Here is a 115,343-nt window from a genome sequence, read left to right on the forward strand (position 1 = left end):
CCCTTTCGATGTGAAAGAGGCTCGCCTTTGAGTTTATAGACCTTGCTTTCTATTCTTCGCCTGCTTCACCCAGCGGCTAGCCCAGCAGATGCTTGCGGGCATCCAGGATGACGCCGGCGGTCTCCTCGATCGCGCGGTCGGTCACGTCGACGACGATGCAGCCGAGCCGCCGGAACAGCGCCTGCGCGTACTCCAGCTCCTCCGCCACCCGCTCCAGGCGGGCGTAGCTGACGCCGGCCGGCAGCCCCATGCTCTTGAGCCGCTCCAGGCGGATCGAGATGAGCTTCTCCGGCTGCATCGTCAGGCCGACGAAGCGGGAGCCCGGCATGCGGAACAGCTCCTCCGGCGGCTTGACCTCCGGCACGAGCGGGTAGTTCGCGACCTTGTAGCCCTTGTGCGCGAGGTAGACGCCGAGCGGCGTCTTGGACGTGCGGGAGACGCCGAGCAGGATCAGGTCCGCGTCCTTCCAGCCGACCACATGCTGGCCGTCGTCCGACTTGACCGTGAACTCGACGGCCTCCACGCGGGTGAAATACTCCTGGTCCATCCGGTGCGGCCGTCCCGCCTCCTGCTTGGGCGCGGAATTGAACGTCCGGATGAAGCCCTCCATGACCGGCCCCATCACGTCGACGGCGCAGACGCCGAGCCGCGCGGACTCCTGGCGGATCATCTCCCGCAGCTCCGGCAGCACCAGCGTATACACGACGAAGCTGCCGATCGAGGCGGCATGCTCCATCAGCTCGCGCACCTCTTCCTCGGACTTGACGTTCGCCCAGCGCTCCACCTGGGCCGACTCCGCCTCGAACTGGCGCAGCGTCGCGCGCACGACCGTCTCGGCCGTCTCTCCCGCCGAATCGGAGCAGACGACGATGCGTTTCCTGTCTTCGTTCAACCCTTCGCTCAACCTTTCCCCCGCCTCCTCGCTAGCTTTCCGCCGACGCCTCGTAAAACAGCCGGGTGACGGTCGTCTTGGTGATGCGCCCGACGACCTCCAGCCCCGCGTCCGGCCCGTCCCCGAGCGGCCGCACGACCGGCAGGCCGTCGATCTCGCGGGCGATCATGACCGCCATCGCCTCGCGCACCGTCTGCTCCGGCGTCACCGTCGCCAGATTGGACAGCCGCGTCATGACGAGGCCGAGCGGCATCGCGGCCGCTTGCGGGTTGCCGAGCGCGACCTTGAGCAGATCCTTGCGAGAGACGATGCCCGCCAGCCGGCCGGCCTCGTCGACGACGGTGAGGCTCCCGACATTCTCCAGAAAAAGCGTCACGACCGCATCGCTCACCGTCGCCGTCTCGCGCTGCACGACCGGCACGCTCATCACCTCGCCCAAAGGCAGCAGAGCGGCGGCGACCGTCGAGTCGGCGGTCCGCTCCGACTCCGACTCGTCGCGGCTGCCGAGGAAGTAGCCGACCTTGGGCTTGGCGTCGAGATAGCCGAGCATGACGAGCAGCCCGAGGTCCGAGCGGATCGCCGGACGGGTCACTCCGAGCCGCTCCGCGATCTGCTCGCCCGTGATCGGCGCGCGGCGGCGGACCGTCTCTACGATTTTCTTTTGCCTCGTCGATAGTTTGATCGCCGTTCCCTCCGCTCGCTTCATGTCCTACCACCTATTGTAACCGATGGCAGGACGATTTCACACCGGCAACGCGTCCGCCAGGGCGGACGGAGCCGCGTCCCGGCGCGGCCGGGCGAGAGCGGCCTGGGCGGCCGCGATGCGCGCCATCGGGATGCGGTACGGCGAGCAGCTGACGTAGTCGAGGCCGATCTCGTGGCAGAAGAAGATCGAGTCGCGCTCGCCGCCGTGCTCGCCGCAGATGCCGGCCTTCAGGCCCGGTCGAGCCGCCCGCCCCGCCTCCGTGGCGATGCGGATGAGCTGGCCGACGCCTTCCTCGTCGAGCACCTGGAACGGATTGAACGGCAGCAGCTTGCGCTCGACGTAGCGCGCGAGGAACTTGCCCTCGGCGTCGTCGCGGCTGCAGCCGTAGGTCATCTGCGTCAGGTCGTTCGTGCCGAAGGAAAAGAAGTCCGCATGCTCCGCGATCCGCCGGGCCGTCAGCGCCGCGCGCGGCACCTCGATCATCGTGCCGACGCGGATCGGCCGCTCGCGCCGCAGCGCCTCCGGCAGCAGCCGCTCCGCCACGGCCTCGACCTCGGCCCGCAGCAGGCCGAGCTCCGCCGCCTCGCCGACGAGCGGGATCATGATCTCCGCCCGCACGTCGACGCCGCGCTCCGCGCAGGCCGCGGCCGCCAGGCACAGCGCCTCCGCCTGCATCCGGTAAATCTCCGGATGCATGATGCCGAGCCGGCAGCCGCGCTGGCCGAGCATCGGGTTGGCCTCGCGCAGCGCATCCGAGCGGCGCAGCAGCGCCTCCAGCTCGGCGCGCTCCGCGCCGGCCGCAGCCTCGAGCTTGCGCTGCAGCTCCTCGCGGCCCGGCAGGAACTCATGCAGCGGAGGGTCGAGCAGCCGGATCGTCACCGGCAGGCCGTCCATCGCCTCCAGCAGCCCTTCGAAGTCGGCCTGCTGCATCGGGCGCAGCTCCGCCAGCGCCGCTTCCCGCGCCTCGTCGGTCTCGGCGGCGATCATGCGCTGCATGACGACCAGCCGCTCCGGCGCGAAAAACATATGCTCCGTCCGGCACAGCCCGATGCCCTGCGCGCCAAGCCGGCGCGCGGCGCGCGCATCCTCCGGCGTGTCGGCGTTGGCATGCACCTCCAGCAGGCGCAGCTCGTCGGCCCAGCGCAGCACCTGCAGCAGCTCCTCCGTCACCGCCGGCTCGCGCAGCGGCATGCGGCCCGCGATGACGCGGCCCGTGCCGCCGTCGATCGTCAGCCAGTCGCCTTCGGCGATCGCCTCGGCTCCGCTGCCGCGCACGGCGAGCCGCTTCGCCTCGGCGTCGACCTCCAGCGCCTCGCAGCCGCAGACGGCCGGCTTGCCCATGCCGCGCGCCACGACGGCCGCATGGCTCGTCATCCCGCCGCGGCTCGTCAGGATGCCTTCGGCGGCGAGCACGCCGTGGATGTCATCCGGCGTCGTCTCGGGACGCACGAGAATGACCGGCTGGCCGTCCCGGCTCCAGCGCTCTGCCGTATCGGCGTCGAACACCGCCCGGCCGATCGCCGCTCCCGGCGAAGCCGGCAAGCCCTTGGCCAGCGTCTCCGCCGCAGCCGATTCGTCGATGCCGCGATGGAGCAGCTGCTCCAGATGCGCCAGCTCCACCCGGCGCACCGCCTCCTCGCGGGCGATCCTTCCTTCGCGGACGAGGTCGACGGCGATGCGGAGCGCGGCTTGGGCGCCTCTTTTGCCCGTCCGGGTCTGCAGCAGGAACAGCCGCCCTCGCTCGATCGTGAACTCGATGTCCTGCATGTCGCCGTACCGTTCCTCCAGCGTGCGGCCCCAGCGGTCCAGCTCGGCATGCGCGTGCGGCAGCGCTTCGGCGAGCGAAGCGATCGGCTGCGGCGTGCGGACGCCGGCGACGACGTCCTCGCCCTGCGCGTTCAGCAGGAACTCGCCGTACAGGCCGGGCTCCCCCGTCGACGGATCGCGGGTGAAGACGACGCCGGTGCCGCAGTCCGCGCCTTTGTTGCCGAACACCATCCGCTGCACCGTCACGGCCGTTCCGCTCGCGCCGTCGATGCGGTTCACGCTGCGGTAGACGCGGGCGCGCGGATTGTCCCACGAGCGGAACACCGCCTCGACGGCGAGCCTCAGCTGTTCCAGCACATCCTGCGGAAACGGACGCCCGGCGTGCCGGAGCACGAGCTGCTGGTAGGCCAGGGCGAGCTCGCGCCAATCGTCCGCCGAGAGCTGCTGGTCCGTTTCTGCTCCGGCCGCTTCCTTGCGCGCCTCCAGCAGCCGCTCGAAGCGCCAGCCCTCGACGCCGAGCACGACTTGGCCGAACATGGCGATGAGGCGGCGGTAGCAGTCGTAGGCGAAGCGCTCGTCGCCGGTGATCGCGGCGAGCCCCTCCGCCGTCTCGTCGTTGAGCCCGAGGTTGAGGATCGTGTCCATCATGCCCGGCATCGACACGACCGCTCCGGAGCGAACGGAAACGAGCAGCGGGTCGGCACGGTCGCCCAGCCGCTGGCCGCCGCGCTCCTCCAGCACTGCGAGCGCCTCCCGGATCTCCGCCCACAGCGGCTCCTCCAGCATGCCGCCCGAAAGGGCGTAGTCCCGGCACGCTTCCGTCGTGACCGTGAAGCCCGGCGGCACCGGCACGCCGGCGGCGGTCATGGCCGCGAGTCCCGCTCCCTTGCCGCCGAGCAGCTCCTTCATGTCCGCGCGGCCTTCCTCGAACGCATAGACGCGTTTGGCGGTCATGGGCGCTCCCCCTCTCCTGCGGCGCCGCTCGCCGGCGGCGCGAAGCCGAGTCCGGCCGATCGGGCCGCGGCCTCCCGGCACGCCGGCGAGTCGCACAAGCTATGGAAGATTTTGACCCGGTTCGTCGGCAGCGTATCGATGATTTCGTTGCAGCTCGGGCATAGGACGAGGCCGTAGTGCAGGCTGCCTGCGGCAGCGGATTGTCCGGTCTTCATAAGAGTCCATCTCCTTTGAGGTGTTGTCGTGAGCGGGCGGACGGCGTTGATGGCGGATCGGACGGCTGAGGCGGCGAGGGGCAGGCGAGCGCTCGCGGCCGAGGCGAACGGATTCGCCTTGATTCCAGCCGCATTGCTGCAGGCTTGGCTATTCCGCTGCCCTCTTGGGAAAAGGCTGCTGCTAGACTCGGACGGCCTCCGCGCCGGTCCGGCCTGATGCTGCCGGGGATCGCTCCGCCATCCGTGCCGCCAGGTCGATGACCCGGCAGGCGTAGCCCCATTCGTTGTCGTACCAGGCGCTCAGCTGCACGGATGAGCCGCGAGCCAGCACGCTAGGCCCGTCGACGACCGCCGACTTGTCGCAGCCGATGTAGTCGGCGGAGACGAGCGGCAGCTCGGCATAGCCGACATAAGGCGCCAGCGGCCCGGCAGCCGCCTGCCGCAGCGCCTCGCGCAGCTCATCCGCGGAAGCGGCCTCGGCCAGCTCGAGCTGCAGCTGCAGCAGCGACACGTCGGCGACGGGCACGCGCACCGCCGAGCCGCGCATGACGGGAGCCAGCTCCGGCAGCACCTCGCGCAGCGCTTTGGACATGCCCGTAGCGGCAGGAACGATGGAGGAGCCGCAGGCGCGGGCCCGGCGCCAGTCGCGATGCGGATTGTCCAGATGGTTCTGGTCGCTGGTGAAGGCATGGATCGATGTCGCCCATCCCCCTTTCACGCCGAAAGCTTCATGCACCGCCTTCAGCACGGGAGCGAGGCAGTTGGTCGTGCAGGAGGCGGCGGAGACGAAGCGATGCGCCGACGAATTGTACCAGTCATCGTTGACGCCCATGACGGCGGTCAGGTCGGCTTCGCCCGGAGAGGTGAGCAGGACGCGTCCCGCTCCGGCCGCGATATGCTTCTCCATGCCGGCCCGATCGGTGAATGATCCGGTCGCGTCGATGACGAGATCGATGCCGAGCCGCTTCCACGGCAGCCGGGACGGGTCCCGTTCGGATACGAGCTCGATTCGGCGGGATGGCGGGACGGTGTCCCGTTCGGATAGGAGCTCGATTTGGCGGGATGGCGGGGTCGGAGTCCGTTCGGAATCATGCTCGATCCGTGACGGAGCCGGCCGAGACGGAGCCGATTCAAAAGCATGGTCGACTCGGTTCGGTCCGTGCCGATCGGCGGCTTCCAGCCGCAGCAGCGTCTCGCCGTCCGTCCTCACCCGTCCCGGCCAGCGGCCGTGCACGGTGTCGTATTCCAGCAGATGGACGAGCATGTCGGGAGTGCAGGTCGTGTTGATGGCGACGAGCTCCAGGTTCGAGCCCTCCGGCAGGTCCAGCAGCCGGCGGATGCAGAGGCGGCCGATTCTTCCCGTGCCGCTGATGGCGATTCGCATTGAGGCAGCTCCTTTATTGTGAGTTATATTTTTATATATGACGCCTTATAGGGCATGGAAAAGCCGTCATTCCGCTGATCTTCCGCTCGAAGCCAAGCGCTATTGATTCGGCGGACTGCGAGGGAACGTTATCCGTCCGACTGGAAGCGCGGGACGGTCGGGACGGTGGGAAGGTCCGCGGCCGCAACGGATGCTGCTTCGTCAGGCGGCTTGCCCGGCCTGACCGCGGTTGTTCGCATGGCGCTTATCCGAACGCCTGGCCGCCCGCCATCACGGCTTTCAGCGACAGGTCGTGGCGCGTCTGGATGAAGCGCACCGTGCGCGTCGCGGCCCGCATGACGACCGAGTGCGTCGAGGCGAGCCGTCCCGGCAGATCGCGCACCCCGTCCAGGAAATCGCCTTGCGTCACGCCGGTCGCGGCGAAAATGACGTCGCCCGTGCCGACGAGGTCGTCCGTGCGCAGCACGCGGGACGGATCGGCGATGCCCATCGCGGCGCATCGCCGCAGCTGCTCTTGGCCGCCCGGCAGCAGCCGGCCCTGGAATTCTCCGCCGAGGCACTTGATGGCCGCTGCGGCCAGCACGCCCTCCGGAGCTCCGCCGGAGCCCATGTACAGATCGACGCCCGTCTCGGGAAAGCACGGCGCCATCGCGCCGGCCACGTCGCCGTCGGTCAGCAGCCGCGCCCGGACCCCGAGCGACCGCAGCTCGGCCAGCAGCGGCGCGTGCCGTTCCCGCTCGAGCAGGGCCACCGTCAGCTCGGAGAGCGGCTTGCCGAGCTCAAGCGCCGCCTTGCGCAGGGTGGCCGCCGGCGGGTCCTGCAGGCGCAGCCTCCCTGCGAGCGCGGGTCCGACGGCGAGCTTCTGCATGTACATGTCGGGGGCATGCAGCAGCTGGCCGCGCGGCGCGAGCGCGAGCACCGACAGCGCGTTGTTCAGGCCGCGCGCGGCGAGCTCCGTGCCCTCGAGCGGGTCGACGGCCACATCCGCTTCCGGACCGCTGCCGGTGCCGAGCTCCTCGCCGATGTAGAGCATCGGCGCCTCGTCCATCTCCCCTTCCCCGATGACGACGCGCCCCCGGATGGCGATGGAGCCGAACATCCTCCGCATCGCTTCCGTCGCCGCGCCGTCCGCCCTTATCTTGTCGCCTCGTCCGATCCACGGGGCGCTGGCCAGGGCAGCCATCTCGGTCACCCGCACGACTTCGAGCGCCAATTCGCGTTCCATGCCCTCATCCTTTCGCCTGCTTGCCGAGAGTGAAGCTTGCTCCGCCAGGAGGGAGCTTCCGGATATAATGTAACACATATTATATATGAGTCACAATAGGCGGAAGGAAAGTTTATGAGGCGTATGGTTAGAGAGGCATATGATTAGAGAGGCATATGATTAGAGAGGCATATGATTAGAGAGGCGTATGGTTAGAGAGGCAAACCATTAGGGGCATGATCGGCCCGGGCTGCCCCGGTCAGCTGCGCGCGGGTATTCCGCGTGCAGGGAGCCGGTTGGCTCCGGCGAGGCTGGCTGCGTTAGAATTCGTATAACCAACGGTTGGCGATGACATCGCTCGCACCGTTCGGTTTCTTCGCGTGCAGCGAGCTGTTGGCTCTAGGGAAGCCCGCTACGTGTGCGGTTTCTTCGCGTGCAGCGAGCTATTGGCTCTCATGTCGCTCTCTTGCGTAAACAGTCACAAGCTAAGATAGATAGACGGGGATTTATTGACGGAGTCGAAACCTCCTTCATTCGATGCAACGATCGGCCGGGGGCGCTCTCAACGGGTCGAGACCTCCTTCATTCGCTGCAACCAGTGGCCGGGGACGCTCTAAACGGGTCGAAACCTCCTTCATTCGCTGTGATGATCGGCCGGGGGCGCTCTCAACGGGTCGAGACCTCCTTCATTCGATGCGACCATCGACCGGGGACGCTCTCAACGGGTCGAGACCTCCTTCATTCGCTGCAACGATCGGCCGGGGACGCTCTCAACGGGTCGAGACCTCCTTCATTCGCTGCAACCGGCGGCTGGAGACGCTCTCAACGGGTCGAAACCTCCTTCGTTCGATGCGACGATCGACCGGGGAGGCTATCAACGGGTCGAAACCTCCTTCGTTCGATGCGACGATCGGCTGGAGACGCTCTCAACGGGTCGAGACCTCCTTCATTCGCTGCAACGATCGGCCGGGGACGCTCTCAAGGGGGCGAGACCACCTTCGTTCGCTGTGACGATCGGCTGGAGACGCTCTCAACGAGTCGAAACCCCCTTCATTCGATGCGACGATCGGCCGGGGGCGTTTGCAACAAATCAGCTCGTTTACGCTAGCTCTCTCGCGGGCCCGGGCTATCAATTCGGCACCGGCGCATAGAAAAAGACCGAGCAGCCGGAAGACATGCTTCCGGCTGCTCGGTCTTTTGTAGCGACATGTCCGGGAAAGAAAGAGGATGGTCTGTCGGCTCCGCCCGCAACAACCATGCAGCCGGCGCATGAGGCATGCCCGACGTCGGATCGGAGCCTAACTGCTCTCTTGAAAATTACGCGTGCTGTCGCCGGCTCGAACCTCGTGGCCGCCTGCTTGCCGTCGCCGGCTCGAACCTCGTGGCCGCCTGCGTGCTGTCGCCGGCTCGAACCTCGCGGCCGCCTGCTGCCGTTGCCGGCTCGAACTTCGCGGCCGCCTGCGTGCCGTTGCCGGCTCGAACCTCGCGGCCGCCTGCTTGCTACCGCCTAGTCGCCCCCGCCCTTCAGGGCTTCATCCTCCATCGACTGCGGCTGCCTGGCCGCTGCGCGCTTCTCCACGCCGGGGGGTGCCGCAGCCCCAAGCCGCTTACCAGGCGTAGGCGTTCGGAGCTTGTCCTCCCGGACCCGGGAAAATGTCATCGATGCGCTTCAAAACGCTCTCGTCGAGCTTGATCTCGACGGCGCGCAGCGAGCGCTCGAACTGCTCCAGCGTGCGCACGCCGATGATCGGGGCGGTGACGGCCGGCTGGTGGAGCAGCCAGGCCAGCGACACGAGGTCCTCGGTCTCTCCGAGCTCGTCGCACAGGCGGCCGTAAGCCTCGAGCTGCTCGCGATGCTTCTCCCAGCGCTTGTCGCCGCTGCGCTGGCCCGCATCGCCGCGGCGGATGTTGCCGGACAGCAGGCCGCCGTCGAGCGGGCTCCACGGAATGACGCCGATGCCATGCGCCTGAGCGGACGGCAGCACCTCCAGCTCGGGCAGCCGGGTCAGCAGGTTGTACTTATGCTGCTCGGAGACGAGGCCGAGCACGCCGCGCGCCTTGGCCTCGCCTTGGGCGACCGCCAGATCCCAGCCCGCGAAGTTGCTGGAGCCGACGTACCCGATCTTGCCCTGCGCCTGCATGTCGCCGAAGGCCGGCCACAGCTCCTCCCAGCTGACGCTGCGATCCACGTGATGCATCTGGTACAGCTCGATGTGGTCGGTCTGCAGCCGGCGCAGCGAGCCTTCCAGATGGCGGCGGAGCTTGTACGACGACAGGCCCGCCTCGCGGTTGGGCCCGTCATGCGCATCATGCATGTCGCCGTAAGCCTTGGTGGCGAGCACGACGCGCTCGCGGCGGCCGCCTCCCTGCGCGAACCAGCGGCCCATGATCTCTTCCGTGCGGCCGGAATTTTCTCCCCAGCCGTAGATGTTCGCCGTATCGAAGAAGTTGATGCCGGCATCCAGCGCGGCATCCATGATGGCGAACGCTTCCTTTTCCTCCGTACCGACGCCGAAATTCATCGTGCCCAGGCAGAGACGGCTGACCCGCAGCCCCGAACGGCCAAGCTTGGTGTACTCCATCTGTTCGTCGCTCTCCTTCCCATTCGCAAGAAATGATGACTCTTCCAGTATACCGGAGCGGAGCCTGCGGAAACAAAATCGCTGAATGGCGATGATGCTGCGATAACACGGCCCGTCTAGGCTGAAGAGGCGCGCAGCGACGCCTGCCGTCCGTCCCGCCGTCTTTGATGCACCTTTGCCTGCCGGCAGCCGTCCTATTGCCGTACGACTCCGCCCATCTGGAAAGGAGGCCTGAACGAAATGGCGATGCGCTTCCGGCTCCTGCGAGCCCCCGCTTCGTCCGCCGCTTCCACCGCGCTTGCCGCGTCTGCGGAATCGGCCGCATCTCCGGCTCATGCTCCGCATCCATACCCCGCTCCCGCTTCGGCCACTTCTGCGGAATCCGCCGCGTCTCCGGCTCACGCTCCGCATCCATACCCGGCTCACGCTCCCACTGCCGCCGCCCTGCCCCCGCTCGCGGCCTCTGCCGTCCCGACAGCCGCTTCGCCTCCCGCTCGGCCTTTCGCCGAGCATCGCGCGGACGCGGGTCCTCCCCATCCGCCCCCCGCTCCCGCGTCTCTTCTTCTCCGGGAGCCGATGGCGCTGCTGCTGTACGCCTCCTACGGCGACGGCCACCTGCAGGCCGCCAAAACGATCCGCGACCAGCTCGCCGCGCAAGGCTGCCGCCGAATACAGATGGTGGACCTGATGGGCGAAGCCCATCCGCTCCTGGATGCTCTCTCCCGCCGCTTTTACCGCAGCAGCTACCGCTTCTTTCCCCGTCTGTACGGATGGCTGTACGAAGCGACGCGACTCGCCGCATCCCGGTCGCCGCTCGCCCGGTGCCTCCACTCCCCAGGCCGTAGGCGCCTGGTCCAGCTGCTGCGCGAGGAGCGTCCCGACATCCTGCTGCATACGTTCCCGCTCTTTCCCGGCCCGCCCGCCGGATCGCCGGATCGCCCCGCGCTGACAGCCGCGATCGTCACCGACTATGACCTGCATCGCCGCTGGGTCCATCCCGGCATCGACCGCTACTACGCCCCGACGGAGGAAATGCGCGCCGAGCTTCTCGCCGCCGGCGTACCCGAGGAGCGCGTCTGCGTCGCCGGCATCCCGGTGAGGCCCGGGTTCGATGCCCGGCTGCGCGGCCTCGACCGCAGCGAGCTGTCTCGCCGCGGCTTCGATCCCGAGCTGCCGCTCGTGCTGCTCATAGGCGGCGGAGCTGGCGTCCTCGGCGGCCTGCTGCCCGCCTGCGCCCGGCTGCTCGAGGCGCGGCCGCGGCTTCAGCTCGCGCTGATCTGCGGCCGCAACGCAGCGTTCGCCCGCAAGGCCCGCCGCCGCTTCGCCGGCCATCCCGGGGCCGGCCGCCTGCATGTGCTCGGCTATGTCGAAGAGCTGCCGGAGCTGATGCGGCACGCGGCCTGCCTCGTGACGAAGCCGGGCGGCCTGACGATCGCCGAAGGGCTGGCCGCCGGCGTGCCGCTCGTCCTTTTTCGTCCCGTGCCGGGCCAGGAGCGCCGCAATGCGGCCTATGCGGAGCGGATGGGCGCAGCCGCCGTCGCCCGCACGCCGGACGCCCTCGCCGAAGCGGTGCTGAAACTGTTGGCCGATCCGGTACGTCTAAAGGAAAGCGCGCGCCGGGCGGAAGCGCTCGGCCGTCCGGACGGGGCCGAGCGGATCGCCGGCGATTTGCTGCGGCAGCTGGAGGGGTATACTGGGAAGGAATGGCCGATTCGGCCAAGCTGTCGTTCAAGGAGGAACCCCGGATGAAGGCAATTCCATCGCTGCTGCGCTCCGGTGCCAGGAGCCGATCCCAGCTCCCGCTGCTCGCCGTCGTCCTGCTGCTCGTCGAATTCGCGCGCGGGGCGGCGCTGGTCAGCTTCCTGCCCCTGTACGGCACGAATACGCTCGGCCTGACGCTCGGCACGGTCGGCGCGGCGATTACGGCCCATTACTTGACCGACACGGCGCTCAAGCTCGGCATCGGGTACGGACTGGACCGCCTGTCGATCCGGACCGTCGTCTTCGTCGGCATGCTCGTCTCTCTGGCCGGCATCCTGCTGCTGCCGCTGGCGCACGCGCCGTCGCTGTTCATCGCGGCGTCCGCGCTGTACGGCGTCGGCATCTCTCCGATCTGGATCGTCTGCCTCACCCGGGTCAGGGAGGAGAAGCGAGCCTCGCAAATGGGCACGCTCTACGCGATCTGGCTCGGCGGCCTCGGCGCCGGTCCGATCGTCTGCAACATCGTGCTCGACTACAGCGACCGCGCCGCCTATCTGCTGCTGCTCGGCTCGGTGGCCGCCGCGACCGCGCTCTCGCTGCTGCTGGGCGGGCGGGCCACGACCGATTCCGCGCAGCATGTGCCGCTGCGCCGGCAGCTGCCTGTGCTGAGGGAGCGGCTGCGGGCGATGCGGCTGCTGCTGCCCGGCATGGTGCTGCAGACCGCCGTCGCCGGCATGCTCGTCACCGTCCTGCCGACGTTCGCGACGGACCGCCTGGCGCTGAGCGGCGCCCAGTACTCCCTGCTGCTCACGGCCGGAGGCGTGCTGACGATCGGCATGCTGATGCCGATGGGCCGGCTGTCCGACCGGCTGAGCCGCCATCGGCGCTGGTTTCTCGTCGCCGGCTTCTTCGCCGTCGCGGCCTCGCTGTACGCGCTCTCCTTCACGCGCAGCTTCGTGCTCTGCGTCGGCCTGGCCGCCTTGCTCGGCCTGTCCTACGCCGCCGTGCTGCCCGCCTGGAACGCGCTGCTCGCCGCTTATGTTCCGCCTAGCCAGAAGGGGCTCGGCTGGGGTATGCTGAGCACAGTGGAGGGCGTCGGCGGCATGATCGGCCCCGTCGCCGGCGGCCTGGCGGCCACCTGGCGCGGCGAGCCGTTCGTCGTCTGGCTCAGCGCCCTGCTGTTTGGACTCATCGGGCTGTGCTACGGCTTCCTGCCGCTTTCGGAAGCTGCCGATGGCCGCTCTAAATTATCGGAATAGGTTGTGAGCTTTTCCATGAACCACATCCAAAAGTGGCTCGGCCAACTCAAAAGCATGAATTTGCAGCAGCTGGAGCACACCTTGCAGCAGCTTTCCCATTACGGGCCGCTGCCCGGCATGCTGCTGCCTTTCGCGGAGGCGTTCCTGCCTTTCCTGCCGCTGTTCGTCTTCATCGCGGCCAACGCCAACATCTACGGCCTCGGCCTCGGCTTCCTCTATTCGTGGATCGGCGTCAGCGCCGGCTCCATCTGCGTCTTTTTCTTGGCCCGCACGTTCGGGTCCGGGCTTGGCATGTGGCTGGAGCGGCGCTTTCCCCGCGCCGGCAAGTTTTTCGACTGGCTGGAGCGCCGCGGGTTCACGCCGGTGTTCCTGCTCAGCTGCTTCCCTTTTTCCCCGTCGGTCCTGGTAAACATCGCCTCCGGCCTGAGCTCGCTGCCGCTGCGCACGTTCCTGCTTGCCGTGCTGCTCGGCAAAGCCGTCATGATTATGGTCATCTCGCTGCTCAGCTTCAACATCGGCGAGCTCGCTCCCTGGCGCATCGCGCTGGCGGCCGTCGTCGTCGTGGCGCTGTGGCTGGGCGGCAAGAAGCTCGAGACGCGCTACCTCGCCAAGTAGCGGTCCGGCGCTGCCGAATGTTGCCTGCTCCGCCCGCTCATAGGACAACCTCCCGCGCGGCACACTGTTAAGGCAGTCCAATGCCGAGAGGAGAATGGCCATGTCAGGCGAACAGCCATCCGCCAAGCAGTTGTCCGCTCGCAAGGCGCAGTCGGAAGCCGACCGCACCGGGCGCGGCAAAGCCCAGGCGAGCGAGCGTCAGTCCGATGCCGACGCGGCGGCAGTCAAGAAGCACGGCATCTAGCCGGCCCGGAACAGGAGGAGAGCTTGATGAGCAGGAACGAGGACAATCCCGTCCATAACGAGATGGAACCGGTCTCGGGCGAGCATGTCGAGGTCGACGGCGTCTACACGAACCAGTGGGGACGCGAGGAGAAGCTGCAGCGCGGAGACGTTTTTCCGGCCGATCCGATGTGGGGCTCGACAGAATGGAAGCTGACCGAGCTTGAATTCAGCAACCATCACGCCGGCCATACCGATCCGCGCGAGATTCCGCATGACAGCGCCAACGATCCGGAGAACCATCTCCAGCATCCGCGCCGCCACAAGCATAAAGAGCATCGCGGCGACGAGTAGGCTCGAAGCCCGCTCAGAGCCGACTTCGGCCAACTGCAAAAAGCGCCTTCCGTGCTGCACGGAAGGCGCTTTTTGCGGTTGGCCGGACCCGTGAAGATCATGCCCTTTCTCGGCTGTGCGAAAGGCTCTTGGTCCGCTCGCGGCGGCGGTTGCGCGCCTTGGACAGGGCTGGGCCAGCCGCGGCTGAGCAGGGCTTAGTCCTTGCCGCGCAGCGGGAAGATTTGCCAGCGGCTGGAGGCGCTCCCGGGCTCGCGGGTCTGCACCTGCTCGATCAGCTTCTCGAGGCGCCGCAGATGGTAGCCGTACTCGAAAAGCGCCGAGGCGACGAAGACGAGCCGGCGATGCTCCTCGGGATTGTCCCGCAGGTAGTCCGTCAGCTGGCGGGCCAGGCTCGATCCGGTGATCGCTTCCGACTGGCTGAACGAGCCGGGCTTGACCTTGTTGTCGAGCTTGAGCAGCAGGAACTCGTGGTACTTGGTCAGCTCCTCGATCTGCGAGTCCATCCGTCCCGCCCAGGCTTCGGCGCCGGGCGCGGAGAAATAATGCTCCTCGACGACCTCGAGCAGGTCGGCGCCCTTGTTCACGACACGGATGAGCTGCCTCGCGAGCAGCAGCTGCCGGGCCCGCTCCGCCCGGCTCGAAGCGCGGAGGCTGCGTTCGTCCTCGAGCACCTTGAAGCGCTCCTCCAGGCGGCCGATCGTGCCCTGGAGCTTGTCCTTCTCCGCGTTGTACACCTGCTCCCTCATCTCGTCGGAGATGGACGTGCGCAGCAGCAGCGACAGCTGGGCATGGCTCTGGTGCACGAGGTCATGGAACTGACGGCGCGGACTCGGAGGGAAGATGAGCACGTTGACGGCGAATGCCGCTCCCATGCCTGTCAGCACCTGCAGGAAACGCTCCACGGCGAACATCCAGCCGGTGGAGTTGGCCTCCATCACGGCGACGACGGTGACGAGCGTCAGGCCGACGGTCGACTCCATCTTGAGCTTGATGCTGATGAGGATGACCGCGATGCAGACGATGCCGACGGTGATCGGCGAGTTGCCGATGAGCTGCACCGCGCCGAGCGCGATCGCCGCGCCGAGCAGGTTCGTCTGGAACTGGTCGCTGATCTGCTGCCACGAGCGGAAGATCGACGGCTGCAGGGTGAAGATGGCCGATACGGCCGATAGAATCGGATTGACGAAGCCGAACAGGCCGCTCAAATAAATGGCCAGCGCCACGGCCATGCCCGTCTTGAGGACGCGGGCGCCTATCGTCATGGTGCGGGTCCTCCTTTGGGTTCGCGCAAGGGTGAGGGACGATCCGCCTCAGCCGGCCGAGGCGCCCGATTCGGGCTCCCGGAACGCGCTGCGCACGCTGTGGCTGCGGCAAGGCAGCCGGATCTCGAACGTCGTCCCGATGCCGAGCTCGCTGGAGACGCGGATCCGTCCTTTATGATTGTCCACAATTTTATAGGATACCATAAGACCGAGTCCAGTGCCCTTGTCTTTGGTCGTGTAGAACGGCTGTCCCATCTTGGAAAGCTGCTCTTCGTCGATGCCCGGCCCCCCGTCCGTGACGGAGATGACGGCCTCGTCGTCCTCCGCTCGCAGCCGGATCTCGATCTCTCCCCCGTCCTGCATGACCTCGATCGCGTTCTTCAGCACGTTAATAAACACTTGCTTGATCTGCGAATCGACGCCGTAGATCCAGAGCGGCTCCTGGCCGTAGTCCGCCTTGATCTCGATGCCGTACAGCGCCGCCTGCGATTCCAGCAGCAGCGCCGTATCGAGCATCATGACGCGGACGTCGGCGAAGTCCATCTCGTACACCTGGGGCTTGGAGAGCATGAGCAGCTCGCTGACGATCATCTCGATCCGGCTCAGCTCCGACTTCATGATGTCGAAATAATGGGAAGAAGTAGAGCGTCCGCTCGCCATCAGCTGCAGGAAGCCTTTGAGCGAGGTGAGCGGGTTGCGGATCTCGTGGGCGATGCCGGCCGCGAGCTGGCCCGCGACATACAGCTTCTCGGAGTTGATGAGCAGCTCCTCGTTCTTCTTGCGCTCCGAGATGTCGCGGATGATGACGACAACGATCGGCTTGCCGGCGAAGGTCGACTCCGACAGGATCACCTCCGTGTTGATGAGGCGTCCCTTCGCCGTCACCCAGTCAAGCTCGATCGGAGGACTTTCTCCCCGCTTCTTCTCCTTGCCGTGCCGGCGCAGCACCGGCCGCAGATAGGCGCTCATGCGCTCGTGATGGCCGGAATACAGGAACTGGTAGATGGAGCGGCCGACCATTTCGGATTCGTTCTCGATCTCAAACATGCGCTGGCCGGAGCGATTGATGAATTCCCAGTCGTACCCGCTGATGACGGCGATCGCATCGATCGAATTCTCGACGATGAGCCGGTAGCGCTCGTTGATGAGGCCGTAGCGGCGGTCGGCCACCCAGGCGATGATGCTGAAGGCGAAAATGACGATGACGGCCAGCGCCAGCAGCAGGCCCATGAGCAGGACGTAGTCGCCCAGCCGATAGTCCGGCGGCGACATCCTTTTGGAGACGATCGTGCCCGCTAGGGCCAGCACGTGCAGGGACAGGGCTCCCGATGCCAGAAGCAGGCTGCATAGCGGACGGAACTTTCCTCCGTATTTGGCATGAAGATGGAAGGCGGCGACGGTGGCGCCGAGAAAGCTCAGCGCGCCGGCAGCGATGTAGATGGGATCGAACCGGAAATGTCCGGCGTGATGGGCCAGCAAGCACATGAGATGCAGCAGCAGCAAGCTCGCGGCCAGGATGGACGCCGCGGTCAGCTGGCGCAGGATCGAAGGCGGATGGCCGCTCCGCAGCAGGAAGGACAAGGCGAACAGCGCCGCTCCGCCGGTCATGAACAGCGGCAGGATCGTCATCGCGCCGACGCTGATGACATAGTCGTACGCAAGCATGCCGACGAAGTGCATGGACCAGGCGCCGAGCGAGAACACGGCCGCAGCGCCGGCTAGCCAGAACAGGCGGCCGGGCCTGGCGCGCTGGATGCCGCCTGCCATGCTCAGCATCGTGTAGGAGGAGAACGACATGATGATGAAAGCCAGCAGCAGATACAGCAGGTGGTCGATCGTCAGGAATGGTTTCATGGAAACGGGCTCTCCCCTACTCATCTCTCTTTCTGCCGGAGCTCTTTTTCGCAGCCGAGGACGAGCGTCGCCTCCCCGGCAAAGAGAGTTGAGAGCCGTTCCGGCCGCGGCCTTCCACCCAATTCGACGGCAGAAAAGAAAATCCTTTTCACGCTCCGCAGGACGGGAGCAGGCAAGGGCGGAGCGCCGGGTGCAGCGGAAGCCCTTGGAAAGAGGAGCCCGGCTCGCTTACAATGGGGCCATGGAAGGGAGCGGATCGACCATGGAAGAGCGATTCGATATCTATGACGAGAGCTGGGAGCACGCCGGCACAGCGCTGAGGCGGGACGTCCACCGGCTCGGCCTGAGGCATCGCAGCTTCCACTGCTGGCTCTACCGCGTCGGCGAGGGCGTGCCGAAGGTGCTGTTCCAGAAGCGCCAGCAGGGCAAGGATACGTATCCCGGCTACCTGGACATCTCGGCGGCGGGCCATCTGGCGGCGGGCGAGACCGTCCGGGATGCCGTGCGCGAGCTGGAGGAGGAGCTCGGCATCGCGGCGGCTTTCGAGGAGCTGACGCTTCTCGGCATGAACGAGGAAAGGTCTGTCGGAACGGCTCGCGGCGAGGCGTTCATCGACCATGAGCAGAGCGAGGAATACGCCCTCCGCTTCGAGCGGCCGCTGCTGTCGCTGCGGCTGCAGCCGGAGGAGGTGCTGGGCATCTACGAGGCTCCGCTGCCGGATATGATCCGGCTGTTCGACGGCGAGCTGGACGAGCTTGAGGCGGAAGGCGCCGAGCTGGCCGGCGGCGCGGGCCGTGCCGGCAGCGCAGAAGGCAGCGGCGCGGGCCGGGCCGGCGGCGCAGAAGGCGGCGGTGCGGGCCGGGCCGGCGGCGCAGAAGGCGGCGGCGCGGGCAATTCGCTGGCGCAGGCTCGCCTTATCGTGCGGGCGGAGCAGTTTGTACCGCGCCCAAATGGCTATTACGCCGGGCTGTTCCGGCGGCTGCTCAAGCTCGCGGAGGCAAGCGGCGGAGCCTAGGCGATCGCGATTCGGCCGATCCAAGGCAGATTCATGCCTTGGTTCACGCGCGGACTCGCGATTCGGCCGATCCAAGGCAGATTTATGCCTTGGTTCATGCGCAGACTCGGTGATTCGGCCGAACCAAGGCAGATTTACGCCTTGGTTCTCACGCAGACTCGCCATTCGGCCGATCCAAGGCAGATTTATGCCTTGGTTCACGCGCGGACTCGCCATTCGGCCGATCCATTTTCGCTCGTCCAACCGGCATCCGCACGCTTCTTTCCTTATTTGCTCAGCGGAAGATCAATAAAGAAGCCAAACGGGACAAAGGCCGAGTGGATGCTCGCCTTCGTCCCGTTTGGCTTCTGCCGCATCATCGCAGCTAGGCTGATAACAGCGTCTGCATGCGGCCACACGCGCCTGCCTGCGGCGCACACTCGCAGCTTGCGGCCGCACGCGCCTGCTTGCGGCGCACACTCGCAGCCAGCGCGCGCCGCAGGCTCGCTCCAGCGCCGCTAGCGCCTGCGGCGGCCTCGCGCCGGCTTCGGCGCCGCGCCGGAGCGCTTCGCGCGCGATGGCTTGCGCGCGCTGCCGCTCGGCGCGGCCCGGCGCGCCGCGCCGCGTGCCGCGCGCCGGGCGGCGCCGCGGGCGGCTTTGCGCGCGCCGCCGCCCTTGGCCGCCTGGCGAGCGGCGCTGCCGGGCTTGCCCGCGGCCGGCACCGCCGTCACGCTGCCGAGCTGAGCCGGCGACGCTCCCGCTGCTGGCAGCGGCCGCCGGCCCGGACCGGGCGGGACCGCTCCCCAGCCCGGCAGCGGCCCGCCGAAGCCCGACAGTCCCGGCATGCCGCCGCCGAACGGCCCGAGGCCGGGAAACCCGACGGGTGCGCCGCCGGGCAAAGGCGAGCCGAACGGGGGCTGCGGCTGGCTTCCGCCCTGCGCTCTTTGCCAGTTGGAATACCAGTTGTCGATCATCCCGTGGATGTTGTAGAAATACGTGGAGCGCGGCGCGATGTCGAGATCCTGCAGGATCCGCTCGTTCAGCACGTCGGAACCGGCGTCGTGGATGCAGGCATGCAGACGCTCGATGTAGCGGCCCAGATCGTCGGACGTGGCGAAAGACTGCGGCTGCGTGCGCACCCGCATCTCCGCGTTCACATCATAGCAGCGGCTCATGCGGATGCCTTGAGGCACCTCGCTCCATGGCTGCACGAGATTCATGTCGTAGCCTTGAGATTGATACCAGGTCAGCACCTTGCGGATGTACTGGCGGTGAAAGCTCAGGAACCGGTCGCCCCAGCCGACCGGAGGATTGCTGTTGTCGCCGACATGGTTGGCATGATGCCAGCGGCGGTGCTCCTCCAGCAGGTCGTCGGGAAAGTTCGGAATAATCATCGGAAATCCTCCTAGGAAAGCCCATGCGGCTTGCTTGGCGTCTTTCCATAGGATATGTGGGGGCAGGCGGGCATGTGCCTCCCCTCCGGCTCGCCGTCCGCCGCCCTTCCGCTTCAGCTCCGATCGTCGTAATAGACATGCTCGGCGCGCAGCCGGCCGCCCTCGATGTCGAGCAACCCGAACGAGTAGCGGGGCTGGCGGCGCTTCTGGAGCGGCGAGCCCGGGTTGAACAGCAGCGACGGACCGTGCTGCTTGCGGTACGGCGTATGCGAGTGGCCGAAAAGAATCAAGTCCGGCCGCTCCTCCTCGAAGCTCGAGAGCGCCTTTTGCTCCGTCCAGCGCCCCCAGCCGACGTCGCCGTGCACGATGCCGATCCGGCAGCCGGCCAGCTCCAGCAGCCGCTTGCGTCCGAAGCGCCGCACCAGCTCCGGCCCGTCGTTGTTGCCGGCGACGCCCTCTACCGGCGCGATCCGCTCCAGCAATGAGACGGCCCGGACATGCGTCCAGTCCCCGGCATGCAGGATGAGCTCCACTCCCTGCAAGCCCCGCACGAGCTCATCCGGCAGCTTGGAGGCCGCGCCGCTCAGATGCGTGTCGGACACGAGTCCGATCCTCATGAGCCTCTCCCCCTTCTTCCCGTGATCCTTTTCCCCAGCTTATCATATCTTCGCCCGTCCCTGCAGCGGTACGGCACGTCTTGGAAAGCGGCTCGGCACCTGGCGGCCATGCTCCGCCGGGCGACCCGATTCGGCCGAATCCCCGTCTCTGCCCGCGCAGAGCCATAGGAGGACCGCGCTGCGGGAGCCGACGATTCGCTTCGTTCGTGCGGAGCCCGGCGGTTTGGTACAATGGAGGCACCGCATGCGCGGAAAAAATCGCCGTGAAGGAGGGAACCCGCTCCGCCGGGCGCGCAACAGCTCCTGCTTGCAGCCTGGGCTCGCAGCTAAGCTCGCAGCTCCAGCCCGCTGTCCGAGCTCCCAGCTGCTCAGCTCGCTGCCTAAGCTTCCAGCTCCTGCTTTGCAGCTACGGCTCGCAGCCTAGGTCGAAGCTAAGCGTGCAGCTCCCGCTCGCTGCCCAAGCTCGCAGCTAAGCTTGCAGCTACGGCTCGCAGCCAAGGTCGCAGCTCAGCTCGCGACTCCGGCTCGCTGCCCAAGCTCCCAGCTCAGCTTGCAGCTTACAGCTCGCAGCCCTAACTCCAAGCCTGCTGCCCCAGCCCGGCGGAACGGTACGCCATGACCTCAATGATCGCCTTGACCAACAAGCTGCGCGAAGCGATGTCCCATCTGGAGAACCGCTTCCAGGAACGCGAGGAGCTGATCCGCGTCCTCCTGCTGGCGATGATGAGCGGCGAAAGCCTGCTGCTCGTCGGGCCTCCCGGCTCCGCCAAATCGCAGCTCGCCCGCGCCGCCGCCTCCCTGCTCGGCACGAGCCGCAGCTTCGACTACCTGCTGACCCGCTTCACCTCGCCGGACGAGCTGTTCGGCCCCGTGTCGCTCCAGCAGCTCAAGCAGGACCGCTACATCCGCCAGACCCGGGGCTTCCTGCCGGACGCCGAGGTCGCCTTCCTCGACGAGATCTTCAAGGCGAGCAGCGCCATCCTGAACTCCTTGCTCACGCTGCTCAACGAGCGCCGCTTCCACAACGGCGCGGAGGCGCAGCCGGTGCCGCTGCTGACGCTGATCGCCGCTTCCAACGAGCTGCCGGAGGAGCAGGAAGGGCTGGCCGCGCTGTACGACCGCTTCCTGTTCCGCTACGAGACGCGCTACCTGCAGCAGATCGCGAGCTTCGAGCGCATGTTCCAGGCTCCGGAGGGCCCCCCGCCGGCGCTGCTCGATCCCGCGACGCTCAAGCAGGTGCAGGAGCGCGCCCGCGAGGCGCGCCTGCCCGAGCCCGTGCTCGTGATGCTGTTCCGGCTCAAGACGCTGCTGGAGGAAAAGGAATACGTGCTCTCCGACCGCCGCTGGCGCCGCATCGGCCGCACCTGGCAGATCAGCGCGGCGATCCATGGCCGTGGCGAAGTCAGCGTCTGGGATACGGTGCTCACGCCGCATCTGCTGTGGGACTTTCCCGAGGACCTGGAGGAGCTGCGCGGCTTGTTCGCGGAGGCCTGGCAGGAGCTGCTCGCCAAGGAGCTGGAAAAGGAGCTGCCCCTCTCGGCGTACCGCGAGACGCTGCGCCGCTGGCTGGACAAGGAGGACGAGCTGAGCGGCTTCCAGTTCCGCAAGGAGGTCGGCGGCTCGCTCGGCGCCGGCCAGTCGGAACGCCTCAAGGGCCAGCTGGACGAAGCCCGCGCCGAGCTGGAGGAGACCGCCCGCTCGCTGCAGGGCCGGCTGACCGCCTGGCAGGAGCGGGAGAAGCAGCTTCCGGCATGGATCGCCGCGCAGTCGGTGTTCGTCCTTTACCCCGATGAATATGCCGTCCGCTTCACGCGGCTGCGCATCCAGGGCGAGAAGCTGCTGCAGCAGGTGCAGGGGCTTTACCGCAGCCTGTTCGACAAGGACATCCCGGGCATCGCCTACGACTACACGCTGTAACGTACCGCCCGCGCGCCTGGCAGCCCGCTGCCGCGCGCCTCGCCCGACCGACATGGACAAGGAGGAATCCGCATGCTCATCCGCTGCGCGCGCGTCGACCGCTATCAGTTCGACGGCTTCGTCCGCTCCTCCCGCACCGCGCGCGAGTGGATGCGGGAAGCCGAGCGCCAGGTGCCGTGGTTCGATCTGGAGCTGTTCGCCGACTTTTTCATGAGCTTCTATCTGCCCGATCCCGCCTTCGAGCATCCGGCCGGCGGCGATCCGTTCCATCGCTGGATGCTGACCGCCCTGAGGCGCCAGCACTACTACCGCGAGATCCATCCCCGCACCGTCCACGAGGTCAACGCTTCCTTCAAGACCGCGCTCAAGGCGCTCATGTGGCTGACGGAATCGTACGAGGAGGAAGCCCGCCGGCGCGAGCGCGAAAAGCGCCCGATCGCGGGCGCCGGCCAGCAGGAGCAAGGCCGGGGGAGCGAGGAGGAGTCCGGGGAGCTGCGCGAGCGGCTGACGGACAAGCAGCTGCAGCAGCTGGAGCTCGTCGGCTACCGGCTCCAGCAGGGCAAGCGCGCGGCCGAGGACAACCAGCGCGCGCAGGACGCGCGGCCGCTCGACCTCGAGGAGCTGGCCGCGCTGCGCCGCCGCGTCGAAGAGCTGCGCGAGGCGATGCGCACCGACTTCGTGCGCCGGGACAAGCATCGCGCCAAGCTCGCCAAGGCGGAGCAGGAGCTCGGCCAGCAGGAGCGGCGGCTCTCCCGCGTCACCGCTCGCGAGGCGGCGGCGATGCAGCGGCTCGAGGACGAGCTCGGCGGCTGGCTCGCCGAGTCGCTGCGCGGCTCGCTGAGCCGCGAGGAATCGGACAGCGGCGATGTCCATGCGCTGCTGCAGGCGAGCCAGCGGCTGGCGAACCGGCGCTGGGGCAGCGAGCTCGGCCGGCTGCGCCGGCAGACGTACGAGCAGTACGCCATGTGGGTCGAGCGGCTGCGCGGCCGCAAGGATCTGCTCGCCTTTCTCGAGGAGGTCGGACGCCAGCTGCATGCGTTCAAGGCCGCGCGCAAGCAGGCCGCTTCCCGCCGCGCTCCCGAGGCGCGCGGCGGCCTCGAGCTGTCGGGCGACATCGCCCGCATGCTGCCGTCCGAAGCGAGCCTGCTCGCCGATCCCGACTACGAGCCGTACTTCCTCATGCGCTGGCTCGACCGCAAGCTGCTCACCTATGCGCCCGAAGGACGCGAGGAGGAGCCGCAGCGCGGGCCGGTCATCTGCATGGTCGATACGTCCCACTCGATGCGCGGAGCCAAGCTCCGGCTCGCCCAGGCGTTCACGGCGGCGTTCGCCGCCTTCACGCTCGGCGAGCGGCGCGACTTCACGCTGCTGCTGTTCGGCGCCAAGGGCGAAGTGCTGGAGCATCGCCTTCACCACCAGCGTCCGGACTGGGATAAATTCTACGAGCTCTCGCAGCTGGCCTATGGAGGCGGCACCAACTTCGACGCGCCGATCGCCCGCGGCATCGAGCTCGTGCAGGGCGCGCGCGGCTTCGCCGCGGCCGACTTCGTCCTGCTGACCGACGGCGTCGGCGAGGTGACGCCTCCCTATCGGGAGCGGCTGGCCGCGCTCGCCCAGCGCCGAGGCGTCCGCCTTCATACGCTGATTTTCGGCTCGCCGCGCCAGCATCTGGCCCGTCCGTACGACATCGCCGGCATCTCCCATCGGATCCGCTTCGCGGCCGTGTGGGAAGGCGCCGATCCGGCGGCGGCGGACCTGCTGCTGGACGTGTTCTCTCCCCGTCGGCCCGCGCCGGCGCCTGCCGCGCGGCGGCGCTGACAGCCGCCGACGCCAAAAAGGAGCGCGTCCCGGCCGGGCCGGTCCGCGCTCCTGAACGATCGGGAAGCAATATCATGCCATCAAGCCGTATCGGCAGCGATTGGGCCCGCCTCCGCTCTCAGCGGAGATGGACGACGAGCCAGGCGGCGCAAGCGGCCCAGAAAGGCAGCGCTAGCGCCAAGCCGTTGAGCAAGCCGATCCACAGCTGTCCTTCTCTCCGTATCATGGCGCATCTCTCCTTCGATTCATGGCTTCCCGCTTCCAGTATGGCCCGGGATGAGCTTCGGCAGACCGGGCCACGGCATCGCGCACGACCGGTTTTGCGTCAATACCCGATTAAGCGCTTCCAAAAACGCCGGCGGCAGAGGCGTCGCTATCGATGGAGCCGCTCATGATGAACGATATGCAAAGGAGGACCCGAATATGCTATGCCGAAGCGGATGCGCGGCCTGCTGCATCGCCGCCTCCATCTCCTCGCCGATTCCCGGCTTGCCGGAAGGCAAGCCCGCCGGGATGCCTTGTCCGCAGCTGCTGCCGGACCTGCGCTGCGCCATCTTCGGCCGTCCGGAGCGGCCGGCTGTCTGCTCGGAGCTTAGGCCCGAGCCGGAGATGTGCGGCGGCAGCCGAGACGCGGCGCTCGCCTATTTGGAGCGGCTGGAGCGGGCGACCGCGCCGGCGCGCTGAACGACGGGCTGCCGCTTGGCCAAGAGCGCTTGCGGCGCTTCCTTGCGGCGGCTCGAGGCAAGCGGCTTATTCGGTTCGGCCGAACGCGATTCCAAGCCGCAGTGCGGCATCCGCGAACCTTTTCCGAAAACATAAAAAAAACGCCGCTCCCGGTACAGGCCGAAAGCAACGTTTTTGCGAAGGGAATGAATCCTTGCGTGTAAGTGAATGGTGCTGATGAAGGGATTCGAACCCCCGACCTACGCATTACGAATGCGTTGCTCTACCAGCTGAGCTACATCAGCAAGCTATGTTCATGTCGTTCGCGTCTTGCTTGTCCAGCGGTTTTCCTCAGCGGCGACTTTTATAGAATACCGAATCACGCGAATAATGTCAAGCAGTTGTCGAATGATCGTCGGCTTTGAAATTGTGACGGTTTTTTGTCCGGGATTGATGGTTATGCTGTTGGGGTAAAAAGAAAAGAGAACGACTATCAGATCGGAGGCGCATGGCAATGCCCTATTCCAAAATCTTGGTCGGTTATGACGGTTCGGAGCAGTCGGTGCGGGCGCTGCGCTCCGCCATCGAGCTGGCCTCCACCTTCAAGACGATGCTCGAAGTGATCCATGCCTACAACGCGGCGCCGGTCATCATCGGCGAGGCGGTCGCCGCCTCCCCGCCAGCGGGCACGGAATCGCTGCGGCTCGAGGCCGAGACGGTCGCCGCGGAAGCGCGCACGATCATCGCCTCGGCGACCGACGTGCCGATTGAAGTCATGATTACTGAAGGCGATCCCGGCAAGCGCATCGTCGGACTCGCGGAGGATCGCGGGGCCGACCTGATCGTAGTCGGCAGCCACGGCAAGGGCGGCTTCAAGGAGCTGTTCACCGGAAGCGTCAGCCATTACGTGACTCAGCATGCCCGAGTGCCCGTGCTGGTCGTCAAATAATCCGCCAGCAGGCGAAAAGCAGCAGGCGAAAAGGCCGCCTCCTTCAACCGGGAGGCGGCCTTTTCCCGCGCTTTACTCCAGACGGGCCGGAAGCACGAGCGAGAAGCGGCTGCCCTCCCCTTTGACGCTCTCCAGCTCCAGCCGTCCTCCCAGCAGCTCCGCCAGCTGCAGGCTGATCGACAGTCCAAGCCCGGTGCCTCCATAGGTGCGGGTGACGGCTCCGTCCGCCTGACGGAACGCTTCGAAGATCAGCTCATGCTTGTCCGGATCGATGCCGATCCCGCTGTCCACGACGTCGAACCGCAGCCATGGCTCGCGTCCGGCCGCCGGCTCTGCCCGCACGGCCAGCATGACGCCGCCGGCATCCGTGAACTTGATCGCATTGGCCAGCAAGTTCCGCAGGATCTGCCGGATGCGGTGCGGGTCCGTCAGCATCAGAGCCGGAGCATCCGGATCGGCCTCGACGTCGAAGCGCAGCTCCTTGCGGCGCGCCTGAGGCTCGAACTGCAGCTGAAGCGACTGCATCAGCTCGAGCGTCGACAGCGGCTCGACCTGGATCGCCAGCTTGCCCGCCTCGACCCGGGACAGATCGAGGATGTCCTCGATCTGCTGCAGCAGCTCCAGGCCGGCGGCATGGATCATCGCGCCGTGCCTCCGCTCCTCCTCGGTCCGCCGCTCGTCCTCGTGGTCTCCGATCAGCTCCGAGAGCAGCAGGATGCTGTTGAGGGGCGTCTTGAGCTCATGCGACATATTGGCCAAAAATTCCGACTTGTACTTGGAAGCGAGCCGCAGCTCCGCCGCCTGCTGTTCGAGCTCATGCTTCGCCGCGCCCAGCTCCCCGGTCTGCCGCCGAAGCGCGGCGTTCTTGACGCCGAGCTCCCGCATCCGGTCCTGCTCCCGGCTGAATTCGCGGACCATGTAGACGAAAAACCCGCTCAGCAGCACGGAAAGCGGAAACGTGAGCGGAAAGAAGCCGGTCCAGTAGACCTCGAACGGGATGATGCCGAACAGGGAAATGTTGATGCTGTTCAGCAGATTGCCGCCGAAGATCACGATGGCCGCCTGCAAGGAAAAGGGGAAGTCCCGCTTCCGGAACCACGCATTGGCGACCGCTCCGACGAGGCCCAGCAGAGCCAGGTTGCCGAAGCCGACCCATGCGGCGGGGGCGATGCCGAACAGAAGGCGGCCGGCTCCGATGCCGAGCCCGATCAGACCGACGGCCCAAGGCGATCGGAACGTGAGCACCGCCAGGAGCAGCGGAACCTGCCGCAGGTCGAACAGCACCTCGTCGCTGAGACGCAGTCCGAACCCCATCGTCAGGATGCCGGAGGCGATGAAGACAAGCGCCGATACGGCCTGCTGCGCGGCCGGACGGATGCGGTGGAAAAACAGCTTGTACCCGAGATTGAACAGGTAGGCGGCCGTGACGAGCAGGCTGATATTCGTGAAGAATACTTTGAGAAACGCCACTTTGGCCTCCTGGATACCCGTAATAACCTGAATACCGTTTATTGTACAGGATGGCTGCGATTTGCGACACCGCGACCGTCCCTCGCGCCGTCCAATCGGTTCTCCCCTGCCGATAGGCCTCACGATTTCGCGGAAAATGTCGAAGAAATAGGTAGGAAGACTCAACCTTTGCTGGCGCAAGTTGAATATTGTCCCGAATCTTTCATATTCTATTCATCCGTTTAATGTAAAATGAGAAAGAGAAGAAGCTTACTATGACCAAGGGGGTGCATCGCCATATGATGAAGTCGATTACGTATAAAAACCGGTCCGTTCCCGTCTTCTACCCCCCGGGACAAGAAGCAGCGGTTCGGCTGCTGCCCGACAAGCTCAAGGAGTACGAGCTCGATTTCGATTTTCGCAGGCGCTGGAAGCGGATCGCCTCGGTCGAGATGAGCCGCGACGTGGCGATCTTCCAATACAATGACGGCACGAAGCTGTATCTGGAGGTCGGCTGAGCCGCCCCTCCGGCCCTTCGTTTTCCCGTCATGACCGAAAAAAGCTGCTCTCCGGCGGACCGGAGGCAGCTTTTTTGTCCTGTTCGCTTCAGTCCTTGCGGGCCAGGATGCGGTCGATCGCGGCCAGCTCTGCCTCGCTGAAGTCGAGGTTGTCCAGCGCCTTGACGTTGTCCTCGATCTGGGACACGCGGCTCGCGCCGATCAGCGCCGAGGTGACGCGGCCGCCGCGCAGCGTCCAGGCGAGCGCCATGCCGGCCAGCGACTGTCCCCGCTCTTGGGCAAGCCCGTTCAGGTCGCGGATCTGGGCGAGGCGGCTCTCCGTAATCTGGTCCTGGTTCAGGAACACGCTCGGTCCTCCCGCCCGGGAGTCGGACGGAACGCCGTTCAGGTAACGATCCGACAGAAGACCTCCCGCCAGCGGCGAGAAGACGATCGAGCCGATGCCTTCCTCCACCAGCACCTCCTGCAGCCCGTCCTCGATCCAGCGGTTGAACATGGAATAAGAAGGCTGATGGATCAGGCATGGCGTGCCGAGACGCTTCAGGATCCGGCTCGCCTCGCGCGCCTGCTCGGCGCTATAGTTGGAGATGCCGACATACAGCGCCTTGCCCGAGCGCACGGCATGGTCGAGGGCGCCCATCGTCTCCTCCAGCGGCGTGTCCGGATCGGGGCGGTGATGGTAGAAGATGTCGACGTAGTCGACGCCCATCCGCTTCAGGCTCTGGTCGAGGCTCGACAGGACTTGCTTGCGCGAGCCCCACTCGCCGTACGGGCCTTCCCACATGTAGTAGCCCGCCTTGGTGGAGAGGATCAGCTCGTCGCGGTAGGCGGACAGGTCCTGCTTGAGAATGCGGCCGAAGTTCTCCTCGGCGGAGCCGGGAGGAGGGCCGTAGTTGTTGGCCAGGTCGAAGTGCGTGATGCCGAGGTCGAACGCTCGGCGGACCATGGCGCGCCCGTTCTCGAGACGGTCGTTGCCGCCGAAGTTGTGCCACAAGCCGAGGGAAACGGCGGGCAGCTTGAGGCCGCTGCGGCCGGTGCGGTTGTAGCGCATGCCGGCGTAGCGGCCGGATGCAGGTGCATACGTCATGTGAATTCCTCCTGATTAGGTCATATAAGGCGGATGTCCGGGGAGCGCGCGGCTCCGGCCGAAGGCCGGGCGCTGCTCCTCCTGCGCCATGCGGACGAAAAATTCCGGCTCCTCGCGGGCCAGCTCCAGCCATGCGGCGACGCAGGACGGGTCGAAGTGGCGGCCGGACTCGGCCCCGATGAACGCGAGCGCCTGCTCCGGCGTCATCGCTCTCCGGTACGCGCGCTGCGAGGTGAGCGCGTCGTACACGTCGGCGACCGCCGCGATGCGGGCCGGCAGAGGGATCTGCTCGGCCTCGAGCCGGTCGGGATAGCCGCCTCCATCCCAGCGCTCGTGATGCGAGCGGACGACGGCGAGCTCCTGCCGCATGAAGCCGAGATTGCGGCAGAGCTCGTAGCCGCGCACCGGATGCAGCTCGACGACCTGCCGCTCCTCCGGAGAGAGCGCGGCGGGCTTGTTCAGAATCGCTTCCGGCACGTACAGCTTGCCGACATCGTGCACGATCGCCCCTTGCCCGATCGCGAGCAGCTGCTCCGCCGCCAGCCCCATCTTTTCGCCGAGCTTGAGCGCATAGAGCGCGACGCGGTAGTTGTGCCCGGCCGTATAGCCGTCCTTCTGCTCCGTCGCCTGGATCAAGTCCTCGACGCTCGGAGAGATGCACTTCTGCAGCCACTCCTGCGGCGTCGACCGGTACAGCGCGCGCAGCGCGGCGCTGAGCGATCCTCGGCTGCCCGCCAGCTGCCGGCCCAGTCCCCAGGCGACGGAGCCGAGCGAGAGCAGCAGCAGCACGTGGTAGAGCCACCAGCTGAGACGCCATGGCTCGCCCGTCACCATGACGACTTGTCCGGCGGCCATCCAGCCGCAGCCGTACAGGATGCCGAGCTGCAGCGGCATGCGCGCGCTGCGGTAGTTCCGGGCGTAGCTCCAGGCGGCGTGGGCGAGCAGCGCCAGCACGAGCCCGGTCAGCACGGGCCGCGATCCTTGCAGGTCGAGCGCCCAGTCATGCATCGTGTGCGGACCCTGGAGCGAGAAGACGAGGAATGCGAGCAGCAGCGCCGAGTAAGCCGGGATGAGCCAGCGCGGGGCGTTGCCCAGCCGCAGGATCAGCCGCCTGGCGACGGGCAGCGAGGACAGCCAGATCCAGCCCGCGGCCGCCAGGATGCCCAGCTGGCTGGAGACGCCCTGGACGCTGTTATGGTCCATCAGGAAGCCCGGCGTGGCGAGCCCATGCAGCAGGAGCAGCCCCGTCATCGAGATATAGGCGAGCGACAGGAACGCGATGCCGAGATTCCGCAGCCGAATCCCGGCGTAGCCGAGGGCGGCGGCGAGCAGCAGCGCCAGGAAGGAGACGCCGCCGACGATATAGAAATGAATAGTCGGAGCATGCAGGCGCGGGTCGAGTCCTCCGCTCTCCCGAAGGGCAAGGAACATCCCGAGCGGCAGCAGGAAGGAAACGAGGGCGACCGCCATCATCCGGACGACAGGACGGCGCATACGTCGGGGTTCACCTCGCGAGCCCATTCGGGCTGATTGGAGTAGCGATCCGTTCGGTTCTTGGCAAAACCTTCATTACCGCTAGCATACCGCAATCTGGAAACTTTTCAAGTCATCCCGACAAGGAGCTGAACGCAAGTGTCATCCCGTCATCAAGTGAAGATCTACAAAGAAGCCTACGAAATGGTCGAATTGTCCGAAGCCTCCACCCGCTCGCGGGTGCTGCTCTGCCCCGAGCGCGGGGGCATCGCCTTGGCCTGCCGCCTGAACGGCTACGAGCTGTTCTATTTGGACGAGGCGACCTTCCTCGACCCTTCCGCCAACATCCGCGGAGGCAATCCGGTGCTGTTCCCGATCAGCGGCCCGGTCGCCGGGGGCGAGTACGAGTGGGAAGGAAAGCGCTACGCGATGAAGCAGCACGGCGTCGCGCGCACGGAAGCCTGGAGGATCGCCGATACGTCCGAGGACGGCGTCGCCTCCGTGACGCTGAGCCTGTCCAGCAGCGAGCGGACGCGCGAGGCGTTCCCGTTCGACTTCGAGCTGCGGTTCACCTATGAGCTCAAGGAAGGGCGGCTGTCGATCCGCCAGCAGTACCGGAACCTGTCGGACCGGGCCATGCCGATGTATCCGGGCTTCCACCCGTACTTCGCCACCTCCGCCAAGGACCTTCCGTACGCGACCGACGCCAAGCGTTACCTCGACTACAACGACGGCCAGGTCAAGCCGTACGAGGGCCGCCTCGATCTCGGACCGATGCAGGAATCGGCCGCGCTGCTCGATGCTTCCCGGCCGGAGATTTCGTTCCCGCTCGATAGCGGCATCACCGTGACGATGGCTTATAGCGAGGCGTTCAAGTACGTCGTGCTATGGAGCGTGCCGGGCAAGCCGTTCGTCTGCGTCGAGCCGTGGATGGCGCTGCCCGGAGAGCTGGAGCGCCGCGAGGAGCTCGTGCAGGTGCCGCCCGGCGGCGAGACGGAAGCGTTCCTGACGCTGCGCGCTGCGCACGGCTCGACCCGAGGCTGAGCGTTTCCCGCCTCCTCTTTCGGCCCTCCGCCGAAGGAGGAGGTTTTTTTCAGTCCCGCCGCCGGTGCGCCGCGGCGGGCAGCGGCTGCTCGAACAGGCAAAAGCCGTTCGCGCTCGTGCCGAGCGAGGCGTAGCCGGCCGAACGGTACAGGGCTTCCAGCTTCGGATTGCCGGCGATGCAGTCGAGGCGGATCGCCTTTTTGCCCGGATGGACCGCCCCCTCCCGCGCCCAGCGCAGGATGGCTCGTCCCAGCCCGCTGCCGGCATAGGCTCGGGCGACCGCCAGACGATGCAGGTACAGGTACGGCTCATGCCCGCGCTCGCCCCACAGCTCGCGGTCCCAGCCGCCCGGCTGCCGCAGCAGCAGCACGAGGCCGGCGGGCCGGCCCTTCTCCCGTCCAGGCCCGTCCTGCATATCGCGGAATAGGACCGCCTCTCCCCGCCGGACGGCATCGTCCAGGCCGTGGCTGTCCTGTCCCTCCAGCAGTCCGGACCACTGGGACGAGCCGGTGCCGCGCAGCCAGCGCGCGATGCCGACGAGCAGCTCCGACGCCTCGGCGGCTGTCGCCGGCGTCACGATCTCGGCCGCGAAGCCCTCGGCGGCTTCCGGCTCGCGAATCTCGATTCCTTGCGTACTCATGCAGGTTCCTCCTTGTCCTTCCGCCGGGCCGGACCGGTGCTTTTTCGGTTGATCCGGGCGGCATCGGGGTACATTTATCCTATCCCACTATACCCCCAAGGAGGTATCCCATGTCCAGCTCCAACGAAACCGTGAAGACGTTCCCCCCTCAGCACCAGAACAAGCAGCCCGGCATCGAGTCGGAAATGAATCCGCTCCCCGTCTATGCAGACCCCGACTATCGCGGGTCCGGCAAGCTCGAAGGCAAGAAGGCGCTCATCACCGGAGGCGACAGCGGCATCGGGCGCGCGGCGGCGATCGCCTTCGCCAAGGAAGGCGCCGACGTGGCGATCGTCTACCTGAGCGAGGACGCGGACGCGGAGCAGACGAAGCAGGAGATCGAGGCGGCCGGCCGCACCTGCCTGCTGCTGGCGGGCGATGTCGGCGACGAGGCGTTCGCCAAGGAAGCGGTGAGCCGCACGGTCGAGGCGCTCGGCGGCCTGGACGTGCTCGTGAACAATGCGGCCGAGCAGCATCCGCAGCCGAAGTTCGAGGACATCACGGCCGAGCAGCTGGAGAAGACGTTCCGCACGAACATCTTCTCGATGTTCCATCTCACCAAGGCGGCGCTCCCGCATCTGAAGCCGGGCAGCTCCATCGTCAATACCGCCTCCGTCACCGCGTACGAAGGGAATCCGCAGCTGATCGACTACTCGTCCACCAAAGGCGCGATCGTCAGCTTCACCCGCGCCCTCTCCAACCACCTGGTGGAGCGCGGCATCCGCGTCAACGGCGTCGCGCCGGGGCCGATCTGGACGCCGCTCATCCCGTCGACGTTCGACGAGCAGCATGTGTCCGAGTTCGGCGGCGATACGCCGATGAAGCGCGCCGGCCAGCCGCATGAGCTCGCGCCGGCGTATGTGTACCTGGCGAGCCGCGACTCGTCGTACGTGTCGGGCCAGATGATCCACATCAACGGCGGCCAGGTGCTGAACGGCTGAGCCCAATGCGCCCCGTGCCGATTCTGCGGCGCTAGCAAAAAGGCCTGTCCTCCGAGCTTCCCTCGGAGGACAGGCCTTTTTTTTGCGCTTCGCTTCGATGAGCTGGAGCGGCCGGAGGACGGCCGCTCGCCCGGCGGCGTCCCTCAAGCCGGTCCGAAGTCGGCTTCGGCCAAGTCGCCGCCGATGGAGAAAGCAGCGCGGTTGCCGCTCGCCGCAGCGCCGACGACCTGCGACGGCGACATGCCGGCGGTGTCGCCCGCGGCGTAGACGCCCGGCACGCTCGTGCGGCCGTAGCCGTCGACGAGCAGCACGCCGTGCGCGTCATGCGCGCAGCCGAGCATCGCGCCGAGCGGCGTGCCGAGCATCGCGTCCGGCGTGACGAAGCCGCCGCTGCGCGCGATGCGGCTGCCGTCCGCGAAGCGCACGGCATGCAGCTTGCCGCCGCTGCCTTCCAGGGCGGCGATCGGCGCGCGGACGACGCGCACGCCGCGGGCTTCCAGCGCCTGCTGCTGCTGCGGGCTGAGCTGCCCGCGGCCATGCGTGCAGACGAGCAGGTCGCGCGACCAGGCGAGCAGCTGCTTCGCCTGCTGAAACAGATTTCCGCCTGTCGAGATCGCCACCAGCGACGCATCCCGCAGCTCCCATCCGTCGCAGTACGGACAATTGAACAGCGACGAGCCGTACAGCCCGCGCAGGCCCGGAATGTCGGGCAGCTGCTCCTTGAGCCCGGCCGCCAGCAGCACGGCCCGCGCCTCGAAGCCGCCCTCTCCTTCCAGGCGCACGCGGAACCTGCCCGCCCGGCCCTCGATCGAAGCCACCTTGCCGGAGCGCAGCCGGATGCCCGGATAGGCGGCGAGCTCCTCGCGGGCCAGCCGCCGGAGCTCGCCGGGCGGAACGCCGTCCCGCGTCGGAAAGCCGTGCGCGGCAGCCGTCACCGCGTTGCGCGGCCGGGCGTCGTCGACGACGAGCGCCGATCGCCGGGCCCTGCCCAGCACGAGCGCAGCCGCCAGCCCGGCCGGTCCGCCTCCTACGATGGCGCAATCCACGAACATCCGCTCATCCTCCCCCGCTGCTCTTCTTAGGTATCGTATGTGGGCGAGGACAGGTGTAGAAGCGGCGGGCTTCGCGGGAGCGGGACGAGCTCCGCCGCTCGGGCCGCCGGCATCGGGAGAGCGATGCGCCGCCTAGGCGTTCCAGCTTGGCGCATCGTCCCGTCGAAAAGGAGCTGCTCCCGGTCCATGGACCGGGAGCAGCTCCTCGTTCTCGATGCGGCTTACTTGCTTCCGGACACCGGAACCGCTCCGCCGTAATGCTCCTCCAGCGTGTCGCCGCTCTCGGCAAGCTTGGCGGCGAGATCGGCGCCGACGTAGCGGATGTGCCATGGCTCGTACTTGTAGCCGGTAATGTCTTCCTTGCCCTCCGGATACCGGATGATGAAGCCGTAGTCGGTCGCGTACTTGGCCAGCCATTCGGCTTCCGGCGTGCCGCCGAAGCAGCTCTCGGCCGCGCATTTGCCGTCGATGCCGGACACGTCGATCGCGAGCCCCGTCTGATGCTCGCTATGCCCGGGGCGCGCGCTGTACTTGTCCGCCGCCTGCACGCCGTCTTTTTTTACGTAAGACTCATACAGCGTCTTCTGGCGCGACTCGGAGCGGTAGCCGGAGACGCCCGCGAGCTTGATGCCGTCCTTCGCCGCTCCGTCGACGAGCTGCTCGAGCGCTTCCGCCGCTTCCTTGCGGAGCTTGCGCTTGTCGATCTTGTCCGAGAACGTGAACGGGATATCGGGATAGACGAGATCCTGGGGCACGTATCCTTCGGGCAGCCGGAATTGCTTGTTGACGAGCGCCGTGGCCATGGCGGCGTTCGCCGTCACTTCGATGGCTTCGTAGAACTTGGAGCCGCCCTTCGCTCCCGCCGGGCTGGCCGGCGGCTTTTCGCTCGGCTTCTCGCTCGGCTTGTCACTCGGCTTGGCCGACGGCGAGGAGGATGGCGAAGGAGAAACGGACGGAGAAGGCGATTGGGATGGCGAAGGGGAAGCCAGGCTCTCGTCCCCTCCGGCGGACGCCGGCGGCGACACGGAGGCCGGCGCGCTCGGCGAAGGCTCCGTGCCAGGCGCGGCGCCGCCGGAGCAGGCGGACAGCGTCAGCGCCGCCGCCAGCATCAGGGCGGACGCGGCGGACATTCGGTTGCTGTTCATGATGGTTCCATCTCCTTGAAGGACGCGTCAGCGCCCTTGGTTATGATCTGTAGGTGCAGCCGGATAAGTTCAGCTTCCGTTATACCACACAGACGGCGAAACGCGAAGAATGGTTTCACCCTCCCTGCACTTGCCAAGTTGCGATTGAACTGCCGCCCGCGGAAGTTTATGCTTAGATTTGGAAAAGCTATGTAGTGAAAGGAGCACGACCCGCATGGAAACCAACGCGCCCCGCAAGGCCCCGTTCGAGCTGAGGCTGAGCGACGGCGGCACGATCCGCGGCGAAGTCCGCTTCGTTCCAAGCGGCGGGCGCAAGCCCGTCGTGCTGATCGCCCACGGCTTCAAGGGCTTCAAGGACTGGGGCTTCCTGCCCTATGCCGCCGAGCGGATCGCCAAGGCCGGGTTTTATGCCGTCACCTTCAACTTCTCCCGCAACGGCGTCGGCGTCGGCGAGGCGTTCGACGAGCTCAACAAGTTCGCCCTCAATACGTACAGCCGCGAGCTGAGCGATCTGGAGCGGATCATGGCCGCGCTCGCCGGCCGCGAGCTGCCGCATCCGGAGCAGGCCGACGCCAAGCGGGTCGGCATCTGCGGCCACAGCCGGGGCGGCGGCAACGCGATCGTCTTCGCCTCCGAGCATCCGATCGTGCGCGCCGCCGTCACCTGGAACGGCATCGCGCGGGCGAACCTGTTCGACGAGGAGTTCGAGGCCGCCGCCCGGAGGGACGGCCAGGCCTTCGTGCCGAACGCACGCACCGGCCAGCAGATGCCGATCGGCAAGGGTTTTTTCGAGGATCTGGACCAGGGCAGAGAGCGCTTCGACATCCCCGCCCGGCTCGCGTCGCTGCGCGCCCCCGTTCTTCTGATCCAAGGAGATGCGGACAGCCCGCGGCTGGTCGAGGGGTTCGAACGGCTCCAGGAAGCCGCGCCGCGGCAGCCGTCCCTGCGTCTTGAAGGAGCAAGCCACACCTTCGGGGCGGTGCACCCGTTCGCCGGCCCGACCCCGGAGCTGGAAGCCGCGCTGGACGCCACGGTCCGTTTTCTGCAGGAGAAGATGTAACGAACGGGATTTCATGTTCCGTTAAGGTAAGCGTTCCCTGGATTTGATATGATGCGAGAAGCGAACGATCCGGGACAAGTCCCGCTCACACACAGAAGGGAGTCAATTGACGAATGGCAGACAAGAAGAACGATCCGCTTGACGCGAACGGCAACGACCATCTGACGCCGGAGGATACGCAGACGCGCGAAGGCGCGGACTTCGCCGGCGATTCCGGCAGCGAGCGCCGCGAGGAGACGATTCAGGCCGAGGAGGACGTCGAGGCGCGCCGTACGGATGACGCCCTCCGCCAGGCGGAGTACGATGCGGAGGTCCACACCGCCGATCCGGAGCGAGCGTTCGGCTCGGTGCCGGTGACCCCGGTCGCGGGCGCGGCCGACCTGCCGCTCGACAACGAGGGCGTCATGGGCGACGGCGACGGCGGCCGTCCGAAGCGCTCCGGCGCGACGACCGGCTGGATGATCGCTTCCCTCGTGCTGGCGGTCGGACTCATCATCGCGCTCGTCAGCCTCTTTTCCGACAAGGGCGGGGATGCGGTCGCGACGGTCAACGGCGAGAAGATCACGAAGGACGAGCTCTACGACATGCTCGCACCGACGTACGGCAAGTCCGCTCTCGACCAGCTCGTGACGATGAAGCTCGTCGACCAGGAAGCCGACACCAAGAACGTCACGGTCACCGAAGAAGAGCAGAACGCCGAGCTGGAGGACATCAAGAAGAACTTCACTTCCGAGGCCGAGTTCGAGTCCGCGCTGGCGCAGTCCGGCATGTCGCTCGAAGACCTCAAGAAGCAGATGCTCATGCAGGTGCAGATGCGCAAGCTGCTCGTCGACCAGGTCAAGGTGTCGGATGAGGATATCCAGAAGAACTATGACGAGAACAAGGAAAGCTTCGCCACGCCGGAGCAGGTCCAGGCATCCCACATCCTCGTCGCGACGAAGGAAGAAGCGGATGCGATCGAGAAGCAGCTCAAGAACGGCGGCGACTTCGCGGCGATCGCCAAGGAGAAGTCCACCGATACGGGCAGCGCGGCGAACGGCGGCGACCTCGGCTTCTTCGGCAAGGGCTCCATGGTGCCGGAGTTCGAGGAAGCGGCCTTCAGCATGAAGATCGGCGAGATCAGCGCTCCGATCAAGTCCGACTACGGGTACCACATCATCAAGCTGGTCGACCGCAAGGAACCGACGACCCCTTCGCTTGAGGACAAGAAGGAAGAAATCAAGAAAACGCTGGAGAACCAGCAGCTGAGCACGCTGTCTCAGACGCTGATTACCGATCTGCGCGCCAAGGCGACGATCACGAATACGCTCGACCCTTCGCAGAACACGAACGGCAGCGCGGCCGAGAACGCCGGCGCCGAAAACGCGCCTGCGGAGAACGCTCCGGCCGATAACGCTCCGGCTGAGAACGCCGCAAGCAACACGAATTAAAGGCAAAAAGCTCTTGCCCCGGTCCCGGGTGGACCGGAGGGCAAGAGCTTTTTTTGCTGCCGGATGGAACTTGGGCGCGGAGAGCCGCGCTCCTTCGGACGAAGCCTCTCCGGCATTGCGGCCGAACCTCTGCCCTCCCACTTCTGCAGCTCGATTTTTCGCGCTGCTGCCTTGAACCGAGCGGTCGGGTGCAACAACTAAAAGTCGAGTTGCTCGGTTTTTCCGCGCTACTCTGCCGTTAGGGCGTATGCTAGAGACCAGCGGGGAGCCGGGTTGCGGCGTGGCTGCAGCGGACAGAGCCTTCCGGCGGACACCTGCGGGCAACGCCTGCACAGCCCGCGCTTAGCCGACCGACTCGGTCAGTCGGCCGGATCGCGTCCGTCCTTGCGGTACGTCCGCCGCTGGGACGAGTAGATGCTCGCGGTGCCCGAGCACAGGTAAGCGATGACGCTGGCGACGAGCAGATAGGCCGCCGCATCCGCGCCGAACAGCTCGAGGCCGAGCACGAAGCAGGCGAGCGGCGTATTGGCCGCCGCGCTGAACACGCCGACGAGGCCGAGGCCCGCAAGCAGCGGGGCCGGCAGCTGCAGCAGCGGAGCGAGCGCATGGCCGAGCGTCGAACCGATGACGAACAGCGGCGTTACCTCCCCGCCCTGAAAGCCGGTCCCGAGCGTGAGCGCCGTGAAGAGGAGCTTCCCCAGCCAGTCGAACGGCTCGATTGATCCTGATGGCGCAAACGAATCCTGCAGCAGCGGCAGGCTGAGGCCCAGGTAATTCCCGCCGCCGACCAGCAGCGCCAGCAGCGCGATGACGGTGCCGCCCGCCGCGGAGCGCCAAGGCGCCGACGGGACCAGGCGCGTCGCCAGGCGCCGGACGCCGTGAACGGCGGCGATGAACAGCCTCGCCGCCAGACCGAACGCGACGGCCGCCAGCGCGACGGCCGCCAGCGCAGCGAAGCTCTCCGGCGGCACTTCGCCGAGCGGGTACACCGCATGGCCGATGCCCCAGGCGCGCGTGACGGCATCGCCGACGAGCGCGGCCACCAAGCACGGGTACAGCGCCCCGTGCCGCAGCAGGCCGATCGCCAGCACCTCGACGCCGAACAACGCGCCGGCCAGCGGCGTCCCGAATACGGAGCCGAAGCCGCCAGCCATGCCGCACAGCAGCAGGATGCGCCGGTCGTCCGCGCCGGACCGGACGAGCGTGCCGGCGAGCCAGGCGAGCGAGCCGCCCATCTGCACGGCCGTCCCTTCCCGGCCCGCCGAGCCGCCCGTCAGATGGGTCAGCACGGTGCCGCCCAGCACGAGCGGGGCCATGCGGAGCGGAATGCGCTCGCGGCCCTCGTGGATGCTTTCCAGAATCAGATTGCTGCCTCGGATCGCCGAGCCTCCGACCTGCCGGTACGTCCAGCTGACGAAAAAGCCCGCCGCCGGAAGCAGCGCCAGCAGCCAAGGATGCGCCATCCGCGTATCCGTCGCCAGCTCGAGGCTCCATAGGAGCAGGGCCGACGCCGAGCCTGCCAGCGCCCCGACGAGCGAGCCGAGCGCCAGCCACTTGAGCAGGAAGGCCGCGATGCCCGCCATCCCCATGCCCGCTTCCCGCAGCCGCTTGTTCTGGCTTTTGGACTCGCCCATGCTTCTTCCTTCTTTCCTTTCGAATCACGGCAAAAAGGCCCGTTCGGGCCGATCCGCCTGTATCCGCGCCTGCTCCAATGCCCGCGTCTGCGTCACATCGAAGCGGAATCGCCGGCCGCCCTGCGCCGCGCCCGCCGCGCCCGCAGCAGCAGCGCCAGGACGGAGCCGCGCGCCGGCACGGCGCTGTAGGCCGCGTCCTCGTCCGGCGCGAGCACGACGCCGAGCTGGTGATGCTCGCCGGCGAAGCGGGCCCGCTGCGCGAACTTGAGCTGCCCGTCCAGGTTGAGCACCTCGAGCCGGCAGAAGGCGGAGTTCTCGTGGAGGGCGGCATGCAGGTCCTCCTTGGTGCGCACGCGCAATCCGTTCACCTTGTGCAGCACCTCCCCCGCCTCGAGCCCCATCTCCTCTGCCGGCGTGCCGGGCAGCACGCCGAGAATGCAGAGGCCGCGGGCGTCGTTGACGAACCGGGGCGGACGCTGCCGCTGCACGCGCTCGGCGAGCTGCGTCAACGCTTCGTGCAAGCCGAGCGCGGCCAAGGAGGCGACCACGACGAGCGGCCGGGCGAATGCCGCCGCCAGCGCCAGCACGACGAGGACCAGGCTGTAGAGCAGCAGCCGGCGCGAGGCGAGGCGGGCCACATGCTTGGGCAGCTCGGACAGCGCCAGGTCGGAGAAGCCGATGATGGCCGGCAGCGCCAGCACCGTCCAGCCGGCGCTCCAGGCTTCGCCGCCGAGCAGCGGCGTCCAGGGCAGCGCGGCGGCGGCTCCTTCCGCTCCGCCGGACACCGGCACGAGCAGCAGCAGCGGCACCGGCCACAGGCCTTGCAGCGAGTAGCCGCCGATCAGCTTGCCTCGCTTGCCTTCCAAATACAGCGGCGAGGCGAGGCTCCCCCCGTCCTTCCGCACGAGCAGCGCTTCCGCTGCATGCAGCAAAGCGACGAGCAGCAGCAGTCCCGGCATGTCGAGCGCCGCGAGGGAGGCTCCGAGCCGCCCGGCCGTCCCGCCGCTCTCCTCCAGCGAAAGCAAGCCGCAGACGGCCTGCAGCACGCCCAGCACGCCCGCGCTGTAGGCGAAGCAAAGGTAGCGCACGCGGATCAAGGCGAGCACGGCGGCGGTGCCCCATAGCCAGAGCACGGCATCCGGCGTGAGCGTCGTGCCGATGAAGGCGGCGGCGACGGAGACGGCCGCTCCCGCCAGCAAGCCCCATCCGGCGGAGCGGAGCAGCAGCAGCGGCCAGACATGCAGCCTCACGTGGAAGAGCGAGCGCTCCGTGACGGCGAGCCGCCGGTAGAGGAAGGCCATGACGATCAAGGCCAGGTAGAAATAAGGCTGCGCCAGCAGCTGCAGCGCCGCAGCGCCGTACTGTCGCAGCAATTCCAGAGTCGGTTCCAAGCAAGCACCTCATTTTCGATCAGGCTGGCTGAGCCTAATGCTTTCGACGCGACAAGGCCGGATTCCTCCCGAAAGGAGGAATCCGGCCTTGTCCGAAAAGCTGCTCCGCTTAAAGCCGCGGCGCTCCCTTGCCCTCGCGAAGCGCCCGTACGGCCGCGTCCAGCTGCGTGTCATGCTCGTCTCCGCCGACCCAAGCCTGCACCGCTTCCTCCAGCTTGCGCTGGGTCGCCGGATCGGCCTGGCCGCTCTCCTTGAGGCCGCTGGCCCGCTGGAAGCCGCGTACCGCTTGGGCGGTGCCGCTGCTGTAATAGCCGTCGAGGCGTCCGGGATCGTAGCCGAGTCCCTTCAGCATCACCTGCAGGCTCTTGGCGTCGTCGCTGATCGCATCGGAAGGAATCGTGCCCGTCTTGGCCAGCCGCGTCGCGGCGTACAGCGCGGGAGGGCGGACCGCTACGTCCGGCTTGATGCCGCGCTTGTGGATCCAGCCGCCGCCCGGCGTCAGCCACTTGGCGATCGTCATCTTGACGAGCCCGCCTTCGAGATGGCGGTCATAGCTGACCTGCACGGTCCCTTTGCCGAACGAAGTCTCGCCGACGAGCACCGCGCCAGCAGATTCCTGAAGCGCTCCGGCAAGGATTTCCGAGGCGCTGGCGCTGCCTTTGTTCATCAGTACCGCGACCGGATACGGCTTGCCGCCGCCCTCCGACAGCACCTGCTCCGGCTTCGCCCCGCGCTGCGCGATCTGCAGGATCGGCCGCCCCTTCGGCACGAACGGCTGCGCGATCCGCTCCACGACCGGCAGGATGCCGCCCGGGTTGTTGCGCACGTCGATGACGAGGCCTCGGAGCTTGCGCTTCTCCAGCTTGTCCAGCTCCTCGGCGAACCGGTCGGCCGTATTCAGGGAGAACTGCCGGATCTCGATCAATCCGATGCCGTCCGCAAGCAGCTTGCCCTCCACCGTCTCGATGTCGATCTCGGCGCGCACCAGCTTCACCCCGAACGGATTGGCCCGCCCCGCACGCAGGATGACGAGCTCGGCGGAGCTGCCCTTGGGCCCGCGAAGCTTGGCGACCGCCTCGGTGATCGGCAGCCCCGACAGGCCGACGCCGTTCACGGACAGGATGACGTCCTTCGCCTGCAGGCCCGCCTTCTCGGCCGGAGAGCCCTTGATCGGCGAGACGATGACGATTTTGCCGCTCTCGGACGTCACCTCCGCGCCGACGCCGCCGAACGCGCCTTCCACTGTCTCGGAGAACTGCTTGGCGGCTTTTGCGTCCATATAGGAGGAATAAGGATCGCCAAGCGCCTCCACCATGCCGCTCAGCGCGCCGCTGATGAGCTTGTCGCGGTCGACGGGCTCGTAATATTGCCGCTGGATCAGCTCCATGACCGCATTCAGCCGCTGCTCCTCTTCCTTCGTCAAGCCGGCGGAGGCCGCCGGTTGCGTTCGCTCCCAGCCTAGTGCCGGATGAGCCGGCCGCGCCGCCTCCGCAGGCGCTGGCTTGGCGCTTGCCGTTCCCGCCGGCAACGCTCCGCCCAGCAGCAGCGCGGCGGCCAGCGACGCCGACAGCGCCGCCTTGATCCGGCGCGGTCCGGCCGCTGCGTGTTCGTTTCGCTTCATGCTCCCTCTCCTCTCTTCGTCCGGCGCTCCTGTTCGAGGCCGAATGCGTCCGCCGCTTAGTATGCGACAGAGAGGGGAGGATTATTTGGCAAGGATGGCTGCTGCTGAGAAGCGGCTCGGCGGCTAGATGCCCGAGGCGAGCATCGCGCGGGCAAAGTCCGTGAAGTCGCTCCGATGCAGGTCGAGAATGGCGCGCACAATCTCCGGGTTGAGCTTCCGGCGACACGATCTTGTCGAGCTCGGCTACAGCGACGTCCAAGTCCATGCGCGCATCCAGGGGACCACCGTCCTTCAGAATCTTCTCTTCTCAGTCCAGCCCAGAGGAAGGCGCAAGGACACTTGCGGCCTGCTCAGCGATGCGAACATCCGACCGCCCTTATGAAAAAAACCGTCCGGGCGCTTTCGCCCGGACGGTCCTGCTGCGCGCCAAGCTGCGGGCGTCCGGCTCCCCGCCGCGACGCTTCAGTTGGCCTTGCCTTTGAAATAAGGAAGCGGGTTGACCGGCTCGCCGTTCTTGCGCACCTCGAAGTGCAGGTGGTTGCCGGTCGAGTTGCCGGTCGAGCCGACCTCGCCGATGTGGTCGCCGCGCTTGACGGTCTGGCCCTTCTCCACGAGAATGCCGCCGTCGCGGATATGGCCGTAGATCGTCCACAAGCCGCCTCCGTGGTCGATGACGATGCAGTTGCCGTAGCCGCTCCACCACTGGGCGACGAGCACGACGCCGCCTTCCGCGGCGTAGATGTTCGTGCCTGCCGGAGCCGCCATGTCGGCACCGGCGTGGAGCTTGCGCTGGCCGCTGATCGGGTGGATGCGGTAGCCGTAGTTCGAGCTCAGCCGGTACGAGGCCTTGATCGGCGCCGCGAGCATCCCTCCGCTATAGGTCGTCTTCAGCGCGTTCTTTTTCTTGATGAGCGCGGATTCCTTGGCGGCCAGCTCCAGCAGCAGCTTCTCCTGCTCCTCGCTGATGTCGCCGAGCTCGCCGAGCTTGGTGTTGTAGGAGGAAATCAGCTGCGTCTTCTGCGCTTCCTTGTCGGCCAGCACACCTTGATATTCGGCCACTTTGGCGTACAGCATCTTCACCTCGGCGAGCTTCTGCTCGACCTCGGCCTTTTTGGCGGCGACGAGCTGCTTGTCCTGCTTGCGGTCCTGCAGCGTCTCCTTGTCCTGGGACATGATCGTATGAAGCGAGTCGAGACGGCCGAGGAAGTCGGAGAAGCTTGTCGCGTTCAGCAGCACGTCGAGGTAGCTGACGCGCCCGTTCATGTAGGTGACGCGCATGCGCGACTGCAGCCGCTCGTCCTGCCGGGCGATCCGCTGCTCCGCCTCGTCCAGCTCGCGGGCGGTCTGCTCGAGCGCCTGCGTCGTGGTGGACACCTGCGACTGGACGGCGCTCATGCGGGAGCCGACGGTGTCGATCTCGGTCATGACCGCCTTGAGCGACTCGGCGGTATAGAACTTCTGCGTCAGCACGGTCTTGGACTGCGCATCCGCCTGCTTGCGGCCCTGCGCGGCCGCCTGCATCTGCTGGCGCACCTGCTTGAGCTCGCGGTTGATCTTCTCGGACTGCGACACCGCTCCAGCCGCTTGCGGCATGGCGGTCAGGATAAGCGCGCCGGCCAGCACGGAGCCGGCCAGCCTGCGGATCGTTCTGTTCAAGCTGCTTTCCTCCTACACTCTCAAGTATCTGCGGACGGACAAAATGCTTCCCCACACGCCGAGCAAGGTGCCGATGCCGATCGTCACCGGGACGATGATGCCGGCCGCCTCCTCCATGGAGACGAGCCGGATGCTCATCAGGCCGAGATCGAACTCGGACTGGCGGATGAGCTCGCCGTAGCCGAGCACGACGACCAAGGCGGTCAGCGTCGAGGAAAGGAAGCCGATGAGCGCCCCCTCGACGAAGAACGGCCAGCGGATGAACGCGTTGGTCGCTCCGACCAGCTTCATGATGCTGATCTCGCGCTGACGGGCGATGATCGTCGTCTTGATCGTCGTGGCGATCAGGAACATCGCCGTCACGGCCAGTCCCGCCACGAGGATGAGGCCGATGTTGCGCACCGCGTTCGTGATCTTGAACAGCGTCTCGACCGTGCCTTGGCCGTACTTGACCTGCTGGAACGCCGGCGGGTCCTGCGCGGCGCTGATCGCCTGCACCTGCGCGGCGGCGGCCGTGATCGTCTGCGGGTCGTACACCTCGATCGTGAAGCTCGCCGGGAGCGGGTTGTCCTCGCCCTGGTAATCCTCGAGCAGCTGCTTGCCGTCGTCGCCGAGCATCTCGCTCATCTCCTGCAGGTTCTGCTCCGGCGTGCGGTACTCCACGCTCTTGACCTCCGGGATGGCGCGCAGCTTGGTCTCCAGCGCGGAGGCGCTCTCCGGCGCCATGTCCAGCTGCAGGAACGCCCGGATCTCGACCTGGCTCTCCAGCTGGTCGGCGAGCTTGCTCACATTGAGCGCCAGCAGCACGAACACGCCGAGGATGAACAGGGAGATGAAGATGCTGCTGATCGACGCGAAGCTCATCCAGCCGTTGCGGAAGATGCCCCGGACGCCTTCGCGCAGGTGCCTCGCCAGCGTCCTAAGCTTCATAGCCGTATTCCCCTCTCGCCTGGTCGCGCGCGATCAGTCCGTTCTCGATGGCGATGACGCGCTTGCGCAGCGTGTTGACGATCTCGCGGTTGTGGGTGGCCATGACGATGGTCGTTCCCCGGAAATTGATCTCCTCGAGCAGGTTCATGATGCCCCAGCTCGTCTCGGGATCGAGGTTGCCGGTCGGCTCATCGGCGACGATGACGCTCGGGTTGTTGACGATCGCGCGCGCGATCGCGACGCGCTGCTGCTCGCCGCCGGACAGCTGGGCCGGCAGATGGGCGTGCTTGCCGCCGAGGCCGACGAGCTCCAGCACCTCCATCGTGCGCTTCTTCATCAGCTTGCGCGGCGCCTCGATGACCTCCATCGCGAACGCGACGTTCTCGTAGGCGGTCAGCTTGGGCAGCAGCCGGTAATCCTGGAAGATGACGCCGATGTTGCGCCGCACGTACGGAATCTTGCGCGGCTTGAGCTTGCCTATATTGAAGCCGTTCACGAACAGCTGCCCCTTGGTCGGGAACTCCTCGCGGTAGATCAGCTTCATGAACGTGGACTTGCCGGCGCCGGACGGCCCGACGATGTACACGAATTCATTGCGGTCGATGACCACGGATATGCCCTTCAGCGCGTGAGCGCCGTTGGGGTAGGTCTTCCAGATGTCCATCATTTCAATCACGGGTATCGCTCACATCCTGTCTTTTTTCCGCTTATGACTGTTCGACAGAAAAACCGGATTTCCTTTCCAGAAAGCCGCATTTCCCTTCATTTTCACAATTCTCATCGTTCGCCGCCTGCAAGCGGGCGCATTCGACATCGCCGCTTGCGGGAAGGCTGTCGAACGCTCCGGACCGGAGCGTTTCAAGCCTCCTTATTTACATCGGCTGACGGCTCTCGCTTTGTAGTTAAATGTCGAAAAAAAAGAAGCCGGACGGCGAAAGCAGTCCGGCTTCGGTGGGGCAGGCGGGATGCAGCGCTGGCGCTGGCAGCAGCGACGGAGGCGCGGCGGATGAGGCGCGGCAGGCGGGATGCGTCTGGCGACGGAGGCGCGGCAGGCGGGATGCCTGGCGCTGGCGGCGGCCTCGCTGCGGAGACGCTGGCGGCGGGATGTGGCGAGCGGGGATGCGCCTTTTGCACGACACGCATGAAGCTCCTCGCGGTGAGGCTCCAAGCCGGGGCACAGGAGGCTCGATGCTCCTGACGCATGGCAGCGAGCTCGCGGCTGGGGTGCTGACAGCAGCCAGACATCGGGCCAGCGCCGTATGAAACGGGCTAACGACGCCTCAAACGGTTAGAGCTCCGTTTCTCGTTCTTTTGGGGCCTTAACGACGTTTTGAATCGTTAAACGGTTGAAACGCGGCAATTATGCTAGATTTAGAGCGTTTCGTTCCATCTAGCGATTTCACGCGTCGTTACGTTTTGAGCAGGCATATGAAAGCCGTTCTAAGCGTCTGGCACGTCGTTAGCGCTCGGCTTTGGCTACTCTTGGAGCGGGAGCTTGATTCGGTACTCGCCTGTGATATACGTTGGATAGTTAACCAGCTCCAACGTCAGCGGCTGCTTGTAATCGTCGGGAGCAAACGTATAGCCGAGCTGCTGCATCCCGTCCTGATCGCTGGTCCCGCTGCTTCCTTGCTTGAAGCTTAGGAACCTCTTTCCAACAGCATCGGTAAAATCGCTGCCTAGCACCGAGTAAGAGTTCAACTGCGATTCCTCCTGGTCGACACGCAGCTCGAAGTCTAGCTGCATCCCGCTTTCATCCACACGGCTGGATACGAGCGAGAGGCGGTCATCGGGAGCTTCGAGCAGCTCGCCTTTCTCCGCGTCGATGATGATGCGGCTCTTGTCCTTAGGCAGGGCGCGGAACGTCTTGCCGCTCAAGTAGAGCGACTTGGGCTGGCGGAAATAAGGACTTTGGAACTCGAACCTCACGTGGTTCTCTTCCGAGCTGCCCGCTGAATAGGAGACTCTTTCCCACTCTATACCGGAGTCGTCCGTCAGCTTCATGTCCACCGGTCCGAACAGCTTCAACGCGTTGTCTGGATCGTATTCCGCCTCGATGGCGACGCTCAGCGGCGAAATGCGCATGCTCTTGAAATGCAGCTGCTGGCCTTCGACCGAGATCATCTGCTCCAACGGCAGCGTGCGCGATTTGCCTGCGAACAGCTTGCGGTCCACCTGGAACTGGAAGCGATATGCAGAAGCTTGCGCATTCATCCTTAATTCTACCCATTCCGGCAGGGGGACCTCCGGTTTCAGGACAAGCTCCACTCTGTTCGTCCACACCCTTTCTGTCGAACTGTCGCTGGAACTTGTCACGGATTGCAGAATTTCCTTCCCCTCTCGGTCAAAAGCCTGTATACCAAGCATTTCCTCTCCATTCTGCTGCCTCATTGAAAGGAGTCTGTCCGCGTTCTTCCCTTTCGTCAGCTCCACTGTATACACGATCATCATCCGGTAGTCGTCGGCGACCAGCCCTTCCAGCGTCACCTTGACGCCATCGCGCTCCTGAGTCAAATGAAGCGGCTGCAGGTAGCCTTCGTCGAGAGCGTCCTGCACCGTCCGGTTCATGCTGTACTCCTCGCGGATCGCGTCCACGATTGCCGACATGCCGGGCAGCTGCCTCACCGCGGAGGCGAAGGCCGGCGAGACGCGGATGGACGTGAGTCCGACAGCCAGCACGAGCGCCAGCGACAGCACCGCGGAGCCAAGGCGCTGCCAGCGGCGGCGGCGTCTGCGCTGCCGGGCCTGCGCCATGCCAGCGAATATCGCGCCATCCGCCCGCTCCAGCTGCTCCGCAGACGGAGGGCACCCGCCCAGCTCCGCAAGCTCTTGCTCCAGCTCTTGCTCCAGCTCTTGCTCCAGCTTTTTCTCCTGATGCTCCGCCTGGTTCGACTCCGCCCCTTCCGCCGCCTTCAACTTCGCTCGATCCTTCCGCTGCTCCTCCTGCCCATCCTCCGTCACCGGCTCCAGCCTTTCTTCATGCCGCTCATCCATGCTCCGTCCCCTCCATCCCGGCGCGCTCCCGGCGCAGCTGCCGCAGCGCGCGGTTCAGCCACGTCTTGATCGTCCCTTCCGGCTTCTCCAACGTCCGCGCGATGTCCGAGACCGTCATGTCCTCCGCATACTTCAGCAGCACGAGCTGGCGCAGCTTGGGCTCGAGGGCGGCCACTGCCTCTTCCAGCTCCAGCCGCGCGCCCGGATGCTCTCCGCTCGCGGCGCTCTCTGGCAGGACGGCCATCGGCTGCTGCCGCTTGCGCCGCCTGCGCTCGTCGGCGCAGACGCTCAGCAGGATGCGGATGAGCCAGGTGCGGACATGCTCCGGCTGCCGCAGCCTCCCGAGAGCCGCATAGGCGCGGCAGGTCGCCTCCTGCAGGGATTCAAGCGCCGCTTCCTCATCGCGGAGATAGGCGAGGGCGATGCGCAGCAGCTGCTCCTTGGCCCCGACCATCAGCTCCAGAAAGGCTTCGTCGTCGCCCTTCTGCGCCCGACGGACGAGCTCTGCCGTTTTTGAGGTCCGTTCTTCCATGCGCTCCGGCATCCGTTCGCCGTCCTTTCTCGTTTGCCTTCGCTATTAGACGGGGAGAGAGGGGGTTCGGTTTTGCCCTCCATGGAAAAAGCTTAAAAACCTTGAACAGCACGGGCTGTCTAAACCTGGACCGGTTTCAATCACAAAAAAGAAGCCTGTCTCCTTGGACGGGCTTCTCAGTATGCGTTCCTTATGCGTTCCTTCCCTATTCCGCTACCCGTCCGCTCGCGGAAGCTCCAGCCGCTTGAGCGGCTCGGTCGCCGGTCCCTCCAGCACCTCGCCGGTGTAGCCGAAGCGCGAGCCGTGGCACGGGCAGTCCCAGCTGAGGTCGCCCGCGTTCCACTTGCACTCGCAGCCCATGTGCGTGCAGGTCGTGTCGACCAGATGCAGCGTCCCGTCCGGCGCGCGGTAACCGCCGGCGCGCTTGCCGGCGACCTTGACGACGCCGCCCTGTCCGGCCGCGAGCGTCTCCGGCGAATCCGTCGGCGAGTCCAGCTTGCCGGAGATGAACTCCCCGGCGACGTTCAGGTTCTCGCGGACGAAGTTCAGGATCGACGGGTCGGCGTGGAAGCGCGACGGCTTGAACAGCTCCAGATGCATGCTCTGCCCCGTGCTCACCAGCTCGGAGAACGTCAGCGCCGCGAGCGTGCCGGTCGTCATCCCCCACTTGTTGAAGCCGGTCGCGATGAGCATGTTGGGATGCTTGTCCCGGATCGGGCCGATGTACGGCATCTCGTCGAGCGTCGTCAGGTCCTGCGCCGACCAGCGGTACGGGATGCTGCGGACGCCAAGCAGAGAATCGGCGTATTGCTCCAGCGCCTCGTAATGCTCGATCATCGGCGGCCCCTGGCCGGTCTTATGGCTGTCGCCTCCGACGAGCACGACCGGACGTCCGTCCAGCTCGGCCGCGCGCAGCGAGCGCACCGTCTGGCCGACGGACAGGTACATGCCGCCGGGGAACGGCTTGTCCGTCTCCACCGCGAGCACGTACGAGCGCATGGCGTGCAGCCGCGAGAAGAACAGTCCGCCGCCGTCCGTGAACGGGAAGTGCGAGGCGGACAGCGCCCAGCTGCAGTCGACGGTGCCGCCGGCGGCCGTGTGCAGCTTGAGCCGCCCGTCCTTCTTGCCCTCCTCAACCTTCTCCGTCACGGTCGTGTATTCATGGACGACAAGGCCTTGCTTGAGCGCCTCCTGCAGCAGCGCTTGCAGATACTGCAGCGGATGGAAGCGCGCCTGGCCCGGCAGCTTAATCGCGCCGAGCTCCGACAGCCCCTCGAGCGGCAGCTTGTCCACCCATTCGCCGGGCAGGCCGATCTGGCCGTACGCTTTCCATTCCTTGCGGAGCGTCTCGAGATCGGCCTCGTTGTCCGCGTACAAGTAGGCGTCCTCCGTCTTCAGCCCGCACTCGATGCCGAGCTCGGCGACGGTCTGCACGATCCACTTGAGCGCTTCGTCGTTGGCGTCGAAATACTGCTTGGCCTGCTCTTTGTCGAGATGGTTCAGCAGCTTGTCGTAAATGGCCCCGTGCTGGGCGGTGATCTTGGCCGTCGTGTGGCCCGTCGTGCCGTCAAGCAGCAGCCCGGCCTCCAGCAGGACGACCTTGAAGCCTTGCTGGGTCAGCAGATAAGCGCTCGTGATGCCGGCGATGCCTCCGCCGACGATCACGACGTCAGCCCGGACGGTGCCTCGGAGCGGCTCGAACGACGGCAGCTCCGATGTCGCCCGCCAGAGCGACTCCGGGAGCTTGGGCAAGCGGGAAGGCTTGCCGGATGGCGAGGATGAGGGTTCCATGCGATGCCTCCTGATTTGGATTTCCTCTCCTCTGTATGCCCATCTCCGTCCCAGCCGAAACCGGCTAGTCGTTCAAGCCCTTCCCCTCCAGAATCGGCTGCATCCACTTCTCGATCCTCGCTACCCGGGTCTTGGCTTGCTTGGGCTGGGAAAAATGAAGCAGATACGCTCTGCGCCGGCCCGGCGTCAGCGCCTCGAACGCGGTCTTGAAGTCCGGATTCTCGGCGAACCGCGCTTCCAGCTCCTCCGGCATCGGGAACGCTTCCGTCTCCTTCAGCTCCACCTTCAGCCCCGACTCCTCGTTCCGGACGGCCTCGAGGACATACGCCTTCACGACGTCCCTCATCTCCCCGATCTGGCGGGCGCTCGTGAAGCGGAGCTGGCGCGCCGCCTGCACGTTCTCCGTCTGCTGGACGAGGATGCCTTGCGGGTCCTTCAGCAGAGCGCCCTTGTGGAACAGCAGCGCGCAGTAGTCCTTGAAGCCGTGGATGAGCACGACGTTCGCCTCGCCCCTCGTGTAGCACGGATGCATCCATTTGAACTCCTCGGCCAGGCCGCATTCGAGCACGATCTGCCTCAGCAGCTCGTACTCCTCCTTCCATTTCTTCGCCTTGCTCATGAAAAGATCGACCCGCACGTTCGTCGCATTCGTTGTCATGCCGAACCCCCCTCTTCCTTCGGTTCCGTAATCGGCCAATCAAGCGGCATGCCGGCTAGGCGACGACCTTCTCCAGCTCGGCCAGCCATTTCGCCCAGCCGTAGCGCGCGCCTTCGACGGCCTGATGCCTCGAGATCCCGGTCTGCTCCAGATGGAGGTTGACCTTGCCGTCGCCGAGGTCATGCAGCGTCCAGACGACCGTATGCTCCTCCGCTCCGCTGGCCCACGTATACGACAGCTTCGTCGGCTCCTCCACGACCAGAACTTCGCCGGATATGATGCCGTCCCACCACTGGCTCGGCGCCGTGCGGAACTGGAAGCGGCGGCCGACGACCGCCTCGAAGTCGTTGTCCATCGGCTCGCCGGTGTGGATGTTGGCCACCCACTTGGCGAGCTTCCTGGAATCGGTCAAGGCGGACCAAAGCTTCTGGATCGTCGTCGAAAACGGGAAATCCATGGACAAAGTCAGGCTCATTGTTCTTCCTCCTCGAGTAAAAGCTGATTCAAACGCGCCATGTTGGCGCTCCAGAACGTGCTGGTATAGGCCGCCCAGTCCTGGACTTCCCGGAGCGGAGCGGCATTCAGCCTGAACCGCGTCTCCCGGCCGACCTTGCGGTCCACGACCAGCCCGGCCTCCTTGAGGATGGCCAGATGCTTGGATACCGCCGTCCGCCCCATGGCGAACGGCGCGGTCAATTCGTGAAGCGGAATCTCCTCTTTTGCGGCCAGCATCTGGATCAGCCGGCGCCGGGTCGGATCTGCAATGGCTTCGAACACATCCCGCTGCGGGCCGTTCGCGCTCATGAAACCCTCTCCCCTGTCTTGTGCTTGGTTCGATGATGTCCTGCTGCCGCGCACGGCGGCGAGCCTCCGGCTTAAAGCTTGCGGCTGCGCGGACGCAGCGCCCAGGAGGCGACGACGAGGACGGCGTAAGCGAGCGAAAGGATCAGCGCACAGCAAGGGAAGGCAAGCTCGCTGCCGTGCCGGTCTGCATGCTCCTCTCATTTCCTCCTCATCGTTTCTGCTTCCTTCCCTTTTCAAACGTGCCTCCTTTTAGGACACCATTTGGTGGCTCATTTAGAATACGACACCTAAAAGTGTCCTGTCAACAGCGAGAAGCCCTTTTGAGGAAAACCTAACCCATCCAACACCACGCAGCCTCGGGCGGCTGCGACGCGCACGCAGCTGCGCCTGTCGTCCTTCCTCCCGGGCTTGATGCCGCCGGGCTCAGAGGACAGCCGATCCCTCCTCCGATTGTTCCCTCGGATTGCCCATGTCGAGGATATAATCGGCAGGCCGCCGGCATAAATCTAGGAGACAGCTTGTCGGAGGGAGGACGGTCCTGTGAAACGACTTCATCTGCTGCTCATTATCGTGCTCGCCTTGACGCTGGCGGCATCGGCCATCTGGGGGATGCTCTGGATCTACGGCTCCAAGGAGAAGGTTCCCGCCGGCACGGAGGCCGCCGGCCTGCCGCTTGGAGGCTTGCCGCGCGACGAGGCGCTGCAGCTGCTGCAGACGTACCGGCAGGCGCTCGACAGCCGCGTCGTGACGCTGGCGGACGGAACCCCGTCCGCCTCTTTCGGCGCGGACAAGCCCGCCTCCGGCACGGAGGCCAGCGGCTCGAGCACCCGCTCGGCGGCGACGGACGCCGCAAGCGCGGACGAGGACGAAGCGGGAGCGCAGAGTCCGGCCGCCGGCGACGCGGGCACGGGCGGAGCCGACACCGCAAGGACGGGCACGGGCGATAGCGGCGCAGAGCGGCGCCGTGGCTGGACGCTCGCCGAGCTCGGCCTGCGCCTCGATCCGAGCGGCGCGGAAGCGGCGCTCCGGAGGCTCGGCACCGGCTCCGTATGGGAGCGGGCCAAATACCGCTGGCGCTGGGAGCGTCAGCTGCCCGCCCGCTTGCGGGACGACCGGCAGGCGTTCGACGCGGCGATTCGTTCGGAATGGGGCTTTTACGACGAGCGCAAGCCCGTGGACGCCGTGCGGACGATCACCCCCTACGACCAGGTCGTCTACACGCCCGGCCGCAGCGTCATGCATCTCGATCTGGACCGCCAGCATGCGGAGCTGCTGCGCTGGGCTTCCGCCGGCCTCGGCCCCGCCGAGCCCGGTCCGCCCCGCTCCGGCGCGCGGCTGCGCGGCCTGGACGGGCCGGCGCTGCTGCAGGAGCTCGGCCTCGAGGCGTCCCGAGAGACGCCGCTGCTGCTCCGCTCCGTCGCGCCGGCCAAGACGGTCGAGTCGCTGAAGGCGGAAGGCGTCGAGCGGCGGATCGCTTCGTTTTCGACCGATTATCGGACCAGCTCGCAGGGGCGGGCGTTCAACGTCTCGGAGACGGCGCGTACGCTCGACGGATGGGAAATGAAGCCCGGCGAGGTGTTCGACTACGGCGAGATCATTCGCATCACGGAGCGCGAGACCGGCTACCGCGAGGCTCCCGTCATCCTCAACGGGCAGTTCACGCGCGGCATCGGCGGCGGCATCTGCCAGGTGTCCAGCACGCTGTACAACGCCGCGCTGCGCGCCGGCCTGGAGATCGTCGAGCGCCGCAACCACTCCGTGCCTGTTTCCTACCTGCCCAAGGGCCAGGACGCGACGTTCGCCGAAGGCGTCATCAACTTCCGCTTCCGCAACACGACCGGCAAGCATCTCGTCATCCGCGCCTCCTCCGGCGGCGGGCAGCTGACGATCAAGCTGTTCGGCACGATGCCGCGCGAGGTGCGGTACGCCGTCGCGTCCAAGACGGTGCGCACGATGCCCGCTCCCGTGCAGCTGCGCCGCAGCGGAGGGCTGGCTCCAGGACAGCAGATCGTCCAGAAAAAAGGACGGACCGGCTACATCGTCGAGACGTACCGGATCAAATACGTGAACGGCCAGGAAGTCTCGCGCGTGCGTCTCTCCCGCGACACGTACAAGCCGCAGCCGGCTGTCATCCTCGAAGGCCCGGCCGCGGCTCCCGCACCGCCGCCCGCTCCCGAGGCGGGGCCGGAAGGCGCCCGCGAAGCCGGCCCCGCCAGCGGCGCGCCGACGCCCGGCGGCAGCTCGGCGCCTCCGCCGACGCCGGCGGAGGGCCGAGGCGCTCTGGCCGCGCCGGACGGCGGGGACAGCGGCAGCAATAGCAGGGACGATGCGGGCAGCGGCGGCCGAGACGGCGGCAGTCCCAGCGGCCTGCTCGAGGATGGCCTGCGCGTGCTGCGGCCCGAAGCGCTCTTGCCCGGGCGGACGGAGGAGCCCGTCGGCTGAGGCCCGCATGCAGGCAGGCTGCTGGCCGGCGTGCCCGGAGCCGCGCACCGATTCAAACAGCGTGCCCAGACGTCAACCAAAAAGCAGGGTCCTTTCTTGGCGGCGACGCCGCCAAGAAAGGACCCTGCTTCATGAAAAGCATGACGGAAGATCCGCCATCGCCTCGATTACATGCCGATGAACATATTCCGGCTGAATGGAGCCCAGTTCTCCCCCGTGTAGCCGCTCATGCCCTGCAAACTCACGAAGCAGGGAAGCACGGTGTACAGGATGCCGGACACCGCATTGATCCGGAAGGTCAAATAAAATCTCGTCATCGTCTGGTCCGCAAGCGTAATCATCGCCAGATCAGGGCGAATCGCGTTCTCCGGCGTCAGCGCATCCTTCATCCCGACCGACGCGATGCCGACCGGCTCCATGTTGCTGCGGATCCAGTAATTCGAGACGTTCATCGCGGAAGCCAGATCAGCCGGCTTGTCGTACGTCAGCAAGAGTTGATTCAACGCCGTCTGTCTTGCTTCTAAAAGGATGGGATGGGGCATCGTTTGGCGCTCCGTCATCATGTTAACCTCCATCTATGAATCGTCTAGTCCATTGTCTCGATTCAGTATATGGGGTCCGCCTGATTCCGTTCTTGCCCATGGCGAAACGATTATTCGATCCGCCTCGCCGCGCCCCGTCGTCGCGGCATCCCTATCCCGCCAGCGCCGTGGACGAGGACTCCCCGGCCGGCAGCGCTGCCGCCGGCGCACTTCCCCCGTCCGGCGCCGGCACCGGCGCGGGACGGCCGAACAGATAGCCCTGGAACAGCTCGTAGCCGCGCTCTCTCAGCCAGTCGTAATCCGCCTGCTCCTCGATGCCCTCCGCCAGCGGCACCGCTCCGATCTCGCGCGCGAGCCGCAGGAAGCGCAGCGCCGCCTCCTGCTTGTCCGCGCGCGCCGCCACGCCATGCGCCCATCCGCGGTCGAGCTTCATGTAGTTCGGTGCCAGCTGCTTCAGCAGCCCCTCGTCGCTGAAGCCCGCGCCCGTGTCGTCAAGAGCGGTCCGGAAGCCGCGCTCGCGGTAATAAGCGAGGATGGACTTCAGATGCTCCGGGTCGTCGACCCGCTCGGTCTCCACGACCTCGAAGACGAGCAGCGACGGATCGGCTCCGAGCCGCTCGGCGAGCTGCATCGTCGAGCGCAGGCAAAATTCCGGCGAATAGATCGAGGTCGGCAGGAAGTTGATGAACGCCCTCGTGCCGAGCACGGCCGCGCGCCGGACGGCCGCCATGCGGCAGGCGCGGTCGAGCGCGTACAGCCTCCCCCGAAGCCGTGCGGCGGCGAACGCCTCCCCGGGCAGCACGAGCGTGCCGTCCGTCCGACGGAACCGCGCGAGCAGCTCGTAGCCGTACCGCTCGCCCTCGGCGGTGACGATCGGCTGCGCGTAAGGCTCGATCGATCCGCTGCGGATGATGCCGTCGATCCACTCCGCATCCGCGATGGTCCCCGCTTCCTCCAGCGAGAGCCACGGCCCGCTGCCGATCCGGACCCGCACCTGCCCCGCCTCCAGGTGATGAGCGGCAAAATCGGCCAGCTCCGCGAGGCCCGCCTCCGTCATCCAGAAGGCATCCGCATCCGTCTTCAGGAGCTGCCCCAGGCGCGCCAATCCGTCCTCCAGCATGGCCTTGAGCTTTCGGCTGCCCGCCTCATCCCCGTCCGGCCCGCAGGCCAGGCGCCCCTCGATCGTCAGCTCGTCCATCGAGCAGTTCCCGCATGTCATGTTCGTTTGGCCCCATTTCTTGTTTCCACTGCCTGTTCGAGGGTGATTTAACCCGTTCTAGGTCCTTTGAAACATGGAAATAGAGAGGATTCAAGGTAAAAAGACCTACTTCTTTTGCCGTTATAGAGAGAGAGAAGCAACTGAAGGAGATTATTGCCATGAACCATGCCCACTCGCTCGCCGGCTCCTACAATATCATTCTGGTCGTCCTATCCTTGGCCATTCCGATCCTGGCTTCCTATGCAACGCTCGATCTCGGCATCCATATCAACAAGTCGAGAGGCCGAGCCCGCAACGTCTGGACGGCTTGCGGCGCGATCTCGATGGGCATGGGCATCTGGTCGATGCACTTCATCGCCATGCTCGCGATGCATCTCTCGATCCCGGTCACCTACAATCCGCTGATCGTGCTCGTCTCCATCATCCCCGCGCTGCTGGCGAGCTTCCTCGCGCTGCGCCTCATCAGCCGGCCGACGATGCGCCTGGCCCGCGCGCTGCTGAGCGCGCTGCTCATGGCCGCCGGCATCGTCTCGATGCACTACGTCGGCATGGCGGCGATGCAGATGAACGCCTTCGTCCGCTACGACCCGCTGCTGTGGAGCTTGTCGGCCGCGATCGCCTTCGTCGCCTCGCTGACCGCCCTCTATCTGATGTACTTCGTCAAAAAGAAAGGCGACCAGCCCCGAATCTGGCGCCGCAAGGCGCTGGCCGCCGTCGTGATGGGCATAGCCGTCTCCGCGATGCACTATACCGGGATGGCGGGCGCCACGTTCCTTCCGAACGGAGGCACGGCCGCCTCCTCGGACCTGACCTCGCTGAACAACAGCCTGCTCGCCTATGCGATCGGCATCGGCATGCTCATCATCCTCGCGATGGTGTTCACGAGCACGTACGTGAACCGCCGGTTCGAGTCGCAGTCGCTGGAGTCCGAGCGCAAGTTCCGTTCCGTCATCGAGTCGGCGAGCGATGCCATCATCCTCGCCGACAGCCGCACGATCATCCAGTCGTGGAACCGCGGTGCGCAGCTCATGTTCGGCTACACCGACAAGGAAGCGATCGGCCAGCCGCTCGACATGACGATCCCGGACCGCTTCAAGCAGGCCCATGCCGACGGGCTGCGTCCTTACCTGATGCTGGAGCCGGACGATGCTCCCGGCGGGGGACGCACGCTGGAGCTGTACGGACTGCGCAAGGACGGCACCGAGTTCCCGATCGAGCTGTCGCTCGCCGTCTGGGAGGAGGAAGGGCAGCCTTTTCTCAGCAGCATCATCCGCGACATCACCGAACGCAAAAAAGCCGAGCACAAGATCAACCAGATGGTCTATCTCGATCCGCTGACCGGCCTGCCCAACCGCCACCTGCTGAACGACCGGCTCAAGGAAGCGCTCGATCAGGCGGATGAGTCCGGCCTGATGATCGGCGTCATGTTCCTCGATCTGGACCGCTTCAAGTACATTAACGATACGCTCGGCCATACGATGGGCGACCTGCTGCTCGTGGAGGTGTCGATCCGGCTGCGCGAATGCGTGGACCGTCAGGATACCGTCTCCCGCCAGGGCGGCGACGAGTTCATCGTCCTGCTGCCGGGCACCTCCTACGAGGACATGACGCGCAAGGCGCAGCGGATCCTGACGACGTTCAGCCAGTCGATCCTCGTGGGGGGCCAGGAGATGTACGTGACGCCGTCGATCGGCATGAGCCTGTACCCGGCGGACGGCAACAACCGCGACACGCTCATCAAGAACGCCGACACCGCCATGTACCGCGTCAAGGAGCAGGGCAAGAACAACTTCCAGTTCTACACGCCGGAGATGAACGAGGTCGTCAGCCGCCGCATGAATCTGGAGATCGGCCTGCGCAAAGGAATCCAAAAGAACGAGTTCACCGTGCACTACCAGCCGCAGGTGGACATCCCGACCGGCACCGTCGTCGGCGTCGAGGCGCTCATCCGCTGGCAGCATCCGAAGCTCGGCCTCATTTCGCCCGCGGAGTTCATCCCGCTGGCCGAGGAGACCGGCCTCATCATCCCGATCGGCGAGTGGGTGCTGCGCGAGGCCTGCCGCCAGAACAAAGCCTGGCAGGATGCCGGGCTGCCGCCGCTGCGCATCGCGGTCAACATCTCCTCCCGCCAGTTCCAGCAAAGCGGCTTCGCGGAGGTCGTCAGCCGCGCGCTCAAGGAGACCGGACTGGAGTCAAAATACCTGGAGCTGGAGCTGACCGAGAGCATCGTGCAGAACTCCGCCCATGCCATCTCCATCATGCATGAGCTCAAGGGGATGGGCATCTTCCTGTCGATCGACGATTTCGGCACCGGCTACTCCTCGCTGAGCTACCTGAAGCTGTTCCCGATCGACAGCCTCAAGATCGACCAGAGCTTCACGCGCAACCTGCTGCAGGACAGCAAGGACGAGGCGCTGGTGCATACGATCATCAACATGGCGCACAACCTCGGCCTCAAGGTCATCGCCGAAGGCGTCGAGACCGGCGAGCAGCTGCAGTATCTGCTGCTGCGCCACTGCCACGAGGCGCAGGGCTACTTCTTCAGCAAGCCCGTGCCGCCCGCCCGCATCTCGGAGCTGCTCGGCGAGCAGATCGCCTGAGGATAAGCATTGCCGCAAGCGAGCCTGCTTTATGTTCCTTGATGGTATGATATCCTTGTGCTATGCTTATAAATAAAAAGAGGCCCCGGTGTTGCTGCACCGTGACCTCCGGGAAATGGTTTCCGCTTCAAGAGCGGCGGCTTCCTGCCCGTTCATGGTTTGACCGCCAAAGAGACCGCCAATCCTTGTGAGCAGCGCCAGCAGCAGGAACATCCCCGACATGAACATCAGAGTAAGAACCTGATACACTTCCACGGGCAACACCTCCCTTCTCGGGAGGGCTGCCAACCGCCCTTAAAGCCTATTTACATTTCCTGGTTCAACTATAACAAATCCAGCTCGTTTATAGAAGCGTCATCCTGTTATATTCATGGCATTCTCCTTCACCCGCACGACCGCTTCCACCAGCCTGCGCTGCCTGTCCCCGTCGAACAGCTTTACGAAGCTTTGCGGCTTGTCGAACGGGGGTTTCGCCAATTCGGACACGCTGTCGATATAGCCGTTCTGCACGACGTAGTCCACAATCTTCTTCACGAAAGCGATCTGTCCCGGACTCAGCGATTGGTCGTTGATGAACTCCGCGAACGCCTTGTTCGCAGCTTCGAATTCCAGCTTGGCGATCTTGCGCACCAGCAAGCCGAACGGCGTGTCCTGGAAGGCACGCTGATAATCTTCGGCCGTTCCCAGCTCTCCGGTCAGAATCTGCCGCAAGCTCTCGTAGTCCTTCAGAGCAATCGGAATGTTGTTCCGAAGCTTATGGATGGCCAACGTGTCGCGATTCTTCTCGATGTACCGATTCACCTTCAGCTTGTAATCCTCGAAGTCGTACGCCGCCTCGTACATCGGCCTGCCTTCATGTACGGCGAGGATTTCATCCTTTAAATTGGTATAGACCGTATTTCGTCCGTTGTCCTCCTCATAGGTGAGCTTGATCAGCTCCCGCAGCTCCACACGCACCTTCTCGAAGTCCAGCAGATGTGGAGCCTCCCAGAACTCGTCCGCCTGCACGGTACGGATCAGGTCCAGCTTAGCCTTGATTTGAGGAAGCGTCGCATGCTTCAGCAGCTTGCCGGCGATGCCCGTCAGTTCCTTCTTCGCCGTCTTGAACAGCGGCGAGCTCTCCAAGCAAGCGATCATCAGCCCGTACATGAGGCTGTCGAACCGCTTGGCGAGCTCATCTCCGTCATCCATGAACACGAGCGGAGCCAGGAACTTGACGAGGTTGTGCTTGTCGGCATCCGAAAGGCAGAGCCAAGCCGCCTCCTGCTGGAACTTCTCCACGTGCTGCAGCTGCATCCGCACCGAGATCAGACCCGGGTTCAGCTGCTGGATCTGTTTTGTCAGCGTTCCTGCCAGCGATGTGCGCATCTCCTGAATGCCATCCTCCGCGAACTCCGCCTGCTGCATGGCATGCACCAGCCTCACCCGCTTGGCGAAGATCGATTCCGACAGGCCGGGAGAATCGCTGCTTTCGAGCCCTTCCTTGTTTTGACGGAAAAACTCGAAGTTGCCCAGATAATCAAAAATGACGAATCCGGTCTTGTGCTCGTCCTGCCCAAACAAGTGAGGCCGCAGCCGCGTCCCCCGGCCGATCATCTGCCAGAACTTCGTCTTGGATCGGACCCGCTTGAAGAAAACGAGGTTGACGATCTCCGGCACGTCGATGCCCGTATCCAGCATGTCCACCGATACGGCGATGTGAGGCTCCTTGCTCGGCACCTTGAAATCCTGGATCAGCGACTGGGCGTAGCTGTCCTCCGAGAGGATCCGCTTTGCGAAGCTGCCGTTGTACTGCGGATACAGCTTGTCGAACCGTTCGACGATATACTGGGCATGCTTCTTGTTCTGAGCGAAGACGATCGTCTTGCCAAGCCGGTCCCCTCCTGCCACCTTGATGCCCTTCGTCATCAGGTCCTGAAGGACAAGATCCACCGTCTGCTGGTTGAAGATATACGCGTTGACCGCAGGAGCGGGCACCGACTCCGGCATCTCCCCGTCTTCGTCCGTGAAGTCCTCTTCGTACCGCCGCCTGTCCTCCGGCGATAGCTCGTCGTAGGCGATGCCCTGCTCCAGCATTTTGGTCGCCGTCTCGATATTATGATAAGGAACGAGCACATGATCCGTCTCTACCGCCGTCTCATAGGCATAGGCATACGTCGGCACGCCGCTTTCCATCTCGAAGAAATCATACGTATTCCGGTCCACTTCCGTCTTCGGCGTAGCCGTGAGGCCTACGACAATGGCATCGAAGTACTCGAAGATCGCGCGGTACTTCCTGAAGATGCTGCGGTGCGCTTCATCTACGAGGATCAGATCGAAATGCGCCGGCGTGAAAAGCCGTCCCCCCTCCTCGTTGCGGACTTGGTCGATCGCGTTCAGCATGGTCGGGTACGTGGAGAATACGATGCGCGCCGACTTGTCTTCCTTGCTGCTCAGCAGATTGCAGAGGGACATGTCCGGGAGGTAGGTCTTGAAGTCGTCCTTGGCCTGGGTCACGAGCGCGGTACGGTCAGCCAGGAACAGCGTGTTCGTCACCGCGCCGCCCCGGGAGAGCACATCCGTCAGGCTGGCGGCGGTTCTCGTCTTGCCGGTCCCGGTCGCCATCACCAGCAGGGAGCGACGATGGCCGGTACCGATCTCCTCGCAGACCGCGCGGATCGCCGCCATCTGGTAGTAGCGGTCCGTGATCTTCTCGTCGATCGCCACGTCGAGCAGCGGCTTCCGTTCGAAGCGGCGGTTGTTCAGCTTTTCCAGGTCGCCCTTGGAAAAGATTCCGCTTACCTTGCGCTGCGGCGAAGACAGATCGTCCCACAGGTTGAACTCGAAGCCGTTCGTCGTGAACATCATCGGGCGCTGCCCGGTCATGCGCTCGAGGCAGTCCGCGTACAGCTTCGCCTGGTGAGTGCCGAGCTTCGGGTCCTTGGAGGTGCGCTTCGCCTCGATGATGGCCAGCGGCAGCCCGTCGCGTCCATACAGCACGTAGTCCGCATACCCCTTCTCTTCGGGATTGGGCATGCCGATGAGCGGCACTTCTTCCTTGACGTCGTCACCGAACGTCCAGCCGAGCAGCTTGAGATCGACGTCGATGTATTTCTTGCGCGTCTGGAACTCGGTGATGTCCTCCGCGACGAACTGCCGCATCTCCTGATGGATGCCCCTGTTCGCCGTCAGCTGCGGACTCATAGCGGCGATCTGGGCTCGCAGCGCCTCGATCTCAGCCTCCTTCTGCTCGAGGAGACTAGCTGTTTTCTTGATCTCCGCCTCATCCAGCGCTACCTGAGCTTCCGGGATGAGGGACTCGTCGAAGCGCCGCTCCTCGTAGTCGGTGCCGTAGCAATAATCCAGCCACTGGATGAATTCGAACAATCCGGATAGCGAAAGAACCGCATCGCTGCGGCTTATCGCTTTGTCGGTATGAACAGCCAGGTTGCCCAGCTTGACGATATAGGGCAGCTTGCCCCAGGTCTGGTTTTCCATGGCGAAGCGGAACGTCGGTTCATGGATCAGGGCCTGCAAGTTGTCCTTGTACGGCATCGTAATCGTCGTGTCTGCCGAGTACACCCACTTCACGGCAAGCTCGAGCGCCTTGCGGCTGCCGATTGCCGCCATTGCAGGAGAAGTTGCCATCACTCGTTCCGATTCACTACATGCGGTAGCGAATAGAATGAAATTCGGTTGCCCTTTTAAAAACCCAAAGTTTTCAGACATAGCATTCACCTCAAATTTCTTGCAAACTTTGCAAATAGAAAAAGAAATTTTGGGTAACAGGATAATTGTTGTCGAATATATATTGTTTATTATCTTGCTTATCCTTAATAAACATAATTTGCTTATCTCGAGAGACATTTTCACTCAAGCTATCTCTATGAAGACAAATAAATAGATCAATTTGCTTTTCTTCTTTTAATTTCTTTTGAGAATATGATTTAATATCTCTCGAATAATTGAACCCAAATTCTGAAAATAAGGTTTTCTTAGCAACTCGAGTTTTAAATGCAAACAATGCTAACTGTATGTGTTTTGTTCCATCTTGCTCTTTAAAGTAATGATTTTTCTTGTTCGTTATCGTAATATCATTCAAGGTCATATTACCTTTCACTTCAATTATCATTAAACAATCAAGAGGATTGACCAGATAAAGTTCACCTTCAAATTTCCTCTTATACATGTTTTTCCTGCAAACTAAGATGTCACATTGTGGACTTTGGTTTCCACTACATACAATGAATCCACTTACAAATTCAAGCATTCCAAATCTCTCTTTTAATTCATTAAGCAAGATATTCTCACCACAGCGTCCCATTTCAGGATTGTGTTTTAATCGTTCAGCAATAAAATATTTGCAAAACATAATCTGTTCCGAATACTCATCATATACTTTGGTTATATCCTCCAACACATCATCACCTATTTGAAATACCTCTCTGTCAAAGCATCAATGAGATTTTGAGTATCCCGAATAATTTTTTTCACCAAAGTTTTTTGCTCTTCAATTTTAGCGACTATTTTTGAGAAGTCATTTTGAATACGAAGTGGGGGGAGGGGAACTTCAAGCATTTTTACCAAAGATAGGTTTAAGTTTTGTTGATTTCCTCCACGACCCATCTCTCTAACTTTTTGATAGCTTATTTTTAGCGTTCTATATAGATATTCTGAATTGTACTGATTATTGGGTATTATAGCAGCACAAGCTTGATTAGTCGCAGCAGCTATATGTAGCAACCCAGCTTGACCACGCGTTTTCCCTTGACCATACATAGCAATTAGAACGCTATTTACCGGAAATACTTTGCAGTTTGTTTCATGAATAGCTATCTCAGATATATTCTCTTCTGAAGCAGTGATATATCCTTTTGATACTTCCCCTGTTTTGACCCACGGAATTTGGCCATTCCTATAATAGGTTATATATCCTCTATCAGGAGTTGCGCCAGTCTCAACTTTTGCAAACTCTCCAATTCTAGTTTTTTTCCATCCTCGCTCATTACTGATAGGATCACCAAACATCTTATAAAAAGTAGCATTAATCAGATTGTCCAACTCTTCTAGTTGCTGTTTGCGCATGGCAAGCAGTTCTGCGGCGGTGTCTAAGGTTTTGGCAATGTGTTTTTGTGTTTCGGACGGCGGAAATGGTACTACTATACTGTCTAACATTTTTCTGGTTATCTGATTAATTGTTGTAGTGGCACTGTTTCCAAGCTGGCGTCTAAAGTTTAAGGAATGAAAATAATGAACTAAATATCTATTGAAATCACTTCTGTATATCATCATAAACGCACCGAAAGTCATTTTTTCCTTAGTTTCACTTATCAGCGTTGCTTTACCGACTAATCTAGAGCTCCCATTTCGAGCACAGATTAAAATATCGTTATTTTTAATTATTAATTTCTCGCTCAGCTCTTTTTTAACTCTTAATATTTCAGTAAAATCCAATTTATTGTCTTTAATATTACCTGAACGCAATACAATGATTCCACTTTCAGACACTTCCTCCGGAGAATAAGTTAACCCTACATACCCATTCCCAATTTCACCGAGCTTTTTCTTCTCCCACTTACTCACAAAGAAGCCCCCTCAACTCTTCCTTCTTGGAAGCAATCTTCAGGTCCAGTTCGTCCAGGCGGGAAAGAATGACGGCGGGCGCGTCGTATTCTACTTTCTCATAGACGACTTCCTTGTACTTGTTGATGGACAGGTCATACCCGTTCTCCACGATGGCAGACTTGTCCACCAGGAAGCTCGCCTCGGTCGGCCGGCGATCCGTTTCGCCCGCAAGGTTATGGAAGCGAGCCAGGATGTCTGGGATGTCGTTCGCTTTAATTGGAGTCCGTTTGTCATCCAGAGAGTAGCCGTCGGCCTTCATGTCGTAGAACCAGACCTTGTCCGTCCCGCCTGCGCCTGTCTTGGTGAACACGAGCACGGCCGTGCTGACGCCCGCATACGGCTTGAACACGCCGCTCGGCATGGAGATGACGGCTTGCAGCTGATGGTTCTCGACCAGCTCTTTGCGCAGCGCCTTGTGCGCCTTGGTGGACCCGAACAGCACTCCGTCCGGCACGATGCATGCGCAGCGTCCGCCCTTGCGCAGGATGCGCAGGAACAGCGCGACGAACAGCAGTTCCGTCTTCTTGGTGTCGGTGACCGCCTTCAGGTTGTCGTGGATGCTCTCGGCATCGACCGTACCGGTGAACGGCGGATTGGCCAGCACCACATCGTAGGCCGACGCCGTATGGTTCTGTTTGGACACGCTGTCCACATATTCGATGTGAGGATGCGTGATGGAGTGCAGCATCAGGTTCATCGCGGACAGCCGCAGCATCGTCCGGTCCGTATCGAATCCCGCGAACATCCCTCCGGCGAAGTGCTCCCACTGCTCCCCGGTCATCTCCGCCTCATGCCGCTCCCGGACATACTCCGCCGATGATACGAGGAATCCGGCCGTCCCGCAAGCCGGGTCGCAGATCGTCTCGCCCGGAGCGGGCGCGGCCAGCCGCACCATCATGTCGCGGATATGCTTGGGCGTCCGGAATTGTCCGTTCTGACCCGCCGTGGACAGCTTGCCGAGCATGTACTCGTACAAGTCGCCCTGCATGTCCAGATCCTGAATATCATGCTCGTACAGTTCGTCGAGCCCGGTAATCATCTTCTGCAATACTTGCGGGGTCGGCACCAGGAACATGGCATCCTGCATGTACCGCGAGAAGGCGGAGGCATCTCTTCCTCCATTCATCGTCTTGATGAACGGGAATACCTTCGTCCCGACGATCTCATAGATGATGCGCGAGTCTTTCGTCTTGAATCGGCTCCAGCGCATGCTTTGTCCTTCTTCATCCTGCGGGAAGATCTTCGCCGCGGACTGGCCGCTGAGGGCCTCCAGGCTTTCATTCTCCAGTTCCTTCTCGTCGAGCGACCGGATGAACATCAGGTAGGTCAGCTGTTCGATGACGGTCAGCGGATTCGTAATGCCGCCTGCCCAGATATCGGACCAGATTTTATCGATCTTGTTGCGTACTTCTCCTGTAAGCATCTAGGGTGGCTCCATTCCATTCTAGTTCTAAGGACTTATTCTACAGGAACCGACATGGTTCCTGTGTGCTCCGACCCCCATTATACAACGAAAACCATCCGCCAGAATGTGGCGAGCGCATGTTCGCTTGTCCATCGCGGCCTCCCGCGCAGCAGCAGCTCCGCTCAACGCCACCGCAGGAAGAACTCCGCCGCCGCGAGAGCCGCCAGATGGGCCGGGTAGAACGCCCGCCACAGCCAGCGCGGGACGCGAAGCCGGTTCAGCTCGGCGCGCAGCTCCGATCCGTAGACGAGCAGCAGCGTCGGCACGATGCTGAACATCTGGATGCCCCAATCCGGACCGTTCAGCGCCAAGTAGAGGACGTTGAGCAGCAGATGCAGCAGCGCCGCGAGTCCTTTGTCCGAATAGCGGTAGATCAGGATGAGCAGCAGGCCGTAGGCGTTGTAGTCGAACGGCAGGTCCGTCATGAACAGCGCGGCGACGAGCGTCACCGGCACGATGGCCAGCCAGGCGACGGCCCGCGGCAGGCGGGAGGCGAGCAGCCCGTCGATCGCGAGCAGCACGAGCGCCGAGGCGAGCAGCGTGAAGATGACGTTGTAGTGGGTCGTATCGAACGCGAGCATGTACGGCACTTGGGCGATCGCCGCGAGCACCGCCAGGCGCAGCAGATACTTCGGCCGGGACGAGGTCATCCGGTACCCGACCGTAATGAAGTAGGCATAGATCGGAAAGGCGATCCGCCCGACGATCCTCCAGCCCGGCGAGTCCGGGAAGAAGATCAGCCCGACATGGTCGATCAGCATCGTCACGATGGCCAGCAGCTGCAAGAACGGCACCTCCTTTTGGGTCTAGTCTACGATAAGACGGTCAAGCGAGTCCATAATCCGCGGCCGATCTCCGGCGCGCTTCAATGACAGCGCAACAACGCGTTCCTAATTCCATGATACAACGAGGAGGAAGACAACGCGAAGGAGATCAGCCCGATGAATAGACAGGCCGACAAAAAGGCACTCGGCGCCACGAGCCGGGGAGCGCGCCGGAGCGCCGAGCCATGATGGAGCAGTATTACCTCGAGAAGATGGCGGAATTCAGGGAACAAGAGAGCCGGAAGGATCTGCAGGCGCGAGGCTGGGCGGAGCCGATGCACTCGTCGGACCATAAGTCTCGGCGGAGGCAATCTCGCCTCGGCGGCGCGTTATTGGCCCTTCTTTGCAAGTACCGGACTGGTCGCGCAAGTGATCTGCATCCTGGTCAGCCGCGATCGGATCAAGCTGCGAGCCTGAAGCACGAAGCAGACGCCAGCCCTTCATAGGTCCGGCGTCTTTTTGCATAGACTTGCTTGGCCTGCCATGCTTCGGTCTATGCCAAGCTTTGTCCACCCCCTATAATGAAGAAAGTTCCATCGAAAGATCCCGTTTAAGGAGTGTGGGTATGAATCGCATCGAATCATTCAAACGCCTGGCTAGCACGACGGCCGCGGCGGCCGTCCTGGCGGCCGGAATGCCAGTTTCTCCGGCTGCTGCTGCCCCGCCGCCTTTCCGCGACATCGCCAGCTCGTACGCCCGGGCCGAGATCGAATCGCTAGCGGCGACCGGCATCGTCTCCGGTTATGGAGACCGCATCTTCGCCCCCAGCAAGCCTGTGACGAGGGCGGAATTCGCTGCGATCCTCGCCCGCTCGGCCGGGCTAGATCCTGCTCCTGAGGCGGTCTCCTTCAAGGACATTCCTGCGGACGCTTGGTACAAGGGAAGCGTCGGCGCCCTCGTGCAGGCAGGGCTGGCCAAAGGCACTTCGCCGGCTGCCTTCTCGCCTGCGGCTGCACTCACCCGGGAAGAGATGGCCGTGCTCTTCGCCCGCGCGCTCGGACTGGAGCAGTCGCCGGCCGCCGCCTCCGATCCCGGGATTTCCGACTGGGCGGACAGCGCGGAATGGAGCCGGGCCCCCTTATCCGCGGCTTTCCGAGCCGGATTCCTGCAAGGAACGTCTTCTAATGCCGGCAAGCCGAGTTTCCGGCCTAAAGCACCCGCCGAAAGACAAGCCGTCGCACGCCTTGCGTATGAGTTCATCCATCACGGCGCCCAGTACCGGGAGAAGCTCGCAGCAGGTCCGTCGGAAGCGCCGGCCGCGCAGCCGACGGCATCGCCATCCACGGCGCCGGCCGCGACGCCTTCGCCAGCTTCAGCTACGCCCGCAGGCTCTTCGCCGACCAGCAGTCCGGACGCATCTCCCGTCCCTACCGCTACTCCGACCGCTACGCCGGATCCGCTCGACCGGCTCAATCAAGGAGGCACGGTCGAGGGCGGGCTGACTCTCTCGCAGAGCGGAACCTTCGGGCCAGCGGCGGGGCTCGCGACCGTGGACGGAACGCTTACGGTCGATCCCGGGCCCGCTGGCGAGGTGAAGCTGCGCAACATCCGCGCGGAGGAGATCATCATCGCCTCCGGAGCCTCCCGCTCCATCGAGCTGGAGGGAATCGAGTCGGCGCGACCGCTGCTCGTGCAGGCAAGCCGCCAGGCCGATCCGGTCCGTCTTGCATTCAGCGGGCGGATCGACATTCCACAAATGGTGCTCTATTCAGGAGCGATTGTCGACAACGCCTCGGAGAGCCTCGGCCCCATCTCCATTCAAGCCGTCGCTCCCTCGCAAAGCGTCTCGTTGCGGGGAACGTTTCCGAAGCCGATCGTGAACCAAGTCCACGGAGCCCGAATCGAAATCGCATCGGGAACGAAAGCGGCAGCCCTGCAGCTCGATCGTCCGGCGACGCTGCAGGTTCAAGCGGACGATCTTCCAGCCGTCAACGTCCAGTCCGCAAGCAGCCTGAACGATCTGTACTCGCTGCTCCAGGACAATGCGTTCCTGCAGAAGCTGTACGGCTACACCGGGGCTTCCTTCCGGAATTTCCAGAGAGAGTACGGCAGGCTCGAGGACAAATCCGTTTATACGGACGATCTGGCGAGCCTTGCTGCCAGCACGAACGGCTACCTGACCCTTTACTACATGTCCGGAGGCTGGCAGTACCCACATTGGGAAGAGCTGCGGGATCTCGTGCTGAACGCCATCGAGCCGGTGCTTGAAGCGAGCCGGATCGCGCAGGCGGACATCGACCGGCTTCGTCCCGGCTATGCCGACGGGGACGACGAGCGTGCCGTCCGCCATGATTTGCGCCTCGCCCAGAGCGGGTCGGGAGGCAGCTCCGTGCAGTGGAGCTCCAGCCGGCCAGACCTCGTGAGCGCGGATGGGAGCGTGAGCCGCACCGGCAAGGACGAGCTCGTCCAGCTCCGAGCCTCCGCGGCATGGAAGGGCATCGTCAAGACGCGCGAATTCACGATCAAACTCAAGGCCAAGGCTCCCGGCAACGGCCTCGCCTCTCTCCTCGTGACAGGCGAATCAATGGCCGATCCAGGCCAGGTGAGGCTGCAATCCCTTGCCGCCGCCTTCGCCTCTCCGCTGGAGCGCGTGCTGCCTGAGGCCCGGCAGCTCGTCTATGACGGGCTGGTCTACGATATCCGGCTGCTGGACGAGGCCGGCACCGAGCTCAGCGGCTGGTCGCTCCTGCCTGCCGCAGACGGCAGCTCCTCGCTCATCTTCGCTGCGGACAGAAGCGGCCTGGCTCGTACGCGCTCCGGCCCGCTCACGCTGGAGATTGCCAGACCCGGCGCGCTGCTGTCGCGGATTTCATTTGCAGCCGGCTCCGCCGTTGGGCCGCTGCGGCCGGAAGACCCCGACTCCGTCCATGCCGGGACGGACGGGCGCGACTTCCGACTGAGCTGGTCAGAGCCTAGCTCCGGCGGCATGTCGGGCCAGCTGTATCTGCTTCCCGCTGGCGAGCCGTTCGCCGATGCCGTCCAACCGATCGCCCTCATCAGTCCTTATCTCCCTGATGTCTGGAACGGCTCGCAGCCGGATGCGGACAGCAGCCAGCGCAAGCTCCGAGAGGGCAGCTACCGCTTCTACGCCCGCACGGATGCCGGACCCGGCATCTCGTATATCGAGTCAGCGATATTTGCTCCTCATGGGGAAGAGCCTAGCGCCATGCCGCAAGCGGGATCGATCCGGACGTTCCATCAGCCGGATTCCATCCTGCTGGAGGCGGTCGGCGTGCCGACAGGCGCGACCGTGCGCATCTATGACTCTCCGCTGGACGGGGGGCGGCTGCTCGGCGAAGCAGTCGCTGCCGAGGACACGATCGCGATTGGCGACGTGGAGACGGTTTCGAGTTTCCTCTACGTCACGTTCACGGAGCCGGGCAAGTCGGAAAGCTCCCGCGCCGCCGTCGCGTTGCTGCCGCTCCCGACGCCGCCGGATGCCGCTAAGCTGCGGGTGCTGAACCGTGCGGGTGGCCCCGACGCCATCCGGATCGATGAAGCGCCGCCCGGCTTGACAGTCGAAGTCTACGGTTCTCCGGGAGATGCCGTCCCGCTGGCCGAGGTGGCCTCTGCCGGCGAAGAACCCGCTCCGTTGTCGCTGCAGCTAAGCGCCGATCTAGATGCAGGGGCCAGAGCGTACGTCCGCTATCGGATCGAGAAGCCGCAGGCCGTCGCCTGGAGCGGCTTCGCCGAGCTCGTCGCCGGCCCGGGCATGACAGGCCTGACCGCATACGGGGCAGAGCCCGGCGAGACGTCGCGGCTGTTCACCGGCACTGGCCTGTATCCGCTCCATGCTCGTCTCAGCTACGACGACGGCAGCGCCGTCGATCTGTCCGGCGGAGCCGCCTGGTCCTCGTCCGACGAGCAGGTGATCGGCGTCACCGCCGAAGGCGTGCTCGTGCCGAGGGCAAGCGGCGCCGCCATCATCACGGCTTCCTACGAAGGGTATGTCGCCGAATTCCGCGCGCAGGTCGACCTCGAACGGAATCCGGCCTTGCCGCAGTCGCTCTATGCGAGCACGAGCGGACGGCTGGACAGCGACGGACGGCTGCAGGGGGTCCAGAGCGAGCAGGCGTACGAGGACCACTCCGCCTCTTCCCCGTTCCGGATGCGGGAGGCTTCCTACCTCTGCGTGGATTACCGGGATGCGGTCCTGCATGCCGACCTGTTCGGCACGACCGCGATCCGGCTGAACGGCAGCGTGCTCGAAGGGGCGTATGCCGTGTCGAGGGACTTCCGTTATCTGATCGTCTATCTGCCCGATTCGGCCGTGGCCGGCGTGCTCGAGATCAGCGGCATGCGCAGCAGCTCCGGAACGCCTCTCTCTCCTGTCGCCGTCTACCTGGCTGCCCCTTGATCGACGCCCCAGCCATTTCAAAAGGCCCGTCCGGTTCGCTCCGGACGGGCCTTTGTCATGGGCATCTTTTCCGACGTGCTTGGCCCGCTCCAGGAGGGGACGGCGCCGCTGGCGCTAGTCCTGCAGCGCCTCGTAGCGATCGATCCAGCCGGCCGTCTCCGCCAGCGCCGTCTCGGCGCGGCCGATGGCCGCCTCCACTTGCGGACGGGCGGTGCCGCCGTAGACGTCGCGCGCATTGACGACCGTCTCCGGCTGCAGCACGTCGTAGATGGACTCGTCGAACAGCTCCGAGAACTGCTGGAACTCCTCGATCGTCAGGTCGAGCAGGAACTTGCCGTTCTCGATGCAGTACAGCACCGTCTTGCCGATCACCTCATGCGCCTGGCGGAACGGCAGGCCTTTGCCGACGAGGAAGTCGGCGATGTCGGTGGCGTTGGAGAAATCCTTGTTGACCGCCTCGCGCATCTGGCCCTTGTTCACCTTCATCGTGGCGATCATCGGCGCGAACAGGCGCAGCGCGCCCGACAGCGTCCTGACGGTGTCGAACATGCCTTCCTTGTCCTCCTGCATGTCCTTGTTGTACGCCAGCGGCAGCGACTTGAGCACGGTCAGCAGGCCGACGAGATTGCCGTAGACGCGGCCGGTCTTGCCGCGCACGAGCTCCGGCACGTCCGGGTTCTTCTTCTGCGGCATGATGCTGCTGCCCGTGCAGAACGCATCGTCGAGCTCCACGAAGCGGAACTCCGTGCTCGACCAGAGGATCAGCTCCTCGGACAGGCGCGACAGATGCATCATGACGATGGAGGCATGCGACAGGAACTCCAGGATGAAGTCGCGGTCGCTCACGGCGTCGAGGCTGTTCTCGTACACGCGGCCGAATCCGAGCCGCTCCGCCACGAAATGGCGGTCGATCGGGAACGTCGTCCCGGCCAGCGCGCCCGCCCCGAGCGGCAGCGTGTCGATGCGCTTGTAGCTGTCCTGCAGCCGCTCGATGTCGCGGCCGAGCATGCTCACGTACGCCATCAGATGATGGGCGAACAGGATCGGCTGCGCGCGCTGCAGATGGGTGTAGCCCGGCACGATCGTGTCCAGGTTCTCCCGCGCCTGGCCGACGAGCGCCTCCTGCAGGTCGCGCAGCAGGCCGACGAGCTCGACGACGCGCTTGCGCAGGTACAGGTGCATGTCGGTCGCGACCTGGTCGTTGCGGCTGCGTCCCGTATGGAGCTTGCCGCCGACCGGGCCGATGTCCTCGATCAGCGCCTTTTCGATATTCATGTGGATGTCCTCGTCGGACACGCTGTACGCCAGCTCGCCCGCGCGGATGCGATCGAGCACGCGCTTCAGCCCGCCCTCGATCGTCGCCACGTCCTCCGCCGGCAGGATGCCCTGCTGGCCGAGCATCGCCACATGCGCCAGGCTGCCGCGCACGTCCTCCTCCGCCAGCTCCTTGTCGAACGTGATCGATGCCGTGTATTCCTCGACCAGCTTGTCGGTCTGCTTCGTGAATCTTCCGCCCCACAGCTTGCTCATCGTGTTTCCGCCTCCCCTTTCCCCTTCTGCATGGCAACGGGCCTGCGGACGCCGAAGCGGACCGCAAGCCCATCTTTTCGTACATGCGTCCCTATCCTTTGCGGCTCTGCTCGACGCCGGAGGATACCTTCAGGCGCAGAGCGTTCAGCCGGATGAAGCCGGTCGCGTCGCCCTGGTCGTACGCCTGCGAAGGATCGGCCTCCATCGTGGCGATGTCGGGATTGTACAGGCTGACCGGGCTTTTCACGCCGGCGCCGATGACGTTGCCCTTGTACAGCTTGAGCCGCACGACGCCGCTGACGTTCTTCTGGCTTTCGCTCACGAGAGCTTGCAGCGCAAGGCGCTCCGGCGCGAACCAGAAGCCGTTGTACACGAGCGTCGCATACTTGGCGATGAGCGAGTCGCGCAGATGCATGACGTCCCGATCCATCGTCAGCGACTCCATCTTGCGATGCGCGGCGAACAGGATCGTGCCGCCCGGCGTCTCGTACACGCCGCGGCTCTTCATGCCGACGAAGCGGTTCTCGACCATGTCGACGCGGCCGATGCCATGCTTGCCGCCGAGCTCGTTGAGCTTCTCCATGACCGCGAGCGGGCTCAGCGTCTCGCCGTTCACGGCGACGCAGTCGCCCTGCTCGAACGTCAGCTCGACGTACTCGGCCCGATCCGGCGCGCGCTCCGGCGAGACGCTCAGCATGTACATGCCCTCGTTCTCCTCGGCGCTCGGATCGAACCACGGGTCCTCCAGCATGCCGCTCTCGAAGCTGATGTGCAGCAGGTTGCGGTCCATCGAGTACGGCTTGGACGCGGACGCCTGCACCGGGATGCCGTGCTTCTCCGCGTAGGCGATCATCTCGGCGCGGCCCGGGAACTCGGCGCGGAAGGCCTCGCTGCGCCACGGCGCGATGACCTCGATGTCCGGCGCCAGCGCGGCGGCCGTCAGCTCGAAGCGCACCTGGTCGTTGCCCTTGCCGGTCGCTCCGTGCGCGATCGCGGTCGCGCCCTCGGCGCGGGCGATGTCCACCATGCGCTTCGCGATGAGCGGACGCGCGATCGACGTGCCGAGCAGGTACTGGCCCTCGTACAGGGCGCCCGACTGGAACATCGGGTAGATGAAGTCCTTGGCGAACTCCTCGCGCAGGTCGTCGATGTACACCTTGGAGGCGCCGGTCGCCAGCGCTTTCTCCTCGAGGCCGTCGAGCTCCTCCTTCTGGCCGATGTCGGCGGTGAAGGCGATGATCTCGGCGTCGTACGTCTCCTTGAGCCATTTCAGAATGACGGATGTATCCAGGCCGCCCGAGTAGGCGAGCACGATTTTTGGCTTGGCCATGGGTGTGGAATCTTCCTTCCTCATGTGAAAAGTAAGCCGGGCGAACGGTTCGCCCGGCGAAAGCTGAACGCCGCTGACATTCAGCGGCGTGAAAGGCCGTGCGGGACGGGCCGCGCCGAGGCGCTTGTGCCGGAAGCCGCCGTCCTCATGCCCGTCCTGATGCCGCGCTACAGGAGCGCGGCCAGGATCGCTTTCTGCGCGTGCAGGCGGTTCTCCGCCTCGTCGAACACGATCGAGTGCTTGCCGTCGATGACGCCCTCGCTCACTTCCTCGCCGCGATGGGCCGGCAGGCAGTGCATGAACAGGTAGTCCGGCTTCGCGGACTTCACGAGCTCCTCGTTGACCTGGTAGGCCGCGAACGCCCTTTCCCGCTCCGCCTGCTCGGCCTCGAAGCCCATGCTCGCCCACACGTCGGTGTAGACGATGTCCGCCTGCTCGATCGCCTCGCGCGGATCGCGGCAGACGTGGATGATCGAGCCCGTATCGGCGGCGACCTTGCGCGTCTGGGCGACGATGCCGGCATCCGGCTCGTAGCCGTCCGGCGTCGCCACGCTCATGTGCATGCCGAGCTTGGCCGCGCCCATGAGCAGCGAGTGCGCCATGTTGTTGCCGTCGCCGATGTAGGCGACCTTGAGCCCCTCGAGCCGTCCCTTGTGCTCCAGCGCCGTCTGGTAGTCGGCCATCACCTGGCACGGATGCTCGGAGTCGGTCAGGCCGTTGATGACCGGGACTGTAGCGCTCCGCGCCAGCTCGATGACGGTGCGGTGGGCGAACGTGCGGATCATGATGCCGTCGAGGTAGCGGGACAGCACCTGCGCCGTATCGGACACCGGCTCGCCGCGCCCGATCTGCAGGTCGTTGCCGCTCAGGAACAGCGCATGGCCGCCGAGCTGGTACATGCCCACCTCGAAGCTGACGCGCGTGCGGGTAGACGCCTTCTCGAAAATCATGCCGAGCGTCTTGCCCTTCAGCGGGTGGTATGTCTCGCCGCTTTTCTGGCGGCGCTTGAGCTCGATCGCCAGGTCGATCAGGTAGCGGAGCTCCTGCGGCGTATAGTCGGCGAGCGCGAGGAAGTCGCGCCCCTTGAGGCTGGCGGCCAGCTCCTCGCCGGCCGTTCCTGTCAGGAGGGAGGATTGCGGTACGCTCATCGGTGGTTCACCTGCTTTTCTATGAAGATATCGGGCTCCTACTGGGGAGCCGTAACGGTCTTTTCCTTGAGGACGGCGGCGATGATGCCGACCGCCTGGTCGATCTCGGCGTGGCTGACGAGCAGATTCGGCAGCAGGCGCACGACGTTCGGCCCCGCCGGCACGACGAGCAGGCCGCGCTCGCGCATCGTGGCGATGACGTCGGCTACCGGTCCGGCGCATTCGATGCCGATCAGCAGGCCGAGGCCGCGAATCTGCTTGACCCACGGGTTGCCGGCGAGCTTCTCGCGCAGCTGGCCCGTCAGGTAGCTGGCCGCGCCGGCGGCGCGGTCGTAGACGCGGTTGCCGGCGATCTCCTGCACGGTCGCCTTGACGACCGCCGAGGCGATCGGCGTGCCGCCGAACGTCGTCGCGTGCGAGCCCGGCGAGAACGCCTCGCGCAGGAACTCCTTGGCGAGCACGGCGCCGACGGGGAAGCCGCTGCCGAGTCCTTTGGCCGCGGTGAAGATGTCGGGCTGGATGCCGTAATGCTCCTGGGCGAACAGCTTGCCGGTGCGTCCCATGCCGGTCTGCACCTCGTCGAGGATGAGCAGGATGCCGGCGTCGCGGCACAGCTTGGCGAGGTCATGCACGAACTCCGGCTTGGCCGGCAGCACGCCGCCCTCCGCCTGCACGAGCTCCAGCATGACGGCCGCCGTGCGGTCGGTGATCGCTGCCCGGACGGCGTCCAGGTCGTGCATCGGCACGGTGACGAAGCCTTCCGGCAGCGGCAGGAAGCCTTCCTTGACCTTGTCCTGCCCGGTCGCCGTCAGCGTCGCCAGCGTGCGGCCGTGGAACGACTGCGTGAACGTGATGATCTCGTAGCGATGCTCTCCCTTGACCTTCTGGAAGTAGCGGCGGGCGAGCTTGATCGCGCCCTCGTTGGCTTCCGCGCCGGAGTTGCAGAAGAAGACGGCGTCCGCGCCGGTATGCTGCACGAGCAGCTCGGCCGCTTCCTCCTGGACCGGGATGCGGAACAGGTTGGACACATGCCACACCTGATCCAGCTGCGCGATCAGCGCATCCTTGATCGCCTGCGGCGCGTGGCCGAGGTTCGTGACCGCCAGTCCGCTCATGAAGTCCAGGTACTTGTTGCCCTGATCGTCCCACAGCCAGCTGCCCTCGCCCTTGACGAGCGCCAGCGGGTATCTCGCATACGTCGGGAATAACGCTTCTCCGCTCATGTCCTTCTCCTGCCTCTCCGATCATGATTGGCGGCCTGCCGAGCGGGCCGCTGAACATTATTCCTATCCAACCGGCACGCGCGCGCGCCGGATCAAGCCTCGATGACCGTGCCGACGCCGCCCTCGAGGACGGCCCGGCTCAGCACGTCCGGCTCCGTGCCGCTGACGATCGCCACCTCGCGCACGTTGCCGTGCAGGCAGGCGAGCGCCGCCTTGACCTTGGGGATCATGCCGCCGTAGATCTCGCCGCTCGCGATCATCTCGTCGATCTCGGCCGCCGTCACCCGCGGCAGCACGCGCTTCTCGCCGTCCACCGTCCGCAGGATGCCCGGCACGTCGGTGACGACGATCATGCGCTCCACGCCGAGCTGCGAGGCGACCGCTCCGGCCGCCGTGTCGGCGTTGATGTTGTAGCGCTGGCCCGCATCGTCGATGCCGACCGGGGCGAGGACGGGGATGTAGCCCATCGCCATGACGCCCTCGATGACGGCGGCGTTCACCTCCGTCACCTCGCCGACATGCCCGATCTCCACCGCATTGCTTACCGGCCGCGCCTGGATGAGCTTGCCGTCCACGCCCGAGAGGCCGAGCGCCCGAGCTCCGGCTCCCTGGATCCGCCGCACGATCTCCTTGTTGATCGTGCCCGACAGCACCATCTCGACGACGTCGAGCACGTCCTCCGTCGTGCGGCGCAGGCCGCCGACGAACTCCGTCTCGATGCCGAGCTTCTCCAGCGTGCGGGAGATGGCCGGCCCGCCGCCGTGCACGATGACCGGCTTGACGCCGCTCTCCTGCAGCCGCCGCAGGTCTTCGAAAAAGGCGGCAGGCAGCGCCGCGAGCGTGCTGCCTCCGCATTTCATCACAAAGCGCTGTTCCATGCCTCTGCTGTCGCTCCTTCCGTAGGTCCGGGTCACGTCCGGTACGCCGCGTTGATGCGGACGTAGTCGTACGTCAGGTCGCAGCCCCAGGCGGTCGCTTGGCCGCCGCCGAGCTTGAGGTCGACGATGATCTCGACCGTGTCGCCCTTGAGGTACGCCAGCGCCGCGTCCTCGTCGAACGCGACCGGCTGCGAGTCCCGCAGCGTCAGGATCGGTCCGAGTGCGATGTCGACCGTGTCCGGATCGAGCGGCTCGCCCGCGCGGCCCGCCGCCGCGATGATGCGGCCCCAGTTGGCGTCGGTGCCGAACACGGCCGACTTGACGAGCGAGGAGCCGACGATCGTCTTGGCGATCGCGGCCGCCGAAGCGTCGCTCTCGGCGCCGCTGACGCGCACCTCGATCAGCTTCGTCGCCCCTTCTCCGTCGCGGGCGATCGCTTTGGCAAGCACCTCGCAGACGTAGATCACCGCCGAGGCGAACGCGCTCCAGTCCGGATGCGCCGGCGTCAGCTCCTCGCCGCCCGCGAGGCCGCTCGCCATCGCGACGAGCATGTCGTTGGTGCTCGTGTCGCCGTCGACGGTAATCATGTTGAACGTGCGGTCCGTCGCCCGGCGCAGCAGCGCGTGCAGCGCCTCGCTGCCTACGGGCGCGTCCGTCGTGACGAAGCCGAGCATCGTCGCCATGTTCGGGTGGATCATGCCGGAGCCTTTGGCCGCTCCCGCGACATGCACGGTCCGGCCGCCGGCCTGCAGGGAGACGCAGACCGACTTCTTGACGAGATCGGTCGTCAGGATCGCCTGGCAGAAGTCGTCCGCGCCCTCCGCCCCCGCCTTGAGCCGGGCAGGCAGCTGCGCGATGCCGGAGCGGACGCGGTCCATCTTGAGCGCCTCGCCGATGACGCCGGTCGAGGCGACGGCCACCTGCTCCAGCGGCACGCCCGCCGCTGCCGCGAAGGCGGCGCGCATCTCGTATGCGTCCGCCAGGCCCTGCTTGCCGGTGCAGGCGTTGGCGTTGCCGCTGTTGACGAGCATCGCCCTCAGCCGGCCGCCGGCCGCCAGGCTCTCGCGCGTCGCCTGGAGCGGCGCGGCCTGGACTTTATTCGTCGTATACACGGCCGCCGCCGCCGCAGGCACCTCGCAGAGGATGGCCCCCAGGTCGTGGCGGTCGGTCTTTTTGAGCCCGCAGTGGAGGCCCCCCGCACGGAACCCCGCCGGCGTCGTCACGGAGCCGTCCTCCACGACCGTGAAGGCGGCTGCCGGATGTCCCTGTGCGGATGATGCGGATGATGCCGATGCTGCGGATGCCGCTTCTGCCGCGGCGAGACCGGCTGCCGCCTGATCTCCCGCTTGAGCTGCTGCTTGTTCGTGTGCCATCGCTGCGCTTGTCTCCTTCTGGCGCTGACGCGTCGTCTATTAAGGGTACATGGGCACGAAACGCAGGCCCGCGTCCTCGTCCCAGCCCATCATCAGATTCAAGTTCTGGATTGCTTGCCCGGCCGCGCCTTTGACGAGATTGTCGATGACGGACACGATCGTGACCCGTCCGGTCCGGCGGTCGACGGCGAAGCCGATGTCGCAATAGTTGGAGCCCGCCACTTCCTTGGTCGCCGGCCACTGGCCCTCGGGCCGGATGCGCACGAACGGGCGGCCCGCATAAAACTCCTCGTACAGCTGGATGAAGTCGGCCTCCGGGCGATGCTCCGTCAGCTTGGCGTACATCGTCGCCATGATGCCGCGCGTCATCGGGACGAGATGCGTCGTGAACGTCGTCACGACGTCGCGCCCGGCCGCGTCGGACAGCACCATCTCGATCTCCGGGACATGCTGATGCTTGTTGATCTTGTAGGCCTTGAAGTTCTCATTGAGCTCCGAGTAATGGGTGCCGAGGCTTGCCCCGCGTCCCGCTCCGGACACGCCGCTCTTGGCGTCGACGATGATCGAGTCCGGATCGATCCATCCGGCCTTGATGGCCGGCACGAGGCCGAGCAGCGTCGCCGTCGGATAGCAGCCCGGATTGGAGATGAACGAAGTCCCCTGGACCCGATCGCCGTAAATTTCGCACAGGCCGAACGTCGCCTGCTCCAGATCGGCCGGGTCGGCGGCCGGCTTGCCGTACCACTGCTCGTAGACGGCCGGCTCCGGCAGCCGGAAGTCGCCCGACAGGTCGATGACCTTCAGCTCCTGCTCCAGCAGCCGGGGCACGAGCTTCGAAGCGACGCCGGCCGGCGTCGCCAGGAAGACGACGTCCGCCTTGGCCCGGATCGCCGCCGGATCGACGTCGTCCAGCAGCTCCGTGCGGATCCCGCTCAGATGCGGGAATCCGGCGGCGATCGGCTCGCCCGCGCTGGACGAGGAGATGACGCTCGCCACCTCCGCATGCGGATGCGCCTGCAGCAGGCGGATCAGCTCGACCCCGCCGTAGCCCGTCGATCCTACGATCGCCACTCTAGTCTTGTTCTCCATCGCTGACCTCTCCCATCCCGCTGCGGCATCCATCGCTTCCGCCCGATTCGATTTCCGTATCATTATACGTTCATATTAATAATAATACAACAGTCAAAAGTCATCTTCTCTTTTCGGCTTCCGCTCTGGATTATCCTTCCACTAGCCTTCGCTAGATCGGTGTCGGCGCCGGAGCCGTCCCTACCGAAAACCGGCCGTCCCGGAATCGATAGCGCCGTTCGCCGGCTTTGCTCCCTATGCCGATGAAATGCAAAAAGAACGAAGCGGAGCTGCTAGGCTCCGCTTCGTTTTTCTTGGGTCCATTCTATGAACCGCCGGGTCTATTTTGTTTTTTTCGGCCTGCTTCTGCCGCCATGGCCCCTCCCTTGCTTGCCCTTCCTCAGCCTCCCAAGCTGCAGCGAAGGCTATTTCCAGCTGACGATGAGCACGCCCGCGACGATGACGGCGCAGCCGATCCACCGGTTCAGGGGGATCGCCTCTCCAAACAGCTGCCAAGCAAGCACGAGCCCGAACACGTAGGCCAGGCTCTGCAGCGGGTAGGCCGCGCTCAGCGGCAGCCGCGACAGCACGGCGAGCCAGAGCACGGTGGCGACTCCGTAGAGGCCGATTCCGGCGAGAATGAGCGGCGAGAGCAGCACCTGCAGCCAATTGCCGAAGCCGAAGCCTCCGAGGCGATCCAGGCCGAGCTTCCATACCATCTGGCCGGCGACGAGGCAGGCGATATTCCCCAGCAGCAGCGCGTAGGCCATCAGGAGCGCACCTCCTGCGGCAGCGCTTCGGACGCCGGCATGGAGCCGGGCATGCCGCTTTCAGCCGCCGGCCGCCCGGGCGCTCGGAGCCGTCCGTCCGGCAAAGATGGCTTTGCGGTCCGGCTGGAGATTCCAATCCGGCTCGATCTCGCCGCCGCGCCCGAGCGCTCGCGCTCCACTCCTGCGAGGGCGTACGGCCTGGCCGGCGCCGGCTTCGTTCTTCCATCGCTTTCCGCATCCGATGCCTTTTTCTCCGTGTCCGGCCTGCCGCCGCGCCCCGCCTCCAGCTCGTCGACTCGCCGCTCCAGACGCCGCAGCTGCTCCTGATGCAGCGCCTCGGACTGGGTCAGGCGCACGAGCTTGTGCGACAGCTCCGAGACGGCGAGCGTCTGGCGCAGCAGCAGCGCCAGCACGCCCAGGAGGCCGATGAAGTACAGCAGGGAGGGCGCGTACGCGACGCCGAGCAGCAGGGCGAGGCGGTCCAGCACCTCCGGCGCGAGCGACAACGCGGTCATGCCGGCAGCGAGCAGCAGCCAGAGCAGCGCGTACTGCTCCCGCAGCCGCCGGCTGCGGACCAGGTGCAGGATCCACAGGAAGAACAGCAGGCTGCACGCGAAGCTGACGACATAGAATTCAGCTCTCATAGCCGAAGCTCCATTCCTTGCGTTTTTTCTTCGTCTTGGCGATCAGCACGGCCAGCACGACCTTGGCCATGTAATACCCCGCCTTGCCCGGCGAGATGCTGGACACGCCGCCCTGGCGCTCGCGCATGACGACCGGCAGCTCCATGAAGCGGCCGTGATGGTTGTCGAGCTGGATGATCGCCTCCACCTCGGGATAGTCCGTCGGATAGTCGGCGGCGAACAGCTCGGCGGCCTTGCGGCTGCATAGACGGTAGCCCGACGTCGGGTCGGTCACGCGCCGCCCGGTAAGCGCCGAGACGAGCGCGGCCAGCAGCTCGATGCCCCGCTTGCGGGCGAACGACGACTGAAAGCCCTTCTTTTCCAAAAAGCGCGAGCCGACGACCATGTCCGCCCCGTGCCGTCTCATCGCCTCCAGCATCCGTCCGAGCTCGCGGGGATCATGCTGGCCGTCCGCATCGATCTGCACCGCATAGCCGTACCCTTGCTCCACCGCATAGCGGTATCCGGCCTGCACCGCGCCGCCGATGCCGAGATTGCAGCTCAAGTCGAGCACCGGCACGCCGCAGGAGCGGGCCAGCCGCGCGGTGTTGTCGGTCGATCCGTCATTGACGACGACGATGTCGGCAAACGGCGCATGCTCGCGGATGCTCAGGATCGTGCTGCGGATCGAGGCCGCCTCGTTGTAGGCCGGCACGATCGCCAGCACGTCCCGTCTGTGCGTTTGCTTGGCTATGCTCATCCTTCCTGCACCTCCTTCAGCTTGGACGGCTCGGTCCGCGGCTCGCGGGCCGAGCTCCGTCCTCTCCACCAGCTCCACAGCATTCCGGCCGCGGCCGCGTCCAGCACGATGAACAGCGGCATGACGGTGAAATTGTAGCGGTACTCCGGCACGAACAGCAGCCTCAGCGCCGACATGGCGATCACGATCGCCGCCGGCAGGAGCGCCGGATGCCGCCAGCGGCGCAGCATCACGAGCAGCGCGGCAACGCCTGCTCCGACGAGCAGCCGGTGGTAGGCGTTGCGCAGCTCCCAGGGCCCCGGCAGCACCGGGTAGCGGGGCTCGTGGCCGGCGCCATAGAACATTCGGCTGTAGGTGTGCTCCAGCTTGCCGATCGTGTACCAGCGGACGAATTCCCCCGTATGCTCCGAAAAACCGACGCGCAGCCGTTCCCGGGCGACCTCCAGCTGCGATTTGCCGGTCTTGTCCACGAGGCCGTCGGCATAGTTTTTGTCCGGGTAGGTGCCGGCCGTGAACGGATTCTGCTGCGTCGACGTCACGACCAGCTCGCCGAGCGTCAGCGCATTGCGGACGACCCACGGCGACAGCGCGATCGCGAGTCCCGCCGCGCATAGGCCAAGCTGCCGCAGCGTCCTGCGCCAGTCCCGCGTCCACAGCCCATACACCGCGTAGGCCAGCACGATCAGCGGCAAAAACTCGGCCCGCGTCAGCACGGTCAGGCCAAGCGCGGCTCCGGCGAGCAGCGGCAGCCAGCGGCCGCCCCGTCTCAGCGCGAGCAGCTGCAGGCATACATAGGCCATCAGCAGGAACGCGGCCAGCGTTTCCGTCAGCACGCCTCCGGCCGCCCAGACGAAGGGCGGATAAACCGCGGCCAGGAGCACCGCCGCGAGCGCCGTCCCGCGTCCGGCCACCAGCCGGCCGAGCGCATACACGAGACCCAGCATCGCGGTGGCGATGCCGGCCTGCACGAAGCGGATGAGCGGATAGGGATCGCGCGTCTCGTAGCCGGCCAGCTCGTACATCGCCGCCATGAACAGCGGGTAGCCCGGCGTGACCTGCGCGTTCGGCTCCGTGCTTTTATACCCGTAGACGCCTTGCTCCAGCAGCTGCCGGACCATGATGTCGTAGTTTTTCGTATCATGCGAGACCAGGTGGCTGACCGATACCAGAAAATCGAACCGCAGCCACGCGCCGAGTCCGATCACCAGCGCCAGCAGCAGCGCATGCAGCCTCCAAGCCCCCTTCTCTCCCTCGATCCAGCGTCGAAATCCGTTCATGCGCCCCATATTCCCCTTTCCGTCCCGCAACGATCCGGCGCTGCGGCTTGCCATCATTATCGCTCGGGCGGCTTAACGAATTGTTCCGGAAGTTCTTATGACTTTCTTAAACTCGGGAGACGAGCCCCAAGCGCTCGAGCGGAATGGGAAAAGACGGGCAGACCGGAACCAAAGGCCAGAAAGGCAGAGGGGGATGGCGGAAAGGAGGTCTGGAATGACGGGAGGAACAGCCGGAAGCGAGGGCAAGCTGATGCGCAGTACGAAGCGGGCAGAATGCAAAAAAAGCCGCCCTGGTCGGAGAGTGGCTCCGGCAGGAGGCCTCGATCGACAGGACGGCTCAAGCGGAGGCGAGCGTCAGCCCTCCAGCTTGAAGCCTTGGCCGATGACCTCGGCCGTATGGCTGATGATGACGAAAGCGTTCGGATCGACCTGCTGCACGAGCCGCTTGAGCTCTGGCACTTCGTTCTGGCTGACGACGACCATCAGCACCGTGCGGGCGTCGCCGGTGAAGCCGCCATGGGCATCGAGGCGCGTCAGGCCGCGGTCCAGGTCATGCAGCACCGCATCCGCCAGCTCCTCCGAGCGCGCGCTGATGATGAAAGCCACCTTGGACAAGGCGAGGCCGGTCTGCACGATGTCGATCGTCTTGCTCGTCACGAACAGGCCGATGAGCGCATAGAGCGCCTTTTCCGGGGAGAGGAAGAGGCCTGCGGCCGCGATGACGAGGCCGTCCATGCAAGCGACGGACAGCCCGAGCGGCAGTCCCGTGTAGCGGTGCAGGATCTGCGCGGCGAGGTCGGTGCCGCCGGTCGAGCCGCGGCCGCGGAACACGAGGCCTAAGCCGATCCCGACGCCGATCCCCCCGTAGATCGAGGCGAGCAGCGGATTGTCCGTCGGCGCGCCCCAGTGGGCCGTCAGCAGGACGAACAGCGGCAGCACCGCCGAGCCGACGAGCGTCTGCAGCGCGAACCGGCGGCCGAGCAGCGCCATGCCCGCCAGGAACAGCGGGATGTTGAGCGCCCACTGCACGTAGGCCGGCGTGAAGCCGTACAGGTGCTGCAGCAGCACGGATACGCCGCTGATGCCGCCCGAGGCGATGCCGTTCGGCAGCAGGAAGCAGTTGAAGCTCGCCGCGATGACGAGCGCGCCCGCGAGCAGCGACAGCAGGTTCGAGAGCCGCTGGTCGAGCAGCGGCTTTTTGGGCTTGCGCGGCTTGCGCGCTCGGGGCCGTCCCGGCTCACGAGAGCCGAGGGACTCCGGGACGGATGGGGCGGCCGTGCGGCCCGTCCCGCCTGCTTCCGGCTTCGCCTGCTCCATCCGTGCGGCCGGCGCCTCCATGCCCGCATGCATTTCAGCCGGCTCGGCCCGCTCCCGGCCGCGCTCCGCCGTTCGGGCGGCGCGCAGCAGCTCGGGATCGGCCTCACCCGCCGCCCTATCGAACGGCTTGCCGCCGTCCCTAGGGTCCGTTCCGGCCGTTCTTGCCGCATTCGTTCTTTCCTGCTCCGGACGCGGCCCGTCCCGCTTCCTTCCTTTCAATGGATGGGATCCACCTTGCTCCTGCTCTTCCACCGCTGTCTTCCCCTTCCTATGGTCCATGCGCCCGCCGCTCTGCCGCGACACCGCGCATCACCTTTTCCTTCCGCGCGAAAAAGAGTTCCCCACTTGATTCAAGTGTCGGAACTCTTTTCCTCTTTTATTCGGTCGCGCCGACCAGCTACCCCTCTTCGGGCTTCTGCTTGATCTGATGGCGCAGATAGCCGTTGATGAACGCATCCAGGTCGCCGTCCATCACGGCGCCGACGTTGCCCGTCTCCACCGACGTGCGATGGTCCTTGACCATGCTGTACGGGTGGAACACGTACGAACGGATCTGGCTGCCCCAGGCGATGTCGGACTGCTCGCCGCGAATCTCGGCCAGATGCTTCTGCTGTTCCTCGATCTTGCGCTCGTACAGCTTGGAGCGGAGCATCTTCATCGCGCGGTCGCGGTTCTGGATCTGCGAGCGCTCCGTCTGGCAAGCGACGACGATGCCCGACGGCATGTGCGTGATCCGGATCGCCGACTCCGTCTTGTTGACGTGCTGGCCGCCCGCGCCGCTCGAGCGGTACGTATCGACCTTGAGGTCTTCCGGACGGATCTCGATCTCGATGTCGTCGTCGATCTCCGGCATGATGTCGCAGGAGACGAACGACGTGTGGCGGCGGCCGGAAGCGTCGAACGGCGAGATGCGCACGAGGCGGTGCACGCCTTTCTCCGCCTTGAGGTAGCCGTAGGCGTTATGACCCTTGATGCTGATCGTAACGCTCTTGAGGCCGGCTTCGTCGCCCGGCAGGTAGTCGAGCACCTCGACCTTGTAGCCGTGCTTCTCCGCCCAACGCGTGTACATCCGGTACAGCATCTGGCCCCAGTCCTGCGACTCCGTGCCGCCCGCGCCGGGATGAAGCTCCAGGATCGCGTCCAGCTTGTCGTACGGCTGGTTGAGCAGCAGCGTCAGCTCGAAATCGCCGATCTTGCCCATCAGGTCGGCGACGCCTTCCGTCAGCTCGCCGTCGAGGGAGCCGTCGTCCTCCTCGGCGGCCAGCTCCAGCAAGGTGTCGAGGTCCTCGCGCTGCGTGCTCAGCTTTTCATACTGCTCGACGACGGACTTCACGGCGTTCAGCTCCGCGATGACCTTTTGAGCCTTCTCATTGTCGTCCCAGAAATCCGGCGCCGTCATCTTCTCTTCGAAATTGGCTATGATCTCCTGTTTGAGATCTAAGTCAAAGAGACCCCCTGAGATCTTGGAGCCGCTTTGCCGCCTCGCGCAGGTCTTGCTTAACCGTTACGTCGATCATGACAATGCTTCACCTCAAATTTTCATAAATTCACGAAGGAAGCCGGTCGAGCAGGCGGAGCGCCTCCCTCCCGGCCCTTCATGCGATGCGATGCTTATTTGCCGTGGCACAGCTTGTACTTCTTGCCGCTGCCGCAAGGACAAGGATCGTTGCGGCCGACGCGCTCCTCGCGCTTGGCCGGACGCGCCTCGCGCCCCTCGCTGCTGCCGCCTACCTCCACTTGGCCTTTGGCGACCTCTTGACGCTCCAGGTTCTGCTCGACCTGAGCCTTCATGATGTAGCGGGAGATTTCCTCCTGGATCGTCTCGATCATCTCGCGGAACATCTCGAAGCCCTCGAACTGGTACTCGCGCAGCGGATCCGTGCCGCCGTACGCGCGCAGGTGGATGCCTTGGCGGAGCTGATCCATCGCGTCGATGTGGTCCATCCATTTGCTGTCGACGGCGCGCAGCACGACGACCTTCTCGAACTCGCGCATCGTCTCCTCGCCCATGGCCGCCTCGCGCTCGTCATACAAAGCCGTGACTTTGGCGAACAGGAACTCGGCCATCTCCTCCGGCTCCTTGCCCCACAGGTCTTCCTTGGAGATGGAGCCCTCCGGCAGCAGGTTGCCGTGCACGTAGTCGACGACCGCCTGCAGGTCCCACTCCTCCGGCACCTGCTCCTTCGGGCAATGCGCGTCGACGATGCGCTGGATGACCGGCTGGATCATCTCCATGACGATGGCGCGGATGTTGTCGCTGAACAGCACCTCGCGGCGCTGCTTGTAGATGATCTCGCGCTGCTGGTTCATGACGTCGTCGTACTGGAGGACGACCTTGCGCGTGTCGAAGTTGTTGCCCTCGACGCGCTTCTGCGCGGACTCGATCGCCTTGGTGATGAGGCGGCTCTCGATCGGCTGGTCTTCCTCGAAGCCGAGCTTCTCCATCATGCCCATGATGTTCTCCGCGCCGAAACGGCGCATCAGCTCGTCCTCGAGCGACAGGTAGAACTGGGACGAGCCCGGATCGCCCTGGCGGCCGGCGCGGCCGCGCAGCTGGTTGTCGATGCGGCGGCTCTCATGGCGCTCGGTGCCGATGATATGCAGGCCGCCGGCATCATGCACGCCTTCGCCGAGCAGGATGTCGGTGCCGCGGCCCGCCATGTTGGTCGCGATCGTCACGGAGCCGGCTTGTCCGGCGCGCGAGATGATCTCGGCTTCCTCGGCGTGGTACTTGGCGTTCAGCACCTTGTGCTGGATGCCGCGCTTCTTGAGCAGCTCGGAGAGCTTCTCGGAATTCTCGATCGACACGGTGCCGACCAGCACGGGCTGGTTCTTCTTGTGGCGCTCGACGATCTCCTCGACGACGGCCTTGAACTTGCCGTTCTCGGTCTTGTAGACGACGTCCTGCGTATCCTGGCGGATCATCGTCCGGTTCGTCGGCACCTGCAGCACCTCGAGGCCGTAGATCTTCTTGAACTCTTCTTCCTCCGTCTTGGCCGTACCGGTCATGCCCGCGAGCTTGCGGTACATGCGGAAGTAGTTCTGGAAGGTGATCGTCGCGAGCGTCATGCTCTCGTTCTGCACCTTCAGGTTCTCCTTGGCTTCGATGGCCTGATGCAGGCCGTCGCTGTAGCGGCGGCCCGACATGATGCGGCCGGTGAATTCGTCGACGATCAGCACCTCGTCCTCCTGGACGACATAGTCGACGTCGCGCTTCATGATCGCGCGGGCTTTGAGCGCCTGCTGGATATGGTGGTTGAGCGTGACGTTGGCATGGTCGAACAGGTTCTCGATGCCGAACGCCCGCTCCGCCTTCTCGACGCCGGACTCCGTCATCATCACGCTGCGCAGCTTGATGTCGACCGTGTAGTCCTCCTCGATCTTGAGGCGGGAGACGAACTTGTCCGCCGCATGGTACAGCTCGGTCGACTTGGCGGCCTGGCCGGAGATGATGAGCGGCGTGCGGGCCTCGTCGATCAGGATGGAGTCCACTTCATCGATGATGGCGAAGTGGAGCGGCTTCTGCACCATCTGCTCTTTGTAGAGGACCATGTTGTCGCGCAGATAGTCGAAGCCGAACTCGTTGTTCGTGCCGTACGTAATATCGCATGCGTAGGCTTCCTGCTTCTGCTCATGGGAGAGCGAGTTCAGGTTGCAGCCGACGGTCATGCCGAGGAATTCATAAAGAGGACGCATGATGCTGCTATCGCGCTGGGCCAGATAATCGTTGACCGTGACGACATGGACGCCTTTGCCGAGCAGGGCGTTCAGATACACCGGAAGCGTGCCGACGAGCGTCTTGCCCTCGCCCGTCTTCATCTCGGCGATCTTGCCCTCGTGCAGCGCCATGCCCCCGATCAGCTGCACGTCGAAATGGCGCATGCCGAGCACGCGCTTGCCCGCCTCGCGCACCGTCGCATAGGCCTCGGGCAGCAGGTCGTCCAGCTCCTCGCCCTTCTCGAGCCGGGCGCGGAACTCCTGCGTCTTGGCCGACAGCTGCTCATCCGTGAGAGCAACGAACTGCGGCTCCATTTCATTTATGACTTCGACGTTGCGCATGAGCCGCTTGACTTCCCGCTCATTCGCGTCGCCGAATATCTTCTTCACCAGTCCGAGCATGGTTTTCCCCTTTCGTGAGACCACTTTGCCTTAATTTTAACAGTTGTCCGATGCTGCCGCAATCAGACTGGAGGCTTTTCCAGCATTATATACGTCGTCCGTCCGGAAAGTGTTGTCCCGACGAGCAGCGCCGGCGGCGGACGCCGCCTCAGCGCCTTTCCGCCACTTTCCTTACCTATTAAAAAGCCCCCTCCCGGAAAGGGAGAGGGCGCTGCAGATCGCAAGCCGTCGGGCGCGCTGCCGCTACTCCTGCTCGATCAGGCCGTAGCGGCCGTCGTCGCGTCGGTAGACGACGTTGACTTCCTTGGTCTCGCTATTATGGAAGACAAAGAAGCTGTGGCCGACCATGTCCATCTGGAGGATCGCTTCCTCCACATCCATCGGCTTGAGCTTGAAGCGCTTCATCCGTACCACTTCAAGGTCCTCTTCCGGCTCCTGCACGGCGACAGAGGCGGTGTCGTCCTCGCGGAACAGCGTCTTGATGCTCTCAGCCTGGCGGAATTTGCGGTTGACTTTGGTCTTATGCTTCCGGATCTGACGTTCCAGCTTGTCGACGACGGCATCGACCGAAGCGTACATGTCGGGACTCTTCTCCTCGGCTCTCAGGAGCACGCCCGGGAGCGGGATCGTCACCTCGATGCCGTGGCGTCCTTTGTGGACGGTCATCGTCACGCTGGTATCAGCGGCAGGGGGGGCATCAAAATACTTATCCAGGCGGTTCAACTTCTTCTCGACGTAATCCCTCATGGCATCCGTCACAGGAACGTTCTGACCTCGAATGTTGTATTTCATGAAGCACTCCTCCTTTACATGGTTTTAGTATACCACGAGGACCGTTTTCGAATCAAAAGACTAATTTGTGTATTTCGAATTTTCAGATTAATAGAGGCGGAAGGCGATTTCTTGTTGTCCCATTGGCCGGATGTGCGCTTCGTCACGCCTCGTCGTCTGACATGCCGCTTCGAGGCGGCTCGGAGCAGTCTGTCGGCGAGCAGGCGAAGACGCAAAAAAAGAGGTCCTTCGCAGGACCCCGTAAGGGTTTGGTCAGTCGAATCATCTATGCGTGGCCGAGCGGCCGGATGATTACAGTTTGACGACGTTGGCTGCTTGTGGACCGCGAGCGCCTTCTACGATGTCGAACTCGACGGATTGGCCTTCTTCCAGGGTTTTGAAGCCCTCGGATTGGATAGCGGAGAAGTGTACGAATACGTCGCCGCCTTGCTCCGTCTCAATGAAGCCATAGCCTTTTTCTGCGTTGAACCATTTCACTTTACCTTGCATTCAGAACATTCCCTTCATCTTCAAATGCTGTGAGACGCCGACAGGTGCATGGCCCACATTTTGACTATAGCACCGGGATCAAACAGTTGTCAACATGACATGGAAGCGGATTCATTCCACTCATAAATGATGGTCGTATCTTATGTCGATTTGAGTAAAATGCTGTCATGTTTCAGATCATAGGGATATGCTGAACAAACCATAGAAGAACATTAAGTATTTACAGCGTTTTGTCGATAGCTAGTTAAAGATCACGGCTTCGTTACTATCGGCTTTCAGAATTGGAGGGAAACGCCCCTGTGACTCAAGGCATCTACAATTTTTGCCCTCATGTCTCCTATACGAACGAGCATCTCATGAAAGACTGCTGTCTTATTCCCTACACTTTCCACACCGAGCTCGGCTGGGAAGCCGTAATCGTTACTGCACCTGGAGAAGAATTGACCTACCATGGGCTCCTGCCTGGCCTGCAGATTGATTTTATTGGCCAATCTGGGGATTACAACAATCCATACGTGCTGGAAGAGTGGGTCGCCGCTTGCATCAACTATATCTCGGCACATGCCCATAAAATTGACTTCTTCTTTTGCTTCGGCCCGTATACCTCTTACTTCAGCATGATTGACCAGTACAAGAAGCTTCGTCCTGACGGCAAAGTCATTCTGAAACTGGATGCCAATTCCACCTGGATGGACCAGATACCTTTCCATCAACCGGATCACCAGGCATTTTTCAGCCGCTGTGATTTGATTACCGTGGAATCCAAGACATTGAAACGATATCTTTCAAAAAAATGGCCCTATATCATTGACTATGTTCCTAACGGCTCTTTTAAAGCCGATTCTCTCTCCTCTAAGAAAGTCCGTTTTCAAGACAAGGAGAACGTCATTCTGACGGTAGGCCGGCTAGGAACCGCTCAGAAAGCAACTCCGCTCCTGTTGGAAGCCTTCGCTCAGGCCGCCCGTCTGCTACCTGACTGGAAGCTCCGGCTGGTCGGAAGCTGGGAGGCTTCTTTCGAGCCTTATCGAGAACGGTACTTTGAGTTGCATCCCGAGCTTCGAGAGCGGGTCACCTTTACCGGAAAGATTCTGGATAAAGCTATTCTCGAAGCGGAATACGCGCGAGCCAAAGTGTTCGTCATCTCCTCCCTGATGGAAGGCGGTACGCCGAATGTGTGGGCCGAGGCCGCCCGCAACGGGTGCTATGTCCTCTGCAGTGAAATCGACGCTGTCGACGAGGCTACGAATAAAGGGACTTGCGGAAGAAGCTTCGAAGTCGGAAACGCGGCCGAGCTCGCCCTGGCGATGCTGGACGTCTGTCGGGACGAGCATCGCCTTTCCAAAGGTTGCGCCGATATCCAGCGCTATCAGGAACGCTATTTTGATTATAAAAAAATCGTTCGTAAGATGAACCTTCTGCTGACAATCTCCAAGGGGGCCGTTAACCATCAAAGAGATTAAAAGACTCCGTTTATATGGAGAAATATTTGAACTGAAGAACTGCGAGCTGTGGTTTGAGGATCGGTTGATCCATCGTTTCCTTGATCCTCTCCAGAACTGGTCCGCCATTTCCGTTCAACGACAGGCGGAGAACTTTCTAGCTATCATCAACTCTATCTATGGTCTGAAAGCACCGGAAGCTTTCCAGGCGCAAATGGTACTCTTGTTAGGCTGCCTGTATCGACAGCTGTCTGCATCCCCAGACCCGATCACCGTTCTAAATATAGAATCTGGAACGAACCTGTCCTTCTTTTCCAGCATCCTTCATAGCTTCAATGCTCAGCATCGGTACGTCACTTTTCGTTTGCCCTCTTCTACCGTATCGGCGACAGCTGCCGGCGCCTTCATCCGGGGACAAGATCTGCATGATCTAGCCCTGTTGTCCGAGAAGACTTTTTCGTTTATTCTCATCGATATTGAATTAACACAGCTCAGCGGCGAAGGCAACTTGATAGCATCTTGCAAACGTCTGCTTCGTCCAGGCGGTCAGCTGGCAGCCTTCGGTTCGGGGCGCTGTTCCATTGATATAAAGGAATTAGAGCACGACGGAGCCTGCGAAATCTTCCAGCTGGGAGAAGAAAGCTTTGTATGGTCGTACACGAAGAACCTTGTCTGCCCTGATTTTTTCGCTCCCCCTTATATTCATGAATTAAACCTATTGCAGCATGAATTGGAACAGAAAATGCAGGCTCTTTTTGCCGCTCCGTTCTGTTCCGAGCGATCTAGCGACTATCAACCGTTTCTTAGCAACGCTATCTATGCCGCGCGAGAAATGGAACGGCATCTATCACTGTCACGTCCCTTGTTTTACGATTTGGACTTGAAAAATCAAGCAAACGATCTAACCCATTCGCTGCTTGATCTGGCAGTAGCAATTGCCATGGAGTCCGATGAAGCCTTTTTCCTTGCTAGGGTCTTGGAACAATTCTCCACTTGGAAAGCATGTCTCTCCATCTAAATGAAAAGGGGCTTCGTCTTGAAGACGAAGCCTTTTCTCTATGATTTCTATGGATGGGATATGTTTAACTAAGAATCAAACGTTGTTCCGCATCTTGAATAAGGGACTCTATCGCCTCATCTCGATGCTTAAGCTGGTTGAGATAGGTCAAAGCCAGCCGATGCTCTCCGAGATGGTACAAAAAAGCGCCTAAGTTGAATACAGTCAACTGATGCTGCGGATCCAGTACAAGAGCTTGCTGCAGCAAGGGAATAATTTTCTCAAGGTCATTCCATTCAATGAACGTATCGCAAAGGGAATTCAAGATTGGAATCATAGCTTTGCCGTAGTTGCTCAGCGAAGCTATAGCATATTGAAACAACTCGGAATCGTCTTTTACAAGAGAGGCTAGTTCCTGCACAATGGCTTTTGAACTGCCTTGAGCCGCAAGCAGCTGTGCCAACAAATCGACTTCTTGGACAGGAGCCTGCTGACGCAAACGAACAATGTATTGATAAGTGGACGCTTGGTCGGAGAAATCCGATAGACGGGACAGGGTGCTCAAGCGATCCAGCAAGCCTTGCTGCTCTATGCTCAAAGGAATGCGGGAGGAGCCTAGGTCAACTTGGCTGAATCCGGCATCGTTGAACATCTCGACCAACTGCTGCTTGGTGAAAAACCTCATGTGAGTGCGGTCAAGCAAGCCGGCGTCTGCATACTCCCACTTGCCGTTCAACAAGTCTTGCAAGATGGAAATATGCATGACGTTCGGCAAGCTGACCAGCATCTGCCCTCTCGGCTTCAGATACCGCTTCATATTGCGTACGACCAACCATGGATCGATCAAGTGTTCCAGAACATCAGCGAATATGATGTAATCAAAATAACCTTCGTCATAGCTCATCTGCTGTTCGATATTATCCGCCCTGACTTGTGCAAACGTAGCGGCGATTTTTGCGGAATGCTCGTTAAGCTCGATTCCATGAAGCTCGGCGTTCTTGAATAGATGCTTGATATTCAGCAGCGTGCCTCCGCAAGCACATCCGACCTCTAGCACACGAATTCGAGCATCCGGATGAGCTTGTATGGTCGAAATGATCTCGTGCCGGATGTAGCAGGAATAAGCCGGATTGAACCCCCACTTTCCCTCAAACAGCTTCTCGTTCCTTTTCATTAAATCGTAATAGGCTTGGGGCTTCTGCCCAAACGATGTCCCTCCGAAGTGGTGGATAAAGGTGTTGCGGCAAAGCCAAAGCTGATATCCGCTCATCGTCAGCCTCATCGAGTAGTCGTCATCCTCATAATTGCCAGGACTGAACTGCTCATCCAACAATCCCGTTTCAAGCAGCGCCTTGCGCTTGATAAGCATGCAGAAGCCGATCAGCTTCAGCCGCCGTTCTGCCCCCTCATTTTTCCGTGCGAGCTCTGCAGAAAAGGCCTGCATCTCGTCAAGAGTTTGATAAGGAACAGGAACCGTCTGATAATAGGCAGCATTGTTGGTGATTGGCCCTACGGCCCCGATCTCTGGAACGGAATGAAGCTGCGCCTGCAGTCGCTCAAGCCATCCTTCCGTCACGATGGTGTCATTATTCAACAAAAGGATATCCGTATCGGATTCGGACATTTCTATGCCCTGATTGCATCCTTTTGGAAAACCGACATTGTCATTATTCAGCAACAGCTTGAGGTCTTTCTGCTGTTGGAGCCATTCCCGGGTCCCGTCCGTCGAAGCATTATCAACGACAATCAGTTCATAGGACTCCGATGGCGTATAGGTTCGTATGCTCTCTAAACAAAGCTTGGTGTAGTCCAGCTGATTGTATGTAAGGATGACTATGCTCGTTTTGCAGCTCATTAATTCCGTCCCCCAAACAGGCTCTTGTGATAATTATATATCGGCATTATCTGGCCAAAAGATAATTCCAATTTTTATCGACCTATCGAAAAGGCAATTGATATCCGATAAATAAAGAAACCAACACGCCTTTAGGAGACTTGCTATGCTCATATCCCTTTGCATGATTGTCAAAAATGAAGAGCTGGTCATCGAACGTTGCCTCGACAGTTTGAAAGATGCTGTCGATGAAATCATTGTCATCGATACAGGTTCAACCGACCGGACCAAGCAACTGGCTCTTTCTTATACAGATCATGTGTATGACTTCGTCTGGGTCAATGATTTTTCTCGAGCTCGCAACGAAGCCATTCGCCGGGCGAATGGAAGATGGATTCTTTTCCTGGATGCGGATGAATATTTTGCACCAGGCGATGCAACCAAGCTTCGCTCCTTTTTAGAACAAGCCAAGCCTTCTCCCACTGTTATTTATGCCATCAACGTCGTCAACTTTGTCGGAAAATCCAAAGAGGAATCCGTTCTGACAAGCGGCGAGATTCCGAGGCTTTTCCCTAACGGCTTTGGCATTCAGTATGAACGGCCCATTCATGAGCAGCTGTGTTCCCCTCATGGTGAGTTGCTTTCCGCTTTGGCGCCCGTATCCATCTTCCATACCGGCTACTTGCAGGAAGTGGTAAAAGAAAAGGACAAGCTTCAACGCAATGCCGGATTGTTTAAGGAACTGAAGCAGCGGTCCGGATTTTCCGCTTATGACTACTACACGCTCGGAAATGAAGCGGCTGTCGCAAAAAACTTTGCGAAAGCCATCTATTATTATGAGCGCTCATTGAAAAAGCAAAAAAACGCTTTGAACTCATCCTGGTATCCGCATTGCGTCATTTCGCTCATCCATGCTTATTTGCAGATGGAGAGGCTTACGGATGCGTGGGCATTGCTTGAGGAACGCCTCTATCTTTGGAATGAATATCCGGAGTACATGTTTTTCAAAGCTGCTATCTTCCATCATTTAGGATTTATTGACGATGCCGCCGCCTCCTATAAAGAAGCGATCGCAACAGCGTCTGCAAAATCAGAAAAGTCCCATCGCTTTTATCTTGAAAGCGCAGAATATGCATCGACCATTCCAATGCGCAAGCTATATTCCATCTATGAATGGAAAAAAAGCTGGCCTGATGCCATCTATTACTTGACGCAGCTGCTCGTTCAAGACATTCACGATTACAATGCACTTCGCTCCTTGCTCATGATTCTCGCACGAGAGGAACAACCCACGCAGATTGCGGCATTCTTGAGCAAGCTTTATGATCCGAACAATACCAAGCATCAATATATTTTATTCAGAGCATCTCTCTCCAACAAGCAGACCGAATTATGCCGCTACTTTTTTGAACATCTGAGCGATCCGTTCATGCTAAGCTCGGAAGATCAGCTCGACTACTGCTTTCTAATCGAAGATGAGGAAGGTTATCGAAGCGTGTTTGACCGCTTGAACGGAGTGCTCCCGAATGAACGGACCGCCATGCTGCATCTACTGGCATCCACTAGCTGGGGGTTTGAGCTTCCTTGGAAGCTGAATCCAGCGGGTACGGATGAAGATTCGCCGGACAAGCTTACCTTCCTCGAGTCGATGCTGAGCGGCCGCCTCGCTCCCGAAGAGCTTGCTCCGGAAAAAAGAAAACTAGCCTTGGCTGTTCTGAGCCTCTGCTACGAGTACCATCGCTACGAGCGCTTCGACGCTCTCATTCAGCGTTATGCGCATGATTTTGTTTTAAGCGAGGTCGCTGATTTCATGTTTGCGCAGCATCAAACCGGCATCGCCTTGAATTATTATTCCTTGCTGCTGGATCAAGGCGTAGCTTTATCAGCTAAAAACTTGGAGCATTTGGCGCTGTATCATCTTCAACAAGGCTTCACTGCAGAGGGCCTCGCTTTTTTGGAAGCTGCTATAGAAAAAAGTCCGGACTCCATTTACCTGTACGTCCAATATTTGCAAGCTAGCGCCAAGGACGAGAAGTACCGCGAAATACAGCAGAAGCTGCTTCGGCAAATGCCGGCAGCCCGTAAAATGCCTCCGTTTCGAAAAATTCTGGCTTAGGCAAGCGGAACAAAGAATTTCCCCCCATTCGAACCAAAACGAGACGAATCCGAGCTGTTCTCGGATCCGTCTCGTTTTAATTCTAGCTAGTTCCTCTTGTCGATAAAGAAGCTCTGGGCCCCATAACCTTCATAAGCATTTCGGCCTTGTCTGGATTGCTGTATGCGAAGCAGCGTTTCTGCAGCTTCTGTTTTGAGCCGGCTCATATGGTGCAGCAGGAGCTGATCATGGGCTTGCAGGCCTCGAATGATGGCACGATCTTCGACACTTGCCTCGGCTCCGTCATAAAGGCGTTGAAGCGTCTCCTCGCGAAGATCAATTAAGGCGACAAATTCCTCATAATCCGCCACTGAAGCTCGTGAAAGGAGGGAATCGGTCGCGGTTGCGAGCCGCTTCAACTCGGACGTCAAGGATGCAGATTCGTTCATGCCTGCTTTTGAATGGAAGAAGGCGACGCGATCTGCTTCCATGCATCCCTGAGCTCCATAAGATGATGAAGTGCTTCTTCCGCAGGAGCGGTCTTTTTATACACGTTGGCTTGAATGAGCTGATGAAGCACATATTCATAGATCCGAACGAGGTCTTTGGAGATCGGATATGAAAAATTCAGCGAGGCCATCAGCTCATTAACGATTGCCTCTGCCTTGCAGTAGCCCAAATTGGCTTGTTCGTAATTTTGGATGGCCGTAGCTTCCATACCTTGTCTAGTGAAGCGAATTGCGCCATCATACAACATGAGTACGAGCTGAATAGGCGTAGCTGTCTCGGCTGATCTCTGCTGGTAGGTCTGGTAGGGAGAATAAAGCAAGCCGGATCACTCCTTATACAAAGCTGGAAAAGGACGACGACTGGGAACTGTAGCGGTTCATCGCGGTTTCCATAGCCGTGAACTGCTTATAATACTGGTTTTCCTTGCGAATCAGATAACCGTTCATATCCGATATTTTTGTATCTAGAGCTCGAAGCTGCTCACCCAGAACGGAATTGCTTTTAAAGGTGGAGTTTTTATCGGAGCTGTAAGCGGATGTTCCTGCTTTATCCGATAGTGCCGTCAATGCATCCATCAGCGTCGTGCTGAGCCGTTGAAATATGCCGTAGTCCTTATTGGTGGCGATTCCAGTACCAGGCGTAGATGGAGCCGTGCTCGGCTTAGCCATGAAAAGGGCGATGACTTCGTCCGGATTGCTCTCAATCATGGAACGCAGCTTGTTCTCGTCCTCGATATAGAGCTTGCCGTGTTCGCTCCATTGGCCAGTCACGATGCCAATGGACTGTACCGTCAATATCGGAGAGCCGGATCCGGTATCGACTGTCGAGCTTAGAGATGTCCTCATGCCATTGACCAGCGAACTCAAGGCGGAATCCCCTTTAAGCAGGCCACTTTTGGCCTTAGTCTCCCACAGCGTAATTTCGTTTTCCTTCATGTCCGCTTTTTGTTCCTCAGTGAGCGGAGAGAAGTTGCGGTACCGCTGTTCGTTCAGCTTGCCATTCACCTTATCAAGGATGGAATTATAGTCGGCAACAAATGATTTAAGGGTCGAAACGATCGCATCCGTGTCGACTCGCGAGGTGACGGTGCTTTCTCCGTTCGTTCCTGATTCGGCTTTCAAAAGCAAATTGTAACCGTTGACGCTGACGGTATTGGTTTTGGATGTTTGTACGATTCCATTGACCGTGTAGGAAGCATCCTTGCCTGAAACTTTAACAGGTTTGACGGTCGCGTCGTCTACAATGATGGAATCGGCTTTGACGGTGATGGCCCCCGCTCCGGTTGAATTGCTGCGGAATGATATCTCTCCGTTGGCTCCAACCATGGCTGTGACGTTCAATTCTTTGTCAGCATTGATCCTGGCCAGCACGTCGCTGACAAGATCCGAATCGGAGATGGCAAAGGATCGGTTGATTGCCCCATTGCCGACTTCAATGGCAGTGCTTTTGGGCGTCGCTCCCGTCTTGTGCAAGTCAGCCATGGTCGTGGCCGGCGTAACGGCGGATGCTCCTGTCTGTCCTAGATAGGTTGCCGATGTGGCAAGGCTGTTGACCGACACGCTGATGGATCCGGAAGCGCCGCTGTTGGTTGATGTAATGGATACAGCTGCCGTATTGCCGGACAATTGCGAGGTTTTGGCACTCATGGAATTAAGCGTATTATACTGAGACAGCTTGTTATTCCGGAAGTCTACCAGCGATGTACTGACATCCCGAAATTGTTCCTGCTGCCAGGTCAGGCTGGTCTGGTTCTGCTTCAGCTTGTCCAGCTTGGTTCGTTCCGCCTTCATAAGCTGCTTGACGATGGCATCAATGTCAAGGCCTGAGTTAAAGCCTGAAATGCGTAATCCCGCCATGATCTTGCCCCTTTCTAGATCCGGGTATCGACGAGCAGACCTGCGATTTCCATCAGTTTCGCGGCCACATCCAGCGTTTTTTCAGGAGGAACCTCGCGGATAAGCTCGTTTGTATCCTTATTCAATACCTTAATCATGATAGCATTTGTTTCTTTGTGGACTGAAAATTCCACTTTTGTATGAGGGCCTTCCATGGCTTTGATGGCTCGGTCGACTGCTTTAATCTTCTGCTCGTCCGAGACGGTAGGCTTAATGCCCCGCAGCTCGGCCAGCCGAAGCGCATCGGTCGTATTGATGACCATTGATTTGTCGATTCCTTCTCTGGACGGTGCCAGAGCCGTCTTCGCGGGCGGCTGCATCATGCTGTTCATGGACGGAAAGTTTGATACGTTCATGGACATTGTTTTTGCTCCTTTTGAGGACTCATATAAGATTTTATCGGTTGATCTTTTCTTCAATATAATAGCTGCCGCTGGCATTTGCTCAACCGCCCTAATCTTCGGCCCCGCTCTCTAGTTGTTCAAAAGCCACCACATACAATGTAATCATCGGACTATTCCAGGTTATTTTCATGGGACTCGGTAATTATCTTCAAGCACTGGAGCAGGTTCCCTTGACCTAGAACAACGTATTTTAAACTGTTCGTTCCAAGGCCATTAGGAACATTCATCAGCAACCAAGAAGGCACGTTCCATTTTTAGTTCCTCATGCTCCTTGCCGAGTTGAAACTTATCGCTAGGATGACGGCGCTTCTTTCAACGCGGCAAACAGAAGGGAAATCTTCTTTTGATTGGATTGTGTAGTGAACATGATTTTGCTGCTAAGGCAAAGAGACCTTAGAACGAATCTAAGGTCTCTCAGGATACAGCGTCTGTTTTTAGCGGAGCAGGGAAAGTACGCCTTGCGGAGCCGAATTCGCTTGCGCCAGCATCGATTGCGAAGCTTGCAGAAGGATGTTGTTCTTCGTGAGTTGAACCATTTCCTTCGCCATGTCGGTGTCGCGGATGCGGGATTCGGAAGCTGTCAGGTTCTCGGTCGTCGTGCCCAAGTTGTTGGACGTGTATTCCAGACGGTTCTGAACTGCACCAAGCTTGCCGCGTTCCGTAGCGACTGCAGAAATTGCGTCGTTGATAGAAGCCAGTCCAGAAGCGGAGCTCAGGGAACCGAAAGATGTCGTCGTAATCGAACCGATCGTGATGAGCGTACCTTTATCGTCGGTCACGATGCCAGCGCCGGTCGTGATACTCTTGCCGTTGAACGTCGTGTTCGTAAGGATGTTGCTGATCTGGGAGGAGAGAGCCGTCAGTTCCTCACCGATGTTGTTCTTATCAGCCGTTTGGTATGTGCCGTTGTCCTTTTGGATGTTCAGCTCTTTCATGCGCGTCAGCATCGCGGAAACTTCGTTCAGCGCACCCTCAGCCGTTTGCACGAAGGAGATGCCGTCTTGCGTGTTGCGCTGAGCTTGCTCCAGGCCGCGGATCTGGCCGCGCATGTTCTCGGAGATGGACAGGCCGGCAGCGTCGTCAGCCGCGCGGTTGATGCGCAGGCCGGAGGACAGCTTCTCCATGTTCTTGCTGGAAGCCGTTTGGTTCAGGCCCATATTGCGGTTCGTATTGATGGCAGAAATGTTGTGGTTGATAATCATGATTGAGTTCCTCCCTGAAATTGAATGATAGTCCCACTTCCTTGTGGTAAATCAGCTTTAGGTCGGCCGCCCTTAGCTGATCTACTCTATTTATCGGGAGGATTCCGGTTTTAGTTTATAGCGATTTCGGTAATTTTAGCGATTGGAATTGATTTCTCAGGTCAGCGATGGAAACGTCCTGCTGGACCGCGCCGCGATTCGTCTCCGCGATCTCTTGGTACAGCTCCTTGCGCAGGATCGTGACGTCCCGCGGAGCGGAGATGCCGAGCTTGATGCCGTCGCTGCCGACCTCCAGCACGGTCAGCTCGATATCCGGTCCGATAAGGATCGATTCGCCCTTGCGGCGTCCGAGCACAAGCATCAGAATTCCTCCTTTCCGGCGGCAAGGGAAGGCTGCAGCAAGCTATGGCGGGTCGAGTAAGAGGTTCCCTCCAGAATGACTTGAGCCGCTTCCCCCGTACGAACGTTGAAGACGATCGGAGCGATCAGGTTGAGCGTCGCGCCTGCAAGATCTCCTTGGATGCTGACGATGTTGAGCACCCGCACGTCCTCGATCTGCTGAAGGCTCAGCTCCTTTTCCGCCTGCTCCGGCAGGTTGAATTCATAATTCGGATAAAAAGCGAACGGATCGGCCGCGACGAAGGCGAGGCCTCCTTCCTCCAGCGATTGGAGGTGGAACAGCGGGCTGTCTTCCACCGGAATGAGCGCATAGTCCTTATATGCCGGGAACCCGGGAATTCCCGACGGGAACGTGTAGATTTCTTTGTCGCGAACGTCGAGAGGACCGAAGCGGGCCGTTTCAATAATCATGGGATTCCACTCTCCTATTAAATTCGTTGAGAACCGGATAAAAAAGAAAGAGCAACAAAATCGTCAGTCCGATTTTATCGCTCTTTTCATAGAGGCTGCAACGTTGGCTTCCTGCGGCGGTCAGCCATCAAGCCCTCAGCTCGACCGCCGGCGGAGGCGTGACGAAGACCTTCGGATATTGAGTGACGGCGTACTGCACCGAGGCAGGCGCGTAATCGACCTCCGGCCGATACGTCTGCACCTGGATGTCGACCTCGCCCGGAGTAAGGCTGATCTCCGGCTTGCGGACCTCGAAGTTGATGCGGGTGTTGAACAGCGAAGCCGGTCCGAACACTTGTCGAGGCGCTTGCTCCCGAATAGCCTCCGATAAAGCGACGTCGGGAAGAGGATTCTCTTTCACCTGCAAGTCGGCGATCTGCCGCCACTTTTGGATCGTGCGGGCGGCATGCTGCTGCATGACGGCCGGCGTATCCGAATAAATCCGCTGGATGAACGCCTCCGGCTTGCCGCCGTTGATGGCGTTCCAAGTAGCCGTCTGATCGATCTGCAGCTCCGGACGAAAAGACTCGATCTCCAGCGATGGACGCGTCGTCTGCACGCTGACCTCCGGGCGGGGCTGCCGGATCTCGACCTGGGCTTTGCGGGACTGGATGTCAAGGCGAACGGGCTGCGACTCGATCTGGAGCTGCGGCAGCCTCATCCTAGTTCAGGAAATTGACGAGCGAAGGCTGGATGATCTTGGCGCCGACCGATAGAGAGGCCTGATAGACGTTCTGGCTGACGGCAGAGTCCAGGAAAAGCTTCTCGACGTCGGCATCCTCGGTCTTGGACTGCAGCGCCGTCAGGCTGACGTTCAGATCGGTCAGACGGTTGCCCATCAGCTCGGTGCGGTTCGTGCGCGCTCCATTTTCCGCGCGGGCGGAAATGACCTTGTTCAGTCGGCTCTTGATGTTCTCCAGCTCCGCTCCTACCGCCGAATAGTTCGCGGAGGAGAGCGCCCCGTCCAGACGGTCGAAGATGGAGAAGACGTTGTCCGACGTCCCCGCGGCATCCGCTTCGCCGAAAATGGAGGACGCATGCAGATTGACGTTCATCGTGATCGATTCGCTGATGGCATACGTGACGTCGGCGGCATCGGCCGCGACGGCCTTGGCGTCGAAGCCGGCGGCTCCGGTGTCATACGGCTTGCGATCGAACATCTGCCCGGCAAAGACGTACTTGCCGTTGAAGCTGCTGTTGGCGATGTCGAGCATCTGGTTTTTCAGCTCGCTGATCTCCTTGTTGATGGCGTCCAGGGAGCTCTGGGTATTGGTACCCGTCGAGCCTTGGGTCGCTAGCGTCGTAAGACGCTGCAGAATCTCCCCCGCCTGGTTCATCTGGCTGTCATTGAAGTCAAGCCACGACTGAGCCGAGGCGACGTTGCTCTGATACTGCGTATTGGCGGACAAGTCCGACCGGTAGCGGAGGCCATACGTGATGCCGACCGGATCGTCGGACGCCTTGTTGATCTTGCGTCCGGTCGCGATCTGGTCCTGCTGGGTCGACATCCGGTTCATGTTGGTGTTGAGGTTGCTCATCAGCTGGGCATGCATCATGCCCTGGGTGACGCGAAGAGCCATCTCGTTCATCTCCTTTGCACGGATTAGCGGCCGACTTGACCGGTTCCGTTGATCAGCTTCTCCAGCAGCTCGTCCATCGTCGTCATGAAACGAGCCGCGGCGTTGTAGGCGTTTTGGAACTTGATCATGTCGGACATCTCTTCGTCGGTGGAGACGCCGCTGACGGACTGGCGGCTGCTGTTCGCCTGGTCCACCATCGCAGAGGCGTTGGCATACTGGCGCCGCGCTTCCTGAGACTGGACGCCGACCTGACCGATCATCGCGTTGTAATAGCTGCCTATGGTGGCCGATGAAACGGCGCCGCCGGTCGAGGTCAGATCCATCGTGAACGCTTTGTCCTTGGCCTCGCCGAGAAGCAGCGCCAGCGTATTGTTGCCCTTGACGACCGTCGTGACGCCGGCGGCGTCGGTCGTCGTACGCATGGAACCGGCAATCAGGTTGGAGTCGGCGTTGATCGCCGGGTTGAGTCGGATGCTGCCGGCCGTAATGCCCGAAGCGCCGCCTGCGGCGTCAAAGGTAAAGAAGTCGAGACCGGCCGTAGCCGGCTCCTGAAGCGTATAGCCGAGCTTGTGGAGGCCGTTGATGCCTTGTACGGTCATGACCGTATCCTCGGTCAGCGGCACCGTCGTGCCCGGCAGCACGGAGCCCTTCGGCACGGTCACTTGAAACTCGCCGTTGGCCAATGTCTGCGCCAGCTGGTCGAGCTTGTCGCGCAGGCCGCGCACGTTCGTGTCGCGCGCCTTGAAGGTGCCGTGAATCTCGCCGCCGCTGAGGTCGCCGGCCTGATAGGCGGCTTCGAGCGACGCTCCGGTCAGCGTCTCGGCCTCCGTCCCGCTGACGAGGCCCGCATTGCCCATGTTGATGACATAGCCGTCGTCCGTGTCCGTCACGGTGACGTTGACGAGCTTCGACAGCTCATCCGTCAGCAGGTCGCGCTTGTCGCGCAGGTCGTTGGCGTTGTCGCCGAGTCCTTCCATGCGCTTGATCTGGCCGTTGAGATCGGCGATCGAGCTGAGCAGCGAGCTGGCCTGAGTCGCCTTGGTATCGGCGCTGCCGGTCAGGTCGGCGTCGAGATCGGTCAGCTGGCGGCTCAGCTGGTTGAAGGAATCGGTCAGCGCGACCGCCGTCTGCTTGACGATCTGGCGGTTCGTGATGTTCTCCGGGTCCTTGCTCAGATCGGACCAGGACGACCAGAACTTCTCCATCAGCGTGCGGATGCCCGTGTCGGAAGGCTCGTTGACGACCTTCTCGAGCTTGTCGAGCGTCTCGGCCTGGATCTGCCAGCTGCCCTGGTACTTGCTTTCGCTCCGGTACTGATCGTCGAGGAATGCGGTGCGGATGCGGTTGATGGAGGACGCCTCCACGCCGGAGCCGAGCTGGCCCGCTGCCGTCGAGCGGGAAAAGCCGAACGGCTCCATCGGCGTCGCGGCGCTCATGCCGACGCGCTGACGGGTGTAGCCGGCGGTATTGGCGTTGGAAATATTGTGGCCGACGGTGTTCAAAGCCGTCTGCTGGGTAAACAGACTCCGCTTGGCGGTTTCGATTCCGTGGAACGTGGATGCCATGGGGCGGTCCTCCTCTAGCCTTTTCTATCGAACATGCCCGCCTTGACGGCTCCGGCCGGATGCAGCTGCGGGTGCACATAGGTGTAATCGTCATAGGGCGCATCCGCCGTTAGCTCCAGCGAGAAATCGATGAACTCCAGCGACTGCTTCGTGAGGGCAAGATTGTGCTCATTGCGCTGCTGGACGTCCTGGAGAAGCCGAGTCAGCTCCTCTTGAAGCTCGGACAGCCGCTGCTTCTCCTCCGGCTGATTGACCGTGCGGATGAGGTCGCTGAGCTTGCCGCTGCGAAGGCGCAGCTGGAGCTTGGAAAAATGGATGTTGACCTGCATCTGCCGGCGCACCTCGAGCTCCTCGGCCCGTCTTGCCAGCTTGCGTTCCTTCATCAGGATGGCGCTGAGGGCGTCGACGTCCCCCTTCACCAGCACGGGTGTCTTGGCGGCGGCCAGCTCCAGCAGCTCGCGGTAAAGGCCGCTCTGCTGCCCGAGCGTCTCGATCAGATCCTGTACGGTCATACATCCCATCCGTTCTTCAATAGATTAGTTCAGGTAGTCCCACAGCTTGTCGGCGATCTTGCCGGCGTCGACGCGGTACGTGCCCGCGGCCACTTCGTTCTTCAGCTCTTGAATGCGCTGCTTGCGCTCGGCGCTTTCGGGCTGGCGGCTGGCTAACATGGCTTTGGCCTCCTCGGAGATCTGCACCTGGTCGGTTTTTCGGGTACGGGCGCCCTCCGAAACCCGCGCTTCGCTCTGCTTCTGGTATGTGTGGACAGGTTGAATCCTGCCGGTCTCATTGATTTTCAAGTCGGTTCACCTCGATTGGGTTGGCCTGACTGCGGCCTGGACTGCTCTGACCCTATTATCGGCCCTTCGGAAACCTTTGTTTATAGAGCAGTCGGACTATTTGTCAAGTCCTATATTTATCGATTAAACAAGAATATTGTCTCATACTCAAGTCTTATCTTTAATGCGATAGGCTTTTTGAACTGCCTGTCGGCGCTCCTCCTCTTCCTCGGCTTCCTGAAGCCGCTTCACGTCGCCTCTCAGCCGCTGGCGGCAGGAATCGCACATATGATCCTCGCGGATGAGGATGCCGCATACATCGCAGGGATAGCTGAGGCTCGGCGCATCCATGAGCGAGATGCGTCCTTCCTTGATGAACTTCGTAATCTGCCGGATCGCGACGCCCGTCTGCTCCGACAGCTCATGGATCGCGGCCCCGCGATTTTTGCGCAAGTAGTCGCAGCAGGCTTCATATTCGCGATCGATCTCCCGGATGCATGCCGGACAGACCTCGCGGAAGTTTTTGGCGAACAGCTTGCCGCAGCGCGGACAATTGTCCAGATTCATGGGACCAGCCCCTTTCCGTTTCCCGTTCTACTTGTTCTATTATCGGCGGATCCGCAGCGGTTTTCGAGATGAAGGGAAAGCGAATGTTCTTCCAGCGCAGGGAAGAGCAGGGAAACCAAAAAAAGCGCGCTTATGCGCGCGCCCAGGTCAGGCCGTACAGATCGACCGGCACATGCGAGCAGCGCTGCAGCGCAAGCGCGCAGTGGTCCATCGTGCTTCCGGTCGTATAGATGTCGTCCACGATCAGCAGCCGCAGCGGCCTGCGGCGCTCCGGATCGCGAGCGGCGAGCAAGCGGAGAATTCCAGCCGCTTCCGGCGCCGCCCCGAACAGCCCCTCCGCCGCAAGCAGGCGCTCCCGTCTCGTCTTGGCGCTCATCTTGCCGCGCTCCTCCTTGCGCTCGAGCAGCGGCCTCGACGTCACTCCCGCACGGACGGCGAGCGAGGCGGCCAGCCGCTCCGCTTGGTTGAAGCCCCGTTCCTCGAGGCGCTGCCGGCTGATTGGAACGGACGTGACGAGGTCGAACGGCTGGGCTTCGCTTCGTCCATCCCGGCCGAGCCGGTCCGACACCCTGCCGGGCAGCCGATCCGCAAGCCGCAGCTCCTCGGCAAGCGCGTGATAGGCCGGCAGCAGCATTTCGGCGAGCCACGGCTGAAGCGCCTCCTCGCCCCGGTACTTATAGCGGGCCAGCAGCTGGCGCATCTCCAGCGTATACCTGACGGCGCTGCGGCTGCGGATGAAGCCGGACGAGGTCCGGCGGCAGCAGTCGCCGCACGGATCCGGGCGGCCGCATACATGGCATTGGATGCGCGAGATCCACGGAATCATGCCACGGCATCTGCCGCAGACGCCCTCGCACCACGAGCGCGGCAGATCGGCCGGCAAGCCGGCAAGCGAAGTTCGGCCAGGGGCGAAGCCGCCCCCGCAAAGCCCGCAAGCGGCGCGGGCAGGGGCAAGCAGCTCCAGCAGCCCGCGAAGCAGGCGCGACGGCCATGCAGGGCCCGGGGACGGATAGAGGCGAGCGGGCGCCGCTTTCGGATCGGTCGGCCATGGGGGGAGAAGCTCGGCGCTCTCTTCGGCGGCGGGCTCCCCGGAGTCCCGCAAGAGGCGCGTCTCGGCGCGAAGCAGGCTGCCGGCAGGTTGAATGGACATGAGATTCACTCCTTGACGGTGGAAGTAACGCTGTGCGATCGGACCGAGCGCGGCAGGAGATAGCCCGCCCTGCGCGCGGCCCGGTTCATGAGGCGGATCTGACGGACGGCTCGCTTCTGCGCAGCGCTCGGCGAAGCTCCCGCGAACCAGACGAAGCCTTGCGGGTCGGCGGCCGATCTGCCGGCTCGTCCCGCCGATTGGACGAGCGACGCCTCGTCGAAGACGCCGGCATCGGCATCGAGAATGAACACGTCGCTGCCAGGAACCGTCACGCCCCGTTCGAGAATCGTCGTCGTGACGAGCATCCGCAGCTCCTTGGCGCGAAAACGGATGACCTTGTCCGCTCGTTCCGGGTCCTGCGAATGCGTCGCCTCTACCTTTCCTCGGCCCGGGAACAGCTGCCGCAGAAGCCGAGCGACCGGCTCCGCGGCGCGGATGGAGGGGACGAAGACGAACAGCTGGGCGTTGCGGTCCAGGGAGCGCGTCAGCGCCCGCCGCAGCGATGGCGGCATGCGGCCGGCGGCCGCCATGGCAAGAGCGGAAGGCGTACGCAGCAGGCGCGGCACCGGCAACGGGTGGCGATGGTAGCGCGCCGGAACCTTGGCATGCGGCAGCAGGCCTCGCCGCGCGAGCCGCTGCAGCGACGGGGGCGGCGTAGCCGTCAGCAGCACGGTCCGCGAGCCCGGAGCGCCGCTGCGGGCCGCCGCCTCGTGCAGAATCGCGTCGCCGGCAAACGGGAAGGCGTCCAGCTCGTCGAGCACGATCAAGTCGAATGAGCCGCGAAAGCGCAGCAGCTGATGCGTCGTAGCGAGCGTGAGCCGCCCGTCCTCTCCTCGTCGGGGACTGCCCCCGTACAGCGCGACGGGCGGCGTGTCGGGAAAGGCGCGGCGCAGCCGAGGCTCGAGCTCCAGCACGACATCCCGGCGCGGCGTCGCGACGAGCGCCCTGCCGCCGCGGCGCAGCACGGACTCGAGCAGCGGAAAGATCATCTCGGTCTTGCCCGCGCCGGTCACCGCCCAGAGCAGGAAGGAAGGTGGCGGCGCAGCCGGCTGCGGGCGGCGACGAGGACGGAACGGACCGACGAAGGCGGCGGCGCGGCGCAAAAGGAGCGCCGGCTGCCGAATCGAGACGGAGCGCGCGGGCGGAGCAGAGACCGAGCGCGCGGCGGAAAGCAAGAGCAAGCGGACGAGCTGCCCCAGCGCCGAGCCGGAGCGCGTGCGAAGCGCCAAGCCCATGCGGGCGAGGGCGGCCAGCCGCGAGAGCGCGCCGTGCGGACGAGGCGGAAGCTGCGCCCGCTCGAGAAAGGCGAGCGCCGAGGCGGCCGCGGCGCTCTGCGCGGGGCTGAGCCCCCAACGGCGCAGGCGCTCCGCCGCCGGGGGCAGCTGCTCGGGCGGGGCAAGCCCTGCGCCGCCCGGCCCGGCCCGTGCCGGCAGGCCGAGCACGAGCAGCCCGCACTCGCGGCTGCGGCCCAGCGCCAGGCAGGCCTGGCAGCTCGCGCAGCGGCCGCTCCCGCACGCGCCGCAGGGCGTGCGCAGCAGCTGCGCCTCGCCGCTGCCGCAGCGCTGGCAGCGGCCTGCGGCGACGGCGCCGCCAAGGCGCAGCCGGCCGAGCAGCGCCGCCAGCTGCAGCGCGGCGTCGCCCCCGCCGGCGCCTGCGGCGGCCAGGCGCGCCTGCGCCTCGCCGCGCAGCAGGGCGCGGCCGCGCAGGGCGCCTGCCGCGGCGCACGCAGCGCGCGCAAGCGCCGCGGCTGCGCCGCCGCTCCCGTGACGGGGCATCGCCGCCGTCACGGCCGGCTCCCGGACGGCCATTCCGGCCCGTCCGGGGCGAGCGCCGCGCGCGCCAGGCGGCGCAGCGCCTCCGCCGCCTCCGGCAGGCGCAGCGGCGCGGCGCCTCCCGGCGCGGCAGCCCGGCTTGCGCGCAGCCGCCGCGCCCCGCCCTGAGCTCCCGCCGGCACCGGCCCCTGCCGGTTCCAGCTCGCCGCAGCCTCATAGGCCGCCCCCAGCGGCAGGGGCACGCCGCATGCGAGCATCGCCTCCGCAGGCACGGGAGGCGATGCTCCCGCTTCCCTTGCGGCCTCCGCCGCCCATTCGGCGTCCAGCCGCCACCGCAGGTCGACCTCGGCGTCCAGCGTCACGGCGGCCCGCCAGCCCTTTTCCGCATCCAAATATAGATATAGCGTCGCCTTCAATTCGCCCCTCCTTCTCCACGGACCGCTCGAAGCGGCCGGCCCCGGACAACGAAAAAAAAAGCACACCCTCAGACGGTTTCCCGCCGAGGGTGTGCTTCACCCGCGCCTTCCATATGGATCCAGTATACCTGTCGGGGCCGGCTGCCGCAAGCCTGGCTTTCTCGCTGCGCCATTCCCCGCTTCAAAAGGGCAGCTTGCTCCAATCCTCGACGTTTTTCATGTCGATAAGGATCGGCTGGTCGCGCTCGCTGACGATGCCCCAAGCCCGCAGCGACCAAAGGATCTGCTCGCGGCCGCTGCGCGGATTCGAATCTTCCTTGCAGCCCCGCGCCGGCGCCCCTGGGCTGGCAGCAGCGTGGGAGCCAGGCTCCTCGTCCTGTTCCGGATTCGGCCAGCCGATATCCGCTGCTCCCCCCTCTTCCGATCCGCGCTCGCTGCCGGGCCGCCCCTTCTGTCCGGGCTCCAGCTCGGGCTCATGCTCCCGCTCGACCTCCGGCTCCTCGGCGGGCAGCTGCCCGCCGAAAGCCTCCTCCGTCCCCCGTCCTTGCCCCTTGCATTTTCCTTGCGCCTCCGCCGCTTCCCGTCCTTGCCCCTGGCAATCTCCTTGCGTCTCCGCCGCTTCCCGTCCTTGCCCCTGGCAATCTCCTTGCGCCTCCGCCTCTTCCCGTCCTTGCCCCTGGCAATCTCCTTGCGCCTCCGCCTCTTCCCGTCCCGCTCCGGCATGCGGAGCCGCTGCCGTCCGCCTCTCCTCGTCCTCATCGCGCATGCGGCTCATCTCCGGCCCGACCCACAGGATGGCTCCCTTCCAGCGCCGCACGATCTCGCCCGTGCCGTCCTGCGAGCCTTGATCCCACACCGTAATCCTCACCGGGATGCCGGACTTCCGAGCATGCGCCTCCAACGAGCGGAGGCAATGCTCGATCACCGGTTCGTCGTCCCGGGTAAGCAGGATGAAGTGGCTTTCGGAAGGCGTCCGCCCGGCGGCCTTTCTCCGGGCCAGGTGGACCGCCGCGGCGGCTGCTCCGTAACAGGCGATGACGCCGATCAAGATTTCGTACATCCCGTCTCCTCCTCTGCCGTCCGGCGCGGAGGCGCCGGAGGGTCCGCCCTCGCGCGGTCCGCGCTCCGGCGCCTGATACGGTACCGTATGCCGAAAGCCCCCTGGGCGTTACGGCGGGACGGCGCGCCATGCCGTTTACGACGAAGCGAACGCGGTTCCTTGCGGACGCAAAAAAGAGCCGTCGGGATCGCTCCCTCGGCTCTGCCTTTCCCAAGCTATGTAGCTCCGCGCGTGCTCGTTGGACGCCTGAATCGGTGCGGACCGGTCCTCGGCTGACCGGCCGGCTCCGGCCCGAGCCGCCTCGCCTCGCGCTAGAGCGTGACCCAGCCGTACTTGATGGAGTTGATGACGGCCTGCGTGCGGTCGTCGACTTCCATCTTTTGCAGGATGCTGGAGACATGGTTCTTGACGGTCTTCTCGCTGATGAACAGGAATTCCCCGATCATCTTGTTGCTCTTGCCCTCTGCCATGAGGCGAAGCACCTCGGCCTCGCGGCGGGTGAGCGGGTTGTTCTCGCCGGCGACGAACTTCACGCCGGTCTCGCGTCCAGCCGCAGCGCCGCTGCCGGCGCCCATCTCGTCCAGATAGGTCATGCGGCGAAGCTGGTTGATGAGCTTGCCCGTCACCTTCGGGTGGATGTAGGCATGGCCCTGCACGACGGAGCGGATCGCATTGATGAGCGACTCCGCCTCCATGTCCTTGAGCAGATAGCCCGTCGCGCCCTTGCGGAGCGTCTCGAACACGTAGCTCTCGTCGTCATGGAGCGAGAGGATGATGACCTTGATGTGCGGAAACAAGTCCCGGAGCCGCTCCGTGGCGACGACGCCGTTCTCGATCGGCATGTTGATGTCCATGAGGACGACTTCCGGCTGTTGCTGGTTGCAGAACTCCAGAACCTGAATTCCGTCGCTGCATTCCCCGATCACTTCCAGGTCGTCCTCCATGTTGAGAATCCGCTTGAGGCCTTCCCGGAAAAGCTGGTGATCGTCGGCAATCAGCAGCTTGATCTTGCGCTTGCCTCCTGCTGCGTTCAGGTCCATATGCGTTGCTACTCCTTTCGCTGATCCACGCCTGTCGGGATATGGATCGTGATCTTGGTGCCTTGGCCGCTGGACGATTCGAGCTCCAGCCTGCCCTCCAGCAGCTCGACGCGCTCGCGCATCCCCATCAGGCCAAAATGGGCGTTGATCTTGGCTCTCGACTGGATGAGCTCGGCGTCGAAGCCGATCCCGTTATCCTGGACGGCGATCTTCACCATCTGCGACTGATAGGTCAGCTCCAGCGAGACATAGCTGGCGCTGGCATGCTTCATCGCATTCGTGAACGCCTCTTGAACCAGACGGTAGATGCCCGCTTCCATGGCCGAAGGAAGGCGGATTTCCCGCCCGATCGTCTCGAACACCGTATGAATTCGTGTTTTTTCCTCAAAATCCTGCACATACTTACGCAAAGTGGGAACAAGTCCTAAATCATCTAGCGCCATCGGTCGCAAATTGAATATAATTTTACGAATTTCTTCCAATCCTGACCTGACCTGCGCCTTTAAGTCTACTAATTCGTGCTGCACCATCTGAAATTCCTGCTTTACCAGCATTCTTTCTGCAATTTCTGTCCGCAGGACGAGATTGGCCAGCGACTGCGCCGGGCCGTCATGAATCTCCCGGGCGATGCGCTTGCGCTCCTCTTCCTGAGCCAGAATGATTTTGAGGCCGATCAGCTGGCGGTTCTTGGCCGATTCCAGAATGCGAGTCACCTGGGTCAAATCTCCGGCCAGGTATTCCAGCACGACATTGATCTGGGAATGGATCGTCTCGGCCCGCTCGACCGAGCTCTCGACATTCTTCACCCGCTTCTGCAGGTCGTCGCGGCGCGCCTTCAGGTAGGTCTCCTTCTCGCGGTACACCATCAGGTCAAGCTGCAGCTGCGTCGCCCGCTCGTAGGCGTTCTTGATGTCTTCTTCTTTATAGCGCACGAAATCGCGGCTCACTTCGGTCAGCCGGATGCGGGCAAGGCGATACTCCATCTCCAGCTTGTCGACCTTGTCGATCGTCTGGACCGTATCCTGAAGCACCTGGTTCAGCTCCTGCTCGAGCGTCAGCATTTCCTTGCGCGCGGATTCGCAGATTTCATAGATTTGGTATTTGCTGTCCTCCATGACCTGAATCGCGTTCTTGATTACCCGGTCGATGTCCACAATGCGATTGTCCACTTTCATCACAGCTGCCTTTCTGTAGCTGGATAATCCTGCGATTGCGGCAAAAACGGCGCTGCCGTCCCTAAGGACGGCAGCGCCTCGCGTCGACAGGTCACTCTCTATGATACCATACGCTTCCATGGAGGAGGTCTATCATTCGACGGTAATCCGCTTAGTCGCTCCGTCCCATTTTACGGCTAGTCCCATCTGCTCAGAGACGACGCGGATCGGGACCAAAGTCCTTCCCCCGCGCTCGATCGGGGCGGCTGGAGCGGCTGCGCGCACGCCGTTCGCCACCAGCTCCTTGCTGCCGATGACCAGCTCGAGCAGCTTGGCGCCTCGGAGCACCGACACCCGCTTGGAAGCCGCGTCATAATCGACGGCGCTGCCGAGCGAGCTCGCGACGAAGCGCAGAGGCAAGTACGTCACGCCGTTCTGGATGTACGGAGCGGAGTCGAGCGCAGTCGTCTTGCCGTCCACCATCGCCGTCTTGCTGCCGGCCTTCATCTCGATTTTCGCTTTGACCGGCTCCGGCACCGACGCCGGAGCGTCGACCGAGACGTTGTCGAACGCGATCGTGCCTGCAGCCGTGCGTTCGTCCGCCCCGTCCTTCAGGCTGGCGACATAAAGGCGCGTCAGCTTGACCGGATACTGGACCGCCTTGCCGGACTCGGACAGCGGCGCCTTGATCGTGCGCCAGCCGGTCCAGTCGACCGCTTTGGACAGCGTCAGCAGATGCTTGGCGCCTGCGGCGTCCGTCAGCTCCGCCCGGGCCCAGTTCAGGCTGGCGTCGCCATGCACGTCCACGGAGATCGAGGCCGGCTGGCCGTCGATCGGAACGCCGGCGCCGAACGAGGCGTAGGCCGCCCGCGTGTCGGTCGAGCCGTTCGTGAAGTCGTAGCTCAAGCTGAGCGCGCCGCTGCCGTTGTCGGCGGCCAGGCCGCTCGCCAGCTGGGCGCCGCCCGTCACGCCGGCGGTGGAGGTGAAGGAGAAAGCCGGCTGGAGCTTGTCGAAGTCGGCCAGCTGCTTGCTGCCGCTTCCCTTGGCGAGCGTCAGCAGCGCGGAGAAGCCGTCGTAGCGGGCGATGGCGTAGCCGACCTGCGCGCCTTCGGAGACGCTCTGGACCGTCAGCTTGTCGCCGCTGCGGGCCGCCGTGAAGCCGCGGAACTCCCATTTGACCGCCTCGGCGGGCAGCGTGTAGGTTCCGCCATCCTTCAGCGTCGCCGTCACCGGCACGGCCAGCTGCGTGCCGGCCTCGAGCGCGCCTTGGACCGTGCCGATCTTGAGCGACTGGATCGCGTCCGCGCCGACGACGACGACGGGCAGCTTGTCCGTCGCCGCGCCCGACTTGACCGTAACCGAGCCGCTGCCCGTCTTGGAAGCGGTGAAGGTGTTGCCGTTCCAATCGCCCGCGATGCCCTGGGCGCTCCAGCTCGCGCCGAGCCCGGCCGGATCGAGCGGGTTGTAATGCTGATCGTATGCCTTGAGCTCGTAAGCGGCGGATTGACCGAGGAACAGCACGCCCGAGCCGCTCGCCTTGATGCCCTTGATCGCGCCCTGCGGCGCGGACGTGAACACGCCGAGTCCGTTGGAAACCTGGCGCATCGTCGTGCCGTATTCCGTCGGATGGCCGAGCTGCAGGCCGAACTCGCCGAGCGGACGAGCGACCATCGTCGTCGAGCCGCCGCCGTCGAAGTTGACCGCCTTGCTGACGCCGAGCTCGACGAGCACCGATTGCAGCTCCGCGAGCGTCAAGCCGGAGCTGCTGCCGTTGTCCTCGGCCGTCACCAGATACACGGTGCGGCCGTCCGCGGAATAGCCGCCTGCCGTCCGCGACCGCGCGGACGAGCCGCTGATCGACGAGACGCTGCGGGAAAACGCCGCGGCCTTGCCGTTCTCCACGAGGATCGTATGTCCGCCGACCATCGTCTCGAAGCTGGACGGATCGACCGTCTGCTGCGTCGTCAGCGACTGCAGGCGGTAATCGGCGCTCGCCGGCTGGCCGACCTGCAGATGCTCCCGCACGTAGGCGGCCGCTGTTCCGTGCGCGCGCAGGATGAAGCCGTCCGCCGGAGGCGTCATCGGCAGCGCCGTGCCCTCCGAAATTTGCGTCACGACGCCGCCTTGCACGAGCACCTCGGTCGGGGTGGCGTAGCTCGCTCCCGCCGGCCGGCTCGGCTCCGTCCAGGCGCTCGTATACAGGTAGAGAGCATTGGCATGCGAGTAGCCTTTGGTCGGAAACTCCGTGCTGTACGAAGACTGGTTCATGCCGCTGAGAGCGAACGTCGAGCCGTCCCCGGCCGTCACGCTGCCCTGGAAGCTGTAGCGGTCGATGACCGCCTTGCGGTCCTTGGTGACGCCGAACATGTACATGCCGGTCAGCTGCATCGGGCTGACGAGCAGCGAGCCGCTGCTGATCTGCGCGCCCATCGGCGCTCCGTCGGAGGAGGCGGTCTGGAAATAGTCCGCGTTGATGCCGGCGACCGCGCCGGCGTTCTTGGCCATGTTCAGCACGCTGCTGCGGCCGGTGACGACGCCTTTCTGCCCGTTGACGGCGTTCAGGCTCACATAAGGATCGTTGAGGTCGATTTTGATGACATGGATATTGGACTGGACGGAAGCGCCGCTGCGCGTGCCTTTCCAGAGGTAGTCGATGCGCTGCGCGCCGGAAGTAATCATCTCCTGGCTGACGACGGTCAGCTTGGCGCTCGCGGCAGCGGCCTGGCCGACGGGGGACAGGAAGCTCATCGCTCCGGGCAGCTGGGGCGCGAGCGCGGCGAGCGGCTGGATGACGAGCGCGGCGCCGAGCGTGCTCACGAGCACGCGGCGCACGAAGACGCCTCGCGCCGGCTTGCGCGGGGAAGACGGGACGGCGTGGACTTGGACTTCGTTGCGGCGACGGTTGGTGCGGCTTGCCTGTTTCATATGAGATGCAACTCTCCTATCTGTTTGCCTTCATTCAGTTCGTCTAGCACATGAATGAATAGACTTCCAGAATAGAGAAAAGTTGCGAGGTGATAGATTAGTCTTTTCAGCTCGATCGGCATGAACGACTTTTTCTATGAAAATAGCAAAAGCGACCGCTCGGGCCAAGGCCGGGAACGGTCGCGCAGTCGGCAAGCGGGCAAAAATGCGGCTAAGCTTTCACATGAGCCAGCTTGTCGGGGTTGCGGATCAGATAGAGCTTTCGGATGCGGGTGCCGGAGGCATCGGCTTCGAGGCAAAGGATCGACTCGGCCTCGCCCGGCTTGGCCAGCAGGAGCAGCTGCGGCTCGCCGTTCAGCCTCACGAGGCGCTTGAGCGCCGCTCGGGCGGAATGCAGAATCTTGGGAGAGGCGAGGAAGGAGAGGACGCGCTCCTTGCCGACGATCGGCCGCATCGCCGCTCGGACCTTGCCGCCGCCATCGGTGACGAGCACGGCGTCGTCGCTCAGCAGCTCCCGCAGCTCCTCCACGCGGGCCCGCTCGAACGCTTCCACGAAGCGGGCGATCAGCTGCTCGCGGGCGGCGCCCCCGCGCGCGGCATCCGCCTCGTCCTCTTCCTGCGGCTTCATGGAAACGGCCGCCCTCCCTGCTCTGGACTCCTTCCTGTCCGCTGCGGCCTCCTCCTTCTCCCCCCTTGCCCGGCTCAGCTTCCGTTTCGCCCGGCTGCCATGCTGCCGGCAAGCGGCAGGCGTCTTGCCCAGCATGATCGCGATTTCCTCATACGCATACCCATAGGCTTCGTGCAGCACCAGCACGGCGCGCTCCGTCGGCGTCAGCTGCTCCAGCAGCGTCATGAAGCCGTAGGTCAGCCGCTCCCGCTGCTCGGCCGCCTGCTCCGGCAGCTCCGGCCCGTCCGGGTCCGGAAGCGGCTCAGGCAGCCATTCTCCCGCATAGCGCTCCCTGCGCCGCCGGGCGGAGCCGAGCAGCTTGAGCGAGCGGTTGACCGCGGCCCGCACCAGATAGGCCCGGCTGCTGCGCAGCTCCGGCAAGCCTCCGGCATGCAGGTCCGCGAACAGCTCCTGCGTCACGTCCTCCGCGTCGGCGACGCTGCCGAGCATGCGATAGGCCGCACGGAAGACGCTGGAGCGC

The 115,343-nt window shown here is 63.4% G+C and carries 96 protein-coding genes and 1 tRNA gene (1 of these 97 running past the window's edge); 21 read left to right on the forward strand and 76 right to left on the reverse strand.

The features are described from left to right. Positions 1-76 precede the first annotated feature (76 nt). The 7 genes from HGI30_RS20705 to HGI30_RS20735 form a co-directional block, all read right to left on the reverse strand. Entirely contained in the window at positions 77-904 is an 828-nt protein-coding gene (locus tag HGI30_RS20705) for a pyruvate, water dikinase regulatory protein (protein ID WP_168909239.1), read from the reverse strand. Positions 905-923: 19 nt separating this feature from the next. Next, positions 924-1,598 carry a helix-turn-helix transcriptional regulator gene (locus tag HGI30_RS20710; RefSeq protein WP_168909240.1) on the reverse strand — a complete coding sequence of 225 codons (675 nt, stop codon included), beginning with the start codon at positions 1,596-1,598 and terminating at the stop codon, positions 924-926. Positions 1,599-1,634: 36 nt separating this feature from the next. After that, on the reverse strand, positions 1,635-4,319 hold the full coding sequence (ppdK, locus tag HGI30_RS20715) for a pyruvate, phosphate dikinase (RefSeq protein WP_168909241.1): 2,685 nt from the start codon (positions 4,317-4,319) through the stop codon (positions 1,635-1,637). Further along, a complete protein-coding gene (locus HGI30_RS20720) occupies positions 4,316-4,534 on the reverse strand; it encodes a GapA-binding peptide SR1P (protein WP_168909242.1) in 219 nt (72 codons plus the stop codon). Before HGI30_RS20720 ends, ppdK begins: the two co-directional genes overlap by 4 nt. Before the next feature lie 181 nt (positions 4,535-4,715). Beyond that, entirely contained in the window at positions 4,716-5,918 is a 1,203-nt protein-coding gene (locus HGI30_RS20725) for a type I glyceraldehyde-3-phosphate dehydrogenase (RefSeq protein WP_235680224.1), read from the reverse strand. Positions 5,919-6,162: 244 nt separating this feature from the next. Beyond that, on the reverse strand, positions 6,163-7,143 hold the full coding sequence (glpX, locus tag HGI30_RS20730; RefSeq protein WP_168909243.1) for a class II fructose-bisphosphatase: 981 nt from the start codon (positions 7,141-7,143) through the stop codon (positions 6,163-6,165). A 1,586-nt stretch (positions 7,144-8,729) separates the two neighbouring features. Continuing rightward, on the reverse strand, positions 8,730-9,704 hold the full coding sequence (locus HGI30_RS20735; RefSeq protein WP_168909244.1) for an aldo/keto reductase: 975 nt from the start codon (positions 9,702-9,704) through the stop codon (positions 8,730-8,732). Between the two features lie 576 nt (positions 9,705-10,280). Between HGI30_RS20735 and HGI30_RS20740 the strand changes: the two genes are divergently transcribed. From HGI30_RS20740 to HGI30_RS20760, 5 genes are all read left to right on the forward strand, one after another. Beyond that, positions 10,281-11,453: an MGDG synthase family glycosyltransferase gene (locus HGI30_RS20740; RefSeq protein ID WP_168909245.1), complete on the forward strand. Its 1,173-nt coding sequence runs from the start codon at positions 10,281-10,283 to the stop codon at positions 11,451-11,453. Then, entirely contained in the window at positions 11,450-12,664 is a 1,215-nt protein-coding gene (locus HGI30_RS20745) for an MFS transporter (protein WP_168909246.1), read from the forward strand. The genes HGI30_RS20740 and HGI30_RS20745 overlap by 4 nt, the downstream gene beginning before the upstream one ends. A gap of 15 nt (positions 12,665-12,679) precedes the next feature. Next, the gene (locus HGI30_RS20750; protein WP_168909247.1) at positions 12,680-13,279 is read left to right on the forward strand and encodes a TVP38/TMEM64 family protein; all 600 of its coding nucleotides are present in this window, start codon (positions 12,680-12,682) and stop codon (positions 13,277-13,279) included. Positions 13,280-13,379: 100 nt separating this feature from the next. Next, the gene (locus HGI30_RS20755) at positions 13,380-13,523 is read left to right on the forward strand and encodes a hypothetical protein (RefSeq protein ID WP_168909248.1); all 144 of its coding nucleotides are present in this window, start codon (positions 13,380-13,382) and stop codon (positions 13,521-13,523) included. 26 nt (positions 13,524-13,549) lie between these two features. Continuing rightward, positions 13,550-13,855, forward strand: a complete 306-nt coding sequence (locus tag HGI30_RS20760; protein ID WP_206109967.1) for a transposase — start codon at positions 13,550-13,552, stop codon at positions 13,853-13,855. Positions 13,856-14,049: 194 nt separating this feature from the next. Here HGI30_RS20760 and HGI30_RS20765 read toward each other — a convergent pair whose 3' ends face one another. Then, positions 14,050-15,117, reverse strand: coding sequence for an FUSC family protein (locus HGI30_RS20765; protein ID WP_168909249.1), 1,068 nt, complete (start codon positions 15,115-15,117; stop codon positions 14,050-14,052). Positions 15,118-15,165: 48 nt separating this feature from the next. Continuing rightward, positions 15,166-16,971 carry an ATP-binding protein gene (locus HGI30_RS20770; protein ID WP_168909250.1) on the reverse strand — a complete coding sequence of 602 codons (1,806 nt, stop codon included), beginning with the start codon at positions 16,969-16,971 and terminating at the stop codon, positions 15,166-15,168. A 262-nt stretch (positions 16,972-17,233) separates the two neighbouring features. On the opposite strand from HGI30_RS20770, the gene HGI30_RS23075 reads away from it, so the two are divergent. Continuing rightward, on the forward strand, positions 17,234-17,986 hold the full coding sequence (locus HGI30_RS23075; protein ID WP_206109969.1) for an NUDIX hydrolase: 753 nt from the start codon (positions 17,234-17,236) through the stop codon (positions 17,984-17,986). Positions 17,987-18,483: 497 nt separating this feature from the next. On the opposite strand, the gene HGI30_RS20780 is transcribed toward HGI30_RS23075, so the two are convergent. Further along, positions 18,484-19,359 (reverse strand): hypothetical protein, encoded by an 876-nt coding sequence (locus HGI30_RS20780; RefSeq protein WP_168909251.1) that lies wholly within the window; start codon positions 19,357-19,359, stop codon positions 18,484-18,486. A gap of 113 nt (positions 19,360-19,472) precedes the next feature. Further along, a complete protein-coding gene (locus HGI30_RS20785; RefSeq protein ID WP_168909252.1) occupies positions 19,473-19,976 on the reverse strand; it encodes a metallophosphoesterase family protein in 504 nt (167 codons plus the stop codon). Positions 19,977-20,591: 615 nt separating this feature from the next. Between HGI30_RS20785 and HGI30_RS20790 the strand changes: the two genes are divergently transcribed. The 3 genes from HGI30_RS20790 to HGI30_RS20800 all read left to right on the forward strand — a co-directional run bounded on the left by HGI30_RS20790 (position 20,592) and on the right by HGI30_RS20800 (position 24,395). Continuing rightward, on the forward strand, positions 20,592-21,893 hold the full coding sequence (locus tag HGI30_RS20790) for an AAA family ATPase (RefSeq protein ID WP_168909253.1): 1,302 nt from the start codon (positions 20,592-20,594) through the stop codon (positions 21,891-21,893). 72 nt (positions 21,894-21,965) lie between these two features. Then, positions 21,966-23,711, forward strand: coding sequence for a hypothetical protein (locus HGI30_RS20795; RefSeq protein ID WP_168909254.1), 1,746 nt, complete (start codon positions 21,966-21,968; stop codon positions 23,709-23,711). Between the two features lie 423 nt (positions 23,712-24,134). Beyond that, a complete protein-coding gene (locus HGI30_RS20800) occupies positions 24,135-24,395 on the forward strand; it encodes a YkgJ family cysteine cluster protein (RefSeq protein WP_168909255.1) in 261 nt (86 codons plus the stop codon). Positions 24,396-24,603: 208 nt separating this feature from the next. Here HGI30_RS20800 and HGI30_RS20805 read toward each other — a convergent pair. Next, a tRNA-Thr gene (locus HGI30_RS20805) sits at positions 24,604-24,679 on the reverse strand. A 209-nt stretch (positions 24,680-24,888) separates the two neighbouring features. Between HGI30_RS20805 and HGI30_RS20810 the strand changes: the two genes are divergently transcribed. Next, a complete protein-coding gene (locus HGI30_RS20810; protein WP_168909256.1) occupies positions 24,889-25,323 on the forward strand; it encodes a universal stress protein in 435 nt (144 codons plus the stop codon). 72 nt (positions 25,324-25,395) lie between these two features. On the opposite strand, the gene HGI30_RS20815 is transcribed toward HGI30_RS20810, so the two are convergent. Then, the gene (locus HGI30_RS20815) at positions 25,396-26,793 is read right to left on the reverse strand and encodes an ATP-binding protein (protein ID WP_168909257.1); all 1,398 of its coding nucleotides are present in this window, start codon (positions 26,791-26,793) and stop codon (positions 25,396-25,398) included. A gap of 278 nt (positions 26,794-27,071) precedes the next feature. Between HGI30_RS20815 and HGI30_RS20820 the strand changes: the two genes are divergently transcribed. Next, positions 27,072-27,290 (forward strand): hypothetical protein, encoded by a 219-nt coding sequence (locus HGI30_RS20820; protein ID WP_168910022.1) that lies wholly within the window; start codon positions 27,072-27,074, stop codon positions 27,288-27,290. An 88-nt stretch (positions 27,291-27,378) separates the two neighbouring features. Here the strand turns inward: HGI30_RS20820 and mgrA are convergent, their stop codons facing one another. Beyond that, positions 27,379-28,377, reverse strand: a complete 999-nt coding sequence (gene mgrA, locus HGI30_RS20825; RefSeq protein ID WP_168909258.1) for an L-glyceraldehyde 3-phosphate reductase — start codon at positions 28,375-28,377, stop codon at positions 27,379-27,381. Between the two features lie 15 nt (positions 28,378-28,392). Beyond that, on the reverse strand, positions 28,393-29,871 hold the full coding sequence (locus tag HGI30_RS20830) for an HD-GYP domain-containing protein (RefSeq protein WP_235680225.1): 1,479 nt from the start codon (positions 29,869-29,871) through the stop codon (positions 28,393-28,395). Positions 29,872-30,009: 138 nt separating this feature from the next. Here HGI30_RS20830 and HGI30_RS20835 point away from each other — a divergent pair, with 138 nt between their 5' ends. Next, positions 30,010-30,894: an aldose epimerase family protein gene (locus tag HGI30_RS20835; protein WP_235680226.1), complete on the forward strand. Its 885-nt coding sequence runs from the start codon at positions 30,010-30,012 to the stop codon at positions 30,892-30,894. 49 nt (positions 30,895-30,943) lie between these two features. Here HGI30_RS20835 and HGI30_RS20840 read toward each other — a convergent pair whose 3' ends face one another. Next, positions 30,944-31,534 carry a GNAT family N-acetyltransferase gene (locus HGI30_RS20840; RefSeq protein ID WP_168909259.1) on the reverse strand — a complete coding sequence of 197 codons (591 nt, stop codon included), beginning with the start codon at positions 31,532-31,534 and terminating at the stop codon, positions 30,944-30,946. A 110-nt stretch (positions 31,535-31,644) separates the two neighbouring features. Here HGI30_RS20840 and HGI30_RS20845 point away from each other — a divergent pair, with 110 nt between their 5' ends. After that, positions 31,645-32,514, forward strand: a complete 870-nt coding sequence (locus tag HGI30_RS20845; protein WP_168909260.1) for an SDR family oxidoreductase — start codon at positions 31,645-31,647, stop codon at positions 32,512-32,514. Positions 32,515-32,657: 143 nt separating this feature from the next. Here the strand turns inward: HGI30_RS20845 and HGI30_RS20850 are convergent, their stop codons facing one another. Both HGI30_RS20850 and HGI30_RS20855 read right to left on the reverse strand, forming a co-directional pair. Then, positions 32,658-33,566 carry an NAD(P)/FAD-dependent oxidoreductase gene (locus tag HGI30_RS20850; RefSeq protein WP_168909261.1) on the reverse strand — a complete coding sequence of 303 codons (909 nt, stop codon included), beginning with the start codon at positions 33,564-33,566 and terminating at the stop codon, positions 32,658-32,660. A gap of 221 nt (positions 33,567-33,787) precedes the next feature. Then, entirely contained in the window at positions 33,788-34,711 is a 924-nt protein-coding gene (locus HGI30_RS20855) for a M15 family metallopeptidase (protein ID WP_168909262.1), read from the reverse strand. A 214-nt stretch (positions 34,712-34,925) separates the two neighbouring features. Here HGI30_RS20855 and HGI30_RS20860 point away from each other — a divergent pair, with 214 nt between their 5' ends. Both HGI30_RS20860 and HGI30_RS20865 read left to right on the forward strand, forming a co-directional pair. After that, on the forward strand, positions 34,926-35,771 hold the full coding sequence (locus tag HGI30_RS20860; protein WP_168909263.1) for an alpha/beta hydrolase family protein: 846 nt from the start codon (positions 34,926-34,928) through the stop codon (positions 35,769-35,771). 113 nt (positions 35,772-35,884) lie between these two features. After that, positions 35,885-37,201 carry a peptidylprolyl isomerase gene (locus tag HGI30_RS20865; RefSeq protein ID WP_168909264.1) on the forward strand — a complete coding sequence of 439 codons (1,317 nt, stop codon included), beginning with the start codon at positions 35,885-35,887 and terminating at the stop codon, positions 37,199-37,201. 359 nt (positions 37,202-37,560) lie between these two features. Here HGI30_RS20865 and HGI30_RS20870 read toward each other — a convergent pair whose 3' ends face one another. The 12 genes from HGI30_RS20870 to HGI30_RS20925 form a co-directional block, all read right to left on the reverse strand. Then, positions 37,561-38,835, reverse strand: a complete 1,275-nt coding sequence (locus tag HGI30_RS20870) for a chloride channel protein (protein WP_168909265.1) — start codon at positions 38,833-38,835, stop codon at positions 37,561-37,563. Positions 38,836-38,927: 92 nt separating this feature from the next. Then, positions 38,928-40,226 carry a PDZ domain-containing protein gene (locus HGI30_RS20875; protein ID WP_235680227.1) on the reverse strand — a complete coding sequence of 433 codons (1,299 nt, stop codon included), beginning with the start codon at positions 40,224-40,226 and terminating at the stop codon, positions 38,928-38,930. Between the two features lie 109 nt (positions 40,227-40,335). Next, positions 40,336-41,847, reverse strand: coding sequence for a S41 family peptidase (locus HGI30_RS20880; protein ID WP_168909266.1), 1,512 nt, complete (start codon positions 41,845-41,847; stop codon positions 40,336-40,338). A gap of 462 nt (positions 41,848-42,309) precedes the next feature. Continuing rightward, the gene (locus HGI30_RS20885; RefSeq protein ID WP_235680228.1) at positions 42,310-43,503 is read right to left on the reverse strand and encodes a murein hydrolase activator EnvC family protein; all 1,194 of its coding nucleotides are present in this window, start codon (positions 43,501-43,503) and stop codon (positions 42,310-42,312) included. Positions 43,504-43,515: 12 nt separating this feature from the next. Beyond that, positions 43,516-44,433 carry a permease-like cell division protein FtsX gene (gene ftsX / locus HGI30_RS20890; protein ID WP_168909267.1) on the reverse strand — a complete coding sequence of 306 codons (918 nt, stop codon included), beginning with the start codon at positions 44,431-44,433 and terminating at the stop codon, positions 43,516-43,518. Continuing rightward, a complete protein-coding gene (ftsE, locus tag HGI30_RS20895) occupies positions 44,423-45,109 on the reverse strand; it encodes a cell division ATP-binding protein FtsE (RefSeq protein ID WP_028599043.1) in 687 nt (228 codons plus the stop codon). Before ftsE ends, ftsX begins: the two co-directional genes overlap by 11 nt. A gap of 800 nt (positions 45,110-45,909) precedes the next feature. Further along, positions 45,910-47,427: a DUF4179 domain-containing protein gene (locus HGI30_RS20900; RefSeq protein WP_168909268.1), complete on the reverse strand. Its 1,518-nt coding sequence runs from the start codon at positions 47,425-47,427 to the stop codon at positions 45,910-45,912. Then, entirely contained in the window at positions 47,420-47,971 is a 552-nt protein-coding gene (locus HGI30_RS20905) for a sigma-70 family RNA polymerase sigma factor (protein WP_235680229.1), read from the reverse strand. The genes HGI30_RS20900 and HGI30_RS20905 overlap by 8 nt, the downstream gene beginning before the upstream one ends. Before the next feature lie 201 nt (positions 47,972-48,172). Then, positions 48,173-49,750 (reverse strand): FAD-dependent oxidoreductase, encoded by a 1,578-nt coding sequence (locus HGI30_RS20910; protein WP_168909269.1) that lies wholly within the window; start codon positions 49,748-49,750, stop codon positions 48,173-48,175. Positions 49,751-49,814: 64 nt separating this feature from the next. Next, positions 49,815-50,408 (reverse strand): YdeI/OmpD-associated family protein, encoded by a 594-nt coding sequence (locus HGI30_RS20915; RefSeq protein WP_168909270.1) that lies wholly within the window; start codon positions 50,406-50,408, stop codon positions 49,815-49,817. Between the two features lie 55 nt (positions 50,409-50,463). Continuing rightward, positions 50,464-50,883: an SRPBCC family protein gene (locus HGI30_RS20920; protein WP_168909271.1), complete on the reverse strand. Its 420-nt coding sequence runs from the start codon at positions 50,881-50,883 to the stop codon at positions 50,464-50,466. Further along, positions 50,880-51,212 carry an ArsR/SmtB family transcription factor gene (locus HGI30_RS20925; protein ID WP_168909272.1) on the reverse strand — a complete coding sequence of 111 codons (333 nt, stop codon included), beginning with the start codon at positions 51,210-51,212 and terminating at the stop codon, positions 50,880-50,882. The genes HGI30_RS20920 and HGI30_RS20925 overlap by 4 nt, the downstream gene beginning before the upstream one ends. Before the next feature lie 540 nt (positions 51,213-51,752). Here HGI30_RS20925 and HGI30_RS20930 point away from each other — a divergent pair. Continuing rightward, positions 51,753-53,654 (forward strand): VanW family protein, encoded by a 1,902-nt coding sequence (locus tag HGI30_RS20930; RefSeq protein ID WP_168909273.1) that lies wholly within the window; start codon positions 51,753-51,755, stop codon positions 53,652-53,654. A 167-nt stretch (positions 53,655-53,821) separates the two neighbouring features. On the opposite strand, the gene HGI30_RS20935 is transcribed toward HGI30_RS20930, so the two are convergent. Both HGI30_RS20935 and HGI30_RS20940 read right to left on the reverse strand, forming a co-directional pair. Then, the gene (locus HGI30_RS20935) at positions 53,822-54,157 is read right to left on the reverse strand and encodes a hypothetical protein (protein ID WP_235680230.1); all 336 of its coding nucleotides are present in this window, start codon (positions 54,155-54,157) and stop codon (positions 53,822-53,824) included. Between the two features lie 190 nt (positions 54,158-54,347). Next, the gene (locus HGI30_RS20940) at positions 54,348-55,415 is read right to left on the reverse strand and encodes an EAL domain-containing protein (protein ID WP_168909275.1); all 1,068 of its coding nucleotides are present in this window, start codon (positions 55,413-55,415) and stop codon (positions 54,348-54,350) included. Positions 55,416-55,573: 158 nt separating this feature from the next. Between HGI30_RS20940 and HGI30_RS20945 the strand changes: the two genes are divergently transcribed. Continuing rightward, positions 55,574-58,015: a bifunctional diguanylate cyclase/phosphodiesterase gene (locus tag HGI30_RS20945; protein ID WP_168909276.1), complete on the forward strand. Its 2,442-nt coding sequence runs from the start codon at positions 55,574-55,576 to the stop codon at positions 58,013-58,015. 66 nt (positions 58,016-58,081) lie between these two features. On the opposite strand, the gene HGI30_RS20950 is transcribed toward HGI30_RS20945, so the two are convergent. The 6 genes from HGI30_RS20950 to HGI30_RS20975 all read right to left on the reverse strand — a co-directional run bounded on the left by HGI30_RS20950 (position 58,082) and on the right by HGI30_RS20975 (position 65,869). Then, the gene (locus HGI30_RS20950; protein WP_168909277.1) at positions 58,082-58,270 is read right to left on the reverse strand and encodes a hypothetical protein; all 189 of its coding nucleotides are present in this window, start codon (positions 58,268-58,270) and stop codon (positions 58,082-58,084) included. 99 nt (positions 58,271-58,369) lie between these two features. After that, positions 58,370-61,723: a DEAD/DEAH box helicase family protein gene (locus HGI30_RS20955; RefSeq protein WP_168909278.1), complete on the reverse strand. Its 3,354-nt coding sequence runs from the start codon at positions 61,721-61,723 to the stop codon at positions 58,370-58,372. Positions 61,724-61,733: 10 nt separating this feature from the next. Further along, positions 61,734-62,411, reverse strand: coding sequence for a DUF6602 domain-containing protein (locus HGI30_RS20960; protein WP_168909279.1), 678 nt, complete (start codon positions 62,409-62,411; stop codon positions 61,734-61,736). Positions 62,412-62,422: 11 nt separating this feature from the next. Next, the gene (locus tag HGI30_RS20965; protein WP_168909280.1) at positions 62,423-63,577 is read right to left on the reverse strand and encodes a restriction endonuclease subunit S; all 1,155 of its coding nucleotides are present in this window, start codon (positions 63,575-63,577) and stop codon (positions 62,423-62,425) included. Beyond that, a complete protein-coding gene (locus tag HGI30_RS20970) occupies positions 63,570-65,042 on the reverse strand; it encodes a type I restriction-modification system subunit M (RefSeq protein WP_168909281.1) in 1,473 nt (490 codons plus the stop codon). Before HGI30_RS20970 ends, HGI30_RS20965 begins: the two co-directional genes overlap by 8 nt. A 164-nt stretch (positions 65,043-65,206) precedes the next feature. After that, positions 65,207-65,869 carry a TraX family protein gene (locus HGI30_RS20975; RefSeq protein ID WP_168909282.1) on the reverse strand — a complete coding sequence of 221 codons (663 nt, stop codon included), beginning with the start codon at positions 65,867-65,869 and terminating at the stop codon, positions 65,207-65,209. Positions 65,870-66,473: 604 nt separating this feature from the next. On the opposite strand from HGI30_RS20975, the gene HGI30_RS20980 reads away from it, so the two are divergent. Beyond that, positions 66,474-70,265: an S-layer homology domain-containing protein gene (locus tag HGI30_RS20980; protein ID WP_168909283.1), complete on the forward strand. Its 3,792-nt coding sequence runs from the start codon at positions 66,474-66,476 to the stop codon at positions 70,263-70,265. A gap of 114 nt (positions 70,266-70,379) precedes the next feature. Here the strand turns inward: HGI30_RS20980 and argH are convergent, their stop codons facing one another. From argH to HGI30_RS21060, 16 genes are all read right to left on the reverse strand, one after another. Next, positions 70,380-71,795 (reverse strand): argininosuccinate lyase, encoded by a 1,416-nt coding sequence (gene argH / locus HGI30_RS20985; RefSeq protein WP_168909284.1) that lies wholly within the window; start codon positions 71,793-71,795, stop codon positions 70,380-70,382. Between the two features lie 91 nt (positions 71,796-71,886). Next, on the reverse strand, positions 71,887-73,125 hold the full coding sequence (locus tag HGI30_RS20990) for an argininosuccinate synthase (protein ID WP_168909285.1): 1,239 nt from the start codon (positions 73,123-73,125) through the stop codon (positions 71,887-71,889). Between the two features lie 167 nt (positions 73,126-73,292). Then, positions 73,293-74,273, reverse strand: a complete 981-nt coding sequence (gene argF / locus HGI30_RS20995; protein WP_168909286.1) for an ornithine carbamoyltransferase — start codon at positions 74,271-74,273, stop codon at positions 73,293-73,295. A gap of 38 nt (positions 74,274-74,311) precedes the next feature. Further along, on the reverse strand, positions 74,312-75,496 hold the full coding sequence (locus tag HGI30_RS21000; protein ID WP_168909287.1) for an acetylornithine transaminase: 1,185 nt from the start codon (positions 75,494-75,496) through the stop codon (positions 74,312-74,314). 92 nt (positions 75,497-75,588) lie between these two features. Next, the gene (gene argB, locus HGI30_RS21005; protein WP_168909288.1) at positions 75,589-76,374 is read right to left on the reverse strand and encodes an acetylglutamate kinase; all 786 of its coding nucleotides are present in this window, start codon (positions 76,372-76,374) and stop codon (positions 75,589-75,591) included. A gap of 32 nt (positions 76,375-76,406) precedes the next feature. Continuing rightward, positions 76,407-77,747, reverse strand: coding sequence for a bifunctional ornithine acetyltransferase/N-acetylglutamate synthase (gene argJ, locus HGI30_RS21010; RefSeq protein ID WP_168909289.1), 1,341 nt, complete (start codon positions 77,745-77,747; stop codon positions 76,407-76,409). 39 nt (positions 77,748-77,786) lie between these two features. Further along, positions 77,787-78,836 (reverse strand): N-acetyl-gamma-glutamyl-phosphate reductase, encoded by a 1,050-nt coding sequence (gene argC, locus HGI30_RS21015; RefSeq protein ID WP_168909290.1) that lies wholly within the window; start codon positions 78,834-78,836, stop codon positions 77,787-77,789. 404 nt (positions 78,837-79,240) lie between these two features. Next, positions 79,241-79,585: an EamA family transporter gene (locus tag HGI30_RS21020; RefSeq protein ID WP_168909291.1), complete on the reverse strand. Its 345-nt coding sequence runs from the start codon at positions 79,583-79,585 to the stop codon at positions 79,241-79,243. Next, on the reverse strand, positions 79,585-80,229 hold the full coding sequence (locus HGI30_RS21025; protein ID WP_168909292.1) for a DUF2304 domain-containing protein: 645 nt from the start codon (positions 80,227-80,229) through the stop codon (positions 79,585-79,587). Before HGI30_RS21025 ends, HGI30_RS21020 begins: the two co-directional genes overlap by 1 nt. Next, positions 80,219-80,968, reverse strand: a complete 750-nt coding sequence (locus tag HGI30_RS21030) for a glycosyltransferase family 2 protein (protein ID WP_168909293.1) — start codon at positions 80,966-80,968, stop codon at positions 80,219-80,221. Before HGI30_RS21030 ends, HGI30_RS21025 begins: the two co-directional genes overlap by 11 nt. Beyond that, the gene (locus HGI30_RS21035; protein ID WP_168909294.1) at positions 80,965-82,245 is read right to left on the reverse strand and encodes an ArnT family glycosyltransferase; all 1,281 of its coding nucleotides are present in this window, start codon (positions 82,243-82,245) and stop codon (positions 80,965-80,967) included. Before HGI30_RS21035 ends, HGI30_RS21030 begins: the two co-directional genes overlap by 4 nt. A 354-nt stretch (positions 82,246-82,599) precedes the next feature. Continuing rightward, positions 82,600-83,562 carry a YitT family protein gene (locus tag HGI30_RS21040; protein WP_206110113.1) on the reverse strand — a complete coding sequence of 321 codons (963 nt, stop codon included), beginning with the start codon at positions 83,560-83,562 and terminating at the stop codon, positions 82,600-82,602. Positions 83,563-83,959: 397 nt separating this feature from the next. Beyond that, positions 83,960-85,079 (reverse strand): peptide chain release factor 2 gene (prfB, locus tag HGI30_RS21045; RefSeq protein ID WP_168909295.1). Its coding sequence is split into 2 segments (ribosomal slippage): positions 83,960-85,006 and positions 85,008-85,079, totalling 1,119 coding nucleotides; the frame shifts between segments, so codons are not numbered across the junction. 94 nt (positions 85,080-85,173) lie between these two features. Beyond that, positions 85,174-87,681, reverse strand: coding sequence for a preprotein translocase subunit SecA (secA, locus tag HGI30_RS21050; RefSeq protein WP_168909296.1), 2,508 nt, complete (start codon positions 87,679-87,681; stop codon positions 85,174-85,176). A 243-nt stretch (positions 87,682-87,924) separates the two neighbouring features. Further along, positions 87,925-88,473: a ribosome hibernation-promoting factor, HPF/YfiA family gene (gene hpf, locus HGI30_RS21055; RefSeq protein WP_168909297.1), complete on the reverse strand. Its 549-nt coding sequence runs from the start codon at positions 88,471-88,473 to the stop codon at positions 87,925-87,927. Positions 88,474-88,764: 291 nt separating this feature from the next. Next, entirely contained in the window at positions 88,765-88,962 is a 198-nt protein-coding gene (locus HGI30_RS21060; RefSeq protein ID WP_028599014.1) for a cold-shock protein, read from the reverse strand. Positions 88,963-89,261: 299 nt separating this feature from the next. Here HGI30_RS21060 and HGI30_RS21065 point away from each other — a divergent pair, with 299 nt between their 5' ends. Both HGI30_RS21065 and HGI30_RS21070 read left to right on the forward strand, forming a co-directional pair. Next, the gene (locus tag HGI30_RS21065; protein ID WP_168909298.1) at positions 89,262-90,422 is read left to right on the forward strand and encodes a glycosyltransferase family 4 protein; all 1,161 of its coding nucleotides are present in this window, start codon (positions 89,262-89,264) and stop codon (positions 90,420-90,422) included. 64 nt (positions 90,423-90,486) lie between these two features. Then, entirely contained in the window at positions 90,487-91,419 is a 933-nt protein-coding gene (locus HGI30_RS21070) for a hypothetical protein (RefSeq protein WP_168909299.1), read from the forward strand. Between the two features lie 64 nt (positions 91,420-91,483). On the opposite strand, the gene HGI30_RS21075 is transcribed toward HGI30_RS21070, so the two are convergent. After that, entirely contained in the window at positions 91,484-93,253 is a 1,770-nt protein-coding gene (locus tag HGI30_RS21075) for a bifunctional glycosyltransferase family 2 protein/class I SAM-dependent methyltransferase (RefSeq protein WP_168909300.1), read from the reverse strand. A gap of 145 nt (positions 93,254-93,398) precedes the next feature. Between HGI30_RS21075 and HGI30_RS21080 the strand changes: the two genes are divergently transcribed. Next, positions 93,399-95,348: a TPR domain-containing glycosyltransferase gene (locus HGI30_RS21080; RefSeq protein ID WP_168909301.1), complete on the forward strand. Its 1,950-nt coding sequence runs from the start codon at positions 93,399-93,401 to the stop codon at positions 95,346-95,348. Between the two features lie 86 nt (positions 95,349-95,434). Here HGI30_RS21080 and HGI30_RS21085 read toward each other — a convergent pair whose 3' ends face one another. The 21 genes from HGI30_RS21085 to HGI30_RS21185 form a co-directional block, all read right to left on the reverse strand. Then, positions 95,435-95,818 (reverse strand): flagellar protein FliT, encoded by a 384-nt coding sequence (locus HGI30_RS21085; RefSeq protein WP_168909302.1) that lies wholly within the window; start codon positions 95,816-95,818, stop codon positions 95,435-95,437. Continuing rightward, entirely contained in the window at positions 95,773-96,156 is a 384-nt protein-coding gene (gene fliS / locus HGI30_RS21090) for a flagellar export chaperone FliS (protein WP_168909303.1), read from the reverse strand. Before fliS ends, HGI30_RS21085 begins: the two co-directional genes overlap by 46 nt. Before the next feature lie 13 nt (positions 96,157-96,169). Beyond that, entirely contained in the window at positions 96,170-97,693 is a 1,524-nt protein-coding gene (fliD, locus tag HGI30_RS21095) for a flagellar filament capping protein FliD (protein WP_168909304.1), read from the reverse strand. Positions 97,694-97,707: 14 nt separating this feature from the next. Beyond that, positions 97,708-98,094 carry a flagellar protein FlaG gene (locus HGI30_RS21100; RefSeq protein ID WP_235680232.1) on the reverse strand — a complete coding sequence of 129 codons (387 nt, stop codon included), beginning with the start codon at positions 98,092-98,094 and terminating at the stop codon, positions 97,708-97,710. A gap of 476 nt (positions 98,095-98,570) precedes the next feature. Next, the gene (locus tag HGI30_RS21105) at positions 98,571-99,338 is read right to left on the reverse strand and encodes a flagellin N-terminal helical domain-containing protein (protein ID WP_168909305.1); all 768 of its coding nucleotides are present in this window, start codon (positions 99,336-99,338) and stop codon (positions 98,571-98,573) included. 115 nt (positions 99,339-99,453) lie between these two features. Then, positions 99,454-99,699, reverse strand: a complete 246-nt coding sequence (csrA, locus tag HGI30_RS21110) for a carbon storage regulator CsrA (protein WP_168909306.1) — start codon at positions 99,697-99,699, stop codon at positions 99,454-99,456. Beyond that, positions 99,699-100,148 carry a flagellar assembly protein FliW gene (gene fliW, locus HGI30_RS21115; RefSeq protein ID WP_168909307.1) on the reverse strand — a complete coding sequence of 150 codons (450 nt, stop codon included), beginning with the start codon at positions 100,146-100,148 and terminating at the stop codon, positions 99,699-99,701. Before fliW ends, csrA begins: the two co-directional genes overlap by 1 nt. A 127-nt stretch (positions 100,149-100,275) precedes the next feature. Further along, complete coding sequence (locus HGI30_RS21120; protein WP_168909308.1) at positions 100,276-100,848, reverse strand: DUF6470 family protein; 573 nt, start codon at positions 100,846-100,848, stop codon at positions 100,276-100,278. 1 nt (position 100,849) lies between these two features. Then, positions 100,850-101,767 carry a flagellar hook-associated protein FlgL gene (gene flgL, locus HGI30_RS21125; protein WP_168909309.1) on the reverse strand — a complete coding sequence of 306 codons (918 nt, stop codon included), beginning with the start codon at positions 101,765-101,767 and terminating at the stop codon, positions 100,850-100,852. A 23-nt stretch (positions 101,768-101,790) separates the two neighbouring features. Next, positions 101,791-103,332 (reverse strand): flagellar hook-associated protein FlgK, encoded by a 1,542-nt coding sequence (gene flgK / locus HGI30_RS21130; RefSeq protein WP_168909310.1) that lies wholly within the window; start codon positions 103,330-103,332, stop codon positions 101,791-101,793. A 14-nt stretch (positions 103,333-103,346) separates the two neighbouring features. Further along, positions 103,347-103,844: a flagellar protein FlgN gene (locus HGI30_RS21135; protein WP_168909311.1), complete on the reverse strand. Its 498-nt coding sequence runs from the start codon at positions 103,842-103,844 to the stop codon at positions 103,347-103,349. A gap of 24 nt (positions 103,845-103,868) precedes the next feature. Continuing rightward, positions 103,869-104,132 (reverse strand): flagellar biosynthesis anti-sigma factor FlgM, encoded by a 264-nt coding sequence (gene flgM, locus HGI30_RS21140; RefSeq protein ID WP_028599002.1) that lies wholly within the window; start codon positions 104,130-104,132, stop codon positions 103,869-103,871. 147 nt (positions 104,133-104,279) lie between these two features. Continuing rightward, positions 104,280-104,678, reverse strand: coding sequence for a flagellar protein (locus tag HGI30_RS21145; protein ID WP_168909312.1), 399 nt, complete (start codon positions 104,676-104,678; stop codon positions 104,280-104,282). 130 nt (positions 104,679-104,808) lie between these two features. Further along, positions 104,809-105,828 (reverse strand): ComFC family protein, encoded by a 1,020-nt coding sequence (locus tag HGI30_RS21150; RefSeq protein ID WP_168909313.1) that lies wholly within the window; start codon positions 105,826-105,828, stop codon positions 104,809-104,811. Between the two features lie 5 nt (positions 105,829-105,833). Beyond that, complete coding sequence (locus HGI30_RS21155; RefSeq protein WP_168909314.1) at positions 105,834-107,636, reverse strand: helicase-related protein; 1,803 nt, start codon at positions 107,634-107,636, stop codon at positions 105,834-105,836. Further along, positions 107,612-108,016 carry a hypothetical protein gene (locus HGI30_RS21160; RefSeq protein ID WP_168909315.1) on the reverse strand — a complete coding sequence of 135 codons (405 nt, stop codon included), beginning with the start codon at positions 108,014-108,016 and terminating at the stop codon, positions 107,612-107,614. Before HGI30_RS21160 ends, HGI30_RS21155 begins: the two co-directional genes overlap by 25 nt. 181 nt (positions 108,017-108,197) lie before the next feature. Further along, a complete protein-coding gene (locus tag HGI30_RS21165) occupies positions 108,198-109,076 on the reverse strand; it encodes a glycosyltransferase family 2 protein (RefSeq protein ID WP_168909316.1) in 879 nt (292 codons plus the stop codon). A 311-nt stretch (positions 109,077-109,387) separates the two neighbouring features. After that, positions 109,388-110,116 carry a response regulator gene (locus tag HGI30_RS21170; protein ID WP_168909317.1) on the reverse strand — a complete coding sequence of 243 codons (729 nt, stop codon included), beginning with the start codon at positions 110,114-110,116 and terminating at the stop codon, positions 109,388-109,390. Positions 110,117-110,124: 8 nt separating this feature from the next. Continuing rightward, positions 110,125-111,291 carry a sensor histidine kinase gene (locus HGI30_RS21175; protein ID WP_168910030.1) on the reverse strand — a complete coding sequence of 389 codons (1,167 nt, stop codon included), beginning with the start codon at positions 111,289-111,291 and terminating at the stop codon, positions 110,125-110,127. A 132-nt stretch (positions 111,292-111,423) separates the two neighbouring features. Beyond that, on the reverse strand, positions 111,424-114,195 hold the full coding sequence (locus HGI30_RS21180; RefSeq protein ID WP_168909318.1) for a stalk domain-containing protein: 2,772 nt from the start codon (positions 114,193-114,195) through the stop codon (positions 111,424-111,426). 211 nt (positions 114,196-114,406) lie between these two features. Further along, positions 114,407-115,343 carry the 3' portion of a sigma-70 family RNA polymerase sigma factor gene (locus HGI30_RS21185; protein WP_168909319.1) on the reverse strand. The gene runs 98 nt beyond the window's last position, so the window shows 937 of its 1,035 coding nt (coding positions 99-1,035); its start codon lies off the right edge, out of view; the stop codon is at positions 114,407-114,409.

Origin of the sequence: Paenibacillus albicereus, assembly GCF_012676905.1 — a bacterium.
GTDB classification, from domain to species: Bacteria; Bacillota; Bacilli; order Paenibacillales; family Paenibacillaceae; genus Paenibacillus_O; species Paenibacillus_O albicereus.

Bases quoted from the DNA above. Each gene is read 5' to 3' on its own strand.
- HGI30_RS21085 (WP_168909302.1), bottom strand. From the start codon at position 95,818: ATGGAAGCAGATCGCGTCGCCTTCTTCCATTCAAAAGCAGGCATGAAC.
- secA (WP_168909296.1), bottom strand. From the start codon at position 87,681: ATGCTCGGACTGGTGAAGAAGATATTCGGCGACGCGAATGAGCGGGAA.
- HGI30_RS20790 (WP_168909253.1), top strand. From the start codon at position 20,592: ATGACCTCAATGATCGCCTTGACCAACAAGCTGCGCGAAGCGATGTCC.
- HGI30_RS21060 (WP_028599014.1), bottom strand. From the start codon at position 88,962: ATGCAAGGTAAAGTGAAATGGTTCAACGCAGAAAAAGGCTATGGCTTC.
- HGI30_RS20865 (WP_168909264.1), top strand. From the start codon at position 35,885: ATGGCAGACAAGAAGAACGATCCGCTTGACGCGAACGGCAACGACCAT.
- HGI30_RS21135 (WP_168909311.1), bottom strand. From the start codon at position 103,844: ATGACCGTACAGGATCTGATCGAGACGCTCGGGCAGCAGAGCGGCCTT.
- HGI30_RS21105 (WP_168909305.1), bottom strand. From the start codon at position 99,338: ATGATTATCAACCACAACATTTCTGCCATCAATACGAACCGCAATATG.
- HGI30_RS21100 (WP_235680232.1), bottom strand. From the start codon at position 98,094: ATGTCCATGAACGTATCAAACTTTCCGTCCATGAACAGCATGATGCAG.
- HGI30_RS20845 (WP_168909260.1), top strand. From the start codon at position 31,645: ATGTCCAGCTCCAACGAAACCGTGAAGACGTTCCCCCCTCAGCACCAG.
- HGI30_RS20770 (WP_168909250.1), bottom strand. From the start codon at position 16,971: ATGAAACCATTCCTGACGATCGACCACCTGCTGTATCTGCTGCTGGCT.
- ftsX (WP_168909267.1), bottom strand. From the start codon at position 44,433: ATGAAGCTTAGGACGCTGGCGAGGCACCTGCGCGAAGGCGTCCGGGGC.
- HGI30_RS20760 (WP_206109967.1), top strand. From the start codon at position 13,550: ATGAGCAGGAACGAGGACAATCCCGTCCATAACGAGATGGAACCGGTC.
- HGI30_RS21080 (WP_168909301.1), top strand. From the start codon at position 93,399: ATGCTCATATCCCTTTGCATGATTGTCAAAAATGAAGAGCTGGTCATC.
- HGI30_RS20955 (WP_168909278.1), bottom strand. From the start codon at position 61,723: ATGTCTGAAAACTTTGGGTTTTTAAAAGGGCAACCGAATTTCATTCTA.
- HGI30_RS21035 (WP_168909294.1), bottom strand. From the start codon at position 82,245: ATGAACGGATTTCGACGCTGGATCGAGGGAGAGAAGGGGGCTTGGAGG.
- HGI30_RS20855 (WP_168909262.1), bottom strand. From the start codon at position 34,711: ATGAACAGCAACCGAATGTCCGCCGCGTCCGCCCTGATGCTGGCGGCG.
- HGI30_RS20780 (WP_168909251.1), bottom strand. From the start codon at position 19,359: ATGATTATTCCGAACTTTCCCGACGACCTGCTGGAGGAGCACCGCCGC.
- HGI30_RS20810 (WP_168909256.1), top strand. From the start codon at position 24,889: ATGCCCTATTCCAAAATCTTGGTCGGTTATGACGGTTCGGAGCAGTCG.
- HGI30_RS20750 (WP_168909247.1), top strand. From the start codon at position 12,680: ATGAACCACATCCAAAAGTGGCTCGGCCAACTCAAAAGCATGAATTTG.
- HGI30_RS20740 (WP_168909245.1), top strand. From the start codon at position 10,281: ATGGCGCTGCTGCTGTACGCCTCCTACGGCGACGGCCACCTGCAGGCC.
- glpX (WP_168909243.1), bottom strand. From the start codon at position 7,143: ATGGAACGCGAATTGGCGCTCGAAGTCGTGCGGGTGACCGAGATGGCT.
- HGI30_RS21155 (WP_168909314.1), bottom strand. From the start codon at position 107,636: ATGGCCGTCCGGGAGCCGGCCGTGACGGCGGCGATGCCCCGTCACGGG.
- HGI30_RS20795 (WP_168909254.1), top strand. From the start codon at position 21,966: ATGCTCATCCGCTGCGCGCGCGTCGACCGCTATCAGTTCGACGGCTTC.
- HGI30_RS20840 (WP_168909259.1), bottom strand. From the start codon at position 31,534: ATGAGTACGCAAGGAATCGAGATTCGCGAGCCGGAAGCCGCCGAGGGC.
- HGI30_RS23075 (WP_206109969.1), top strand. From the start codon at position 17,234: ATGGAAGAGCGATTCGATATCTATGACGAGAGCTGGGAGCACGCCGGC.
- flgK (WP_168909310.1), bottom strand. From the start codon at position 103,332: ATGGCATCCACGTTCCACGGAATCGAAACCGCCAAGCGGAGTCTGTTT.
- HGI30_RS20925 (WP_168909272.1), bottom strand. From the start codon at position 51,212: ATGAGCGCGAACGGCCCGCAGCGGGATGTGTTCGAAGCCATTGCAGAT.
- HGI30_RS21170 (WP_168909317.1), bottom strand. From the start codon at position 110,116: ATGGACCTGAACGCAGCAGGAGGCAAGCGCAAGATCAAGCTGCTGATT.
- HGI30_RS20820 (WP_168910022.1), top strand. From the start codon at position 27,072: ATGATGAAGTCGATTACGTATAAAAACCGGTCCGTTCCCGTCTTCTAC.
- argB (WP_168909288.1), bottom strand. From the start codon at position 76,374: ATGGAACAGCGCTTTGTGATGAAATGCGGAGGCAGCACGCTCGCGGCG.
- HGI30_RS20915 (WP_168909270.1), bottom strand. From the start codon at position 50,408: ATGACAACGAATGCGACGAACGTGCGGGTCGATCTTTTCATGAGCAAG.
- HGI30_RS20755 (WP_168909248.1), top strand. From the start codon at position 13,380: ATGTCAGGCGAACAGCCATCCGCCAAGCAGTTGTCCGCTCGCAAGGCG.
- HGI30_RS21150 (WP_168909313.1), bottom strand. From the start codon at position 105,828: ATGTCCATTCAACCTGCCGGCAGCCTGCTTCGCGCCGAGACGCGCCTC.
- HGI30_RS21020 (WP_168909291.1), bottom strand. From the start codon at position 79,585: ATGGCCTACGCGCTGCTGCTGGGGAATATCGCCTGCCTCGTCGCCGGC.
- flgL (WP_168909309.1), bottom strand. From the start codon at position 101,767: ATGGCTCTTCGCGTCACCCAGGGCATGATGCATGCCCAGCTGATGAGC.
- HGI30_RS20785 (WP_168909252.1), bottom strand. From the start codon at position 19,976: ATGAGGATCGGACTCGTGTCCGACACGCATCTGAGCGGCGCGGCCTCC.
- HGI30_RS21040 (WP_206110113.1), bottom strand. From the start codon at position 83,562: ATGGAGCAGGCGAAGCCGGAAGCAGGCGGGACGGGCCGCACGGCCGCC.
- HGI30_RS20940 (WP_168909275.1), bottom strand. From the start codon at position 55,415: ATGACATGCGGGAACTGCTCGATGGACGAGCTGACGATCGAGGGGCGC.
- fliD (WP_168909304.1), bottom strand. From the start codon at position 97,693: ATGGCGGGATTACGCATTTCAGGCTTTAACTCAGGCCTTGACATTGAT.
- HGI30_RS20970 (WP_168909281.1), bottom strand. From the start codon at position 65,042: ATGCTTACAGGAGAAGTACGCAACAAGATCGATAAAATCTGGTCCGAT.
- HGI30_RS21175 (WP_168910030.1), bottom strand. From the start codon at position 111,291: ATGAAAGTGGACAATCGCATTGTGGACATCGACCGGGTAATCAAGAAC.
- HGI30_RS21030 (WP_168909293.1), bottom strand. From the start codon at position 80,968: ATGAGCATAGCCAAGCAAACGCACAGACGGGACGTGCTGGCGATCGTG.
- HGI30_RS20710 (WP_168909240.1), bottom strand. From the start codon at position 1,598: ATGAAGCGAGCGGAGGGAACGGCGATCAAACTATCGACGAGGCAAAAG.
- HGI30_RS21180 (WP_168909318.1), bottom strand. From the start codon at position 114,195: ATGAAACAGGCAAGCCGCACCAACCGTCGCCGCAACGAAGTCCAAGTC.
- HGI30_RS21145 (WP_168909312.1), bottom strand. From the start codon at position 104,678: ATGAATCTGGACAATTGTCCGCGCTGCGGCAAGCTGTTCGCCAAAAAC.
- HGI30_RS20850 (WP_168909261.1), bottom strand. From the start codon at position 33,566: ATGTTCGTGGATTGCGCCATCGTAGGAGGCGGACCGGCCGGGCTGGCG.
- HGI30_RS21025 (WP_168909292.1), bottom strand. From the start codon at position 80,229: ATGAGAGCTGAATTCTATGTCGTCAGCTTCGCGTGCAGCCTGCTGTTC.
- fliW (WP_168909307.1), bottom strand. From the start codon at position 100,148: ATGATTATTGAAACGGCCCGCTTCGGTCCTCTCGACGTTCGCGACAAA.
- HGI30_RS20920 (WP_168909271.1), bottom strand. From the start codon at position 50,883: ATGAGCCTGACTTTGTCCATGGATTTCCCGTTTTCGACGACGATCCAG.
- HGI30_RS20860 (WP_168909263.1), top strand. From the start codon at position 34,926: ATGGAAACCAACGCGCCCCGCAAGGCCCCGTTCGAGCTGAGGCTGAGC.
- HGI30_RS21120 (WP_168909308.1), bottom strand. From the start codon at position 100,848: ATGAGGCTGCCGCAGCTCCAGATCGAGTCGCAGCCCGTTCGCCTTGAC.
- argF (WP_168909286.1), bottom strand. From the start codon at position 74,273: ATGAGCGTACCGCAATCCTCCCTCCTGACAGGAACGGCCGGCGAGGAG.
- HGI30_RS20800 (WP_168909255.1), top strand. From the start codon at position 24,135: ATGCTATGCCGAAGCGGATGCGCGGCCTGCTGCATCGCCGCCTCCATC.
- HGI30_RS20980 (WP_168909283.1), top strand. From the start codon at position 66,474: ATGAATCGCATCGAATCATTCAAACGCCTGGCTAGCACGACGGCCGCG.
- HGI30_RS20880 (WP_168909266.1), bottom strand. From the start codon at position 41,847: ATGAAGCGAAACGAACACGCAGCGGCCGGACCGCGCCGGATCAAGGCG.
- argH (WP_168909284.1), bottom strand. From the start codon at position 71,795: ATGAGCAAGCTGTGGGGCGGAAGATTCACGAAGCAGACCGACAAGCTG.
- HGI30_RS20945 (WP_168909276.1), top strand. From the start codon at position 55,574: ATGAACCATGCCCACTCGCTCGCCGGCTCCTACAATATCATTCTGGTC.
- HGI30_RS21075 (WP_168909300.1), bottom strand. From the start codon at position 93,253: ATGAGCTGCAAAACGAGCATAGTCATCCTTACATACAATCAGCTGGAC.
- HGI30_RS21165 (WP_168909316.1), bottom strand. From the start codon at position 109,076: ATGTACGAAATCTTGATCGGCGTCATCGCCTGTTACGGAGCAGCCGCC.
- HGI30_RS20765 (WP_168909249.1), bottom strand. From the start codon at position 15,117: ATGACGATAGGCGCCCGCGTCCTCAAGACGGGCATGGCCGTGGCGCTG.
- HGI30_RS20905 (WP_235680229.1), bottom strand. From the start codon at position 47,971: ATGCCGGAGCGCATGGAAGAACGGACCTCAAAAACGGCAGAGCTCGTC.
- HGI30_RS20830 (WP_235680225.1), bottom strand. From the start codon at position 29,871: ATGCGCCGTCCTGTCGTCCGGATGATGGCGGTCGCCCTCGTTTCCTTC.
- HGI30_RS20735 (WP_168909244.1), bottom strand. From the start codon at position 9,704: ATGGAGTACACCAAGCTTGGCCGTTCGGGGCTGCGGGTCAGCCGTCTC.
- HGI30_RS20990 (WP_168909285.1), bottom strand. From the start codon at position 73,125: ATGGCCAAGCCAAAAATCGTGCTCGCCTACTCGGGCGGCCTGGATACA.
- HGI30_RS20725 (WP_235680224.1), bottom strand. From the start codon at position 5,918: ATGCGAATCGCCATCAGCGGCACGGGAAGAATCGGCCGCCTCTGCATC.
- ppdK (WP_168909241.1), bottom strand. From the start codon at position 4,319: ATGACCGCCAAACGCGTCTATGCGTTCGAGGAAGGCCGCGCGGACATG.
- HGI30_RS20870 (WP_168909265.1), bottom strand. From the start codon at position 38,835: ATGGGCGAGTCCAAAAGCCAGAACAAGCGGCTGCGGGAAGCGGGCATG.
- HGI30_RS20900 (WP_168909268.1), bottom strand. From the start codon at position 47,427: ATGGATGAGCGGCATGAAGAAAGGCTGGAGCCGGTGACGGAGGATGGG.
- csrA (WP_168909306.1), bottom strand. From the start codon at position 99,699: ATGCTTGTGCTCGGACGCCGCAAGGGCGAATCGATCCTTATCGGACCG.
- HGI30_RS21000 (WP_168909287.1), bottom strand. From the start codon at position 75,496: ATGAGCGGAGAAGCGTTATTCCCGACGTATGCGAGATACCCGCTGGCG.
- argJ (WP_168909289.1), bottom strand. From the start codon at position 77,747: ATGGCACACGAACAAGCAGCAGCTCAAGCGGGAGATCAGGCGGCAGCC.
- HGI30_RS20745 (WP_168909246.1), top strand. From the start codon at position 11,450: ATGAAGGCAATTCCATCGCTGCTGCGCTCCGGTGCCAGGAGCCGATCC.
- HGI30_RS20720 (WP_168909242.1), bottom strand. From the start codon at position 4,534: ATGAAGACCGGACAATCCGCTGCCGCAGGCAGCCTGCACTACGGCCTC.
- hpf (WP_168909297.1), bottom strand. From the start codon at position 88,473: ATGAAATACAACATTCGAGGTCAGAACGTTCCTGTGACGGATGCCATG.
- HGI30_RS20910 (WP_168909269.1), bottom strand. From the start codon at position 49,750: ATGGAACCCTCATCCTCGCCATCCGGCAAGCCTTCCCGCTTGCCCAAG.
- argC (WP_168909290.1), bottom strand. From the start codon at position 78,836: ATGGAGAACAAGACTAGAGTGGCGATCGTAGGATCGACGGGCTACGGC.
- mgrA (WP_168909258.1), bottom strand. From the start codon at position 28,377: ATGACGTATGCACCTGCATCCGGCCGCTACGCCGGCATGCGCTACAAC.